This is a genomic window from Neisseria sp. HMSC065C04 (genome assembly GCF_001815375.1).
Lineage (GTDB): Bacteria > Pseudomonadota > Gammaproteobacteria > Burkholderiales > Neisseriaceae > Neisseria > Neisseria flavescens_D.
Genome location: NZ_KV820381.1, coordinates 70,527 through 185,869, shown reverse-complemented (window position 1 = coordinate 185,869; position 115,343 = coordinate 70,527). Strand labels below are relative to the sequence as shown.

Annotated in this window: 103 protein-coding genes, 3 tRNA genes and 3 pseudogenes (1 of these 109 only partly in view); 69 read left to right on the top strand and 40 right to left on the bottom strand. The window is 49.9% G+C overall.

Translation table 11 applies throughout. The annotated features are described in order from the left end of the window. From HMPREF3022_RS00935 to HMPREF3022_RS00905, 7 genes are all read left to right on the top strand, one after another. Window positions 1-823, top strand: partial view of an MATE family efflux transporter gene (locus HMPREF3022_RS00935; RefSeq protein WP_070764994.1) — the 3' portion only. It extends 557 nt beyond the left edge of the window; only the last 823 of its 1,380 coding nucleotides appear in the window; its start codon lies beyond the left edge, outside the window; its stop codon occupies window positions 821-823. A gap of 70 nt (window positions 824-893) precedes the next feature. After that, window positions 894-1,934 carry a UDP-N-acetylmuramate dehydrogenase gene (gene murB / locus HMPREF3022_RS00930; RefSeq protein ID WP_049332494.1) on the top strand — a complete coding sequence of 347 codons (1,041 nt, stop codon included), beginning with the start codon at window positions 894-896 and terminating at the stop codon, window positions 1,932-1,934. Between the two features lie 18 nt (window positions 1,935-1,952). Continuing rightward, window positions 1,953-2,594, top strand: a complete 642-nt coding sequence (locus HMPREF3022_RS00925) for a TetR/AcrR family transcriptional regulator (protein WP_049332493.1) — start codon at window positions 1,953-1,955, stop codon at window positions 2,592-2,594. Between the two features lie 91 nt (window positions 2,595-2,685). After that, a complete protein-coding gene (locus tag HMPREF3022_RS00920; RefSeq protein ID WP_049332491.1) occupies window positions 2,686-3,459 on the top strand; it encodes a Rossmann-fold NAD(P)-binding domain-containing protein in 774 nt (257 codons plus the stop codon). A 50-nt stretch (window positions 3,460-3,509) separates the two neighbouring features. Beyond that, the gene (locus HMPREF3022_RS00915; RefSeq protein WP_070764993.1) at window positions 3,510-4,082 is read left to right on the top strand and encodes a ubiquinone biosynthesis accessory factor UbiJ; all 573 of its coding nucleotides are present in this window, start codon (window positions 3,510-3,512) and stop codon (window positions 4,080-4,082) included. Window positions 4,083-4,109: 27 nt separating this feature from the next. Further along, window positions 4,110-5,000, top strand: coding sequence for an NAD(+) kinase (locus tag HMPREF3022_RS00910; RefSeq protein ID WP_036491160.1), 891 nt, complete (start codon window positions 4,110-4,112; stop codon window positions 4,998-5,000). Between the two features lie 26 nt (window positions 5,001-5,026). Beyond that, a complete protein-coding gene (locus HMPREF3022_RS00905; RefSeq protein ID WP_049332487.1) occupies window positions 5,027-5,332 on the top strand; it encodes a hypothetical protein in 306 nt (101 codons plus the stop codon). Window positions 5,333-5,433: 101 nt separating this feature from the next. Here the strand turns inward: HMPREF3022_RS00905 and HMPREF3022_RS11185 are convergent. Further along, a pseudogene (locus HMPREF3022_RS11185) lies at window positions 5,434-5,700 on the bottom strand (IS30 family transposase); the annotation flags it as partial. 649 nt (window positions 5,701-6,349) lie between these two features. Here HMPREF3022_RS11185 and HMPREF3022_RS00895 point away from each other — a divergent pair. Then, complete coding sequence (locus HMPREF3022_RS00895; protein ID WP_032804036.1) at window positions 6,350-6,769, top strand: DUF6911 family protein; 420 nt, start codon at window positions 6,350-6,352, stop codon at window positions 6,767-6,769. A gap of 389 nt (window positions 6,770-7,158) precedes the next feature. Here the strand turns inward: HMPREF3022_RS00895 and HMPREF3022_RS00890 are convergent, their stop codons facing one another. The 3 genes from HMPREF3022_RS00890 to HMPREF3022_RS00880 all read right to left on the bottom strand — a co-directional run bounded on the left by HMPREF3022_RS00890 (window position 7,159) and on the right by HMPREF3022_RS00880 (window position 10,276). Beyond that, on the bottom strand, window positions 7,159-7,506 hold the full coding sequence (locus HMPREF3022_RS00890) for an RNA ligase family protein (protein WP_239669552.1): 348 nt from the start codon (window positions 7,504-7,506) through the stop codon (window positions 7,159-7,161). A 59-nt stretch (window positions 7,507-7,565) separates the two neighbouring features. Continuing rightward, on the bottom strand, window positions 7,566-8,867 hold the full coding sequence (locus tag HMPREF3022_RS00885; protein ID WP_049332483.1) for a polyamine export protein PaeA: 1,302 nt from the start codon (window positions 8,865-8,867) through the stop codon (window positions 7,566-7,568). A gap of 101 nt (window positions 8,868-8,968) precedes the next feature. Further along, entirely contained in the window at window positions 8,969-10,276 is a 1,308-nt protein-coding gene (locus HMPREF3022_RS00880; protein ID WP_049332481.1) for a replication-associated recombination protein A, read from the bottom strand. A gap of 151 nt (window positions 10,277-10,427) precedes the next feature. Here HMPREF3022_RS00880 and HMPREF3022_RS00875 point away from each other — a divergent pair, with 151 nt between their 5' ends. The 10 genes and pseudogenes from HMPREF3022_RS00875 to HMPREF3022_RS00835 all read left to right on the top strand — a co-directional run bounded on the left by HMPREF3022_RS00875 (window position 10,428) and on the right by HMPREF3022_RS00835 (window position 23,820). After that, complete coding sequence (locus tag HMPREF3022_RS00875; RefSeq protein ID WP_003746335.1) at window positions 10,428-10,802, top strand: hypothetical protein; 375 nt, start codon at window positions 10,428-10,430, stop codon at window positions 10,800-10,802. A gap of 85 nt (window positions 10,803-10,887) precedes the next feature. Then, on the top strand, window positions 10,888-12,297 hold the full coding sequence (thrC, locus tag HMPREF3022_RS00870) for a threonine synthase (RefSeq protein WP_070764992.1): 1,410 nt from the start codon (window positions 10,888-10,890) through the stop codon (window positions 12,295-12,297). 227 nt (window positions 12,298-12,524) lie between these two features. After that, window positions 12,525-14,291 (top strand): lipid A export permease/ATP-binding protein MsbA, encoded by a 1,767-nt coding sequence (gene msbA / locus HMPREF3022_RS00865; RefSeq protein WP_049332477.1) that lies wholly within the window; start codon window positions 12,525-12,527, stop codon window positions 14,289-14,291. Window positions 14,292-14,376: 85 nt separating this feature from the next. After that, entirely contained in the window at window positions 14,377-15,153 is a 777-nt protein-coding gene (locus tag HMPREF3022_RS00860) for a ferredoxin--NADP reductase (RefSeq protein ID WP_003746329.1), read from the top strand. Window positions 15,154-15,228: 75 nt separating this feature from the next. Then, window positions 15,229-15,930 (top strand): annotated as a pseudogene (locus HMPREF3022_RS11820) (uroporphyrinogen-III synthase); the annotation flags it as partial. Window positions 15,931-16,080: 150 nt separating this feature from the next. Next, a complete protein-coding gene (locus tag HMPREF3022_RS11815; RefSeq protein WP_283119025.1) occupies window positions 16,081-17,352 on the top strand; it encodes a uroporphyrinogen-III C-methyltransferase in 1,272 nt (423 codons plus the stop codon). Then, on the top strand, window positions 17,349-18,572 hold the full coding sequence (locus HMPREF3022_RS00850; RefSeq protein WP_049332474.1) for a heme biosynthesis protein HemY: 1,224 nt from the start codon (window positions 17,349-17,351) through the stop codon (window positions 18,570-18,572). Before HMPREF3022_RS11815 ends, HMPREF3022_RS00850 begins: the two co-directional genes overlap by 4 nt. A 135-nt stretch (window positions 18,573-18,707) precedes the next feature. After that, entirely contained in the window at window positions 18,708-19,769 is a 1,062-nt protein-coding gene (hemE, locus tag HMPREF3022_RS00845; protein ID WP_049332472.1) for a uroporphyrinogen decarboxylase, read from the top strand. Window positions 19,770-19,912: 143 nt separating this feature from the next. Then, entirely contained in the window at window positions 19,913-21,406 is a 1,494-nt protein-coding gene (gene cls / locus HMPREF3022_RS00840; RefSeq protein WP_070764990.1) for a cardiolipin synthase, read from the top strand. A gap of 317 nt (window positions 21,407-21,723) precedes the next feature. Continuing rightward, the gene (locus tag HMPREF3022_RS00835; RefSeq protein WP_070764989.1) at window positions 21,724-23,820 is read left to right on the top strand and encodes a TonB-dependent receptor plug domain-containing protein; all 2,097 of its coding nucleotides are present in this window, start codon (window positions 21,724-21,726) and stop codon (window positions 23,818-23,820) included. Between the two features lie 80 nt (window positions 23,821-23,900). Here HMPREF3022_RS00835 and HMPREF3022_RS00830 read toward each other — a convergent pair whose 3' ends face one another. The 3 genes from HMPREF3022_RS00830 to HMPREF3022_RS00820 form a co-directional block, all read right to left on the bottom strand. Then, on the bottom strand, window positions 23,901-24,227 hold the full coding sequence (locus tag HMPREF3022_RS00830; protein WP_234394581.1) for a hypothetical protein: 327 nt from the start codon (window positions 24,225-24,227) through the stop codon (window positions 23,901-23,903). 226 nt (window positions 24,228-24,453) lie between these two features. After that, window positions 24,454-27,858: a transcription-repair coupling factor gene (gene mfd / locus HMPREF3022_RS00825; protein WP_070764987.1), complete on the bottom strand. Its 3,405-nt coding sequence runs from the start codon at window positions 27,856-27,858 to the stop codon at window positions 24,454-24,456. Window positions 27,859-27,988: 130 nt separating this feature from the next. Further along, window positions 27,989-28,681 carry a VIT1/CCC1 transporter family protein gene (locus HMPREF3022_RS00820; RefSeq protein WP_070764986.1) on the bottom strand — a complete coding sequence of 231 codons (693 nt, stop codon included), beginning with the start codon at window positions 28,679-28,681 and terminating at the stop codon, window positions 27,989-27,991. A gap of 296 nt (window positions 28,682-28,977) precedes the next feature. Between HMPREF3022_RS00820 and HMPREF3022_RS11675 the strand changes: the two genes are divergently transcribed. The 4 genes from HMPREF3022_RS11675 to HMPREF3022_RS00805 all read left to right on the top strand — a co-directional run bounded on the left by HMPREF3022_RS11675 (window position 28,978) and on the right by HMPREF3022_RS00805 (window position 31,902). Then, window positions 28,978-29,124 (top strand): hypothetical protein, encoded by a 147-nt coding sequence (locus tag HMPREF3022_RS11675; RefSeq protein ID WP_049322342.1) that lies wholly within the window; start codon window positions 28,978-28,980, stop codon window positions 29,122-29,124. Between the two features lie 191 nt (window positions 29,125-29,315). Continuing rightward, window positions 29,316-29,516 (top strand): hypothetical protein, encoded by a 201-nt coding sequence (locus HMPREF3022_RS00815; RefSeq protein WP_070764985.1) that lies wholly within the window; start codon window positions 29,316-29,318, stop codon window positions 29,514-29,516. An 89-nt stretch (window positions 29,517-29,605) separates the two neighbouring features. Continuing rightward, complete coding sequence (aspA, locus tag HMPREF3022_RS00810; protein WP_070764984.1) at window positions 29,606-31,003, top strand: aspartate ammonia-lyase; 1,398 nt, start codon at window positions 29,606-29,608, stop codon at window positions 31,001-31,003. Window positions 31,004-31,239: 236 nt separating this feature from the next. Continuing rightward, window positions 31,240-31,902, top strand: coding sequence for an NAD(P)H-dependent oxidoreductase (locus HMPREF3022_RS00805; protein WP_070764983.1), 663 nt, complete (start codon window positions 31,240-31,242; stop codon window positions 31,900-31,902). A 180-nt stretch (window positions 31,903-32,082) separates the two neighbouring features. Here the strand turns inward: HMPREF3022_RS00805 and HMPREF3022_RS00800 are convergent, their stop codons facing one another. After that, window positions 32,083-34,284, bottom strand: coding sequence for a FepA family TonB-dependent siderophore receptor (locus HMPREF3022_RS00800; RefSeq protein WP_070764982.1), 2,202 nt, complete (start codon window positions 34,282-34,284; stop codon window positions 32,083-32,085). Between the two features lie 231 nt (window positions 34,285-34,515). After that, complete coding sequence (locus tag HMPREF3022_RS00795; protein WP_036491484.1) at window positions 34,516-34,734, bottom strand: HP1242/YdcH family protein; 219 nt, start codon at window positions 34,732-34,734, stop codon at window positions 34,516-34,518. Window positions 34,735-34,955: 221 nt separating this feature from the next. Between HMPREF3022_RS00795 and HMPREF3022_RS00790 the strand changes: the two genes are divergently transcribed. Together HMPREF3022_RS00790 and glyA are read left to right on the top strand one after the other, a co-directional pair. Next, a complete protein-coding gene (locus HMPREF3022_RS00790) occupies window positions 34,956-35,327 on the top strand; it encodes a hypothetical protein (protein WP_070764981.1) in 372 nt (123 codons plus the stop codon). Between the two features lie 133 nt (window positions 35,328-35,460). Then, on the top strand, window positions 35,461-36,711 hold the full coding sequence (gene glyA / locus HMPREF3022_RS00785) for a serine hydroxymethyltransferase (RefSeq protein ID WP_070764980.1): 1,251 nt from the start codon (window positions 35,461-35,463) through the stop codon (window positions 36,709-36,711). 69 nt (window positions 36,712-36,780) lie between these two features. Here glyA and HMPREF3022_RS00780 read toward each other — a convergent pair whose 3' ends face one another. Beyond that, on the bottom strand, window positions 36,781-38,091 hold the full coding sequence (locus HMPREF3022_RS00780; RefSeq protein WP_070764979.1) for a sulfate adenylyltransferase subunit 1: 1,311 nt from the start codon (window positions 38,089-38,091) through the stop codon (window positions 36,781-36,783). Between the two features lie 129 nt (window positions 38,092-38,220). Then, entirely contained in the window at window positions 38,221-39,135 is a 915-nt protein-coding gene (gene yddG, locus HMPREF3022_RS00775; protein ID WP_049332442.1) for an aromatic amino acid DMT transporter YddG, read from the bottom strand. A 182-nt stretch (window positions 39,136-39,317) separates the two neighbouring features. Between yddG and HMPREF3022_RS00770 the strand changes: the two genes are divergently transcribed. The 6 genes from HMPREF3022_RS00770 to HMPREF3022_RS00745 all read left to right on the top strand — a co-directional run bounded on the left by HMPREF3022_RS00770 (window position 39,318) and on the right by HMPREF3022_RS00745 (window position 44,575). Continuing rightward, window positions 39,318-39,743, top strand: a complete 426-nt coding sequence (locus HMPREF3022_RS00770; RefSeq protein ID WP_070764978.1) for a MarR family winged helix-turn-helix transcriptional regulator — start codon at window positions 39,318-39,320, stop codon at window positions 39,741-39,743. Window positions 39,744-39,754: 11 nt separating this feature from the next. Next, on the top strand, window positions 39,755-40,624 hold the full coding sequence (locus tag HMPREF3022_RS00765) for an ABC transporter six-transmembrane domain-containing protein (RefSeq protein ID WP_049332439.1): 870 nt from the start codon (window positions 39,755-39,757) through the stop codon (window positions 40,622-40,624). Between the two features lie 27 nt (window positions 40,625-40,651). Continuing rightward, entirely contained in the window at window positions 40,652-40,975 is a 324-nt protein-coding gene (locus HMPREF3022_RS00760; RefSeq protein ID WP_003678624.1) for a DMT family transporter, read from the top strand. Between the two features lie 190 nt (window positions 40,976-41,165). Continuing rightward, a complete protein-coding gene (locus HMPREF3022_RS00755) occupies window positions 41,166-42,956 on the top strand; it encodes an assimilatory sulfite reductase (NADPH) flavoprotein subunit (protein ID WP_049332434.1) in 1,791 nt (596 codons plus the stop codon). A gap of 449 nt (window positions 42,957-43,405) precedes the next feature. Beyond that, window positions 43,406-43,912: a hypothetical protein gene (locus tag HMPREF3022_RS00750; RefSeq protein ID WP_003685697.1), complete on the top strand. Its 507-nt coding sequence runs from the start codon at window positions 43,406-43,408 to the stop codon at window positions 43,910-43,912. Between the two features lie 90 nt (window positions 43,913-44,002). Next, window positions 44,003-44,575, top strand: coding sequence for a membrane protein (locus HMPREF3022_RS00745; RefSeq protein ID WP_049332431.1), 573 nt, complete (start codon window positions 44,003-44,005; stop codon window positions 44,573-44,575). A 127-nt stretch (window positions 44,576-44,702) separates the two neighbouring features. On the opposite strand, the gene cysI is transcribed toward HMPREF3022_RS00745, so the two are convergent. Further along, window positions 44,703-46,460, bottom strand: a complete 1,758-nt coding sequence (gene cysI / locus HMPREF3022_RS00740; RefSeq protein ID WP_070764977.1) for an assimilatory sulfite reductase (NADPH) hemoprotein subunit — start codon at window positions 46,458-46,460, stop codon at window positions 44,703-44,705. A gap of 296 nt (window positions 46,461-46,756) precedes the next feature. Between cysI and HMPREF3022_RS00735 the strand changes: the two genes are divergently transcribed. Further along, a complete protein-coding gene (locus HMPREF3022_RS00735; protein ID WP_070625727.1) occupies window positions 46,757-47,383 on the top strand; it encodes a hypothetical protein in 627 nt (208 codons plus the stop codon). A 202-nt stretch (window positions 47,384-47,585) separates the two neighbouring features. Here HMPREF3022_RS00735 and HMPREF3022_RS00730 read toward each other — a convergent pair whose 3' ends face one another. From HMPREF3022_RS00730 to HMPREF3022_RS00720, 3 genes are all read right to left on the bottom strand, one after another. Further along, window positions 47,586-48,119 carry an inorganic diphosphatase gene (locus tag HMPREF3022_RS00730; RefSeq protein WP_070764976.1) on the bottom strand — a complete coding sequence of 178 codons (534 nt, stop codon included), beginning with the start codon at window positions 48,117-48,119 and terminating at the stop codon, window positions 47,586-47,588. Window positions 48,120-48,203: 84 nt separating this feature from the next. Beyond that, window positions 48,204-48,668 (bottom strand): dihydroneopterin triphosphate diphosphatase, encoded by a 465-nt coding sequence (gene nudB, locus HMPREF3022_RS00725; RefSeq protein WP_070764975.1) that lies wholly within the window; start codon window positions 48,666-48,668, stop codon window positions 48,204-48,206. Window positions 48,669-48,804: 136 nt separating this feature from the next. Further along, window positions 48,805-49,458 (bottom strand): phosphoesterase, encoded by a 654-nt coding sequence (locus HMPREF3022_RS00720; protein ID WP_070764974.1) that lies wholly within the window; start codon window positions 49,456-49,458, stop codon window positions 48,805-48,807. Between the two features lie 86 nt (window positions 49,459-49,544). On the opposite strand from HMPREF3022_RS00720, the gene HMPREF3022_RS00715 reads away from it, so the two are divergent. Then, complete coding sequence (locus tag HMPREF3022_RS00715; RefSeq protein WP_070764973.1) at window positions 49,545-49,988, top strand: RpiB/LacA/LacB family sugar-phosphate isomerase; 444 nt, start codon at window positions 49,545-49,547, stop codon at window positions 49,986-49,988. A 32-nt stretch (window positions 49,989-50,020) separates the two neighbouring features. On the opposite strand, the gene HMPREF3022_RS00710 is transcribed toward HMPREF3022_RS00715, so the two are convergent. Further along, window positions 50,021-51,499, bottom strand: a complete 1,479-nt coding sequence (locus HMPREF3022_RS00710) for an RNA ligase (RefSeq protein ID WP_070764972.1) — start codon at window positions 51,497-51,499, stop codon at window positions 50,021-50,023. 86 nt (window positions 51,500-51,585) lie between these two features. Further along, window positions 51,586-53,160, bottom strand: a complete 1,575-nt coding sequence (locus HMPREF3022_RS00705) for a TROVE domain-containing protein (protein WP_070764971.1) — start codon at window positions 53,158-53,160, stop codon at window positions 51,586-51,588. A gap of 1,017 nt (window positions 53,161-54,177) precedes the next feature. Here HMPREF3022_RS00705 and HMPREF3022_RS00700 point away from each other — a divergent pair. Both HMPREF3022_RS00700 and rtcR read left to right on the top strand, forming a co-directional pair. Then, window positions 54,178-54,933, top strand: coding sequence for a tRNA(His) guanylyltransferase Thg1 family protein (locus HMPREF3022_RS00700; protein ID WP_049332742.1), 756 nt, complete (start codon window positions 54,178-54,180; stop codon window positions 54,931-54,933). Between the two features lie 14 nt (window positions 54,934-54,947). Then, a complete protein-coding gene (gene rtcR / locus HMPREF3022_RS00695; protein WP_049332740.1) occupies window positions 54,948-56,576 on the top strand; it encodes an RNA repair transcriptional activator RtcR in 1,629 nt (542 codons plus the stop codon). Window positions 56,577-56,762: 186 nt separating this feature from the next. On the opposite strand, the gene fghA is transcribed toward rtcR, so the two are convergent. The 4 genes from fghA to pip form a co-directional block, all read right to left on the bottom strand. Further along, entirely contained in the window at window positions 56,763-57,590 is an 828-nt protein-coding gene (gene fghA / locus HMPREF3022_RS00690) for an S-formylglutathione hydrolase (RefSeq protein ID WP_049332738.1), read from the bottom strand. 8 nt (window positions 57,591-57,598) lie between these two features. Continuing rightward, window positions 57,599-58,708, bottom strand: coding sequence for an S-(hydroxymethyl)glutathione dehydrogenase/class III alcohol dehydrogenase (locus HMPREF3022_RS00685; RefSeq protein ID WP_204372404.1), 1,110 nt, complete (start codon window positions 58,706-58,708; stop codon window positions 57,599-57,601). Between the two features lie 60 nt (window positions 58,709-58,768). Next, window positions 58,769-59,089: a CRISPR-associated endonuclease Cas3'' gene (locus HMPREF3022_RS11170; protein ID WP_079454252.1), complete on the bottom strand. Its 321-nt coding sequence runs from the start codon at window positions 59,087-59,089 to the stop codon at window positions 58,769-58,771. A gap of 122 nt (window positions 59,090-59,211) precedes the next feature. Then, on the bottom strand, window positions 59,212-60,141 hold the full coding sequence (gene pip / locus HMPREF3022_RS00680; RefSeq protein ID WP_049332733.1) for a prolyl aminopeptidase: 930 nt from the start codon (window positions 60,139-60,141) through the stop codon (window positions 59,212-59,214). Between the two features lie 124 nt (window positions 60,142-60,265). Between pip and yciA the strand changes: the two genes are divergently transcribed. Beyond that, window positions 60,266-60,700, top strand: coding sequence for an acyl-CoA thioester hydrolase YciA (yciA, locus tag HMPREF3022_RS00675; protein ID WP_049332732.1), 435 nt, complete (start codon window positions 60,266-60,268; stop codon window positions 60,698-60,700). 244 nt (window positions 60,701-60,944) lie between these two features. After that, window positions 60,945-61,736, top strand: a complete 792-nt coding sequence (locus tag HMPREF3022_RS00670; protein WP_070764970.1) for a formate/nitrite transporter family protein — start codon at window positions 60,945-60,947, stop codon at window positions 61,734-61,736. A 152-nt stretch (window positions 61,737-61,888) separates the two neighbouring features. On the opposite strand, the gene HMPREF3022_RS00665 is transcribed toward HMPREF3022_RS00670, so the two are convergent. Both HMPREF3022_RS00665 and HMPREF3022_RS00660 read right to left on the bottom strand, forming a co-directional pair. Next, window positions 61,889-61,965: transfer RNA gene (locus HMPREF3022_RS00665), tRNA-Pro, on the bottom strand. 154 nt (window positions 61,966-62,119) lie between these two features. After that, window positions 62,120-63,643 (bottom strand): fumarate hydratase, encoded by a 1,524-nt coding sequence (locus tag HMPREF3022_RS00660; protein WP_003746217.1) that lies wholly within the window; start codon window positions 63,641-63,643, stop codon window positions 62,120-62,122. A gap of 855 nt (window positions 63,644-64,498) precedes the next feature. Here HMPREF3022_RS00660 and HMPREF3022_RS00655 point away from each other — a divergent pair. From HMPREF3022_RS00655 to trkA, 5 genes are all read left to right on the top strand, one after another. Beyond that, window positions 64,499-65,137, top strand: a complete 639-nt coding sequence (locus HMPREF3022_RS00655; protein WP_003746216.1) for a 2Fe-2S iron-sulfur cluster-binding protein — start codon at window positions 64,499-64,501, stop codon at window positions 65,135-65,137. After that, the gene (locus HMPREF3022_RS00650; protein WP_049332728.1) at window positions 65,137-66,765 is read left to right on the top strand and encodes an FAD-binding protein; all 1,629 of its coding nucleotides are present in this window, start codon (window positions 65,137-65,139) and stop codon (window positions 66,763-66,765) included. Before HMPREF3022_RS00655 ends, HMPREF3022_RS00650 begins: the two co-directional genes overlap by 1 nt. Then, the gene (locus tag HMPREF3022_RS00645) at window positions 66,762-68,015 is read left to right on the top strand and encodes a complex I 51 kDa subunit family protein (RefSeq protein WP_070764969.1); all 1,254 of its coding nucleotides are present in this window, start codon (window positions 66,762-66,764) and stop codon (window positions 68,013-68,015) included. Before HMPREF3022_RS00650 ends, HMPREF3022_RS00645 begins: the two co-directional genes overlap by 4 nt. A gap of 211 nt (window positions 68,016-68,226) precedes the next feature. Further along, window positions 68,227-69,678: a DASS family sodium-coupled anion symporter gene (locus HMPREF3022_RS00640; protein WP_070764968.1), complete on the top strand. Its 1,452-nt coding sequence runs from the start codon at window positions 68,227-68,229 to the stop codon at window positions 69,676-69,678. A 95-nt stretch (window positions 69,679-69,773) separates the two neighbouring features. Next, window positions 69,774-71,186 carry a Trk system potassium transporter TrkA gene (gene trkA / locus HMPREF3022_RS00635; protein ID WP_070764967.1) on the top strand — a complete coding sequence of 471 codons (1,413 nt, stop codon included), beginning with the start codon at window positions 69,774-69,776 and terminating at the stop codon, window positions 71,184-71,186. A gap of 73 nt (window positions 71,187-71,259) precedes the next feature. Here the strand turns inward: trkA and lgt are convergent, their stop codons facing one another. Further along, window positions 71,260-72,123: a prolipoprotein diacylglyceryl transferase gene (gene lgt / locus HMPREF3022_RS00630; protein WP_070764966.1), complete on the bottom strand. Its 864-nt coding sequence runs from the start codon at window positions 72,121-72,123 to the stop codon at window positions 71,260-71,262. Between the two features lie 74 nt (window positions 72,124-72,197). Further along, a complete protein-coding gene (locus tag HMPREF3022_RS00625; protein ID WP_070764965.1) occupies window positions 72,198-73,328 on the bottom strand; it encodes a M14 family metallopeptidase in 1,131 nt (376 codons plus the stop codon). 174 nt (window positions 73,329-73,502) lie between these two features. Between HMPREF3022_RS00625 and argB the strand changes: the two genes are divergently transcribed. The 5 genes from argB (at window position 73,503) to HMPREF3022_RS00600 (ending at window position 77,648) form a co-directional block, all read left to right on the top strand. After that, window positions 73,503-74,390 carry an acetylglutamate kinase gene (gene argB / locus HMPREF3022_RS00620; protein WP_004520770.1) on the top strand — a complete coding sequence of 296 codons (888 nt, stop codon included), beginning with the start codon at window positions 73,503-73,505 and terminating at the stop codon, window positions 74,388-74,390. Window positions 74,391-74,651: 261 nt separating this feature from the next. Beyond that, window positions 74,652-75,938 (top strand): phosphopyruvate hydratase, encoded by a 1,287-nt coding sequence (eno, locus tag HMPREF3022_RS00615; RefSeq protein WP_004520772.1) that lies wholly within the window; start codon window positions 74,652-74,654, stop codon window positions 75,936-75,938. A 23-nt stretch (window positions 75,939-75,961) separates the two neighbouring features. Next, the gene (ftsB, locus tag HMPREF3022_RS00610; protein WP_003679613.1) at window positions 75,962-76,237 is read left to right on the top strand and encodes a cell division protein FtsB; all 276 of its coding nucleotides are present in this window, start codon (window positions 75,962-75,964) and stop codon (window positions 76,235-76,237) included. A 101-nt stretch (window positions 76,238-76,338) separates the two neighbouring features. Continuing rightward, complete coding sequence (locus tag HMPREF3022_RS00605; protein ID WP_070764964.1) at window positions 76,339-76,830, top strand: DUF1841 family protein; 492 nt, start codon at window positions 76,339-76,341, stop codon at window positions 76,828-76,830. Between the two features lie 110 nt (window positions 76,831-76,940). Then, a complete protein-coding gene (locus HMPREF3022_RS00600) occupies window positions 76,941-77,648 on the top strand; it encodes an SIMPL domain-containing protein (RefSeq protein WP_070764963.1) in 708 nt (235 codons plus the stop codon). A gap of 703 nt (window positions 77,649-78,351) precedes the next feature. Here the strand turns inward: HMPREF3022_RS00600 and HMPREF3022_RS00595 are convergent. From HMPREF3022_RS00595 to HMPREF3022_RS00565, 7 genes and pseudogenes are all read right to left on the bottom strand, one after another. Further along, a pseudogene (locus HMPREF3022_RS00595) lies at window positions 78,352-79,289 on the bottom strand (tryptophan 7-halogenase). Window positions 79,290-79,480: 191 nt separating this feature from the next. After that, window positions 79,481-80,422, bottom strand: a complete 942-nt coding sequence (locus HMPREF3022_RS00590; protein WP_070764962.1) for an HlyD family secretion protein — start codon at window positions 80,420-80,422, stop codon at window positions 79,481-79,483. 86 nt (window positions 80,423-80,508) lie between these two features. Then, on the bottom strand, window positions 80,509-82,170 hold the full coding sequence (locus HMPREF3022_RS00585; protein ID WP_070764961.1) for an MFS transporter: 1,662 nt from the start codon (window positions 82,168-82,170) through the stop codon (window positions 80,509-80,511). A gap of 268 nt (window positions 82,171-82,438) precedes the next feature. Further along, on the bottom strand, window positions 82,439-83,869 hold the full coding sequence (locus HMPREF3022_RS00580; protein ID WP_070764960.1) for an efflux transporter outer membrane subunit: 1,431 nt from the start codon (window positions 83,867-83,869) through the stop codon (window positions 82,439-82,441). 32 nt (window positions 83,870-83,901) lie between these two features. Continuing rightward, the gene (locus HMPREF3022_RS00575) at window positions 83,902-84,429 is read right to left on the bottom strand and encodes a single-stranded DNA-binding protein (RefSeq protein WP_070764959.1); all 528 of its coding nucleotides are present in this window, start codon (window positions 84,427-84,429) and stop codon (window positions 83,902-83,904) included. A gap of 1 nt (window position 84,430) precedes the next feature. Next, window positions 84,431-85,813 carry an MFS transporter gene (locus HMPREF3022_RS00570; protein ID WP_070764958.1) on the bottom strand — a complete coding sequence of 461 codons (1,383 nt, stop codon included), beginning with the start codon at window positions 85,811-85,813 and terminating at the stop codon, window positions 84,431-84,433. A 201-nt stretch (window positions 85,814-86,014) separates the two neighbouring features. After that, window positions 86,015-86,638 carry a lytic transglycosylase domain-containing protein gene (locus tag HMPREF3022_RS00565; RefSeq protein WP_003746174.1) on the bottom strand — a complete coding sequence of 208 codons (624 nt, stop codon included), beginning with the start codon at window positions 86,636-86,638 and terminating at the stop codon, window positions 86,015-86,017. Window positions 86,639-86,810: 172 nt separating this feature from the next. Between HMPREF3022_RS00565 and ppx the strand changes: the two genes are divergently transcribed. The 5 genes from ppx to HMPREF3022_RS00540 all read left to right on the top strand — a co-directional run bounded on the left by ppx (window position 86,811) and on the right by HMPREF3022_RS00540 (window position 91,211). Continuing rightward, a complete protein-coding gene (gene ppx / locus HMPREF3022_RS00560) occupies window positions 86,811-88,319 on the top strand; it encodes an exopolyphosphatase (protein WP_070764957.1) in 1,509 nt (502 codons plus the stop codon). 87 nt (window positions 88,320-88,406) lie between these two features. Beyond that, window positions 88,407-88,778 (top strand): 30S ribosome-binding factor RbfA, encoded by a 372-nt coding sequence (gene rbfA / locus HMPREF3022_RS00555; protein ID WP_049332701.1) that lies wholly within the window; start codon window positions 88,407-88,409, stop codon window positions 88,776-88,778. Between the two features lie 67 nt (window positions 88,779-88,845). Then, window positions 88,846-89,760 carry a tRNA pseudouridine(55) synthase TruB gene (gene truB / locus HMPREF3022_RS00550; protein ID WP_049332699.1) on the top strand — a complete coding sequence of 305 codons (915 nt, stop codon included), beginning with the start codon at window positions 88,846-88,848 and terminating at the stop codon, window positions 89,758-89,760. Window positions 89,761-89,782: 22 nt separating this feature from the next. Continuing rightward, complete coding sequence (locus HMPREF3022_RS00545; RefSeq protein ID WP_049332698.1) at window positions 89,783-90,409, top strand: NAD(P)H-hydrate epimerase; 627 nt, start codon at window positions 89,783-89,785, stop codon at window positions 90,407-90,409. Between the two features lie 112 nt (window positions 90,410-90,521). Next, entirely contained in the window at window positions 90,522-91,211 is a 690-nt protein-coding gene (locus tag HMPREF3022_RS00540) for a suppressor of fused domain protein (RefSeq protein ID WP_049332696.1), read from the top strand. A 76-nt stretch (window positions 91,212-91,287) separates the two neighbouring features. Here HMPREF3022_RS00540 and HMPREF3022_RS00535 read toward each other — a convergent pair whose 3' ends face one another. Both HMPREF3022_RS00535 and HMPREF3022_RS00530 read right to left on the bottom strand, forming a co-directional pair. Continuing rightward, window positions 91,288-91,647, bottom strand: coding sequence for a CrcB family protein (locus HMPREF3022_RS00535; RefSeq protein ID WP_049332694.1), 360 nt, complete (start codon window positions 91,645-91,647; stop codon window positions 91,288-91,290). 81 nt (window positions 91,648-91,728) lie between these two features. Next, window positions 91,729-92,406: an energy-coupling factor ABC transporter permease gene (locus HMPREF3022_RS00530; protein ID WP_049332692.1), complete on the bottom strand. Its 678-nt coding sequence runs from the start codon at window positions 92,404-92,406 to the stop codon at window positions 91,729-91,731. Between the two features lie 164 nt (window positions 92,407-92,570). Here HMPREF3022_RS00530 and HMPREF3022_RS00525 point away from each other — a divergent pair, with 164 nt between their 5' ends. From HMPREF3022_RS00525 to HMPREF3022_RS00510, 4 genes are all read left to right on the top strand, one after another. Continuing rightward, the gene (locus HMPREF3022_RS00525; protein ID WP_070764956.1) at window positions 92,571-95,624 is read left to right on the top strand and encodes a DNA translocase FtsK; all 3,054 of its coding nucleotides are present in this window, start codon (window positions 92,571-92,573) and stop codon (window positions 95,622-95,624) included. 338 nt (window positions 95,625-95,962) lie between these two features. Further along, window positions 95,963-96,658: an aquaporin Z gene (gene aqpZ / locus HMPREF3022_RS00520; RefSeq protein WP_070764955.1), complete on the top strand. Its 696-nt coding sequence runs from the start codon at window positions 95,963-95,965 to the stop codon at window positions 96,656-96,658. 147 nt (window positions 96,659-96,805) lie between these two features. After that, a complete protein-coding gene (locus tag HMPREF3022_RS00515; RefSeq protein ID WP_070765030.1) occupies window positions 96,806-97,138 on the top strand; it encodes a general secretion pathway protein GspG in 333 nt (110 codons plus the stop codon). Beyond that, window positions 97,126-97,404, top strand: a complete 279-nt coding sequence (locus tag HMPREF3022_RS00510; protein WP_070764954.1) for an NF038104 family lipoprotein — start codon at window positions 97,126-97,128, stop codon at window positions 97,402-97,404. Before HMPREF3022_RS00515 ends, HMPREF3022_RS00510 begins: the two co-directional genes overlap by 13 nt. Window positions 97,405-97,463: 59 nt before the next feature. Here HMPREF3022_RS00510 and radC read toward each other — a convergent pair whose 3' ends face one another. Further along, window positions 97,464-98,138 (bottom strand): RadC family protein, encoded by a 675-nt coding sequence (gene radC / locus HMPREF3022_RS00505; protein WP_070764953.1) that lies wholly within the window; start codon window positions 98,136-98,138, stop codon window positions 97,464-97,466. 476 nt (window positions 98,139-98,614) lie between these two features. On the opposite strand from radC, the gene potA reads away from it, so the two are divergent. The 6 genes from potA to HMPREF3022_RS00475 all read left to right on the top strand — a co-directional run bounded on the left by potA (window position 98,615) and on the right by HMPREF3022_RS00475 (window position 104,765). Further along, on the top strand, window positions 98,615-99,739 hold the full coding sequence (gene potA, locus HMPREF3022_RS00500) for an ABC transporter ATP-binding protein (protein WP_049335895.1): 1,125 nt from the start codon (window positions 98,615-98,617) through the stop codon (window positions 99,737-99,739). Between the two features lie 15 nt (window positions 99,740-99,754). Continuing rightward, entirely contained in the window at window positions 99,755-100,720 is a 966-nt protein-coding gene (locus HMPREF3022_RS00495; protein WP_049335897.1) for an ABC transporter permease subunit, read from the top strand. Then, window positions 100,720-101,607 carry an ABC transporter permease subunit gene (locus HMPREF3022_RS00490; protein WP_003679574.1) on the top strand — a complete coding sequence of 296 codons (888 nt, stop codon included), beginning with the start codon at window positions 100,720-100,722 and terminating at the stop codon, window positions 101,605-101,607. The genes HMPREF3022_RS00495 and HMPREF3022_RS00490 overlap by 1 nt, the downstream gene beginning before the upstream one ends. A 148-nt stretch (window positions 101,608-101,755) precedes the next feature. Then, complete coding sequence (locus tag HMPREF3022_RS00485; protein ID WP_070764952.1) at window positions 101,756-103,051, top strand: NAD(P)/FAD-dependent oxidoreductase; 1,296 nt, start codon at window positions 101,756-101,758, stop codon at window positions 103,049-103,051. A 108-nt stretch (window positions 103,052-103,159) separates the two neighbouring features. Beyond that, on the top strand, window positions 103,160-104,110 hold the full coding sequence (trxB, locus tag HMPREF3022_RS00480; protein WP_070764951.1) for a thioredoxin-disulfide reductase: 951 nt from the start codon (window positions 103,160-103,162) through the stop codon (window positions 104,108-104,110). A 169-nt stretch (window positions 104,111-104,279) separates the two neighbouring features. Next, window positions 104,280-104,765 (top strand): DUF4189 domain-containing protein, encoded by a 486-nt coding sequence (locus HMPREF3022_RS00475; RefSeq protein WP_070764950.1) that lies wholly within the window; start codon window positions 104,280-104,282, stop codon window positions 104,763-104,765. A gap of 72 nt (window positions 104,766-104,837) precedes the next feature. On the opposite strand, the gene HMPREF3022_RS00470 is transcribed toward HMPREF3022_RS00475, so the two are convergent. From HMPREF3022_RS00470 to HMPREF3022_RS00455, 4 genes are all read right to left on the bottom strand, one after another. After that, the gene (locus HMPREF3022_RS00470) at window positions 104,838-105,278 is read right to left on the bottom strand and encodes a hypothetical protein (RefSeq protein WP_049332670.1); all 441 of its coding nucleotides are present in this window, start codon (window positions 105,276-105,278) and stop codon (window positions 104,838-104,840) included. Window positions 105,279-105,349: 71 nt separating this feature from the next. Next, window positions 105,350-105,796 (bottom strand): SsrA-binding protein SmpB, encoded by a 447-nt coding sequence (gene smpB, locus HMPREF3022_RS00465; protein WP_003679566.1) that lies wholly within the window; start codon window positions 105,794-105,796, stop codon window positions 105,350-105,352. Between the two features lie 84 nt (window positions 105,797-105,880). Beyond that, on the bottom strand, window positions 105,881-106,096 hold the full coding sequence (locus HMPREF3022_RS00460) for a hypothetical protein (protein ID WP_003679564.1): 216 nt from the start codon (window positions 106,094-106,096) through the stop codon (window positions 105,881-105,883). Window positions 106,097-106,171: 75 nt separating this feature from the next. After that, complete coding sequence (locus tag HMPREF3022_RS00455; protein ID WP_003682902.1) at window positions 106,172-106,375, bottom strand: cold-shock protein; 204 nt, start codon at window positions 106,373-106,375, stop codon at window positions 106,172-106,174. Between the two features lie 257 nt (window positions 106,376-106,632). On the opposite strand from HMPREF3022_RS00455, the gene clpS reads away from it, so the two are divergent. Both clpS and clpA read left to right on the top strand, forming a co-directional pair. Further along, on the top strand, window positions 106,633-106,944 hold the full coding sequence (clpS, locus tag HMPREF3022_RS00450; protein WP_004520799.1) for an ATP-dependent Clp protease adapter ClpS: 312 nt from the start codon (window positions 106,633-106,635) through the stop codon (window positions 106,942-106,944). 3 nt (window positions 106,945-106,947) lie between these two features. After that, window positions 106,948-109,227 carry an ATP-dependent Clp protease ATP-binding subunit ClpA gene (gene clpA, locus HMPREF3022_RS00445; protein ID WP_004520800.1) on the top strand — a complete coding sequence of 760 codons (2,280 nt, stop codon included), beginning with the start codon at window positions 106,948-106,950 and terminating at the stop codon, window positions 109,225-109,227. Between the two features lie 66 nt (window positions 109,228-109,293). On the opposite strand, the gene tkt is transcribed toward clpA, so the two are convergent. Continuing rightward, a complete protein-coding gene (gene tkt, locus HMPREF3022_RS00440) occupies window positions 109,294-111,273 on the bottom strand; it encodes a transketolase (RefSeq protein WP_049332017.1) in 1,980 nt (659 codons plus the stop codon). Window positions 111,274-111,717: 444 nt separating this feature from the next. On the opposite strand from tkt, the gene ccoG reads away from it, so the two are divergent. From ccoG to HMPREF3022_RS00410, 6 genes are all read left to right on the top strand, one after another. Further along, complete coding sequence (gene ccoG, locus HMPREF3022_RS00435; protein ID WP_049332015.1) at window positions 111,718-113,202, top strand: cytochrome c oxidase accessory protein CcoG; 1,485 nt, start codon at window positions 111,718-111,720, stop codon at window positions 113,200-113,202. A gap of 3 nt (window positions 113,203-113,205) precedes the next feature. Further along, a complete protein-coding gene (locus tag HMPREF3022_RS00430; RefSeq protein ID WP_053091033.1) occupies window positions 113,206-113,772 on the top strand; it encodes a FixH family protein in 567 nt (188 codons plus the stop codon). A gap of 117 nt (window positions 113,773-113,889) precedes the next feature. After that, window positions 113,890-114,390, top strand: coding sequence for a type IV secretion protein Rhs (locus tag HMPREF3022_RS00425; RefSeq protein WP_239669545.1), 501 nt, complete (start codon window positions 113,890-113,892; stop codon window positions 114,388-114,390). A 57-nt stretch (window positions 114,391-114,447) separates the two neighbouring features. Beyond that, window positions 114,448-115,008 carry a CDP-diacylglycerol--glycerol-3-phosphate 3-phosphatidyltransferase gene (gene pgsA / locus HMPREF3022_RS00420; RefSeq protein ID WP_003679552.1) on the top strand — a complete coding sequence of 187 codons (561 nt, stop codon included), beginning with the start codon at window positions 114,448-114,450 and terminating at the stop codon, window positions 115,006-115,008. 93 nt (window positions 115,009-115,101) lie between these two features. Beyond that, a tRNA-Gly gene (locus HMPREF3022_RS00415) sits at window positions 115,102-115,177 on the top strand. Between the two features lie 24 nt (window positions 115,178-115,201). Then, window positions 115,202-115,277 (top strand) — tRNA-Gly (locus tag HMPREF3022_RS00410). The last annotated feature ends 66 nt before the right edge of the window (window positions 115,278-115,343 follow it).

Below are 115,343 nucleotides of genomic sequence, written 5' to 3'. Positions count from 1 at the left end.
ATTTGTTTACGGCAAATTCGGTATGCCTGCTTTGGGCGGCGCAGGTTGCGGCGTGGCAACGGCGGCGGTATTTTGGTTCAGCGCATTGGCTTTGTGGCTTTATATTGCCAAAGAAAAATTCTTCCGTCCGTTTGGTTTGACGGCAAAAATCGGCAAACCTGATTTGGCGGCTTTCAAACAGATTTGGAAAATCGGCGCCCCCATCGGCTTGTCTTATTTTTTAGAAGCCAGCGCGTTTTCGTTTATCGTCTTTTTGGTGGCACCATTCGGCGAGGATTATGTTGCCGCCCAACAAGTCGTCATCAGCCTGTCGGGCATCTTGTATATGGTTCCGCAAAGCGTCGGCTCTGCAAGCACGGTACGCGTTGGCTTTTCACTCGGACGGCGCGATTTTTTGCGGGCGCGTTATATTTCAGGCGTGTCGCTGGTGTTGGGCTGGGTACTTGCCACCTGTACCGCACTGCTCTTGGTCATCTTTCGCTTTCAGTTGGCCGGTATGTACACCAACGATGCGGCCGTATTAGGCATTGCCGCGACCGTTTTATTTTTCGCTTCCCTATTCCAACTGGCAGACGCCACCCAATGTATCGCTTCATATGCGCTGCGTGGCTATAAAGTGACCAAAATGCCGATGTTCATCCATGCCGTGGCTTTCTGGGGCTGCGGCCTGTTGCCCGGCTACCTGCTTGCCTATCATGCCAATATGGGTATTTACGGCTTCTGGACCGCGCTGACCGTTTCGCTGACGATTGCCGCCATTGCATTGGTATGGTGCTTGGAGCTTTGCAGTAAAGAGATGGTCAAATCACATAAGGCCGTCTGAAAAATACAAGCAGTCTTTCTCCAATGATTGCGCCATTTAATCAACGAATTCCTATTTTAAAGTTAAACCCATGCAACCCATCCAATACCAAACCGACCTTACCCCTTACAACACTTTCGGCCTGAAAGCCCAAGCCCAAGCATTTGTTGCACTCAAACATGCCAACGAGTTGCGCGACATCGTCCGGCTGCCCGAGTTCGACCGAGATACTGTTTTATGGCTCGGCGGCGGCAGCAATATCCTTTTGATGGAGGACTACGCCGGTCTGGTTGTTCATATGGAAAACAAGGGAATTCGTGAAATTGAGCGTTCAGACGGCCTGGTTTATATCGAAGCTCAGGCTGGGGAAATTTGGCATGATTTTGTTTTGCATACGGTTGGGCTGGGTTTAAGCGGACTGGAAAACCTCAGCCTGATTCCTGGTACGGTCGGCGCGTCTCCGGTACAAAACATCGGTGCATATGGTGTTGAAGCGAAGGATGTTATCCATAGCGTACGCTGCTTTGATTTGGATACGGAAACCTTTGTCGAGCTTTCCAATGCCGACTGTGACTTTGCCTATCGTGAAAGCCTGTTCAAACAGGAAGGCAAAGGCCGTTATGTGATTGTTTCGGTTGTATTTGCATTGAAAGAGCATTTTGTGCCGAACTTGGGCTATGGCGATTTGGCCGCAGCGGTTGCCGAACTGAGCCAAGGCCGAGAGGCGACGGCCAAAGATGTTTCCGATGCAGTGTGTTCAATCCGCAACAGTAAACTGCCTAATCCTAACATACTTGGTAATGTCGGAAGTTTCTTTAAAAACCCAGTTGTCAGCGCCGAAAAAGCTGCCGATTTGTTGCAGCAATACCCTAATATGCCACGCTATCCGCAGCCTGACGGTTCGGTCAAACTCGCGGCCGGCTGGCTGATTGACCAATGCCGTCTGAAAGGCCATCAGATCGGCGGTGCGGCAGTGCATGACAGACAGGCTTTGGTTTTGGTGAATAAAAACAATGCTTCCGCGCAAGATGTCCACCAGCTGGCACAATATGTTTGTAATACAGTATTTACTCAATTTCAGGTAGAATTACACGCAGAACCCAACTGGCTGCCTACTTCATACAGCCTATAAAACAAAGGAGTGTATCCCATGCCACGCATTGCTAAAGTCAACACTTACACACGAATCATCAATGCCAGCCTCGCCTTATTCAACGAAGAAGGCGAGCGCAATATCAGCACCAACCACATTGCCGCCCACTTAGGCATCAGCCCGGGCAACCTCTACTACCACTTCCGCAACAAAGACGAAATTATTGTCCAATTGTTCAAGCGTTACAGCGAAGCCCTGCTTGTCTACCTTAACGAAGCCGTATTGCCGTCTAATGTTGAAGACTCCATCAACTACATGGCCGGTATTTATGATGTGATGTGGGAATACCGTTTCCTTTTCAGCGATGTGAACACCCTGCTTGCCCGCAGTGCCGAATTATTGGGCGAACACAATACCTTTACCCAAGCCAAAGTTTCCCCGCTGTTGGTCAACCTGCTGACCCAGCTCAACGGCTTGAACATCATCAGCGCAGACCAAACCGCGATGAACGACCTCGCCGTCAATATGTGGATGGTAACGAAATACTGGTTCGACTTTGACAGCTCCCTGCGCGGCCGCGCCAAGTTGACCGAAGATTCCAAAGTACGGGGCATCAGCCGCACACTCAGCCTGTTGCGCCCTTACCTCCTGCCGGAACACCGTGCCAAATTCGACCAAAAAATCGGCAGCAACCATTGATTTTTCCATACAAAGGCCGTCTGAAAACGTGGCTTTAACCAAGTTAAAGCCACGTTTTCAGACGGCCTGTTAATTTTCGGATGCTTTATTTATGCACCTTCCCGATATTTCCATTCTCGGCTTAGGCTATCTCGGCCTACCGCTAGCGCAAAAATGTTATGAACAAGGCAGTCAGGTAGCCGCCATCAAACGCAACCTGACCTCCGACGACATCAATCTGCCGATTGAACTCGACATCATCGATTTAAACCAAAACGATATTTTTCACAGTTCGACTTTATGGCAAAACCATATCAACAAGCCGGCATGGTTCTGCCTGCTTCCGCCTTCGTCATTAAACCATTACGCCGATACCCTGAAAAAATGGATTCAACTTGCCGAGCAATCTAAGGTACAACACATCATCTTTACCAGCAGCACCAGCGTGTATGGCGACCAAGCACGCATATGCGATGAAACCACGCCGCCCGATCCGCAAGCCGAATCCGCCCGTCAAATCCTCGCAATCGAGCAAGCCTTATTTGAAAGCGCCGTCCCCCATATCGACATACTGCGACTGGGCGGACTTTATTCTGCCGACCGTCATCCCGTTACCAAGCTGGTTCAAAAAACACGCATTCAAGGCGGCAATCAACCCGTCAATATTCTTCATAAAGACTTGGCCGTCCAAGTCCTTTTTCAGACGGCCTGCCAAGCTGACGGCAAGCGTATCCGCAATATTGTCGAACCCCGTCACCCAAGCCGGGCTGAATTTTATACTGCCGAAGCGGCCAAACTCGGGCTGCCGGCTCCTGATTTCATCGTTGATGACAAAAGCAACGGCAAAATTGTAAATACCGTTTGCGCAGACGGGCTAAGCCTGTAAAATTGCGACTCAACCCATTAATCCGTTTCAGACGGCATTTAGAGTAAACCATGTCCGCCCTATTTCCCCTTATCAACCACCTGATACAGCAAAATCCAGAGCAACAGCGCGAGCTGTCTGAATTTGCAGGCAGCATCATCTGCATCAGCCTAACCGGTTTCAGACTGACCGGACGCATCAGCGAACAAGGTCTTCTTGAAACCGCAAATGAAACCGCCGACACCAACATCACATTCCACAACAGCGCCATCCAAAAAATCCTCCAGGGCGCCCAGCCCGGCGTGGGCGACATCAGCCTCGAAGGCGACTTGGTATTAGGCATGTCCGTCCTTCCTATTTTGGGTGGACTGCGCTATTATCCGAGCGAAGATTTGGCGCGGATATTTGGTCATGTGGCCGCAGAAAGCATCAGCTCGCGCGCCGGCGACATCGGCCACACCATGAAAAAAATAGGCAAAAGCATTGCCGAGCAAATCAGCGACTTTTCACGCGAACCCGAATCCCCTGTTATCGACCAAGCCACGCTTGCCGCATGGTTGGAAGAAGTGGACAAACTGCGTGACGACGTTGCTCGCCTAAACGAACGCCTCGACCGGCTCGAGCGCGATATCTGGATAGATTAGACACTTAATTTCAGACGGCCTACTATCATGAAAAGCCCATTTAAAAACATCGGTATCGTTACACGTCCCAATACGCCCGAAATTCAAGATACCGTCCACACATTGGTTTCTTTTCTGCGCGAAAACGGCTTCACCATCTATCTGGATGAATTGAGCGTAGAAGAACACTGCGTCTATATCCAAGATTCCGCCTACTGCGAAACCGTAAACAAAGCCCAGCTGGGCAAATACTGCGACCTCGTCATTGTGCTCGGCGGCGACGGCACCTTCCTCTCCGCCGCCCGCGAAGTTGCCCCGCGCGCCGTCCCCATCATCGGCATCAATCAAGGCCACTTGGGCTTTCTTACCCAAATCTCACGCGACACCATGGTTGAAGGCATCCGCCCCGTACTGGAAGGCAAATATCTGCCCGAAGAACGCATCCTCATCGAAGCCAGCATCATTCGTGACGGCGAAACCATCGAACGCGCCCTCGCCCTCAACGACACCGTACTGTCTCGTGGCGGCGCAGGCCAAATGATTGAATTTGAAGTATTTATCAATCAAGAATTTGTCTATACCCAACGTTCGGACGGCCTGATTATTTCCACGCCGACAGGTTCGACCGCCTACGCGCTTGCCGCCGGCGGCCCCATCATGCAGGCCGGTCTGCACGCCTTCACGCTCGTGCCCATCTGCCCGCAATCCATGACCAACCGCCCGATTGCCATCTCCGACACCAGCGTGATCGAAATCCTCATTACCAAAAGCGGCGACGCACGCGCACATTTTGACGGACAATCCCATATCGACGTGCAAAACTTCGACCGCATCATCATCCGCCGCTATCACAACCCCTTGCGCGTCCTCCATCCCACCGATTACCAATACTTTAAAACCCTGCGCCAAAAGCTGCATTGGGGCGAACAATTGATTTAAATACCACTTCAATAAACAGGCTGATCATGAAAACCATTTCCCAAACCTTAATCATCGCGCTGTGCGCCCTTTCCTCCCTCTCCGTCTCCGCGCACGGCATGCACAAAAGCAAACCTTTATCCTTTGAAGAATTGCCGAAAATCTGCCAGCAATACTTTACCCGAGCGGATGCGTGTTACCAAAAAGCAGGCGATAAAGCATCGTTCCAACGCGACAACACAAAATACCTGCGCCAAATCCTGCCCGCCGCCGACGTAGGCCAACGTGAACGCATGTGCCAAATTGCCATGGATACATTCGCCGAAAAAACAAAAAACTTGAGCTGCGAATAAAGGTCTCAGTCTTAGCTCTAGCAATTTCTGATTCCATAAAAAGGCCGTCTGAAACATTAGATTGTTTCAGACGGCCTTGGATTCGGATTTCAAGTGCAACACTAGTGTATCAGTGGTTGGAACAGATTCAAGAATAAAACACTTGGCGTTTCGTAGCCAAGTGTTTTTCTTGGTCGGTGGTTCAACTCATCTTGAACCCTGCGTATCTCCCGATTACTGATGTTGCGGAAATCGGTTTGTTTGGGGAAGTATTGCCGGATGAGTCCGTTGGTGTTCTCATTCAGCCCTTTCTCCCAAGAATGGTAAGGGCGGCAAAAATAAGTCTCCGCTTTCAATGCTTTGGTTATTTTGGTGTGTTGGTAGAACTCGCAGCTAATGTAGGAAAAGGTGCTGCTGAAGCTGCGGGGTTAGGGGGACTAGCCTTAACTAAGTTGCCAAAAGGAGCCAATGCAAACGAAAAATTGCCGATTGTTGGGAAAACAAAAGGATATGAAAACCATAAGATTAAAATTTCTTCTGGTGCGGAGAATAATGCTAAATCTATCCCATTAAAAGAGCAGCTATCAAACGAAATGCTTAAAGCACAAGGCACAAATCTTGAGAAGATTGATGTCATTGCGAGAGTGGATGTTAATGGCAGGGTTTATGTTGATACCAATCAGATGGCTAGGGCGGATAAATTTTCAGATCCAAATAAACTGACACTAATTGCAGAAAATGTGGCAGCGAAACCGCCTTTAAAAAACGGCTCGCCTTATCCAAATAGTAATATGGAAAATGCTCATGCAGAAATAGGAGCTATTCAACAGGCTTATGACCGAGGTGTAACTAAAGGTAAAAGTATGGTCATTAATGTTCAAGGTAAGGATGTTTGTGATTATTGTAAAAATGATATAGCTACAGCTGCTGAAAAAGCTGGGTTAAAATCTGTTACTGTTCATGCAATAGATAATAGAACTAAGTTACCCAAAGTGTACGTTTGGTCTAAAGGTCAACGATCAATAAAGGAACCAAAAAATGACAAATAATTTATTTTTTACCTGTGGATTTCAAAGAGGAAAGGACTGGATTATAGCATCTAATAGGGAGAGAGTATCTTCTATTGATAAAGATAAAATGATATCTATACTTAATAATATTGAACTAAATGAGGGGGCTGCGGGGTTAGAGTTTATTCCAGAGCCAGAAGTTGGAATCTCAGGATTATCAGTTCAATGTGACGGTGAAAGATATTTATTTACTTTAATTGAGTATGGAAAAGATGGGGAGTTCCTAATTAGAACAAAATCTGACTTTAATGGTACTCCTGGATTGGTTTACTTTGAGGGAGAACCCTATCCAGCTTGTTCGGTGATAGAAGACTTTGATTTTATTAAAAGAGTATTTATTGAGTTACTAGAAACCGGAAATGTTTCTTATGAGTTAATGGATATATAATTTAAAACATCTATATTATGTATGGCATTCATTCGATTGCCTATTCGCAACTGGAAAGCTATTTTTACCTGTTTGCAGTCCGCCGTAGCGGACATTGGCTTTCAAAAGCTGGTTGAGGATTTTCGATTTATCCCTTCTGTCCAACCCTTCTGTCTATGAAGTACAGGCAGTATTTTGGCGGCTCGAACTCTCCTCAGTCGTCGGCGTAGATTATTTTACTGCCCGTTGAATATCGTGTCCCTCATGAGGCAATGTTCGGATATTGGTTCATAATTTGCCTATGGAAAGCGGGCTTGCCCAAACTGCCGTTGCCCACGCTACAGCCTGCATAGGCCTAAATCAAAGGTCGTCTGAAACCGCATTTTTGAGTTTCAGACGACCTTATATATTTACTTTTCCCCTTCCCTACCCATGCGACGCCATATTGTCGCGGTGGATGACTTCGTCTTCTCGCCAAAAAGTTCGAGGTCGCCTAAATCATCTTTGATTTGCTGCCATCGTTGCAGCAAAGGTTTATCCCACGGATGCTGGGTAGGCGCAGCATGACTACGGGCATAGAGACCGTGTGCGGCAAAGCAGTTGTTTTGCCCATCTAATTTTTCGGTTAAAACCAATTTCGGCAGTGAGGCAAAATATGAAAGAAAGCCGCGCGGCATAAAACGGTCGTCAGAGGTGGTACCAAGGCTGATGGGAGCGTGCAGGCTGCGGGCGTATTTTTGAGGTTCAGTTGTCGTCATAATATTTTTTCCTTTTTATTCATTTTTTAATTTTCTTTTCAAGTGTTCCCTGCAACCCGTTACATTTTCCCCACCATATTTCCTTGTTTGGAAACCAAAAGTTGGTCGATTTTCAAATTTTCAGTATCGATGATTTCAAATTTATAACCGGCATAAACCAGAAAATCTGTACGTTTCGGTATTTTGCGCAGGGAATACATCATAAAGCCGGCGATGGTTTCGTAGTTTTCCGAATTGGGAAACTCCTCAATATCCAGCGCGCGCATAACATCGGTAAGCGGCGTAGCACCGTCCACCAACCATGTGTCTTCGGTACGGCGGATGATTTGCGGCTCTTCTTCGGTATTGACCAGCTCGCCCATCACAATGCTCATCACATCTTTCAGCGTTACCACGCCAACCACCAGCGCGTATTCGTTCACCACCACGGCAAAGTCTTCTCCTGAAGTTTTGAAGGTCTCCAATACATCATAAAGCGACAGCGTGTCGGGAATGAACAAGGCTTTACGCAATACACGCTTGTCGGTCAGGCGGACGTCTTTTTCTTTTAAAAATAAAGTCAGCAGCGTATGCGATTCGATATAGCCGATAACGCGTTCCAAGTCGCCGTCGCACACGAGGAATTTATTGTGTGGTTTTTCCGACATTATTTCCAACACGGTATCGCTGTCGTCATGTTTGTCAAAATAGGCGATATATTCGCGCGTACTCATGGTGGAAGTGACCGTGCGCTCCTGCATATCGAAAATGTTTTCAATCAGATAGTGTTCTTGTTCTTTCAATACACCAGCCTGCGCGCCTGCATCAACGACGGCATAAATATCTTCCGAGGTCAGCTGCTCCTGACGGACGGTTGAAATTTTGAAGAGTTTGAATATTGCGTTTGCCAACCCATCAAAAACCCAGACAAGGGGTTTTAAGATAAAAATCAGAAACATCATCGGACGCACAATGCGTACCGCCACCGCTTCGGGATGGGTCATTGCCATACGCTTGGGCATCAGGTCGGCAATTAAAATAAAGCTGCCTGTAACCAACGAGAAAGTCAGCAAAGAGGCAACTGTGCTGCCCCAACTGCCTGTATTCTCCAAAAGTTTGCCAAAATACGGACGTATTGCTGCCTCGCCGACAATACCGGCAAGAATGGCGACGGCGTTCAAACCGATTTGGACAACGGTAATAAAACTGCCCGGCTGCTGCTGCATATTAATTACATCAAGCGCACGGGTATCGCCGCCGTCTTTCGCCATGACCTGCAATTTGATTTTGCGTGCCGAAGCAAGCGCGAGTTCGGAACAGGATACAAACGCGCTAATGACAATCAGCAGGCACAATAATAGTAAGGCTTCAAAAATATTCATGAAAAAGTTTGTGTATGGTATAGGTTAAAAATATTCAAACAGCAAAGGCCGTCTGAAAAATTCAATTTGATCTTAGATTTGTATGATGTACATTTATTGTTTTAATCATCCAGCGCATCTTCATCCAAGGATTTCAACCATTTTAGCTTTTCGCCAATTTTGATTTCCAATCCACGAGGGACAGGTTGATAGAAATCGGGTTCATCCAAGCCGTTGGGCATATAGCTTTCGCCGGCGGCGTAGGCATTTGGTTCGTCATGGGCGTAGCGATATTCGCGTCCATAACCCAATTCTTTCATCAGTTTGGTCGGGGCATTGCGCAGGTGGACAGGTACTTCGTCGCTGGCATTTTCTTTGACGAAACGGCGCATTTGGTTGTATGCCTTATAGCCTGCATTGGATTTGGCGGCGGCGGCAAGGTACAGCACGGCCTGAGCCAAAGCAAGCTCCCCTTCTGGCGAACCTAAGCGCTCATAAGTAGCGGCGGCATCATTGGCAATCGTTAAGGCACGCGGATCGGCCAAGCCGATGTCTTCCCATGCCATGCGGACAATGCGGCGAGCAAGATAGCGCGGGTCGGTGCCACCATCGAGCATACGGCAGAACCAATACAGCGCGGCGTTAGGATGCGAACCGCGTACGGATTTGTGCAGCGCAGAAATTTGGTTGTAGAAACTCTCGCCACCCTTATCAAAACGGCGGATTTGCGCCCCCAAACTATCGGCAAGAAATTCAGCAGTTAAGGTTTTCAGACGGCGTGTATTAGCAGCGCGTAAAAGCTGCTCGATCAAGTTCAACAATCTGCGTGCATCGCCATCGGCGGTATTCACGAGCAATTCTTGCGCATCCGCTTCAATCGTAAAATCTTGGTATTCGGGCAAAGCCAATACTTTGGCAATCAGCTTTTTCAGGTCGTCTGGAGATAAGGATTGCAAGACATAAACCTGCGCCCTACTGAGTAATGCCGGATTGACTTCAAATGACGGGTTTTCCGTGGTAGCTCCGATAAAGGTTAACAAGCCGCTTTCGACATAAGGCAAAAATGCGTCCTGCTGCGCTTTGTTGAAGCGGTGTACCTCGTCAACAAATAAAATCGTCGCACGCCCTTGTTGCAAGGCAATTTCAGCTTTCTCAATTGCCTCGCGTATATCTTTTACGCCGGAAAATACGGCGGAAACCGGCAGAAACTGGGCATTGAAACTTTGCGCCAAAATCCGTGCCAGCGTGGTTTTACCTACGCCCGGCGGCCCCCATAGCAACATAGAATGCGGCTTTCCTCCCTCCACCGCCACGCGCAAAGGTTTACCTTCGCCGATTAAGTGTTGCTGCCCGATGACATCGTCTAAAGAATGCGGGCGCAGGCGTTCGGCTAAAGGGGCTTCGGGTTGGCGTGCAAAAAGGTCGGACATAGCGGCTTTCGTGCTGATTGATTGAAAAGAAAACTCGCTAGCATTATACGGTAGTTTCGCAAACACACATATCGGGCCGCATTACGGTATAATACATGCTATTTTGAGAACTCTTCGGGCGTTTCAGACGGCCTTGCTTACAGGAAACATCATGACTTCAAAAGCTCTTTTGGCAGCTGTTACATCAGCTTTCTTATTGGGTGCATGCGCTACCGGCGGCGACTCTTTCGGCGGTTTGGGCAGCGGTACGGGTATCGGCAGCAGCGTAGTGAAAATGGCGGTAGATAGCCAATGCCGTACCGAATTAAATAAACGTAACGAATGGCGCGTCATTGCTTTGGCCATGAGCGCGGAAAAACAAGCCGAATGGGAAAATAAAATCTGCGGCTGCGCCAGCGAAGAAGCGCCAAACCAATTGACTGCAACCGAAATGATGCAGGTATTGAGTCCGGCAACCCGCGAGCAGGCCATTGCTTCCGTTACTGCAAAAACGGTTACCGCCTGCTTCAAACGACTCTACAAATAATCGTTCAGACGGCCTTTTTAATATCGAGGCCGTCTGAATTCGTTTTGACTTTCTATTTGAATTTTAAATATATAGAGAAGAAACCATGAAATACATCAGCACCCGCGGTGCAACCGCACGCAAGCAATTCAGCGAAGTTTTATTGATGGGTTTGGCTCCTGACGGCGGTTTGATGCTGCCTGAGCAATATCCTCAAATCGACCATGTTACCTTAGACCAATGGCGCACACTCAGCTATCCTGAGCTGGCGTTTGAAGTCATGAGCCTGTTTGCCACCGACATCCCTGCTGATGATTTACGCGATATCATCAACCGCACCTACACCGAAGAAGTATTCGGCACCAAAGCCATTACTCCGGTTCGTACACTTTCAGACGGCATCAAAATTCAAGCCCTCTCCAACGGCCCGACTTTGGCATTCAAAGACATGGCCATGCAATTCTTGGGCAATGCGTTTGAATATGTATTGAACAAAGAAGGCAAAGAACTCAATATCTTAGGCGCCACCAGCGGCGACACCGGCTCTGCTGCCGAATATGCCCTGCGCGGTAAAAAAGGCGTCAATGTCTTCATGCTGTCTCCGGAAGGCAAAATGAGCGCATTCCAACGCGCGCAAATGTTCAGCCTGCAAGATGCCAACATCCACAACATCGCCGTTGAAGGTATGTTTGACGACTGCCAAGACATCGTTAAAGCCGTACAAAACGATGCCGAATTCAAAGCCAAATACCATATCGGCACAGTCAACTCCATCAACTGGGGTCGCATCGTCGCCCAAGTCGTGTACTACTTTGCCGGTTATTTCAACGCCACTTCGAGCAATGACGAAAAAGTCAGCTTCTGCGTACCAAGCGGCAACTTCGGCAATGTCTGCGCCGGCCATATCGCCCGTCAAATGGGCCTGCCTATTCACCGCTTGATTGTCGCCACCAATGAAAACGACGTATTGGACGAGTTTTTCAAAACCGGTGCATACCGCCCGCGCAACAGCGAACACACCCACGTCACATCCAGCCCGTCTATGGATATTTCCAAAGCCTCCAACTTCGAGCGTTTTGTGTTTGACCTGATGGACCGCGATGCAGACGAAATCAAAACCTTATGGGCTGAAGTAGGTTCCGGCAAAGGTTTCAATTTGGAATTTACCTTAAACAAAGTACATCAACAATATGGCTTTGTTTCCGGCAAATCGACCCATGCCAACCGCCTTGCCACCATCAAACAGGTTTACGAACAAGACCGTGAATTGATTGATCCGCATACAGCCGATGGCATCAAAGTAGCGCGTGAAGTACGCGAAGCCGGCGAAACCATTGTCTGCCTCGAAACCGCATTGGCTGCCAAATTTGAAGCCACTATCCATGAGGCTGTTGGCGAAGTTTCCATCCCTCGTCCGGCCACATTGGAAGGCTTGGAAAACCTGCCGCAACGTGTCCGTGTTGTCCCTAATAATGCAACGGCAGTGAAAGATATCATTAAGGAAGCCCTGGCTTAATCGGCTGTCTTTGATGACTGAAGAGGCCGTCTGAAACTTTTTCAGACGGCCACAACTGGTGTTTGAGAAGTAGGCAGCGTTATTGCCAACCCCACCGCATTATAGTCGTTATCATATAAAATCAAGGCGTTAAAACAATACCAACTCCTTTTGACTTTCAATTGCAAACATTGTAATGACAGATATTTTCGTTTAGAATTGCATGTTTGCTCTAAATCTGGATTGATATGCAGACAACACAAGCCACATCCAACTGGGAGCTGTACAAGCGTTTGCTTGGATATTTAAAAAGCTATTGGAAGATGTTTATCGTCTCCGTAGTGGCCATGCTGATTGTCGCCGGTACGATGCCGGCTTTCGGTTACTTGCTCAAACCTTTGATTAATGAAGGTTTTGTCGATAAAAACATGAAAAGCATGTCATGGTTGCCGCTGGCAATTGTGGCGCTGTTTTTCGTTCGCGGCCTATTTAACTTCATCAACGAATATTGCACGACGTATCTGTCCAGCCACTTGGTGCAGCGCTTGCGCGGTGAAATGTTCAACAAAATGATGCACCTGCCGACTTCGTATTTCAGCAGCAATACCGGCGGCCGTTTGATGTCTCGTATCTTGAACGACGTCAATCAAATTACCGATGCAGGGTTTAACGTCATTACCGTGATTGCTAAAGACGGCGTGAGCGTAGTCGGCCTGTTGGGCTTGCTGACTTATCTGAACTGGCGTTTGACCCTGATTACTTTTATCATCTTGCCGGTTGTTGCTGTATGTATCCAAACAGTCAGCAAACGCCTGCGCAAACTGTCTGCCAACAACCAAATTTATCTTGGCCAGCTGATGCAGGTCTTGGGCGAAAGCATTAATGGTGAACGCGTTGTAAAAATCTACGGCGGTCAAGATTATGAAAACCGCCGCTTCGACCGTATTGCCAATGATGTTCGCCGCAACCTGCTCAAACAGGTTTCCGCCAGCTCTGCCGGTACCGGCATTACGCAATTAATGGCCTCGGTTGCTCTGGCTGCGATTATTTACGCAGCCGCCCGCCAAGCAGGGCTTTCAGGATTTAGCGCAGGCGATTTTATGTCGTTTTTGTCGAGCATGATCATGATGTTTGACCCTATCAAACGCATGACCGGCGTGATGCAATCCCTGCAGCGCGGTTTGGCGGCGGCAGAAAGCGTCTTTACCTTTTTGGACCAACCCGAAGAGAACAACGAAGGCAAACAAACCCTCAGCCCAAACCCTGGCAATATCGAATTTTGCGATGTTGTACACCGTTATCCCGAAGCCGAACGCAACAGTTTGAACCATATCAACCTGCTTGTCCTACAAGGCAAAGTGACTGCCTTGGTTGGCGCATCGGGTTGCGGCAAAACCACCTTGGCCAATATGTTGCCGCGCTTCCTTAATCCCAATGAGGGCGAGATCTTGATCAGCGGCGTCAACATCAATGAATATACACTCGAAAGCCTGCGCAGCCGCATGGCATTCGTCAGCCAAAACGTTGTCCTGTTTAATGGTACGATTGCTGAAAACATTGCCTATGCTCAAGCTGACAAATTCAGTGAAGAAGAAATTATCAATGCTGCAAAAGCAGCCAATGCTTGGGAATTTATCCAAAAAATGCCACAAGGCCTGCACACTGAAGTTGGCGAAAACGGTTTAAAACTGTCCGGCGGACAACGTCAACGCCTCGCCATTGCGCGTGCGCTTTTGAAAAATGCGCCGATTTTGATTTTGGACGAAGCCACCAGTGCATTGGATAATGAATCCGAACGTTTGGTACAAACCGCATTGGAAAACCTGATGCAAAACCGTACCACATTAGTGATTGCCCACCGACTTTCGACCATCGAAAAAGCCGACAACATCGTTGTGATGCATGAAGGCAATGTAGTCGAACAAGGCACTCATCATGAATTGATCAACGCAGGCGGACGCTATGCCGACCTGCACAGCCTCAGCGAAAAATCAGCCAAACCGGCAAGCAAGTAGCTGAACACCATATTCCATTCTTTTTATTAACCTTGGCCGCCCCGACCTACCCTTTTCAGACGGCCTTATCCAACAGGAAATATCAATGGCAGCATTCAACACCCAGAAAGTCTTATCCGTACACCACTGGACCGACGCTTACTTCACTTTCACCTGTACCCGTGACGAGTCTTTACGCTTTGAAAACGGCCAATTCGTCATGGTCGGCCTGATGGTTGACGGCAAACCGCTGATGCGCGCATACAGCGTGGCTTCTGCCAACTGGGAAGAGCATCTGGAATTTTTCAGTATTAAAGTACAAGACGGCCCATTGACCAGCCGCCTGCAACACCTTAAAGTCGGCGACGATGTCCTCATCAGTAAAAAACCGACCGGTACACTGGTTGCCGGCGACCTGAATCCGGGCAAACACCTCTACCTCTTGAGCACCGGTACCGGCATCGCCCCTTTCTTGAGCATTACCAAAGACCCTGAAATTTACGAGCAATTCGAAAAAATCATCTTGGTTCACGGCGTACGCTACAAAAAAGACTTGGCATACTACGACCGCTTTACCAAAGAATTACCCGAACACGAATACCTGGGCGACTTGGTTAAAGAAAAATTGATTTACTACCCGATTGTTTCACGAGAAGACTATGTACACCATGGCCGTCTGACCGATTTAATGCGCAGCGGCAAACTCTTCGAAGACATCGGCCTGCCTAAAATCAATCCGCAAGACGACCGCGCCATGTTGTGCGGCAGCCCTGCCATGTTGAAAGACACCTGCAACGTCTTGGACGAATTCGGCCTGACCGTTTCTCCGAAAACCGGTGTCCGCGGCGACTACCTGATTGAGCGCGCATTCGTCGATCAATAACGTATCCCCCGGCAACAGGCCGTCTGAAACCCTTCATTTCAGACGGCCTAAAACCTTAATAATTTATCCCACATTATGCCTACTCTACTCATCATCCGTCCGTCCAACCGTCCGCAACAAGATATCCAAACCTGCCATGCAGCCGGTTGGCAGGCTCAAGTATTGAGTCCGATTGAAATAGAGGCAGACCGTTCGGCACTAAACAAACTTCCAGAACAATTCAAGCAAGCCGATGTCGTGTTTTGGGTCAGCCCGACCGCTATTGAAACCGCAGCGCCGCACTTGAACTTTTCAGACGGCCCCAAAGCACACATTACCGTCGGCCAAACCAGCCAACATACTTTGGCACAATTCTCCCCCTATCCCGTATTCTCTCCCGAAGATGGCAACGACAGCGAAGCCGTCTTGAGAATGCCTATTTGGAAAAACCTGCCGCCCAACACCCGAGTTCTAATCATTCGAGGTCATGGTGGCCGTGATTTTCTGGCAGACAAACTGACCGAACTAGGTTTCCAAATCGACATCGCCGAAATCCATTTCAGACGGCCACACGCCATCGATTGGCAGAACTTTAAAACCGAAGACATCGCCGCCGCCTACGTCACATCCGGCGAACTCGCGCGCGAATTTTTCCATCAGATTCCGCCGCAATTTTCCCGATTCTTCGAATCCTTGCTATACTTTACCCATCATCCACGCATTGCCGATGCGCTTCGCATCGTCGGTGCCAAACATGTTAAAACCGTCACTTCTTTATCCGCTGCACTTTCATCCATACCACAAAGGAGCCAAGCAGTGAACCCAGTCGAAGACAATAAAGATACCCAACAAGTTGCCAGTACGGCAGCTTCAGCGCCTGAACGTTCTGAAAACACCAGGCCGTCTGAACAAATCAAACCTACCCAACCTCAGCGAGTGGAGGCGAGCATGCCCGAGTCCAACAATCTCCCACAAAACAACGCCCCTGTTATCATCAAACAATCTGGCGGCAAAGCCTTGGCCGCAGGTGCGATCGTCTTGGCACTGCTTGGCCTAGGCGCGAGCGGATTCCTGTTTGTACAGGGTCAAAATGTTTTAAAAAACCAAGAGCTCGAATTCAACCAAAAAATCGACAAAGCTGCATTGGGCGAGTCTGAAAACGCCAGCCTTCTAAAAGACAACCTCAACCGCCAAACCGCTATTCAAGCCGAGTTAGACCGCCTGAACAACGGTCAAAAAAACAATAGCGATCAAATCCTGCAAATGCAGAAAGCTTATCAAGAGCTGCTCAAAGGCCGTATCAACTGGCTGGTCGACGAAGCCGAATCCATGTTGAACACTGCTTCACAACAATTGATGCTGTCAGGCAATCTTCAAGGCGCGGTCAGCGTATTGGAACACATTGACAGCCGCTTAAGCCGTTTTGAACAGCCTGAGCTTATCCCCATCAAGCAAGCCATCAGCAATGATTTGGCCGCACTGAAAAACCGTCCTTATGTCGATATTTCCGCTACTGCCTTGCGTATCGACCGTTTGGAAACAGGTATTTCCGGACTGCCTTTAGTTTTGGACGGCGTATTGAAACCGGGTGCCGCGCCTGTCGAAGCCACTAATTCAGGAACTTGGTGGGAAAACACATGGGAGAAATCCCTCAATGCCCTCAAAGGCTTGGTTGAAGTCCGTCATCTGGACAGCAACGACGCCATGTTGATTTCGCCCGATCAAACCTACTTCATCCGTGAAAACCTGCGCCTGCGCCTTTTGGATGCGCGCATTGCCCTGTTGCAACACAATGGCGAAGTGTATCAAAGCGATTTGAACAACGTTGAAGCAACTGTAAAACAATACTACGACAGCAAATCCCCTGCTACGCAGTCATGGTTGAAAGAGTTGGCCGAACTCAAAGCCCTTGATGTCCGCATGATCTCAGACGACAGCCTGAAAGCCAGCTTGAGCGCCGTTCGCGCTTATCAAGAAGGTTCGCGTACACAAATGACGACCGAAGAAGCTGCACAAACCCAAGCTACCGAGAAAACCGCTTCCGCTCCGGCTGCAACCACCGAGCAAGCCACAACTGCCGCACCGGCTGCCGCTTCTGCCCCTCAATCTCTGGAAGCACCTGCTTTGCCGTCTGAAAACAAAAAAGAACCGGCCGCCGAAGCTGCCAAACCACAAAACCAAACCAAGCCTGCTGCCAAAATTAAAGGAGAGCAAGCATGAAAACCGTCGTTTGGATTGTCATTCTGTTTGCCGCCGCTGTCGGTTTAGCTTTAGCTTCCGGTATTTATACAGGCAACGTGTACGTCGTGGTTGAACAAACCATGCTACGTATCAATCTGCATGCCTTTGTTTTAGGCCTGCTGTTGAGCGTATTCGTCTTGTATTTCCTGATTAAATTCGTGTTCGGCCTCTTAAATATTCCAGTGCGTATGCAACGCTTCGGTATTGCCCGCAAAGGCCGTCAGGCTTCCGCCTCTTTGAACAGCGCAGGTCTGGCATATTTTGAAGGTCGTTTTGAAAAAGCCGAACAAGAAGCCGCCAAAGTCTTGCAAAACAAAGAAGCAGGCGACAACCGCACCCTGGCTTTGATGTTAGGTGCACACGCGGCCGACCAAATGGAAAACTTCGAATTGCGCGACCGCTATCTGCACGAAATCGAACACCTTCCACAAAAACAGCAGCTTTCCCGTCATCTTTTGCTGGCCGAATCTGCACTGAGCCGCCGCGATTATCCGACTGCCGCACAAAACCTTGAAGCAGCAGCAAAAATCAATAGCAACTTAAGCCGCTTGGTCCGTCTGCAATTACGTTATGCCTTTGATCATGGCGATGCTTCAGATGTCTTGGCAAAAGCAGAAAAACTGGTCAAAGCCGGCGCCATTAACGATTACGAAGCAGAACAGTATCAAAACTGGGCATATCGCCGCCTCTTAAGCGAAGTAACCGATGCAGGCCGTCTGAAAGCCTGTTTGAAACAAATTCCCGAAAGTGTGAAGTCTGGCGAATTGTGCGTCGCGATTGCCGAAAAATACGAGCGTTTGGGCTTGTATGCCGAAGCGGTCAAATGGGTCAAAACCCATTATCCGCAAACCCGCCAGCCCGAGCTTTTGGAAGCATTTGTCGAATCCGTGCGTTTCCTAAGCGAGCGCGAGCAACAAAAAGCCATCGACTTGGCAGACTCTTGGCTGCAGGAACAACCCGACAATGCACCACTGTTGATGTATCTTGGCCAACTGGCTTACGGACGCAAACTTTGGGGCAAAGCCCAAGGCTACCTCGAAGCCAGTATCGCCCTGCAACCCAGCGTATCCGCACATTTGGTTTTGGCTCGCGTGTTTGATGAAACCGATCAACCGCAAAAAGCGCAAGAACAACGCAATCTGGTTTTGGAAAGCGTGGCCGAAGAAGAACATCCGGCATCCCTTCCTCAACCAAATTGATGTGCTGATTTCGTATTAAGCGACAGTATGAAATCTACAACAGAACCAACCATTTAATCATTTCAGACGGCCTCAATACATATCTAAGGCCGTCTGAACTTTGTCCAACACACCAAATCAGAAAGCCTATTTATCATGACTGCTCTGAAAAACGACACTTTCCTCCGCGCCCTGCTCAAACAGCCTGTCGAATACACACCTATCTGGATGATGCGCCAAGCCGGACGCTATCTGCCTGAATACAAAGCCACGCGCGCACGTGCAGGCAGCTTTCTCGATTTGTGCAAAAATACCGAGCTGGCGACCGAAGTTACCATCCAGCCTTTAGAACGTTTTGATCTGGACGCGGCAATCCTGTTTTCCGATATTCTGACCGTTCCCGATGCCATGGGTTTGGGCCTGTATTTTGCCGAAGGTGAAGGCCCGAAATTTGAACGCGCTTTGCAACATGAAGCGGATATCGCCAAACTGCAAGTTCCCGACATGGAAAAACTGCAATACGTCTTTGATGCCGTAACTTCTATCCGTAAAGCACTGGACGGCCGAGTTCCGCTCATCGGCTTCTCAGGCAGCCCGTTCACGCTCGCCTGCTACATGGTTGAAGGCGGCAGCAGCAAAGAATTCCGCACCATCAAAACCATGATGTATTCGCGCCCTGATTTGCTGCATAAAATCCTCGACACCAATACCCAAGCCGTTACCGCTTATCTCAATGCCCAAATCGATGCCGGCGCACAGGCCGTACAAATTTTCGATACTTGGGGCGGCGTGTTAAGCGATGCCGCGTTTAAAGAATTCAGCCTGAAATACATCCGTCAAATCGTAGCCGGACTCAAACGCGAAAGCGAAGACCGCCGCGTGCCTGTTATCGTATTTGCCAAAGGCGGCGGCTTATGGCTGGAAAGCATGGCAGAAATCGGCGCAGACGCATTAGGCTTGGACTGGACCTGCAACATCGGCGAAGCCCGCCGTCGCGTCGGCGAACAAGTTGCCCTGCAAGGTAACTTCGACCCGTTTGCCCTCTTCGGCACACCGGAGTCTATCCGCACCGAAGTTGCACGCATTCTTGCTGACTACGGACACGGCAGCGGCCATGTATTCAATCTTGGCCACGGCATCAACCAACACGCCGACCCCGAACACGCCAAAATCTTGGTCGATACCGTACACGAATTGTCTCGTCAGTATCACCGTTAAAGAAAAAACGTAAAGGCCGTCTGAAAACAAAAAACACAATTATCGTGTAAATTTGTTTTCAGACGGTTTTTCTATATACTTAACATTTGAAGCTTGTCGGCCCCAACCTTTAAATTTAAAAATTCAACCAATCCCTACCGAATATGAATTTCTTAAAAGACATCACCTGGACCGAGATTTTTATCTTCGCCCACACCTGCGCCGCACTCGCCTGCATGCTGCGCGTGTTGTACAAACAAAAAAACATCGGCTCAACCTTTGCCTGGCTGATTATCCTCTTCCTTTTCCCCGTATTCGGAACCATCGCCTACATCCTCATCGGCGAGCCGCGTCTCGGTACGGCCCGCGCCAAACGTACCGGCGAAATGAACCGTTTCTACCGCAACTTTGCCGCTGCCCACCTTACCGATATATATCTCAATATTGCCGACCAAGTGAAATCACGTTACCACGGCATCAGTAAAGTTGCCGAAAAAGGAACAGGGCTGGGCGCAACCCGAGGCAACGCCATGAGCCTGCTCTCAACCACCGATACCATCATCGACAGCATGCTTGCCGACATACGTGGCGCAGCCCATTCCTGCCTGTTGGCCTTTTACATTATCGAACCCAAAGGCCGCATCGAAGAAATTCTAAATGAAATCCTTGCCGCCAAAACCAGAGGCGTAGACTGCTCCATATTGGCCGATGCCGTCGGCAGCAGGAGCTTTCTTGAAAGCGATTGGGTAGAGATACTGCGCAAAGCAGGTGTTGAAGTACATACCTCATTGCCTGTCGGCATCTGGCGTACATTATTCACGCGAACCGACCTGCGCAACCACCGCAAAATTCTTGTTATTGACAGCAAAATCGGTTACACCGGCAGCTTCAACCTCGTCGACCCGCGCTATTTCAAACAAAACTCCGGCGTCGGAGAATGGATCGATGTCATGATGCGCTGTACAGGGCCTATGGTTTTGGAACTGTCTGCCGTCTTCTTCGCCGACCTCGCCGTCGAAACCGATGAAAACCTCCAAAACGTACAAACATACCTCAATCAAGCCCAAAGCCTGCTGCCCCAAATCCTTCCTGAAAAAATGCAGCAAGGCGATATTGTTGCCCAAATCATTCCATCCGCCCCCGAGCAAAGCAGCTTCGTCATCTACGAAACCATCATCAGCACCATCTATGCCGCTACCAAACAAATCACAATTACCACCCCCTACTTCGTCCCCGACGAGCCGCTTCTCATGGCGTTAACCGTTGCCGCCAAACGCGGCGTCAAAGTGACCTTGATACTGCCTGCTAAAGTCGATTCACTGATGGTACGCTACGCCTCACGCGCCTACTACCCTATGCTGCTGGAAGCCGGCGTCAAAATCGCCATGTTTGAAGATGGACTTTTACATGCCAAAACCTTGACCATAGACGAAGACTACTCCCTCTTCGGTACGGTCAATATGGACATGCGCAGCTTCTTCCTCAACCTCGAAATCAGCCTCGCCATCTACGATCGCGATACCACCAAACAAATCTGCCACCTGCAACGCAGCTACCTTAAAAACAGCAGCTACATTGCCATCAAATCATGGCAACAACGCTCTAAACTCCGCGGCCTCGTGGAAAATGCCGTCCGCCTGATGAGCCCTTTACTGTAAAACATAAATATTTAGGCCGTCTGAAAAATACTTTTCAGACGGCCTTTTTAAATAAAACACTGATAGACAAAATTCTTTATTGACAGATATTCAAGCTATCTCATTTCTCCCTCTCAGAAAAAGTAAGACTTAACCCCTTTCTTAACCAAAGAATCTTTACTAAATTTAACTAAAATATAAACTAATTGATTTTTATAAAATCCTATTAATTTTAGACTGGAATAAAACAGAATATATTTATTAATATTCATTAAGAATTTGATAATCATTATTATAATAATTAGAATAAGCAGTCAATTTTTTACTTAGGAAAAATCATGAATAAGGTCTCCTCTCCTGTATTCCGCCTTAGTATCATTACACTCGCATTATCAACAAGCTTCGCTCATGCCGAAAATTTGCAACCCGCAGAAACTGCCGAGCTGAATGAAATTAAGGTTACCGGTACTGCCGTACCGACTCGTGTAACCCGCAACCAGCTCGACCGCGAAATTTCGACCGATTTAAAACAAGTCATGAAAGACCAAATCGGTATGGATGTCGGCGGCGGCAACGGCGTGGCGCAGTTTTACAGCATCCGCGGCGTTGGTGAAGATAAAATTAACCTAGAAGTCGACAACACCAGCCAATCCACTAAAATCTTCCACCACCAAAGCCGCTTCCAGCTTGACCCCGCTTTGGTAAAAAGCATCAACGTCGAAAAAGGCACAGGCGCGGCAAGCGCGGGTTTGGGTGCGGTCGGCGGTACCATCCGCGTAACAACGGTTGACGCAAAAGACCTGCTAACCGACGGCAAACCTTTCGGTTTCAAACTGGGCGCAGGCTTGAGCAGCAATAAAGGCTCAACCGGCAACGCAGCGGTTTACGGCTATCAAAACGGCTTCGATGCCCTGTTTGCAGGCAACTTCCTCAACAACCGCGACTACAAAGACGGCAACGGCAATGTCAACCTCGGCAGTCGTCTGAAACAACACAGCTACCTCGCCAAACTCGGCTACGATTTCAACGACGACCACGGCATCCGCCTGACCTACCGTCAGGAATACCAAAAAGGCAACCGCACCGACAAAGCCGAGTTCCAAAACGTTGACAGCTACATCGGCGTGGACGGCACTTATCAAAAAGAGCAGACCTACAATCTGGAATACCGTGGCCGTAACGTCGGCTTTATCGACAAAATCGACGCCAACGTCTTCCAAATCAATACCGATGACACCAAACCGCCTAAAGGCGCTCCTTCTCCAAAAGCCCAAGCTTCCGGCACGGCGCAAGGCGGCGTTCCTATCGGTCAGCTTGAGCTAAGCAAAATCAAAGCGACCGGCGCGAATCTGAACCTCGCCAGCTCCTTCGGCGACGGACACATGGTGAAATACGGCGTCAACTACCGCCACGAAACCTCCGAGCCTTCCGACAAAGGCGCATGGCTGAAGATTCTCGGCCTGTATGACCGCGACAAAGAGAAAAAAGCCGAATACGGCGTGTACGCGGAAGGTATTTGGAACCTGCACCCCGTTACCCTGAACACCGGCCTGCGTTACGACCATTTCAAATACAATGCCGCCAGCAAACAAAGCGCGTCGCACGGACAACTCAACCCCAGCATCAGCGCGATTTGGGACATCAACGACAACTTCTCCCTCTTGGCGAACCTCAATCAGGCAAACCGCGCGCCGCGTCTGAACGAAGCCTTGTTGGCTAACGAACGCGCAGGCGCCGCCGCCGATTTGGACAGCAACCTCAAAGCTGAAACTGCCCGCCGTGCCGAACTCGGCTTCAAATGGCGCAACGACAACTTCAACGTCAGCGGCAGCGTGTTCCACCAACGCATCAAAGACCTCATCGTCTATCGTTGGGCAAAAATCAACAACAACACCGCCTCCATCACCGAACGCGGCAAGATTTACAACGGCGGCACGCTCAAAACCTACGGCTACGAACTTGACGCATCCTACCGCTGGGGCGGCCTGACCGCGCGCGCCGGCGTATCCTACGTCAAACCCCGTCTGAACGGCGAAATGTACTACGGCGAAAGCCCGATTCAAGCGGAAGACCACGAAAGCTCGTTCACCTTCTGGAACACCGGCCGCCAATGGCTGACCGGCCTGTCTTATCAGTTTGAAAACCCCAAACTCGAAATCGGCTGGCGCGGCCGCTACGCCCAAAGCGTGAAATACACCGACGTCGCCCGCGGACAAGGCACGATACACGGCAAGAAATCAGGCTACGGCGTACACGACATCTACGCCAACTGGCAGCCGCTGAAAAAAGACAACCTGAACGTCAACTTCGCCGTCAACAACATCGGCAACAAGCAATACCGTTCACACAGCCAACGCTTCCCCGACGGCAACGGACGCGTGCCCTTCTACGAACGTGGCCGCGAGTTTGCCTTGGGCGTGAACTATCGTTTCTGATAATACGAACGACGTTATGACGTTATAAGAAAATAAAAGGCCGTCTGAAATCCAGTTTTCAGACGGCCTTTTCATTGATTTTAATCTTGCCATATAACCTTGTGTTCAGAACCATATGTAATCTTTTTAATACTGCTTTCAAGAGGAATTTCTTTATCTAATACTCCTGAATATTCCGAACCTGCTAATTTTTGAAATAAAGTAATATTCAGCTCATCGTTGCGGCTAGTTGTTTTAATATCTGAAATACCCATTGCACTATTGCCTAATAAGCCTGTCAAATGAACCTGCCTATTCCCCTTAGCTTCATTGACAGTAATTTTAAAATTCCAAATATCTTCCAACTTAATTTCTTCATTAGAGAAAAAGCAGCCGGATAATATCAAGCCTGCAATACCCAGCATCATTGCCCTTATTTTCATAATAATTCCCTGATCGATTTAACAACTTTAGGTTCGATTCCCGAAGCTGATAGTACTATAAATTCTTAAATGCGTAGATTGGATTGATAAACCTAACGATTTCAATAAATTTAATAGTTCTGTTGGTCCTCAATTCAACCTACACTTATTAAGTAGGAATAGTATAAAAAGGCCGTCTGAAAATTTTCAGACGGCCTTTTTTCCTCCTTCCTTACTTAACCATCACCCTTTCTTTCAAAGTCTTCAATACGTTCTTCACTGTATTAATCCGCACTTCGATATTTTCCATCTCTGCGGTAAATCGCAGCTTATCCGCGCCGGCAAGGCGGTATCTTTTGTCGTTTTGAATCAGCAGGATGATTTCGGTTGGATCGACATTGTTGTTTTTTCCAAAGGTTACCGTTACCGCTTCGCTGGTCGCATCAATGGCATCGATACCCAATTCTTTTGCCATAAGCCGTAAGTGGTGGCTTTCGATGAGGGTTTTGACGGGTTGTTCGGGCAGACCGAAGCGGTCGACCAGTTCTTCATGTATGGCGTTGATTTGCTGCACGGTTTCGCAGACGGCGAGGCGTTTGTAGAGGACGAGGCGCTCGTGAATGTCGGGGCAGTAGTCTTCAGGCAATAATGCCGGGCTGTGCAGTTTGATTTCGGTGGTGATGCCCAGCGGTGCGTCGAGGTCGGGCTGGCGGCCTTTTTTGAGGTCGCGCACGGCTTGTTTGAGCATTTCGGTGTAGAGCGTGAAGCCGACCTGTATCATTTCACCGGATTGTCCTTCGCCGAGGATTTCGCCTGCGCCGCGGATTTCCAAATCCTGCATAGCGAGGGTGAAACCTGCGCCGAGTTCGTCTGCCGCCGCGATGGCGTCGAGGCGTTTTTCTGCGTCTTTGGTGATGTATTCAGGCGTGAGCAGGTAGGCGTAGGCTTGGTGGTGGCTGCGGCCGACGCGCCCACGCAACTGATGAAGCTGAGCCAGCCCGAATTTGTCGGCACGGTTGATGATGATGGTGTTGGCGTTGGGGATGTCGATGCCGGTTTCGATGATGGTGGAACAGAGCAACACGTTGAATCGTTGCTGTAAAAAGTCGCGCATCACTTGTTCCAGCTCGCGCTCGCGCAGTTGTCCGTGTGCCACGCCGATGCGGGCTTCGGGCAGCAGGGTTTCCAACCGCTCACGCATATTCTCAATCGTATCCACTTCATTGTGCAGGAAAAACACTTGTCCGCCGCGTTTGAGTTCGCGCAACACGGCTTCGCGCACGCTGCCTTCGCTGAAGGGTTTGACAAAGGTTTTGACGGCGAGGCGGCGGCTGGGCGCGGTAGTAATCAGCGAGAAGTCGCGCAGACCTTCGAGCGCCATACTGAGGGTGCGTGGAATCGGTGTGGCGGTCATGGTAAGGATATCTACGTTGGCGCGCAGACGTTTGAGCTGCTCTTTTTGGCGCACGCCGAAGCGGTGTTCTTCGTCGATAATCACTAAACCTAAGTTTTTGAATTTTATGTCGTCCTGCACCAATTTGTGCGTGCCGATAACGATATCAACCGTACCGTCCGCCATGCCTTCCAGCGCGGCTTTGGTGGTTTTGCTGTTGTTGAAACGCGAAAGGCTGGCGACTTTCACGGGGAAATCAGCGAAGCGGTCGGCAAAGTTTTGCGCGTGCTGCTCGACCAGAAGCGTGGTCGGGGCAAGTACGGCAACCTGTTTGCCACCCATCACCGCCACAAACGCGGCGCGCAGGGCAACTTCGGTTTTGCCGAAACCGACATCGCCACACACGAGGCGGTCCATCGGCTTCGCCTGTGTCAAATCTTTAATCACAGCGGCGATGGCGGCGGCTTGGTCTTCGGTTTCTTCGTAGCCGAAACCGTCGGCAAACGCCTGATAGTCCATCTCGTTGATTTCAAACTTGTGTCCCGATTGGGCGGCACGTTGGGCATAGAGGTTAAGCAATTCCGCAGCAGTATCGCGCGCTTTTTCGGCGGCTTTGCGCTTCGCCTTGTTCCACGCACCGCTGCCGAGCTTGTGCAAGGTAACGTTTTCATGCGCCTGGCCAGAGTAGCGGCTGATTAAATGCAGTTGCGAAACAGGCACATAAAGCTGCGCTTCGCCCGCGTATTCGAGCAACATCATTTCGTTGGTTTCATCGCCCAAGTCCATTGTGACCAAGCCCATATATCGGCCGATGCCGTGTTCTTCGTGTACAACAGGATCGCCGATATTGATTTCAGCAAGGTCGCGCAACAGGCCGTCTGAAACAGCGGCGTGTTTCTTACGATGATGTTTGCGCGAGCGGGCAACATATTGATAAAGATCGGATTCGGTAATGACCGCGATGTTTTGATCTTCTAATTTAAACCCGTAAGCCAACGGCGCCACTGTAATCATCAGCGGCCCATGCGCCGATAAAAAGCCCTGCCAGTCGGACACGCTTTTGGCTTTCAAACCGTTTTGCTGCAAGAAACCGAGCATGGTTTCGCGCCGTCCCAAACTTTCTGCACACAGCAAAATCCGTCCGTCAAAGGCCGTCTGAAAATCCTTCAATGCCTGCAACGGTTCATCTGCTTGGCGGTTGACGGCCAAGTTTGGCAACGTATGTTCATCACCAAAAATATCCGGCAATACCTGACCATAATTTTTCAGACGGCCTGCAAAAACATCAGCAGAGAGATACAAATACTGTGGAAGCAAAGGCGGATAGGTTTCATCGCCCTGCGCCATGGTGTAACGCGATTTAACGTCGCTCCAAAAACGGTTTGCCTCGGCGTGAACGTCGCCCAAAGAGACAAACAGCGCATCTTCGCCGATATAGTCAAACAGCGTTTCCAGCTCGTTTTCAAAAAACAGCGGCAGGTAATATTCCACGCCTGCACCAAAATGGCCGTTGCTGACGGCTTTGTACACAGCCGCATCGTTCGGATTGCCATCGACTTCCTCGCGGAAACGGCTGCGGAAAATCTTTTGCGCCTCGCTGTCGGTGGGGAACTCGTGTGCAGGCAGCAGGCGGATTTCGGAAACCGGGGAAATGGTGCGTTGCGTTTCGGTATCGAAAGTTTTGATGCTGTCGATTTCATCGTCGAACAAATCGATGCGGTACGGCATTTCGCTGCCCATCGGGAACAAATCAACAATGCCGCCGCGCACGGCAAACTCTCCTGCCGCAACAACGTGAGAAACATGGTTATAACCTGCATCCACCAAATCGCTTTTCAGACGGCCTATATCCAAAGTCTGCCCTGTTTTCAGCCAAAACGTGCGCCCTGCCAAAAACGGCACGGGCGGCAGCTTCTGCATCGCCGTGGCAACTGGCACGAACAACACGTCCGCCGCGCCGCTCTTAATCTGCCACAACGCCGACAAGCGCTCCGACACCAAATCCTGATGCGGAGAAAAACGCTCGTAAGGCAGCGTTTCCCAGTCCGGCAGGAACACCGCCGTATCATGCGGACGGAAAAACAGCCAGGCCGTCTGAAGGCGCAGCGCCTGTTCCGCATCTTGGGTCAAGACAACCTTGAGCTGCTTATGCGGCAGATAACGCGCCAAAGCCAAGGGCAGCGAGCCTTGCGAAAGATTGAGCCAACGGGATTTTTCACGGGGTTTGGGAATCGGATAGGTCATGACAAAACAGTTTGTAATAAGTAAATACAAGCACCATAGGCCGTCTGAAAATTTTTCAGACGGCCTTTAGCGATCAAATAGATTTTCAATTTTACTGGATACAGGTTTAAAAGAATATAAGGCCCTACATTCAGACGGCCACGCCTGCTATTTTTCCAATAAATCCGGTTATCACCAATGCCGCAACGCCCCATATGCACACGCGCAAAACGGCAGGAACGACAGGCGCGCCGCCGAGTTTGGCGGAGGCATAGCCCAGTCCGGCCAGTCCGCACAAAGTGGAAACTGCCAAGGCCGGAACAATGGCGGTAGAAGCTGTCAACGCGACCAGTAAAGGCAAAATCGCGCCGGCACAAAATGAAGCGGCAGAAGCCAGCGCAGCCTGCATGGGTTGGGCGGCAGAGGTTTCGGTAATGCCGATTTCGTCGCGCGCGTGGGCGGCGAGTGCATCGTGTTCCATCAAGGCTTTAGCCACCTCTGCGGCGAGCGGGTCGGACAAACCGCGGCGGCGGTAAATTTCCGTCAGCTCTTCCAACTCCGCATCAGGATTATTTGCCAATTCGTAGCGTTCTTTGTGCAAATCGGCTTTTTCCGTATCCGATTGGCTGGACACAGAAACATACTCCCCCGCCGCCATTGACACCGCACCCCCGATAAGCGCCGAAACGCCCGTCAACAGCAGGGTTTGGAAATCTGGCGCGGCAGCGGCTACGCCCGTCAACAGCGAGGCAGTGGAAATCAGGCCGTCATTGGCACCCAATACGCTTGCCCGAAGCCAGTTGTTGCGGTCGCTGAAATGGCGTTCGCTGTGGTGTGAATACATATATGCTCCGATAAATTGGCGTTTTCCAGATGATGATAACATTGTATTGTTTTTTGAAATCCATGTCAGTTTATCCCTTCAAATCAAGCATTCTTAAATCTTTCTGCTGCTATTTCAAACCATAAAACCAATATTCCTCTTTGGATTTTTCAGACGGCCTGAACGCTTTTACAAGCAAATTTATTGTTCCAAGTCATGGCATTATTACAAGACAGTTTTGTACTGCTTGGTTTATCGGCTTAAAGATGCTATCTTTATGAATCTTTCCACTCCCTAATCCATTGAAAGGATATATCATGGCTGAAGAAAACAAAATCAAAGTAAACGATTTGCCTGAAGATAAAAAAGAGCAAACCGAAGAAACCGAACTGCCCGTTGTCAACAACGAAGAAAAACGCGGCGGCCATGGCGAAGGCGGTTGCTGCGGCGCATGCGGCGGCTAATCTTCCCGACAAAGCCCCCAAGGCCGTCTGAAAAGTCTTACTTTTCAGACGGCCTTTTCTTTTCTAAACAATAACAGGTAAATGAATGAAAGGACGAAGTAAGGGAATTTAAACCTTGCCGTGTTTGTGCTACATTCATATCTTTACAAACCACAACAATCTGCACACGCAGACACACAAGGAAGAAAAAAATGTTTTGGTATATCGTTGGTTTTTTCGCCTTCATTGTTTCCCTGCTTTCCCTTTGGGTCAATGCCAGCGCATTCGGCATGGAAGAGGATGGTACGCCGCAATCCGAATATGAAAAAATGTTGGGCCTGGGCGCGAAGCTGAAAGATAAAGATACGGTTGCTAAGGAACGCGAAGCGGCACGTTTTCACCCTGACGATTAAGCCTTACCGACTGGACAATCTTGCCGAACTGGGCTAATGTTCCAAACGCATAACGCACACCAACACAACTATACGAGAAGGTAAGAGAAATGACTGTACGAATCGAACATGATTTATTGGGCGACCGCGAAATTCCCGCTGATGTTTATTGGGGTATCCACACGCTGCGCGCCATTGAAAACTTTAAAATTTCCACGCAAAAAATTTCCGACGTACCGCAATTTGTCCGCAGCATGGTCATGGTTAAAAAAGCCACTGCGCAAGCCAATGGCGCATTGGGTGCCATCAAGCCGGAAATCGCGGCCGCCATCGAAAAAGCCTGCGACGAAGTATTGATCAAAGGCCGCTGCCTCGACCAATTCCCATCCGACGTTTATCAAGGCGGCGCGGGTACTTCGGTCAATATGAACACAAACGAAGTCATTGCCAACCTTGCACTGGAAGTGTTGGGATACGAAAAAGGCCGCTACGACATCGTCAATCCAATGGACCATGTCAACGCCAGCCAATCTACCAACGACGCCTATCCTACCGGCTTCCGCCTTGCCGTGTATTACAGCATCGGCGAATTGCTCGACAAACTGGCTATCCTGAAAAACGCCTTTGCCGCCAAAGCCGAAGAGTTTAAAGACGTTTTGAAAATGGGCCGCACCCAGCTTCAAGACGCCGTGCCGATGACGGCCGGACAAGAATTTCAATCGTTCCAAGTGTTGTTGGAAGAAGAAATCCTCAACCTCGACCGCACCCGCTCCCTGCTGCTTGAAGTCAACCTCGGCGCCACCGCCATCGGTACGGGCGTGAATACACCCAAAGGCTATGCGGCTTTAGTCGTTGAGAAACTCTCCGAAGTCAGCGGTCTGCCTTGCAAACTGACTGAAAACCTGATTGAAGCGACCTCCGACTGCGGCGCATATGTGATGGTACACGGCGCATTGAAACGCACAGCCGTCAAACTGTCCAAAATCTGTAACGACTTGCGCCTACTCTCTTCCGGCCCGCGCGCCGGTTTGAAAGAAATCAATCTGCCTGAATTGCAGGCCGGTTCTTCCATCATGCCGGCCAAAGTCAATCCCGTGATTCCCGAAGTCGTCAACCAAGTCTGCTTCAAAGTCATCGGCAACGACACCACCATCACTTTCGCAGCCGAAGCAGGTCAGTTGCAGCTGAACGTCATGGAACCGGTCATCGCCCAATGTATGTTTGAAACCATTTCCCTCTTGGGTAACGCCGCGGTCAACCTGTCCGAAAAATGCGTCAAAGGCATTACGGTCAACCGCGAAATCTGCGAACGCTACGTTTTCAACTCCATCGGTTTGGTCACTTATCTGAATCCGTACATCGGCCACCACAACGGCGATTTGGTCGGCAAAATCTGCGCCCAAACCGGCAAAGGCGTGCGCGAAGTCGTACTGGAGCGCGGCCTGTTGAGCGAAGAAGAACTCAACCGCATCCTCTCACCAGAAAACCTGATGAATCCGCACCTGTAATCAAGGTTTGAAATCAAAGGCCGTCTGAAACTTCACTTTTAAAATTTCAGACGGCCTTTTCACATTCATATTGATACTTAATCGATTTTTTCTGCGAAGTTCAAAATTAAAAGATAGCCTAACCGCAGGGTTTGATTTAACATGGTGCTGCCCTATCCTGTTTCCTCCACCAATTCACGCAAACCGGATATTGGCAAAACGGTCAAAGTAACATCTTCATTTATTAGGAAAAACCAATGAGTAAAATTACACGCGAACAAATGCTGCAAGTATTCGAAAATCGCTGCTCCACCCGTTATTACGATCCCGACAAAAAAATCAGCCAAGAAGATTTTGCAGCGATTTTAGAATTTGCCCGCCTCTCGCCCAGCTCTGTCGGCTCCGAGCCATGGAAATTTTTGGTTATCCAGAACAAAGCATTGAGAGAAAAGCTCAAACCTTTCAGCTGGGGTATGCAATCGCAACTGGACGACTGCAGCCATCTGGTGATTATCCTTGCCAAGAAAAATGCCCGTTACGATACCCCGTTCTTCCGCAGCGTTGCCGAACGCAGGGGCTTGCAAGGCGAGCAGCTGGAGAAAGCTTTGGCAAGATACAAAAGCTTCCAAGAAACCAACATTAAAATTGCCAACGACCAACGCGCACTCTTTGACTGGAGCAGCAAGCAAACCTATATTGCTTTGGCCAATATGCTCACAGGCGCAGCCGCCATCGGCATCGATTCCTGCCCAATCGAAGGCTTCAACTACGACAAAATGAACGAAGTATTGGCAGCAGAAGGCCTGTTTGATGCCAACGAATGGGGCGTATCCGTAGCGGCAACATTCGGCTATCGTGCCAAAGAAATTACCAAAAAAGCACGCAAACCAATTGAAGAAATGGTAACTTGGGTTGAATAAGCGGTTTGGATTTTCAGGGCGGCCCATGCCGCCCTTTTATTTTTTTCTAAAAGAGAAGCAAATTCCGTAACAACAAAGACTGCTAAAAATCCAAATAAAAAGGCCGTCTGAAACCCTATGTCAGAAATCCTAGATTTCATTTCACAACGTTTCAGACGGCCTTGTTTAATACGCTACTGCTTAAAACGATACTTTCAAACTGCCGTAGAAAGCACGGCCATGTTCGTTGTATGTTTGTGCGCCGGCAGTTGTGCGGTACAGTTTTTTATTGAACAGGTTGCTGACACCGCCACGGACGGCCACGCGTTTGTTCCAGTTGTAGCCGGCATTGATGCCCCAAATACCGTAAGAGCCGACTTGGGTTTGGTTATGTTCGGAAGTCAAAGGAGTAACCCCTGCACGCAGATTACCATCTCGTTCCAGTCTATTAATCGCCACGCCACGCGGTTTAGTACGGCCGTAGTGGGTAAAGGTCAAGTTGGCATCAAAACGTTCGTTTGGTGTCCAAGACAGCGTGCTGTTAATGGTGTGTTTCGGCACCAAAGACAATGGATTGCCTTGATAATCTTCGGATTTGTGCATATAAGTGAAATTGTTGCTCCACTTAAGTGTGTCATGCAACGGAATCACCAAGTTGCCTTCGATACCCGAAATAGTCGCTTTCGGCGTATTTTCCCATTGCAAAAGCCAGTTGCCGATATTGCTGGTGGCAATGATATTTTCACCAATCACGATTTTGTTGCGGTACGCGTTGTGGAAATAGGTTGCAGAAGCCTGCCAGCCGTTTTTATTGAACTCAAGACCAATCTCTTTATTAATACTGGTTTCGGGTTTCAAATTATTATTACCCATGTAGTAGCAACGGACACTGCCCGGCGCATCAATCGGACAGCCTTGACCGCGCGTGTACAGGATAAAGTCAGGATTGGTTTGATACAGATTTGGCGCTTTATACGCACGGGCAATACCGCCTTTGACCAACCAGTTTTCGCCGATTTGATGCGAGAAGTTCAACGCCGGACTCCAGTTGCTGCCGCTGTCACTGTTGTGGTCGAAACGGATGGCCGGAATCAGATGGGTTTTGTCGGTCAACGAAATATTGTCTTCAACGTAAGCTGCCCAGTTGCGTTGCGATGCCTTGCCGCCGCGTACTGCTGAAATACCGTCAAACACATCAGTTTTACCTTGGTCTTTAAATCCCTGACTATTGGAAGCAGGATCATCCAGCTTACTGTCAGTAAATTCTGCGCCGACCGTCAATACATTATCGACACCGAGTTTGAACGGAATATTCGCTTCGCTGCTGAAACGCAGGTTTTTCAAACGGCTTTGAACAAAATCCAAGCCTGTATAGCTGCCTTCAGGACCACCGGCCAAACCTTCAGGCAAGTGGCTGTTGACTGTACGCTCATAACTGATCACGTTTTTGGTATCACCCCATTCCCATGCGCCGTCATGCGTTAAAGAATAAGCGGAACGATATAAGCGGGCAGTTTCGGCTTTGCCGTCAGCTAAAGAATTAACTAAAGCAGAACGTGGATTGCTGTTTTGCGTATCGCCGTTGTAGATATTGCCCTGACGGCTGTAGCTGCTGTCTAAAATCAATGTTTGCGCAGGGCTGATTTTCCATTGCAGACGGCCTGCAATGTCTTTATTGCGTACGCCTTCGACACCAGCCGCGCTGTCGTTGCCGTGTCCGGCATTGATATCGGCCGCATCTGCATCCGTTTTATTGAGGTTGCCGTAAATGCGGAAGCCCAAAGTATCTTGGATAATCGGGCCGCTCAAATTGAAGCCGATACGGCGGGTTGCGCCTTCTTTGCTGTCTTGCGGCTGATTGGCGTAAAGATTGACCTGGCCTTTAAATTCCTTAGACACTTTTTTGGTAACGATATTGACCACGCCGCCCATTGCGCCGGAGCCGTAACGCGTTGCCGCCGGACCGCGCAAAACGGTGATGGATTCAATTTCTTCAACCGGCACCCAGTTGCTGTCGCCGCGCGTATTGCGTTCACCGCGCATACTGATACGCTCGGATTGGCGCGAGTTTACAGGCTTGCCGTCAATCAGAATCAATGTGTTTTCAGGGCCCATACCGCGCAGGTCGATTTGGCGTTTGTTGCCACGCTGACCCGTCGCTGTATTGCCGGTCAGGTTGACGCCCGGCATGGTGCGGACAAATTCGGAAATATCGTTGACTGCCGGACGCTTGTCGATGTCGTCTTTTGAAATACGCGACACGCCCAGCGACTGTTGCAGTTGCTTCTCGGCAGTAACGTAAACGGTATCGACTTCAGCCTGTTCGGCAGCTTTCTCTTCAGCAGCGTGAGAGAATGCGCTGATTAATGCCAAAGGCAAAATGGCGAGTGTGAATGTTTTCATTGCATCGTTTCTCTTTAACTTTGTTTGTTAAAATCAAAATAAAAATTATTCAGGATTCTAAATAAACTTAACAGAGTTTTCAATGCAATTAAGAGTGATTTACAATTATTCGTTAAATTAAGCCAATAAAAATAACCAAATGCCTAATAATTAAAAAGGCCGTCTGAACCGGTATGAAAAGGAATCTGAGATTTCCATCATACCGTTCAGACGGCCTTATTCAAATTTTAATTATTTGCCTGCTGCTTTTTGCAAAAGGGCATACAATTCGTCTTTGAGTTTGAGTTTGGCTTTTTTCAGCTCCTCGATTTCTTCGGAGCCGCTGGTTACCACATTGTTAACCAAACCGGTAATTTTATCGTCCAGCTCGTTGTGCTCCTCAAACAAACGGGCAAAGTGTGCATCCTCTTGTTTCAGTTTAGAAATCAGATCGCGATATTCTGGAAACATTTTGTTTTCCTCTCTTGTTAATTAAATAAAAAAGTACTGCTGCCAAAAACTAGGACGAATCAATCTTTAGCTTCATTATAACAAACACGGGCGTTTTATCCAGTCTTTTTTAAGCCGAAACTGTTTTATGTCAAAATTAACAATATCACCATCAGCCATCGTCCCAATGGAAAGAAACGGGTTTATAGACGGTTTGCCGACTTGGGCATACAATCGGGCTTATGCGTTTACACAATGGCCGAACCACCCTATTCCGTCATATCAACGGCATGGACGGACAATTTATCCTGCTTGAAAACCATCCATCATGGATGCCGGTCAATGATGCCGATTTCAACCATGCCGCGCCCCTGCCCGACGGTTTGGCCGTGCACGAAGAATCGTTTTATCCATTTGAAAAAATAGATGCCGAATCGGCAGACAATATCAAAATCTTCAGCGAAGAAGCCCTACGGCTGGAGAAAGAGCGTTTAAATGCAGCGGCCATGGCCGAGCTGGCAAAAAATCTTCAAGCCGCCCAAGCCGAAGCCGATTTGGCCGCGCTTTTAGAAAAAATGGATTTTCATTTAAAACAAGATGATATTTTCAAATAAACCCTTCAATCTCAGGCCGTCTGAAACCAAACGCCTGATGAAATTGTTGACAATGTGAGAAAAATAGTTCATCTTGAACCAATCCGCAGTACTCCATCCCTTATTTTCAGCCCAACACAAAGGAACCGAGAACATGTTTTCAAAAAGCGTTACCCTCGCACAATATGACCCCGATCTGGCAGCCGCCATCGCCCAAGAAGACCAACGCCAGCAAGACCATGTCGAGCTGATTGCTTCAGAAAACTACGTCAGCTGCGCCGTAATGGAAGCCCAAGGTTCGCAATTGACCAACAAATACGCCGAAGGCTATCCGGGCAAACGCTACTACGGCGGCTGCGAATACGTTGATATTGTCGAACAATTGGCGATTGACCGCGCTAAAGAGTTGTTTGGCGCAGAATATGTCAACGTCCAACCACACTCCGGCTCGCAAGCCAACCAAGCCGTATATGCTTCTGTTTTAAAACCGGGCGACACCATTTTGGGCATGTCTCTGGCACATGGCGGCCACCTGACCCACGGTGCCAGCGTCAATATTTCCGGCAAACTCTACAACGCCATTACTTATGGTTTGGATGAAAACGAAGTTCTCGATTATGCCGAAGTCGAACGCTTGGCGCTTGAACACAAACCTAAAATGATTGTGGCCGGCGCATCTGCCTACGCGTTGCAAATCGACTGGGCAAAATTCCGCGAAATCGCCGATAAAGTCGGTGCCTACCTCTTTGTCGATATGGCGCACTATGCCGGCCTGATTGCCGGCGGCGAATATCCCAACCCTGTACCATTCTGCGACTTTGTGACCACCACTACCCACAAAACCCTGCGCGGCCCTCGCGGCGGCGTGATTTTGTGCCGTGACAATACCCACGAAAAAGCGTTGAATTCCGCCATCTTCCCAAGCCTGCAAGGCGGCCCGTTGATGCACGTTATCGCTGCCAAAGCCGTAGCGTTTAAAGAAGCGTTGCAACCCGAGTTCAAACAATACGCAAAACAAGTGAAAATCAATGCCGCAGCAATGGCGGAAGAGTTGGTCAAACGCGGTTTGCGCATCGTTTCCGGCCGTACCGAAAGCCACGTTTTCCTCGTTGACCTGCAACCGATGAAAATCACCGGCAAAGCCGCCGAAGCCGCTTTGGGCAAAGCACACATCACCGTCAACAAAAACGCCATCCCGAACGATCCGGAAAAACCATTTGTCACCTCCGGCATCCGCATCGGCTCCGCCGCCATGACCACACGCGGCTTTAACGAAGCCGACGCGCGCGTATTGGCGAACTTGGTTGCCGACGTATTGGCCAACCCTGAAGACGAAGCCAACCTCGCCAAAGTCCGCGAACAAGTGACTGCTTTGTGCAATAAATATCCGGTTTACGGCGCATAAGCATTTCCGACTTGGATAAAATAACAGGCCGTCTGAACAACAGACGGCCTTTTTTATTGCAACTTTCTTTTAAATTTCAAAACTGTTTGTTTCGCTGACTTTGCGTATCATGCCTGCCGCGACAGTATGGTTGGTGGCTTCGTCAATCAAAATAAACGCGCCTTGTGCATGGTTGTCTTCGTATGCGGCAGCGGCGAGCGGCTGCTGGGTTTTGAAGCTGACGCTGCCGATGTCGTTGAGCTTGAGCGTTTCGGCGGATTCGACCCGGCTGAGGGTATTGACGTCCCAAACGTAGGCAATTTCGCTGATTTTTACGGGCGTGGTTTGGGTCGTGTGTTTCAGCAAATATTTGCGGCGCAGATTGAGCGGAATATCGTCAAACCAGCAAAGCGCGGCTTGGAATTGTTGCTCGGGAACAATGGCGCTGTCGGCTGCAACAATGCTGTTGCCGCGTGAAATATCGATGTCCGTATCCAAAACGACGGTCAATACTTCCCCTGCTTCGGCAGATTCGGTTTTACCGTTGGCATTATAGATTTCGGCAACCTTGGCAACATGGCCGCTGGGCAGGACTTTGACTTCATCGCCCACTTTCAGACGGCCCGCCTCCAATCTGCCTTGATAACCGCGGAAGTCGTCGCTGCTGCTGCCGTCTTGGCGCGCCACGCGTTGTACGGGAAAATGCGCGGCTTGATCGGCGGCGTTTTGACGGTTGACGGGCAGGCTTTCGAGCAAAGGCAGAAGCGGCAAACCTTGATACCACGGGGTTTGGCTGCTGGCATTGACGATATTGTCGCCTTTTAAGGCGCTGATGGGCAGGAAGTGGATTTGTGCTTGGAGGCCGATTTGCTCCGCCAGTTTGCGATAGGCCTCGGTAATGGCTTGATATTTGGCTTCGTCAAAATTTAGCAGGTCGAGTTTGTTAACGGCGACGATGATGTTGGGGCAGCCCAAAAGTTTCAGAATTGCGCTGTGGCGTTTGGTTTGCGGTAGGAGGACAGGCTCGCTGCCTGAAAAATCGACGCGTGTGGCATCAACCAAAATAATGGCGGCATCGGCAGTTGATGCGCCGGTGACCATATTACGCGTGTATTGCTCATGTCCCGGCGTATCGGCAATGATGAATTTGCGTTTGAGCGTGGCAAAATAACGGTAGGCCACGTCAATGGTAATGCCTTGTTCGCGCTCGGCGGCAAGGCCGTCTGTCAGGCTGGCAAAATCAGGCGTTTCGCCGTTTTCGGCAGCGCGGTTGAGCTTGTCGAGTTGGTCGGTCAGTAAGGTTTTGCTGTCGTAGAGCAGGCGGCCGATGAGGGTGGATTTGCCGTCATCGACACTGCCGGCGGTAATGAAGCGTAAAAGCGGAGCGGAAGCTGCGGTCATGATTCTTTCCCATTTCTCGTGATTTCTCAAACTGACTGCTACTTTAAACAGGCCGTCTGAAAATGGGAAAGAATGTTTGGTTGTTAAAAAAGCTGTTTTCGTTATATCGCGAAGCTATGGGATATTGCTTCACGCCATCTGTTTTTTCCGGGTCGCCAACCAACACACAATCGACCCTAAGCACACCATCCCCGCACCCTGCCAAAACGTCATGGACAAAGGCGCGCTGATCAAAAACGATGATACTACCGCAGACAATACCGGAATGAAATAAGATGCGCCTGCCAATACAGTCAGATTACCGCGCGAAATACCGATATTCCACACTGCATAGCCCAAGCCCATACAAGACGCGGCGGCAACGGCATAGCCGAGCGATACGGAATCAAAACTCAACGTATCCGCGCCGCTGAGAAAATACTCTATCCACAACAGTATCGACACCAGCATAAAGAAAAAGCCCACGCTGCTTCCTTCTGCCTTCACGCGCGCCGTCAGCGTGCAATATGCCGCCCAAAAAAGTGCATCGGCCAATGCCATCAGATAACCGGCAGGATTGGTGCGAACATTGTGATAAATCCCCGAAAGCGACAATCCGCCGTCGCCGCCCAATACCGTGGCAATCCCGAAAAACGACAATACAAAGCCTATGCCTATCCACCATTTTGCCGGCTGCCCGTTGAAACAGACTGCGCCTAAAATAGTAAACGTCGGCCACAAATAATTGACCATGCCGATCTCAACCGTCTGTCTCGCGTTTTGCGCAAAACCGACCGAGAGCGACAAACACAGTTCGCAACCGACAAAAAAAATGCTCGCCCAAAGCAAATAGCCGCGGTTGTAATTACGCAAATGCGGCCTGCCGAAAATCAACCAAATCAATACGGTGGACAGGGTGTACATCATTGCCGCGCCGCCCACTGCCCCCATATGCAGGCTCAAAGAGCGTATCAGAGAAATGACAAAGCTCCACAAAGCAACGGCAAGCAACCCGATGGCAGTGGCTTGTTTGGAGGAGATGTTTTGAGATAAGAAATGAATCATGGCGTATGTGCTGAAGATGGTTTTATTAGGTTTATCGTAGTTTGAATATATTGTTTCTACATTAATTATTTTAACGGTTTCAAGGCCGTCTGAAAATGATTGTTTCAGACGGCCCTCTATTTGTAATTAGTCCTAAACATGACTATAATCCGCATCCAATTAGTCAATATTGAGACCAATTTATGAATCAGCTCAACCAACTCGGCATGCGTATCAGCCATATAGACAGCGCATTTGACCAATGGATTAAACAGCAAAACACCAACTACAATACCTTCGCCGTTCTCTATACCTTAGCCACCGAAGGCAGCCGCACTCAAAAATATATAGGTGAAGAATGGAGCCTGCCCAAGCAAACCGTTTCCCGCACATGCAAAACGCTGGCGGAACAAGGCTTGCTGACATTTCACGAAAGCGAACAAGACAAACACGAACGCTTATTGTCGTTGACCGAGCAAGGAAAAAAATCCGCCGCACCATTGGTGCAAAACATGCAGGAATTCAGCAAACGAATTTTTACCGCCTTCGGTGAAAAACGTGCAGCCCGACTGTTTGCCGATTTGGACGCGTTGGCCGAATTAATGGCACAAACCCTCAATACTAAATAAGGAGGGCAACCATGTGGAAAATGCTGAAACACATCGGCAAAACACACCGCCGCACACTCATCACAACCTTCTCTCTCGTCGGCTTGGATAACCTGCTCTTGCTGGTATATCCCGTATTTGGCGGCTGGGCGATTAATGCCGTTATGGAAGGCAAAGTCTGGCAGGCAATGTTGTATGGTGTGGTGGTTTTATTGATGTGGATAATTGGAGCCGCCCGCAGGATAGCCGATACGCGCACATTTACCCAGATCTATACTGAGATAGCCGTCCCGGTCGTCTTGGAACAGCGCAAACGAGAAGTACCGCATTCCGCCATTACCGCACGCGTTGCCCTATCGCGCGAGTTTGTCAGTTTTTTTGAAGAACACCTGCCCATCGCTGCTACTTCGCTGGTCTCCATCTTCGGTGCATGTATGATGTTGCTGATATTGGAATTTTGGGTGGGCGTATTGGCTGTCGCGATACTTGCCCTGTTTTTATGGTTGCTGCCGCGTTTTGCCGCCATCAGCGAAAACCTATATTTCCATTTAAACAATCGGTTTGAACGCGACAACCACCTTATCCGCGACGGTAACGAGCATCAGCTCTACCGCCACTACGGCTGGGTTGCCAAACTACGCGTGCTGATTTCCAACCGCGAAGCCTTAAGCTATCTCAGTATCGGCATAGCGATGAGCGTATTGTTCGGCTTCGCCTTTATACACATGACACTTAAAGGCTATGGCAGCGCCGGCCATATCTATTCCGTCAGCACTTATTTATGGATGTTTGCAATGAGCTTGGACGACGTACCGCGCTTGGTCGAACAATACTCCAATCTAAAAGACATCGGACAACGCGTTGAACTCTCGGAAGAAAACAATCTTTCCAAGGCCGTCTGAAACCTTAACACACTATCAGGACATATTATGAGTTGGTTTTATTTAATCTTAGCCGGTATGCTGGAAATCGGCTGGCCATTGGGCTTAAAGCTGGCACAACAAGAAGGCTACCGCTGGCATGGCTTTGCCGCCGCACTTGCCTGCATCGTCGGCAGCGGATACTTCCTTTACCTTGCCCAAAAAAGTATTCCGATGGGTACAGCCTACGCCGTCTGGACAGGCATAGGCGCGGCAGGAGCGTTTTTGGTAGGCGTTGTATTTTTCAACGATGCCGCCAATATCGGCCGCTGGCTCGGCGCATTTCTCATCATTTCCGGCGTCGTAGTGATGAAACTCTCCAGCGGAAACTGAAAATCTCGTTTCTATTCAATCCAAGGCCGTCTGAACAGGTATGCTCAGACGGCCTAATACCTTCCCGAATATAACGAAATCATCTTAAATTAAAACCAAGCATTCTTTCCTTTTTTCAGACGGCCTGTTTAAAGTTGCGACTGTCCATTATTCAAACAATCGGTTATAGCCGTCCAACAAAGGAATCCAAATGAGCCAAGCCAATCCGCTTCCACCCGAACTCTCCGTCCAACTCTCAACCCTATCCCCCACCCAACTTGCCTGGCTCTCCGGCTATTGCTGGGCGCAAAGCCAAGGCGTATCCGGTGTAGCAGCCGAACCATCTGCCCTGCAAGCAGCCGCCTCGACAGCCAGCCGCCGCGTATTAGTCCTCTCCGCCTCACAAACCGGCAATGCCCGCAGCGTTGCCGAATCCTTACACGCCAAACTTCAAGCCGCCGGCGTAGAAGCCCGCCTCAGCAGCGCAGGCGATTTCAAAAGCAAAACCCTGCCCGACGAAGACATCGTGCTTTTAGTTACCTCCACCCAAGGCGAAGGCGAACCGCCCGAAGAAGCCCTGCCCCTGTACAAATTCATCTACGGCAAAAAGAAACCTGATCTCAGCAAACTCACCTTTGCCGTCTTGGGTCTTGGTGATTCCTCCTATCCCAACTTCTGCCAAGCAGGCAAAGACTTTGATGCCAAATTTGCTGAACTGGGCGCAGGCCGTCTGAACGACTTGGGCATTTGCGACTTAGAATTCCAAGCCGATGCCGACGCATGGATTGCCGCCGTCGTACCCAAAGTAGCCGAATTGTCTGCCCAAGCAGCAAGCCCAAGTACAACCGCTGCATCAAACGCCCCAGCCACACCAAGCAGCGGCACAGTCTACACCAAAGAAAAACCCTACACAGCCACCCTATCCGTGCGCCAAAAAATCACCTCGCGTGATGCAGAAAAAGACGTCGAACACATCGAAATCGACCTCAGCGGCTCAGGTTTGCATTATCAGGCAGGCGACGCGCTCGGCGTATGGCCGCTTAATGCCGCCGACCTCGTCCAAGAAATCCTCGACCTCAACCAACTGAGTGGCAACGAAACCATCCAACTTTCAGACGGCCGCGAAACCGATATCCGAACAGCCTTGACCGAATCCGCAGATATTACCCAAAACACACCCGCCTTCGTCCAACAATACGCCGAATTAACAAACAACGAAGAACTCAAAACCATAGCTGCAGATAAAGCCCAACTAGACGCCTACCTCGCCGCCACACCGCCCGTCGGCGTATTCGCAGCCTATCCGCACCCACTGGACGCACAAACCCTATACAGTCTTTTCCGCCCACAAACCCCGCGTCTCTACTCCATCGCCTCCGCACAAGACGAAGTCGGCGAAGAAGTCCACCTCACCATCGGCGTTGTCCGTTTCGACCACCACGACCACACCTACACCGGCGCAGCATCCGGCTACTTGGGCGAACGCCTCGAAGAAGGCAGCGAAGTCCGCGTCTTTGTCGAACCCAACCCCAACTTCCGCCTGCCGCAAAACGGCGATACACCCATCATCATGATCGGCGCAGGTACAGGCGTCGCCCCCTTCCGCTCCTTCATGCAACAACGCGCCGCCAATGGCGACAGCGGCAAAAACTGGCTCTTCTTCGGCAACCAACGCCTGGCCGACGACTTCCTCTACCAACTCGAATGGAACGAATGGCGCAAAGACGGCCTCCTCACCCGCGCCGACCTTGCATGGAGCCGGCAAGGCGAACACAAAGTCTATGTCCAACACAAAATCGCCGAACGCGCCGCCGAAGTTTGGAACTGGCTGCAACAAGGCGCACACATCTACGTCTGCGGCGACGCTACACGCATGGCACGCGATGTCGAAAACGCCCTGATCGAAGTCATCGAAACCCAGGGCAAACTCAGCCGTGACGAAGCCGAAGACTACCTCAACGACCTGCGCGAAGACAAACGCTACCAACGCGACGTTTATTGATTGGATAAACAAAAATAAAGGCCGTCTGAAAGCTAAATTTCAGACGGCCTTTTTAAAGAGCCTGCTCGGATTGTTATCAATTTACCCGGTTTTGCATTATAATTGTGCAAATTTGACTCACTCGAAAGAAAATAAATTGGAAGGATTACAACAACTTGTAGATTTATTGGTGGGTTTTATCGATTGGATATTGAAATTACTGGCATTCTTGTTTTAAACTACGTTCCATTCTTTTATACATTAAAGACGTATTTTCATCATGCAAACCGCGCAATACTCTGCTACTTTCTTCTATTGGTACCACACAAACGTGCGGTACTTTTTTGCGCTTGTCTGAAACAGACCAAATTGAAAATACGCAAATTAGAGCCGCCTCATTTGAGCGGCTTTTTTTATACCCACCATGGCCGCTTAAATCCACCCATTTTTAAGAAATAAGGAATACAGCCATGACTGCCTCAACTAAAATCCACAGCCAAACCCAAATGTTACACACCTGCCGCATGGTCGTTGACAGCAACAGCCACCACAGCATGCTCAACATGCACACTTTGCCCGATTCACCTGACAGCCTCATCAGCGAAGCCCTGATTCCGCAAGTGCGCACCATCGCGACTTTGATTGCCGCAGAGCGCCACGACTTCAATCAAAGCAGCCCCAACGTTTTTACTGATGAAGCGGATTTCTTCGCAGCTCGTATTTTGGTTTTGGGCGTACGCCGTTTCCATTTAGATATTACCCTGCTGCCTATGCTCAAAACCGCCAACAAACGCGCCGAAGCTTTCGCCAAACGCCATCACATGCCCTTCTCTCCCGCTGAAATGCAAATGTCCCTACACACCCGCCGCCCTGCCAACCTGCTGATTATCGAAACCGAACACGAAATGCCTGCACTGGGCAATCTGGCTGCCAACAGCCGTGCATTTGCAGCGCAACTTTCCAATATTATTTTGTAAAACCACTTGAAAAACAGGGAAATGGTTTAATATTAGGCAAACACACTCCGCCGAAATCTCGGCAAAGACAAACTTCTCTCAGGAAAAACAATGAAAAAACTGATTGCCTTAGCCGCCCTTTCCACTTTTGCCCTCGCTGCCTGCAAAGACAATACCCAAGCGCAGCTTGAGCAGCAGCAAAAACAAATCGAAGCATTGCAACAACAGTTGGCACAACAAAACGGCCAACAAGAAGACAATACGGTTTACCAGCTCACGCCTGAAGCCGTGAAAGACACCATTCCTGCCGAGGCACAAGCCAACGGCAATAACGGCCAACCGGTAACCGGTACAGACGGCCAACAATATATCTACGACCAATCCACCGGCAGCTGGCTGCTGCAAAGCTTGGTGGGCGCGGCAGCCGGTGCATTTATCGGCAACGCATTGGCGAACAAATTCACACAAGCGCGCAATCAAAACAGCCCGATTGCACGTCAAGCCCGTGCCAACTATTATCAAACCGCACGTCCAAACGGACGCACCAGCCAACAGCTGAATACGCGCACCCTGCGTGCCCAGCAACAAAACGCTCAACAGCAACAGCGTTACCGCGAAACCGCGCGTCAGCCTTCCAACTACCGCCGCCCAAGTATGGGTCGGGGCTTTGGCCGCCGTCGCTGATTCGGTTTATATTCCATCTTTGATATAAATACGCACAATATAAAAGGCCGTCTGAAAATATGATTTTCAGACGGCCTTTGGTTTTCTCTATTTTCTTATTGTAGACTTGCGGATCTGTCTGTATGCGTTATGCCCAGAAATCTCGAGGTGCGTCCAATACGGGTTTGACGATACCGGTGCGGACGGCAAAATCGCCGAAGCCTTCATCATCGAGTCGGTTTTTCGCCCAATCGGCCACCCAGCCTTCGACAATTTCAAGGATTTCAGGTTCGGTAATATTTTCTTTAAACAGGCGCGGGATGCGGGTGCCTTCGCGGTTGCCGCCTGCGTAAAGGTTGTAGCGGCCGACGGCTTTGCCGACCAAACCGATTTCCGCCAGCATGGCGCGGCCGCAACCATTCGGGCAACCGGTTACGCGCAAAACGATGTATTCGTCTTCCAAGCCGTATTTGGCGAACATTTCGTCGATTTTATCGGAGAATGTCGGCAGGAAGCGTTCGGCCTCCGCCATCGCCAGCGGGCAAGTCGGCAAGGCAACGCAGGCCATGGAGTTTTCACGCTGGATGGTAATCGATTTGCTGATAAGGCCATGATCTTTAGCGATTTTATCAATCGTGTCTTTCAATTCGGGCGGTACATTGGCAACTACCAGATTTTGATTGGCCGTCAGACGGAAGTCGCCGGGATGGATTTTGGCAATTTCACGCACGCCGGTTTTCAAAGGTCTGCCGGGATAATCGAGCAGGCGGCCGTTTTCAATAAACAAAGTCAAATGCCAGTTGCCTTCATGTCCTTGTACCCAGCCGATATGGTCGCCGCGGTGGGTGAATTCGTAAGGGCGGATGGATTCAAATTTAATGCCCATGCGCCTTTCGACTTCTTCTTTGAACACATCCACGCCGACGCGTTGCAGCGTATAGCGTGTACGAGCTGCTTTGCGGTCGCTGCGGTTACCCCAGTCGCGCTGGGTGCTGACGACGGCTTCGGCGGCATTGAGGGTGTATTCCAGCGGAACGAAACCGAATTCATAGGAAATATTGGGATAAGTTTTGGTATTGCCGTGTTCGCTGGATAAACCGCCGCCGACCAATACATTGAAACCCACCAACTTGCCGTTTTCTGCAATCGCCACAAAACCCAAGTCGTTGGAATGAATGTCCACATCGTTATCAGGCGGAATCACAACGGCGGTTTTGAATTTGCGCGGCAGATAGGTTTTACCCAAAATCGGCTCTACGTCGTCGGCAATTTCTTTATTGCGCGGCTCGGTCGGCTCGGTTGTAAACACTTTTTCACCGTCCAGCCATACATCGGCATATGCCATGGTGCGCGGCAGAAGGTGCATACTGATGCGCGCCGCCCATTCATAGGCTTCTTGATGCAACGTGCTTTGCACAGGATTGCTGGTACACAACACATTGCGGTTGACATCGCTGGCTGTGGCAATGGAATCCAAACCAAGTTTGTGCAATGCCTGATGTGCCTGTTTTAAATCGGTTTTCAGAATACCGTGGTATTGGAAGGTTTGACGGTTGGTCAGGCGGATAGAGCCGTAAATCGTATTTTCACCGGCAAATTTGTCGATACCCAGCCACTGCTTCGGCGTAATGATGCCGCCGGGCAAACGGCAACGCAACATCATGTTTTTTAAGGGTTCAAGTTTTTGTTCGGTACGCTCGGCACGGATATCACGGTTGTCCTGTTCGTACATGCCATGGAAACGGATAAGTTGAAAGTTGTCGGCAGTAAAGCCGCCGGTAAAATCGTCTTTCAACTCCTCCTTAATCGTACCGTGCAGATAATCGCTGCGCTCTTTCAAGGCTTCGTTGCCGGACAAAGGTGTCTCAGGCAGCTTGGCGCGTGGGTCAGTTGTGGTAGCAGTCATTGAAGCACTCCTTATTTTTGGTATAGGCGTTACTTTAATGAGGCCGTCTGAAAATGAGAAAGAATGGTTTGTTTGTTTTAAAGACGATTTTGTTATATTGGCAAAATATCGCACTAACTTATAGACAATTTGAATTTACTATATTTATGTTCTGACTGATGAACGTTGGCAGATCAGAAATAAACTAAATCGATGGCTTACATCATTAGCCTGCGTCAAGCCCGATTTTAATTAAATCCACTATAATCCATTATCTTCCACGGACTTAAACCGTAAAAATACAGCAAGCAAACTTTATGCCTCACTCCCTTATACGCACCTTCGCACAAACCTTTGGTTTTCCCTATACAGAAACGTTGCAGGAACTGCCCCCACTGGAAGGTAACCGTCATCTACATTTGGGTGCATTAGCCGACTTCTACCGCCATATGGACGGCATATGGCATTCCGACAATCTACTTGCCAATTATTGGCTGGAGATGGAAACTCTGTTTTTACAATGGGTGACTTATCCCAAATTGCCCAACAGTTGGCACGATTGGGCCTTCGGCTGGGATAGGAAGACCAAGCAATATCTGCCTACACAAGGCTGGCGTGAAGAATGGGCGATATTTGGCATAATGTTTGACGATTCAATTCTTTTTGCTGATACCACCGCTCCCGGCAGTCCTGTTTATTGGTTGATAATAGGTTACGGTACAATAGAAAAACGCCGCCTTATCGCCCCTTCCGTAGCAATACTAATGCAAACCTTATTGGCAATTTATGATTTTGAGCGCGAATGGCGGAAAGCAGGCGGGGAGTTCTACGATGAAGAAAGCTGCGACATACCTCCAGAATTATATTCTGCTCTGCATGATTTACTACAACGGGAACTGCCACCAGAATGCGCGGCAGGATTTGAAAAAGCGTTTTGGGGCTGATGCTGTAATTGCAATCTAGAAAACCTATTCTCTAGCCGTCTGAAATTTCGGCTTTAGGGAACAATTATTTAAAATAATATGATTGATTCGTTTGAAATATCAGTTTGAAAATGCTTGAAGGATTGATAGGCTGCTGAGATATAAAAAGGCCGTCTGAAAATCTGATTTTCAGACGGCCTTGATATTGGATGGGGCAAACCGATTAGGCTTGTTTGTTCCAACGTTCGATAGATTCTTTGATGACTTGTTTCGCTTCTTCTACATCGCCCCAAGATTCAACTTTAGTGGTACCTGCTTTTTTCAGGTCTTTGTAGTGGTTGAAGTGGAACTCGATTTGTTTGATCAGTTGTTGCGGCAAATCGGCCAAAGTTTCGTAGGCATTGCCGTTGTTGCGGTCATCGGCTGGAACACAAACGATTTTGTCATCCACTTCGCCGTCGTCAACGAATTTCATCACGCCGATAACGCGTGCTTCCAGGAAAATACCGGTTGCTAAAGGCTGCTCGGTAACCAACAATACGTCCAATTCGTCGCCGTCTTCGTCCAAAGTTTGCGGAATGAAGCCGTAGTTGGTCGGTTTGGCGAAAATTGCCGGTTCAACGCGGTCGAGTTGGAAAGCGGCCAGTTTACGGTTCCATTCGATTTTGTGGTTGCTGCCTGCAGGGATTTCGTTGACAACGTTGATGATGCCGCCGTCCACGTCGCCTGGGGTCAGGATTTTATTGAAGTCTGCCATGATGGTTTCCTTTGATTTTAAAGAGAGTCAAACGGAGAAAGTATAGCAAACCCAAGGCCGTCTGAAAATGTGAAACTGTCGTATTCAGACGGCCTTTTTGGCATTCAGCCTTTTGACCAGTTCTAAAATTGCGCGTTTATTGGAAGGCGAAAACACTTTTTCTGCCGCTTCTTCCGCACTAAACCAACCGTAGGCAACGTGTTCGTCCGGTTGCAGGACGATAGGCGTATCGCGCGGAATTTGGGCGGAGAAGATGTGTTCGCGGTTTTCAAAAACGCCTTTGGGATAGCGATGGCGCCAGTGATGATAGATTTCATAAACGGTGCTGTCGTGCCAGTTTTCCAGCTGGCCGTCTGCAAGGCGGATACCCGTTTCTTCCCACACTTCGCGCCATGCAGTTTCTTCGATACGCTCGCCCTCTTCCAAGCTGCCGGTAACCGACTGCCAAAAACCTTGCGGCGCCGTGCGTTCAATCAGCAGGATATTGCCGTCTTTATCATGTAAAACAACCAAAGCGGAAACGGGATACTTCAAAGGCTTACCGCTCATGACTTGTCCTTGCCGGATTGATTGGGGAGGCTGATTTTTGTAGTAAGTAAGCCAAAAGGTTTTCCATGTATCACTCAAAAATGGGAAATTGATATTCAGACGGCCTTTGCCGTGAATCCGCAAAGGCCGTCTGAAATTATACCTGATTTAACTGCGCCAGTTTCCGGGACACCAGCTCTGCCGCCTCTTCCGGCGAATTGGCTTTCAACCCTGCTTCGCCAAAATACGAAATTTTAGGCAAATCACACAAAAACTTATCGACGTCTTGCGCCGTCAAAAAGCGGCCGTGCAAATCGAATCCGACATTTAAAGCACGCCCTTTGATTTCCGCCATCCTGTCATGCAAATGCCCGTACAAGTGATACCAGCCTTGATAACAGCCGTCCCATTCCTGAATCGGATAGTGAAAGAGAACCAGCGTATTCTTAATTTCCGGCAATTTGAGTTTCATATACGGCCGTATGGACGACAGCAGCGGATGGCCGTCATGCTTGGTTTGGCTGCGGAAAAAATCGGCATACTGCCGAATCACATGATCATGATTGCCGTAAATCAAGTGATGTTGCCCGTTTAAACGCGACAAAACGCGCTCTATCTGCTTATGGTCGTGGGCAAAGGAAAAATCTCCCAAGTTGTACACCGTATCTTCAGGCGTAACGGTTTCATTCCATGTCTGAATTAAAAATTCATCCATTTCTTCCACATTGTCGAACGGTCGAAATTGCGGGCAGAATTTGGCGATGTTTTTATGTGAAAAATGTAGGTCTGATGTAAAGTAGGTTTTGCTCATGCCGTGCTCTCTGCGTTGCAAGCTTGAATCGTATCACGCGCGGGCGTATGCTGAGGAATGTTTATTGTATGCTTCAAGGAGTTCGTATGCGTTTGGTTATTGCCGCGCCGGCCAACGGCGCAATATTGAAGGACGCGCTCAAAGCGCATCTGCAAAACGACCCGCGCGTCAGCAGCTTGGTCGATTTATCCTCGCCCGAAGGAACCTATCCGCAACTCTCGTTTGCCGCGGCCGAAGAAGTCGCGGCAGGACGCACTGACCGTGCGCTGTTGATTTGCGGTACCGGCGTGGGCACGGCAATCGCCGCCAATAAGGTGCGCGGCATACGGGCGGCAACGGCGCATGATTTACTCACCCTCCGCGGATCGGTGGAAAACTATGATGCACAGGTTTTATGTATGGGGCAAAACGTCATTGCTGCTCCGGCCGCTTGGGCATTGGTCGATATCTGGTTGGATTTGCGCCACGACACAAGTAGCGGCTATGCGCCTAAGGTTGGCGAAATCGAAGCGTATGAGCGCGGAAAATAAATACGCATTGCCCCATATATTTTCAGACGGCCTTACAACTGCTTCAAAAACGCCTGAATAAACGCGATTTTATCCAATTCCGGCATAGCATTGAACGCTTCCTGATGCTCGTGGATGTAGTCGATTAAAGGATAAAATTCTTCATCAACATGGCGTTTATCGAGTTTACGTCCGATATTGCCCTCGTTACTTCGTCCTAAAAACTTGGAAATCAGGTAATACGGCGATTTGAGTTTGAACAGCATTTCGCCGTTTTGTGCATCAAATACCATAAAGCCTTCGTGTTCCACGTTTTTCAGACGGCCTTTCAGCTCCCCGAACGTGATGTTTTTCAGCGTTTCGGGGCGGCGGATGCCGTATTGTTTGCCGATTTCGTCCAATTCCGATTCAGAAAATTGACGGCCGGTCGCTACGTCAATGCAGCCGATTAAGGTTTCGCCCAATTCTTCGCGGATGATGTGTACGTCTTTCGCGTCTGTGATTTCAAACAAAAAAGTATGGTTCGGATAAGTGCGGAACAGGGTTTCGTATTGTGTGCAATGTGCGGCGGTCATGTCGGCAAACGCGCTATCAAGCGAACCGGTGGTCGAATACAGCACTTTTCTGTCAAACGCCGCGCCTTTGGACGGGTGGTCGTCTGAAAGCGAGATGAAAGTGCAGCAGCCGAGGAAGCCGTTTACTTTTACCACCGCATCCACCAATCGCTCGTCGCTGATTCTGATCGGATAGCGGCTGCCTTTGGCGATACGTTCCGAATAATTGAACACTTTTTTAAACGGGCGCACGATGATGCGGTTGTGCGCGTCGATAATCAAACCGCGCATTTCCAGCAGCGCATCGTCGAAGCGGTTGTCGTAGAACACGCTGCGGGCGTATTTCAACACGCGCAATTCGGGATAACGCTTGGATGCTTTGGCAGTAAAGTTACGGCTGCCGTGTTGCAGATAGTGATCGGTCACAAAGGTTTGCTGCGCCTCATCAAACACCAGCGGCTTATGCTCGACAGCCTGCATCTGTTCGATTTTTTCTAACTGCTCCGCATTTGCCGGCTGTACGGCCTCGATGTGGATTTCGTTTGCCACACGGTTTTGGTTCAACTTGATATACGCCGCCAACACGTCATGCTCTTTTACGCCGTGTAGGTTGGGATAGAAATTGTGTAGTCGATAAACTTCTGTTTCAAAACCGCTTTTCTCCGCCTGATCCAATAAATGACGGCAACGCGAAGCTTTTTGGTTGGTATTGGAATTAATGATCAGAATATTTCGATTCGGATTTTGACGTCCAAGTCTCAAGGTTTCAGTCATCAAGGTATTACCGCGTTTTTGCGCCTTATCCACCGCTTCGCCCGACCAACGATACTCACCGTATTCATCGGTAATAAACAAATCGTTTTCAATACGGACCACTTCCGCATCCAGATACTGCGCTTTAAATTCGGCGGCTTTTTGTTCGGCAAACGTCGATTTTCCCGAACCTTGATGACCGCGGATTAAGATAAATTTTTGCATTTTGTTTCCTTATTCTTTTTTACAGCGTGTCCTGAATAAATAGGCCGTCTGAAAAATATTTCTACCTTTTTCAGACGGCCTTAGCTTCAGTTCACAGCTGCCAACGGCGTTTTCTCAATCTCTTCTACCCAGAAATCTGTACCCATGCCTCGTTCGGCAAAGGAACCGATCAGGGAGAATACTTGGTCGGAGAAGCCGCCGATGTTCAAGATATCGTGACGGTTTCGTGCTTGAGCCTTGGTGTAGGGCTGGATATCCAGACAAACGAGTTTGGCTTCCGGACAACGTCTTTTCAAAATATCCCACTCTTTCATCAGGCTCGTTGTGGCACCCCATCCTTGGCTGTCATCTGCCCAACTTTCGTTGTCTGATACGATGACGACCAAATCCACATCGGCTTTTTCACGGTTCAGCATGGCGAGCGGTGCGCTGCATGCCGTTCCGCCGCCGCCGATATTGGCGAGTTTTTCGGCGTTGGTCATGATGCTGTCGCTCGGATTGAGCTGCACGTTTACCGTGATTTGTTCAAACGGTATCACGCGGGCTTGCGGATTGGTACGCAACATGGCGGCGGATACGAGCGCGGCAATGTCGATGCAGCGGGTTTTGCTGGTCGCGCTGCCGCGATAGCCGGTAACCGAGCTGTGCATAGAGCCAGAAACGTCCGGACAAACCACGACTTTGCCTTGGATGGCCGGTACGTTTTGTACGGCGGTTTCCATCGCATCTTGCAGCGCTTCGCGGATTTCAAACGGCATTTGATTAGATGTTGCCTGATACGCGGTCAGCAATTGGTAAGGCAGGACGCGGGCGCGGGCAATGGCAGTTTCGTCACGCAGTTTTTCTATCACCATTTTGATGTTTTTGCTTTTAGCAAACACTTCGTGGCGCAGGAAAGTATTCAGGTTTTGACGAACCTGCTGCCATGAACCGTTACAGGCAATTTGCGCCCAGTCGCCGCTGTTCAAGTCTAAAGCAGTGAGCATTTGGAAAGGAACGTTGGGCAATTCGCCTTCTCGGCTTTGTTTGTAGTCTTCAAAAGCGCGGGTAATGGGCGGCAATGCTTCGCGGTCGTAAGGTTTGCCGATCAGCCATGCAAACCATGCGGCACGCCATGCTTCACGCGGTTTTGGGTGTACCATTTTGACCACGTCTGCCAGCGACGGCGAATTCCCGACGGCGGCGTTCAACAGTTGTTTTTCGGTGGCGGTCAAAAGCCAAGTCTGCATCAGTTTTTTCGGACGGTTGCCGAAAGATTTTCTGCCGACTGCGCCGCTGCGGATAATTTGTGCGAAGTTACGCAACATTTTACCGTTGTCCACTACTTGGTCGAATACGCGGGCAAGCATGTTCACGTCTTTTTGCGCCAACACGGCAAGCAACAGCGCAGGCATATCTTTCATAAAACCTTTTTGACGGGCATATACGGCAGTTTTGGCGATAAACTCGGCATTCAGGCTTTCTGCCAACTTCAATACTTGGTCAAGCTGACTTTGGGCATCGGCATAGTAGGTATTGTTCAGACAACCGGTAGCGGCAAGCTGGGCAAGCTGTTGTTTAGGTGTCAACGTGTAGGCGATGCCGCCGGCTTCATTATGGGTATCGGTTTTAGTAAAACGGTTTTTAATAGATTGAAACAAGGTAGTATTAGCCATTTTCATTTTCTTTCATATTGTTGGTTTGAGGCCGTCTGAACTTGTTTTAGCGTTGTTTTTCAGACGGCCTTGAATGGGTGGCAGTGTGGCGGCTAAAGATGAAGAGAAGCGTTTTTAACTGAAAGCTAATGTATTCTCTTCCGGGCATCCGCCTACTGCCGTAGGGCGACCAGTTTAATTAGGATCATTCAGGTTTGTAGCAAGAAAGGAATGTAATCCTAATGGCATTCGCCCATAAGGGGTGGCACATTGGGCAACAAAGAGTGGAGAAATTTTTACGCGCTCTATCCACTGAGCTACTCTGCCATAGTTGGATTCGAACCCGCGACCTCGAGCTTTACAGGCTGTAATTCCTCCGGCATTTGCCGTTTGCACCAAAAACAGTTTTTATATCAGCCCGCCTGAATATTTCAGACGGCCTCGAATGAGTGGCAGCGTAGCGGATAAACATGAAAAGAAACGGTTTTAACGTGAAAGGTTAAGTACTCTCTTCAAGCATCCGCCTACTGCCGTAAAAGTAATATGGCACGCAACAAGTTTTTAAGGGAAACATGCCTTGGCTCTACCAACTGAGCTACTCTGCTATTTTGGATAACAGAGACAGGACTCGAACCTGCGACATAAGGATATCCATGTTGTAGTTTCCCTAGGCATTTGCCTGCCATATTGAAAAAGGGTGGGCAACTAAAAAAACAAGACGTTCAACGTCTATCAGACGCGACAGGATTCGAACCTGTTAATCCAAATGTAGTCTTGTTGGCATTCGCCCTGTAACCACACAGCAACTAAATTTACGGAAAATTTTTCTCCGGTAACTGTATTTCCCGAAGCATCTGCTGTATCGTTACATTCACAACATAGCCAACAGTGTGCCAAGAATAAAATTTTTATAAATATAATTTTTAATCGATTGAATATAAAGAAAATATATTTTAAAGTAGCTTTTATCGACAAGAAGCGTAGAATACTAAAAAATATATTTATAGATAGTTATATAGAAAATAAAATATACAAGGATATATGATGCGATTCGATGATTTGGACAAACGCCTGCGACAATACGAAACCGCTTATGATTTTTGCGTACCACAGGAAAATTTTATTATTGTTCGCTTAGACGGGCGCGGTTTTACACGACTAACCAAGGAAATTTGGCAGTTTGAAGCCCCGTTCGACATTCGTTTCCGCGACCTGATGGCACACACCGTCCACCATCTGATGCAGTGTGGTTTCAATGTAGCATACGGCTATTCCGAAAGCGATGAAATTTCGCTGCTGTTGCGCCGCGACGACGATACGTTCAAACGCAAAACGCGCAAAATCATTTCTGTATTGGCTGGTGAAGCCAGTGCCGCCTTTTCCATGGCGCACGGGCAACTTGCTGCTTTTGATGCACGGGTTTGCGTTTTGCTGAACGAAAAACTGGTGGTCGATTATTTCCGTTGGCGGCACGAAGACTCATACCGCAACGCGCTCAACGCCCACTGCTATTGGATGTTGCGCAAGAAAGGAGAAAGCGCGTCCCGCGCTACAGATGCCGTCAGCGACCTGACACGCGTGCAAAAGCACGATTTGTTATTTGAAAACAATATCAATTTTAACGAACTGCCTGCGTGGCAGAAACGTGGCCTCGGTGTGTATTTTCAGACGGCCTTAAAAGAAGGCTTTAATCCGAAAACTGACGAAACTGTACAAGTAAAACGCCAAATCCTGCATACGGATTTCGAGCTGCCGTTAGGCGATGATTACGGCGCGTTTGTCCTGGAAAAAATAATTTAAAGGCCGTCTGAAACATGAATACCAATCCCAAAAAACAAGTTGCCGTTAGTTTTCTCGGTACAGTGCTGGATAAAGGTTTCGGTCAAGGGCGTTGGCAGAAGTGGCGGCCGAATGTCGCCATGAATCAGCGTCAGGATTTTCATCTTGACCGCATGGAGCTGTTTTATGCGGAAAAATACCGCGAACTGGCTGATCATGTAAAAGCCGATATTCAGCAGGTATCGCCGCACACAGTCGTCAATCTCGTGCCTATGGAGCTGGCAAACCCGTGGGACTTCTCCGAGGTTTATACCAAGCTGCACGATTGGGCGGCGAGCTATCCATTTGATACAGAAGAAGAAACCTATCTCACCCACATCACGACAGGTACACACGTTGCCCAAATCTGCCTGTTTTTATTGGTGGAATCGCGTCAAATCCCCGGCGTACTGTTACAAACCGCTCCGCCCAAAAATCAAAGACGCAGTATGGAGGACGGCAATGTCGGCAGTTATGAAATCATTGATTTGGACTTGGCTCGTTACGACGTACTGGCAGAACGCCTTGCCGCGGTACGCGACGACGCAGTGCGCTACCTGAAAAGCGGCATTTCCACCCAAAACGCCGCCTTCAACCGCATGATTGCCGAAATCGAACAGGTCGCGCTCAACTCCCCTTCCCCCATTCTGCTTTCCGGCCCGACAGGCGCAGGCAAATCCATGCTGGCACGCAGGATTTTTGAATTGAAAAAAGCGCGCCATCTGATTAAAGGCACATTTGTCGATGTAAACTGCGCCACCCTTCGCGGCGACGGCGCAGCATCTGCCCTGTTCGGCCACAAAAAAGGCGCCTTTACCGGCGCCGCAGAAAAACGTGAAGGTTATCTGAAAACTGCCGACGGCGGCGTATTGTTTTTAGATGAAATCGGAGAATTGGGCTTAGACGAGCAAGCCATGTTACTCAAAGCCATTGAAGAGAAACACTTTTATCCCGTCGGCAGCGACAGCGAAGTCAAAAGCGACTTCCAACTCATCGCCGGCACCAATCGCGACCTACGCCACGAAATCCGCGCCGGACGCTTCCGCGAAGACCTGTTCGCCCGCATTAATATCTGGAATTACCCACTACCTGCACTCGCCAACCGTCGCGAAGACATCGAGCCCAACGTCGAACACCAGCTCGCCCTAGCCTCGCAAGAACTCGGCCGAACCACCCGCTTCAACAAAGAAGCCCTGGCCGCCTACCTCGACTTTGCCCACTCCAACCAAGCACCGTGGCGCGGCAACTTCCGCGACCTCGCCGCCAGCATCATGCGCCTGGCCACACTCGCGCCGCAAGGCAGGATACAGGTAGAACAAGTCCAAGCCGAAATCGAACGCCTCAAATGGCTATGGTCGGAAGAACCCTTTTCAGACGGCCTCCTACATAAAAGGCCGTCTGAAAAAGCACAAGACTATCCCAATAAAGTCGATTGGGAGACATTGGATTTATTCGACAAACTACAACTGCAACACGTTATCGACGAATGCCGCAAACATCCCAACATGGCCACCGCCGGCCGTGCATTGTTCAACGTCTCCCGAACAGAAAGAGCAAAAGTCAATGACAGCGACCGATTGAGGAAATATTTACAGCGATTCGGATTGGAATGGGGAGATATTTAAGCAGAGTGAGCAAGTAGGTTTTGCAAAGTCCTCCTTATGCTGATTCTAGAAAGAAGCTCATTTTAATAGTACTTTTATTATTATTTATAAAAATAAAAGGCATCAGATTGATGCCTTTTATTTTCGTTAACATAAAAATTAATGTTCATTCCAACATTTGATCGATTCACGAATCACTTCTTTGGTTTACTTCAAAAATGCCGTATGATAGGCAATATGCTCACCAATAAAACTGGCAATGAAGTAATAGCTATGATCATAGCCTTTGTGGAAGCGCACATCGGCCGGTTGATTTGCCTCACGACAGGTTTCGATAAAATCTTCAGTACGCAATTGTGTTGGCAAAAACTCATCTTCCAAGCCCTGATCAATGCGCATACCTTGCACTTTATAGCCTTGTTGGATGAGCGAGCTGGCATCATATTGCTGCCATTTTTCGCAATCTTTTCCTAAATAGGCAGAAAAGGCTTTTTCTCCCCAAGGCACAAGGCTTGGCGACAAAATGGGCGAAAAGGCAGAAACACTTTGATAACGTTCCCGGTTTCGCAATGCTAATACCAATGCGCCGTGCCCGCCCATTGAATGTCCCATAATGGAACGTTTGCCGTTGGTAGGAAATTTTTCCTCAATCAGACTAGGCAACTCATTCAAAATATAATCATACATTTGATAATTTGTCGCCCAAGGCTGTTCGGTCGCATTAAGATAAAAGCCTGCACCTTGCCCTAAATCATAAGCAGCATCGTTCGACACTTGCTCTCCGCGAGGGCTGGTATCAGGCGCAACCACAATCACTTGATGTTCTGCCGCATAACGCTGAAAGCCTGATTTGGTAATGAAATTTTGTTCAGTACACGTTAAGCCGGAAAGCCAATAAATCACACCAAGCGGTCGATTTTCCTGATTATCCGGCAAATAGACGGCAAATTTCATTTCGCATTGAAGTGTTTGGGCATAGTGTGCCCAAACTTGCTGCAAACCACCAAAAATTTGATGTTGTTCAATCAGTTTCATCGCGTACCTTAGTAATGAATAACAGCGCGGATCGATTTACCTTCGTGCATTAACTCAAAGGCTTCATTGATTTGATCAAGTGTCATTGTGTGAGTCACAAATGGTTCCAACTGGATGTCGCCTTTCATTGAATCCTCCACCATTTTCGGCAGTTCAGAGCGACCTTTCACGCCACCAAATGCCGTGCCTTTCCAAACACGGCCGGTTACCAACTGGAACGGACGAGTTGAAATCTCTTGTCCTGCACCCGCTACGCCGATAATAATGGATTGTCCCCAACCACGGTGTGCGCTTTCTAATGCCTGGCGCATTACGTTTACGTTGCCGATACATTCAAAGGTATGGTCAATGCCCCATTTATTGATGTCTAACAACACATCTTTGATCGGTTTATCGTAATCGTTCGGGTTCAAACAGTCAGTTGCACCAAAATGTTTTGCCAACTCGAATTTTGAAGGATTGGTATCAATGGCGATAATGCGACCGGCTTTGGCTTGACGCGCACCTTGTACCACCGCCAAACCAATCGCGCCCAAGCCAAACACTGCCACAGAGTCGCCTTCTTGCACTTTTGCTGTGTTATGTACCGCACCAATACCTGTGGTAACACCGCAGCCGAGCAGACATACTTGTTCGTGGTTTGCTTCAGGGTTGATTTTTGCCAGTGAAACTTCTGCAACAACAGAGTATTCGCTGAAGGTCGAACAGCCCATATAGTGATAGATTGGCTGACCTTGATAAGAAAAACGCGTCGTACCGTCCGGCATTAAACCTTTGCCTTGTGTATCACGCACTGAGACGCATAAGTTGGTTTTACCTGAACGACAAAACTCACATTCGCCACATTCAGCGGTATAAAGAGGAATGACGTGATCACCTGGTTTTACGCTTGACACACCTTCGCCAACAGCAACAACCACACCCGCACCTTCATGCCCAAGCACCACAGGGAATACGCCTTCAGGATCGCTTCCTGATAACGTAAACGCATCAGTATGGCACACGCCCGTGTGAGTGTTACGAATTAACACCTCGCCTTTACGCGGCATTTCTACGTCGATTTCCACAATTTGTAAGGGTTGATTTGGTGCGAATGCCACTGCCGCACGAGATTTGATGGTTGAATTGGTTTGTTTCGTTTCCATTATTTTTGCCTTTTAATTCATTAACAAAGTTATCTAGCCTAAGTGAGATAACAACAGGTTATACTTTGACCTCCACTCTAAAGCAAGCATTTTTGCAATTTTCGCTCCGGCGGTGGCATGATCACCTGAAGGATCGCCATGCAATCGATAATTAAAGGCTTCCGAATATTTCCCTAAGTCATGAAGCTGTCCCGTCTGGCAGGCCTGTTCCTGCGCCCCGAATACTCGCGCAAACTCCGCCGCCATTTCGCCCACATTTACCAAATGACTTTGCAAGGTTTGCCAATGTTCGTAAGACAAGAGATTGCCGAGTTTGTCTTGGGCAGAATGGGCGTAGTAAATTAGGGGTTTCATATTGAAATTCTAAAAAAATTCAAACTGATATCATGCAATGATAATATGATATTAAATTTAATATGTAAATAGAAAAAATGCCGTCTGAAACTTTTTCAGACGGCATTGTTATTTATTAACCTTTATAACTTGCTTCTAATATCCTCTACTGCTTTCACTAATGCTTCAGAAAGCGAGGGATCAAAAGAAGAGTGGCCTGCTTGGACAATTCTCAATTCTGCTTCAGGGAAGGCTTGCGAGAGTTCCCACGCGCTTTGCATTGGGGTGCATAGGTCGTAGCGGCCTTGGACGATGATGGTCGGAATATGGCGGATTTTATCGATGTTTGCCAAGATGGCTTTATTGCCCTGCAACCAGCCTTCGTTCACGAAATAATGGTTTTCCATTCTTGCGATGGCAAGGGAGGCTTGCGGGTCTTCATCCACGTCTTTGGGTTCAAACTGAATAAGGTAGCTTTCCCAATCTGCCCATGATTTGGCTGCTTTGAGGCGCGTGGCTTCATCGTCGCTGAACAGCATTTCATGGTAGGCTTGGATTAGGGCTTGGCGTTTGTTTTCGGCTACGGGGGCAATGAATTTTTGCCATTGAGCCGGATAAATTTGGCTGACGCCGCCTGCTTCATTCAGCCATGCCATTTCAGACGGCCTGCACAGGAAAATACCGCGCAAAACTAAGCCGCTGACGCGATCAGGATGGGTTTCGGCATAAGTCAGCGACAAGGTGCTGCCCCATGAGCCACCGAAAACCAGCCATTTTTGAATACCGAGCATTTCACGTACTTTTTCAATATCGGCAACCAAGTCCCAAGTGGTATTGTCTTCAATACAGGCATAGGGTTTGGAACGTCCGCAACCGCGTTGGTCAATGATGACGATGCGGAAATGATCTGGATTAAAAAAGCCGCGACAGGCCGGTGATGCGCCTGCTCCGGGGCCGCCATGCAGGAAAATCACGGGGTGTCCATCAGGATTGCCTGATTCTTCCCAGTAGATTTCGTGAATGTCGGATACGCGCAAAAGGCCGCTATTTCGTGGTTCTTGAATCGGATGCATGAGCTTTCTCCTTTGTCTGATGAATATGTTGATTGTAACACTTTGCCTTCTGATTTTTCAGACGGCCTACATAGGTTTATCGCTACAAATAGCGTAAAATAGCACTCTTTTGACAGGATTATTTATGGCTGACAACAAACAAACACATGCTGCACCCGAAGGGCAACTTTTATTGCGTACGGTCGCCATGCCGCGCGATACCAATCCTAATCAGGATATCTTCGGCGGCTGGATTATGTCGCAAATGGATCTGGGCGGCGGTATTTTGGCGGCAGAAATCGCACAGGGACGAATTGTAACCGTGGCTGTTCAAGAAATGAATTTCATCAGACCGGTAAAGGTCGGCAACGTCGTGTGCTGCTACGGTCATTGCGTCCGCGTAGGCAATACTTCTTTGCAACTGAAAATCGAAGTGTGGGTGAAGACTTTGATGAACGATATGGTAACGGAAGACCGCCAACTGGTCACCGAAGCCGTGTTCACTTACGTTGCCATCGATGCACAAGGCAATCCGCGCCCTATTCCTCGCGAAGGCAATGCAAAGCTGGCACATTTGTAAGTTTAAAAATCAAAACAAGGCCGTCTGAAACCTCAATGTTCAGACGGCTTTTTTAATACAGAAGCAAAATGTAATAATATTTCTTTTGAGCTAAAGCAAGGCGAAGTATCTGTTTTTTAGGTTTAATTCAGGCTGATTGATAAAACAAAGACCGTACACCGGCTTCCTATAACACTTCCCTACCGCGACAGTTTGCGCCACTTTTAAAACGGCGTTCCCTCCTCAACCTACTTTAAGGAACATCATGGCTTCGCGCGATTTATATCCACAGGAAATTTTACAGGTTGTTCTCGACAAAAGCTGCGCCAAAGCACAATCTAGCATTCCCACACTGGCAATCTTGAGCGTTTTGGTCGGCGGATACATTGGTTTCGGATATCTTGCCTATTTAAAAGTAGTCAGCGGCATTCCGCACGAATGGGGCGGTTTTGCCACTTTACTCGGCGCAGCCGTGTTCCCAATCGCCTTGATTTGTATCCTACTTGGCGGCGGCGAGCTGGTAACCAGCAACATGATGATCATGTCTTTAGGCAGATTGGCCGGACGGATTTCCTCCAAAATGCTGCTGCGCAACTGGGTTATCGTCTGCATGGGCAATTTGGTGGGCACGCTGGCGATGGCTTTTTTCCTCGGATACTATGTCGGTATGATTGAAGGCAGCGTGGCAGAAAAGACCATTGCCGTGGCAGAAGCAAAAGTCCATATGGATTTCGGCCGTGCTTTTGTATCAGCAGTAGCATGTAACTGGATGGTCTGCATGGGCGCGTGGTTGCACTTTGCCGCTAAAAACACAACCGGACGAATGCTGGCCATTTGGTTCCCCGTCATGATTTTCGTATTAAACGGCTTCCAACACCTTGTCGCTAATATGTTCGTTATCCCCGCAGGTATTCTGGCAGGCGCAAACATCACATGGGGCCAGTTTTTCTTTAATATGATTCCCGTATTCCTAGGCAATGTCGTCGGTGGCGCATCCTTTGTCGGCGCGTCTTATCTTTATACCTATAAAGACACGCTGAAAGATAGTGCCGAATAGTTCTGCTTTGAAAACAACAAAACCTGCTTTTTAAGCAGGTTTTGTTTCAGACGGCATTGGTATTAAGTTTTAAAATCTATTTGGACACATTATTCAGATAAATCATCCAAACGAAAAAAGAGCCGTTTTTAAAACGGCTCTTTCCAATTCTTTGGTCGGAGTGAAAGGATTCGAACCTTCGACCCCTTGCACCCCATGCAAGTGCGCTACCAGACTGCGCCACACTCCGACTCGATAAGCTGTGAATTCTAGTTTCAAACGCTGATTTTGACAAGTGCTTTTTAGAAAGGGAAATTTACTCGTTTGAAAACATTTGAATTATTTGTAAGTAAAAAAAGGCCGTCTGAAATCGTTCAGACGGCCTTTGATTATTCAGTCAAATATCAAGCTTCAACCGGAATAATACCGATTTTTGCCTGCCATTGTTTTGGTGCAATAGCGTGAACCGATTCGCCGTTGCTATCCACCGCAACGGTCACAGGCATGTCTTTGACTTCAAATTCGTAAATCGCTTCCATACCCAATTCTGGGAACGCCAAGACTTTAGATGCTTTAATGGCTTTGGCAACCAGATATGCCGCGCCGCCGACAGCCATCAGGTAAACGGCTTTGTTATCGGCAATGGCTTGGCAAGTTGCTGCGCCGCGTTCGGATTTACCGATCATACCCAAGAGGCCGGTTTGTTCCAGCATTTGACGGGTAAATTTATCCATACGGGTGGAAGTAGTCGGACCGGCCGGGCCAACAACTTCGTCACGGACTGGATCAACCGGGCCAACGTAGTAAATCAGTTTGTTGGTGAAATCTACCGGCAATTCTTCGCCTTTGTTGAGCATGTCAACCAAACGTTTGTGCGCGGCATCACGGCCGGTCAGAATTTTACCGTTCAGCAACAATACGTCGCCGGTTTTCCATGTGGCCACTTCTTCTTTGGTCAGATTGTTGACATCGACACGTTTGCCGTTGTCCGGGCTGTAAGTCAGATCCGGCCAGTCTTCCAAAGATGGGGCTTCCAGTTTGGCCGGGCCTGAGCCGTCCAATTCAAATTCGATGTGGCGGGTAGCTGCGCAGTTTGGAATCATGGCAATCGGTTTAGAAGCCGCGTGGGTTGGGTAGTCAAGGATTTTGACATCCAGCACGGTGCTCAAACCGCCCAAACCTTGTGCGCCGATGCCCAAGGCATTTACTTTTTTGTAGAGTTCCAAGCGCAGGGCTTCGGTTGTAGATAATTCTGCACCGGAATCAGCTTTTTCTTTAAGCTCCTGAATATCGATGTGGCTCATCAGGCTTTCTTTGGCCATCAACACTGCTTTTTCAGGCGTACCGCCGATGCCGATACCCAAAATGCCCGGAGGACACCAGCCGGCACCCATTTGAGGAACGGTTTTCAATACCCAATCAACGATATTGTCTGAAGGGTTGAGCATGGCAACTTTGGTTTTGTTTTCAGAACCGCCGCCTTTGGCTGCGCAAGTGACTTCGACTTTGTCGCCTTTTACGATTTCCATATGTACAACGGCAGGGGTGTTGTCTTTGGTATTTTGACGTTTACCAGCCGGATCGGCCAATACAGAGGCGCGCAGTTTGTTGTCAGGATAGGTGTATGCACGGCGTACGCCTTCGTTAACCATTTCCTGTACGCTCATCTCGGCATCCCACTGTACATCCATGCCCACTTTCAAGAATACGGTCGCAATACCGGTATCCTGACAAATCGGACGATGGCCTTCAGCACACATACGGCTATTGACCAAAATCTGCGCCATCGCATCTTTGGCGGCAGGGTTTTCTTCTTTTTGATAAGCCTTATACAAAGCCTGAATGTAGTCTTTAGGATGGTAGTAGCTGATGAATTGGAAAGCATCGAAAATACTTTGGATAAAGTCTTCTTGCTTGATGACGGTCATGATTGTGTTCCTTTTCGGGAGTCATGGTAGGAAGGGTTTGTTTATTTTTTAAGAGACCGATTTTTTCAGACGGCCTTCAATAGTGTAATAGTGCTTTCAAATGAATAATTCAGACAATATCATTTTCATACCTTATTGATTTAAATAGAATTTAATATCGCATTAAATCACTTGGTTATTGATAATATATATCCACTGACCATTCACTTACACAGAAATAAAATTACATTATTTTTAAATGATATTCTAATTACAAGTCCGTCTGAAAATGTTTGCTTTAAGTATCTGAGAAAGAAATTTAGTAGCTTGTATTTAAAAGGAAACTACCTAAATTTCAGACGGCCTTTCTTATTTTCCAATACGATACACAATTGTAAAATCTGTGTCATTTTCTCCCTCAATCTTCTTGACTGATATCAAACTCATTTAATTTTCTGAAATTTTATAACAATCTTTTCACTTACTTACCTATAAGAATATTATTCAATATATACAACAATCTATGTAAAATTGTCTAACATATAATAATGATTTTTACTAGTAAATATACGAATATTTTAAAATTTATAATAAAAAAGTAATTTTATTTTACTTTTAAAATCAAGTTGTTGTAATAAATTTGTCTAAATAATAGGCATATTTTGTTTGCAATCCTCCTTCTATAAAACCTTAGGTTACCCCTATCATCAAAACCACTAAATTCTGATACACTTCGACTCATAAAGATAAACATTGATTTTAAAAGAATTTCCGAGTAAATCACTTGGATATTTTCCTCATACGCAATAAATGTAATAAAAATACAATTAATCAAATTACCCACTATTCCAACTTCCAATTTCACAGGAACAAACCATGAGTGAAAATTTGTTAACCCTGACCATAGACGGCCATGAAGTCAAAGCTTCCGCCGACTCGTCAATCATCCAAGCCTATGCCCGTTCAGGCAATGCGATTACTGCCAATGTCGGCTGTATGGGTCAAGGCGTATGCGGTTCCTGCCGCTGCATGATTCGTAAAGAAGGCGAGCGCGAAGTAACCACTGCACTGGCATGCGAGACCAAAGTCGAAGAAGGCATGCAAGTCAGCTTTTTGGACTACTTTATTCCGGAGCACATCCAATATTACGACGTCAGCGAAATTGGTGATGGCTGGAACTGGCTGGACGATACCGCCAAAGCTTTCCCTGAAGCACAAAACTGCCGTCATTGCGGCGGCTGTAACCGAGCCTGTCCTAAAGGTTTGCAAGTGGAAAACGGTGTAGCTCAAGTAGTTTCCGGCGATTTCGGCGCGGCTGCGCTGACCTTCGACCAATGCGTGATGTGCAACCTCTGCACCCTCTCCTGCCCCGAACACATCCGTCCGAACCACTTAGGCCTGTTCGCTCGCCGTATGAAAGCGGCGCGTACGTTGCGCCCTGTGGATTTGATGCGCCGCCTGCGCGAAATCGACAGTGGCAAAATGAAAGTCGAATTTGAAGAGGAGGCACTGTGATGGCTAACAAAATCCAAGGCATAGACTACGAAACCGCCCTTGCCAATCTGCGTGCATCCTCATTGGAGCTTCGTGGCGATTTACCTGAAAAGAACGAATTACTGAGCCAATTTCACCCTGACTATCAGGCAAATGCGCGTGTGAAACTGCCTATCGGCCCAAACCAAGGCGATTACTGCCATCCTGATTTAGCCAAACTCTTAATCAGTCAGCCTCTGATTGATGACTATGATTTGTCAGGCGCTGAACACTTGAATACTGACGTATTGGTAATTGGCGGCGGCGGTGCGGGTGCGGCAGCAGCGTTGTCTGCAACCGAAGCAGGCGCGCGCGTCATCATGGCGAACAAACTGCGTATCGGCGACAGCAATACCGTAATGGCCGAAGGCGGCATTCAAGCTGCGGTCGGCGCGGAAGACAGCCTGCAACAACACTTTGACGATACCATCAAAGGCGGCCACAACGCAGGCAAAAAAGAATTGGTGGCGCAAATGGTTACCGACGCGCCGTCCGCCATCCGCTGGCTGATCGGTTTGGGCATGACTTTCGACCTTGCCAAAGGCGCGGACAGCAACGGCATGTTGAGCCGCAAACGCGCAGGCGGTACGACCGTGCCGCGCATTTTGAGCTACCGCGACTTTACCGGCCTCGAAATGATGCGCGTGCTGCGCGAAGCGGTCGAACTCGACGAAAACATTACCCAGCTCAACCGCCACCCCGCCATCGAATTATTATCAGACGAACACGGCCGCTGCGTCGGCGCGATTTTGTACGATTTGGAAAAACGCTCTTTGGTATTGGTTCACGCCAAAGCCGTGGTATTGGCAACCGGCGGCAGCGGACGCCTGCATTTGCAAGGTTTCGCCACTTCCAACCACTATGGCGCGACTGCAGACGGCCTGGTAATGGCTTACCGTATCGGCGCCAAACTGCGCGATGTCGATTCTTTCCAATACCACCCAACCGGCGTCGCCCACCCTCCACACTTGGCAGGCGCGCTGATTTCCGAAGCAGTGCGCTCTGCAGGCACCAAGCTGGTCAACGGTTTGGGCGAACGTTTCGTTGACGAATTGCAACCGCGCGACGTTGTTGCCGCTGCGATTCTGCGTGAATGCCGCGAAGGCCGCGGCGTGGTACGAGACGGTCAAGTCGGCGTGTTCCTCGACACCCCGCGCCTGATTGCTAACGACCCTGACGTATTAAACCGTTTGGTAACACTCGGCCACGTTGCCCATAAATGCGGCATCGACCCTGCCGTTGAGCCGGTCATGATTCATCCGACCCTGCACTATCAAAACGGCGGTATCGAAATCAACGGCGATGGCGCAACCTGCGTTGAAGGTCTCTATTGCGCCGGCGAAGTAACCGGCGGTATTCACGGCCGCAACCGCCTGATGGGCAATGCGCTTTTGGACATCATCAGCTTCGGCCGCCGCGCGGGTAAAGCCGCCGCCGGTTGCGGCCTGCCTCTGAAAAAAGTACGCGGCGGTGTCGGACACGTCCACGACCTGCAACGCGAAATGACCCGCGCCGGTCTGACCAGCGACATCAAAGCCCCCGTTTTATATCCCGACTACGGCAAATTCGATTTGCGTGAACACGCCGGTTTGCAGGAGCAACAATCATGAATCAAGCCAATCAAAACTTACTGCATCCTTCCCACCAAGTCGGCGCAGATTTAGCCGCTTGGCGCAAAGTCGGCGGCGGCGAAGGCCTGCTTGCGGCGCTTGCCGATCCTCAAAGCATTGTTTCCAAACTGCAAGATGCCAATCTTTGCGGCATGGGCGGTGCAGGTTTCCCGACTTGGCGCAAATGGGAGGCCGCCGTTGCCGCCCAAAGCAAAAATGGCGATAAATACGTTGTCTGCAATGCCAACGAAGACGAACCGGGTACATTTAAAGACCGCGTACTATTGGCAAATACGCCGCACCAAGTCATCGAAGGCGTCCTGATTGCCGCCGTTGCCTGCCGTGCAAACAAAGCGATTCTGTACGTCAACCCTCATCAAACCGAATCCATCGCTTCCATCACACCGGCCATCGAGCAATGGAAAAACAGCGATTTGTTCATCCGTATTGAAAACTACTTGGGTAAACCTTTGGACTTACAACTGGTTGAAACTTCAGGCCGTTATATCGGCGGCGAAGAAACTGCCGTGATTTCATGGCTGGAAGGCGGTTTCCCCTTCCCACGCCGCAAGCCGCCTTTCCCTGCCGAAAGCGGTGTCAACGGTGAGCCGACCCTTATCAACAATACCGAAACCTTCGCCAATATTCCGCAAATCCTTGCCAAAGGTGCGGAATGGTACAAATCTTTGGGTTTGGGCGATGCCGCAGGCACGAAACTCTACTCGCTCTCCGGCGACGTATTAAACCCGGGCCTGTACGAACTGCCGATGGGTACGACCCTGCAATCGCTGATTTACGATCACGGCGGCGGTATGCTCGAAGGCCGCACGTTTAAAGCCGTATTTACCGGCGGCCCGTCAAACACGCTTTTGACCGTAAAAGATTTGGATGTGCCTTTGGACTTCGTTTCCGTACGCGAACGCAAATCCAGCCTCGGTACCGGCGCGATGATTGTGATTTCCGAAGGCACCAGCGTGGTGCGTAAAGTGGCCGAATATGTAGAATTTTTCGCTTCCAACTCATGCGGTCAATGCCCGCCATGCAGAGGCGGCACATTCCAGCTTTCCCGCCTGCTCAACCGCGTGGACACCGGCATCGGCACTCCCGACGACCTGCGCGCCTTGCAAAGCCTGTGCCAACTGTTGCCACGAAGCGGCCGTTGCGGTTTGATTGACGGCGCGGTTACCGTGTTGCAAAGCTCGCTGCGCACCTTCCCCGAAGAGTACGGCCTGCCGCAAGAACAGGAGTAAAACGGCGTTGTTTTCAGACGGCCTGTTCTGTAAAGGCCGTCTGAAAAACGATACCCGAATCCCTTTCTCTTCTTTCCAAGATGGAAGAGAAGCCCAATAAGAAAAATACCTTCCGAACCTACCAAAATACGTTCAGACAGGCTTTAGCAACACTCAGGCCGTCTGAAAACAGATTTCCCAATACTTCAATCCTCAAATTAGGAGATTCAACATGGGCTTCAAGCCAATTCCTGCTGCGGTCGCACTTGTGCTGACGCTGCTTATCTGGTTCGTTATCCCCGTTCCTCAAGGCGTCTCGCCTGACGCATGGCATCTTTTGGCATTGTTTGTCGGCATCATTGCCGGCATCATCGGCAAAGCCATGCCTATCGGCGCAATGGCGATTTTGGGCATCACCTTGGTTGCACTGACCGGCGTGACCAACGAAAAAACCGCCGACGCAACCAAAGACGCCTTGAGCAGCCTCAACAACTCACTCATCTGGATGATCGGTATCGCCATCATCATCTCGCGCGGCCTGTTGAAAACCGGCTTGGGTATGCGTATCGGCTACCTGCTGATCTCCCTCTTCGGCAAACGCACGCTGGGCGTAGGTTACAGCTTGGCATTGGCCGACTTGGTCATCGGTCCGGTAACGCCAAGTAATACCGCGCGCGGCGGTGCCATCGTACATCCGATTATGAAATCCATTGCCTTAAGCTTCGACTCTGACCCTGAAAAAGGTACGGAAGGCAAAATCGGTAAATACCTTTCACTGGTCAACTTCCACTCCAACGTAATTACCTGTCTGATTTTTATCACTGCCACCGCACCCAATCCGCTGGTAGTCGAATTGGTTGCCAAAGCCACCAATTCACAAATTCAACTCTCTTGGGGTACTTGGTTCTTGGCAATGGTAGTACCCGGCCTGCTTGCCATGCTGCTGATGCCGCTGGTGTTGTATTTCCTGTATCCGCCTGAAATCAAACAAACCCCTAACGCCACTGCATTGGCAAAAGAGCATTTGGCTGCCATGGGGCCGATGAAGCGTGAAGAAAAAATCATGCTGGGTATTTTCCTGGTTCTGCTGCTGTTGTGGGCGGGTATTCCCGAGATGCTGTTCGGCGTGAAAGTTGACGCTACCGCCACCACCTTCCTCGGCTTGAGCTTGTGCCTGTTGACCGGCGTACTGACTTGGGAAGATGCGTTGAAAGAAAAAAGCGCGTGGGATACCATCGTCTGGTTTGCGGCCTTGGTGATGATGGCAAACTTCCTCAACAAACTGGGCCTCATCAGCTGGTTGTCCGACTCCATGCAAAGCGGTATCGCCCACATGGGTTTGGGTTGGGAAGCCGGTTGTGCCCTGTTGATGCTTGCCTATCTCTACGCCCACTATGTTTTCGCCAGCGGCACGGCACACGTTACCGCCATGTTCGGCGCATTCTACGGCGCTGGCTTGGCCTTAGGTGCACCACCGATGCTGTTTGCCCTGATTATGGCAGCCGCTACCGGCATCATGATGTCGCTGACCCACTACGCCACCGGTTCTGCACCTGTCATTTACGGCTCCAACTATGTAACCATGACCGAATGGTGGAAAGCCGGCTTCATCATGAGTGTGGTCGAAATTCTGATTTTCAGCACTGTCGGCATCTTGTGGTGGAAAGTTTTGGGCTACTGGTAACCTTCTGGCTTATTTAAAACTCAGGCCGTCTGAAAACTCCAATTTCAGACGGCCTTTTGTTACAATTCCATTTTTACCGAACACACTCAATTACCGTGAAAATACTCATCCTCGGCAGCGGCCAAGTCGGCTCGACCGTCGCCCAAAACCTTGCCTCCGTTCCCAGCAACGACGTTACCATCATCGACATCGACGAAAAAGCGCTCAACCGTATCAGCAGCCGCCTCGATGTCCAAACCATCGTCGGCAACGGCGCATCGCCCTTTACCCTCGAACAGGCAGGCGCGGCGGACTCCGACCTCCTGCTTGCCCTGACCCGCAGCGACGAAACCAACATTGTCGCCTCCAAAATCGCCGCCGACCTATTCAACATCCCCAGCCGCATTGCACGCGTCCGCTCAAGCGAATACCTCGAATATCCCGTTGCCGGCAGCGACAAACCCGAAGAAGGCAGCCTCAACATCTTCGGCATTACCGAAACCATCAGCCCCGAACAGCTAGTTACCGAACAACTCGTCGGCCTGCTCAGCTACACCAGCGCATTACAAGTACTCAGTTTTGCCAACGACCAAGTCCGCATGGTGATTGTTCAAGCACGCAAAGGCGGTTTGCTGATCGGCCGTGAAATTGCCGACATCAACCAACACCTGCTCGAAGGCGCGGACTGCCAAATCTGCGCCATCTACCGCAACAATCGCCTGATCGTCCCAACGCCGCAAACCGTCATCATCGAAGGCGATGAAGTCCTGTTTGCTGCCGACATCAACAGCGTTGAAGCCATCATGCGCGAACTGCGCCCCAAAGAAGCGCGTACCCGCCGCATCATGATTGCCGGCGGCGGCAACATCGGCTACCGCCTCGCCAAGCAGCTCGAATCCAAATACGACATCAAAATCATCGAATACAAACCCCACCGCGCCGAATGGCTGGCCGAAAATCTGGACAACACCCTCGTCCTGCAAGGTTCTGCCACCGACGAAACTCTGCTGGACGAAGAATACATCGACGAAATCGACGTCTTCTGCGCGCTGACCAACGACGATGAAAACAACATTATGTCCAGCCTGTTGGCGAAAAATCTTGGTGCCAAACGCGTGATCACCATCGTCAACCGCTCAAGCTACGTCGATTTGCTCGAAGGCAACAAAATCGATATTGTCGTTTCCCCCCACCTGATTACCATCGGCTCCATCCTCGCCCACATCCGCCGCGGCGACATCGTTGCCGTCCATCCTCTGCGCCGCGGTACGGCCGAAGCCATCGAAGTGGTGGTACACGGCGATAAAAACACTTCCGCCATCGTCGGCCGCCGCATCAGCGGCATCAAATGGCCAAGCGACTGCTACATCGCTGCCATCGTCCGCGGCGCAACCGGCGAAGTCATCATGGGACACCACACCGAAACCATCTTGCAAGACGGCGACCACATTATCTTCTTCGTCTCACGCCGCCGTGTTCTGCCGGAGTTGGAAAAACTCATTCAAGTCAAAATGGGCTTTTTCGGTTAAACCCAAAATCCGTTTGCTTGAAGCCATAAAAAGGCCGTCTGAAAACCTTTTCAGACGGCCTTTATTTCTTGTTTTATTTACGCTTTGGAACACTGTTTTTACGGCCAAACCAAACAAAACCAATCACACCCAATACAATCATCGGCACGCTCAACCATTGACCCATGGACAAACCCAAAGTCAACAGGCCGAGATAGTCGTCAGGCTGACGGGCAAATTCGGCAATAAAGCGGAACAAACCGTAACCGCCCAAGAACAATGCCGCCGTTTGACCGGCCGGACGCGGTTTTTTCGAGAAAATCCAAACGATGACAAACAGGCAAATGCCCTCAAGGGCAAACTGGTAAAGCTGAGACGGATGGCGCGGCAGCATACCGTATTGTTGCAGCCATTCGGCCCACAAAGGATTGTGCGCCGCAGCTTCCGCATCTTCGTAACGCGCTTGGGGGAAACCCATCGCCCAGAAAGCATTGAGTTCGGTCACGCGTCCCCAAAGTTCGCCGTTGATAAAGTTGCCGATACGGCCGGAAGCCAAGCCTAGCGGTACGAGCGGCGCAACGGTATCCATCAATTTCAAGATACTGATGTTGTGCTTGCGGCCAAACAACCACATGGCAACGACCACGCCCAAGAAGCCGCCGTGAAACGACATACCGCCTTCCCAAACTTTGAAAATATCCAACGGGTTGGCAAGATAGTCGGAAAATTTATAAAACAAAACGTAGCCGATACGGCCGCCCAAGATGACGCCCAAGATACCCCAAGTCAGGAAATCGTCGAGTGTTTCTTTGGTAAACACAGAATTGCCCTGCGCGATACGGCGACGGCCCAAAATCGTAAACAGGATAAAGCCGACGATATAGCTCAAGGCATACCAGCGGATGGCAAGCGGGCCGATGCTGATCAGCACCGGATCAAACTGGGGATGTATCATCATAATGTGTGTTCCTTATCTCAAAGGCCGTCTGAAAGCCTGAACTTTCAGACGGCCTGTATGCGGTGTCGGATGGTTTAACGCAAATCGTCAACCACATTTAAAATAGCAGACAACATAGCCTCGCCCAAGCGCAGCGAGCGTTGGCCGTTCCAGCCGAAATCGTCGTCCGGCAGATTGGCATTGTCTTTAAACGGCATTTCCAAAGTATAGGCAAGGCAGTTGAAATGATTGCCGACCCAGTTGGTCGCCAAAGTCATGTTTGCCTGACCCGGCGCATCTTTATCATAGCCGTAATCGTCTTGGAAATCTGGGCTGGCATTGAGCAGCGCGAGTTTGAATTGGTCTTCCAAGGCTTCGATGCGCTCGTTGTAGTTAGGCACGCCTTCGGTACCGGCCACAAAGACAAACGGCAGGCCTTCATCGCCGTGAATATCCAAGAACAAATCCACGCCGGTTTCCATCATTTTTTTGCGGACGGCAAAGACTTCGGGGCTTCGTTCCAAAGTCGGGGTTTCCCATTCGCGGTTGAGGTTGGCGCCGGCGGCATTGGTGCGCAGATTACCCAAAACCGAACCGTCCGGATTCATATTCGGCACAATGTAAAAAGTCGCGCGGTCGAGCAGCATACGCGCGGTCGGATCTTGCGGATCAAGCAGACGGCCCAGCAAACCTTCAACAAACCATTCCGCCATGGTTTCGCCTGGATGTTGACGGGCGATAATCCAGACTTTCATGTCGCTTTCGACTTGGTTGCCGATGGTCAGAAGATTGATATCGCGGCCTTGAACGGTGCTGCCCAAATCATCGATACGGCACAAGCCGCTGCCCTGAGCATCGCCCAAAAGGTTCAAATGCTGCTCGTTGGAATAAGGCTCGAAATAGGCGTAGTAAACGCTGTTGGACAAAGGCGTATGGTTGATGGTCAATACACTGTTTTCGTAGCTGGTCGGCACGCGGAACCAATTTTGGCGATCATAAGAAGCGCAAGCCTGGTAGTCCTCCCAGCCCAAAGGATACGCAGCGTCCGCCGCATTTTCAAAATGCATCACGCAGTTTTGATAGGCCGCACCCTGCAAACGGAAGTAAAACCATTGGGCAAACTCCGAAGCATTGTCGGGACGCAGGGCGAGGCGGATATCGGCAGGGTTGCTCAAGTCTTTGACAACGACCGAACCGGCATCGAATTGGGTGCTGATTTTCATCATGGGTATCCTTAGTAATCGGCGAAGAGGCCGAAGCAAACCGTCATTTTACCGTTTGCATGAGGCTGGTTTCAACCATTTAACTAATTTAACAGGATTTCAAGCGCTTGGAAATATTGTTTCAGACGGCCTTTGGGATTAAGATAAAGGCAGAAATCATGAAACAAGGTTGAAACCATGACCCAGCAACAATCTGTCTCCCCTTCCATCAAGGCGCGCGTCCTTGCTGAATCTTTACCTTATATCCGCCGTTTTTCCGGCTCCATCATCGTCATCAAATACGGCGGCAATGCCATGACCGAACCTGCCTTAAAAGAGGGTTTCGCACGCGATGTCGTCCTGCTCAAACTAATCGGCCTGCATCCCGTCATCGTTCACGGCGGCGGCCCGCAAATTAATGAAATGTTGGAAAAAGTCGGCAAAAAAGGAGAATTTGTTCAAGGCATGCGCGTGACCGACAGCGAAACCATGGACATTGTAGAAATGGTTTTGGGCGGACACGTCAATAAAGAAATCGTTTCCATGATTACTACCTTCGGCGGTCGCGCCGTCGGCATTACCGGCCGGGACAACCACTTCATCAAAGCGGAAAAACTCCTGATCGACACGCCTGAACAAAAAGGCGTGAACATCGGCCAAGTCGGCACAGTGGCCGACATCGATACCCGTTTGGTGGAAGGCTTGGTTGAGCGCGGCTGCATTCCTGTCATTGCACCCATCGGCGTAGGCCAAAACGGCGAAGCGTTCAACATCAATGCCGACTTGGTTGCCGGCAAACTGGCGGAAAAACTTCAAGCCGAAAAACTGCTGATGATGACCAATATCCCCGGCGTACTGGATAAAGAAGGCAAATTATTGACCACCCTCACGCCAAGCCGCATTGACGAACTGATTGAAGACGGTACGCTGTACGGCGGAATGCTGCCTAAAATTGCCTCCGCCGTCGAGGCCGCCAAAAGCGGGGTCAAAGCTACGCATATCATAGACGGCCGCGTTCCCAACGCCCTGCTCTTGGAAGTACTGACCGATGACGGCGTAGGCTCGATGATTTTGGGCGAAGGCTAATCCGTTTTTCAGACGGCCTTATGCCTTATTTAATCAGCTTTTCACCCTAAAAAGGGTAAAAAATGTTACACTATACGGCTTATGTTTGTTTGAGCGATATTGACGTGAAACAAACTTACAGTCGGTTTCATACCGACTCCGATGCCATACCTGGCAAAGACGGTATAATGTCTGCATTCATCAGACTTTGGCAATCATCCTTAAGGCCGTCTGAAACGTAACAAAGCTACTTTTCTTTTACCATCCTATTTGGAGATATTCATGAGCGCAATCGTTGATATTTTTGCACGCGAAATTTTGGACTCCCGCGGCAACCCTACTGTAGAGTGTGACGTATTGTTGGAATCCGGCGTCATGGGACGCGCAGCCGTACCAAGCGGCGCATCAACCGGCCAAAAAGAAGCTTTGGAACTGCGTGACGGCGACAAATCCCGTTACTTGGGCAAAGGCGTATTGAAAGCCGTTGACCACGTCAATAACCAAATCGCGCAAGCCCTCATCGGTATCGATGCCAACGAACAATCTTATATCGACCAAATCATGATCGAATTGGACGGTACTGAAAACAAAGGCAACTTAGGTGCCAACGCCACTTTGGCCGTTTCCATGGCCGTAGCACGCGCAGCCGCTGAAGATTCAGGCCTGCCGCTGTACCGTTACTTGGGCGGCGCAGGCCCAATGGCTCTGCCTGTTCCGATGATGAACGTAATCAACGGCGGCGAACATGCCAACAACAGCCTGAACATCCAAGAATTCATGATCATGCCTGTCGGCGCAAAATCTTTCCGCGAAGCTCTGCGTTGCGGCGCCGAAATTTTCCACGCACTGAAAAAACTGTGTGATGCCAAAGGCTTCCCAACTACCGTGGGCGACGAAGGCGGTTTCGCACCTAACCTGAACAGCCACAAAGAAGCCCTGCAACTGATCGTAGAAGCAACCGAAGCCGCAGGCTACAAAGCAGGCGAAGACGTATTGTTCGCCCTGGACTGCGCATCCAGCGAGTTCTACAAAGACGGCAAATACCACTTGGAAGCCGAAGGCCGCTCTTACACCAGCGCAGAATTTGCCGAATACTTGGAAGGCCTGGTTAACGAATTCCCAATTGTTTCCATCGAAGACGGTATGGACGAAAACGACTGGGAAGGCTGGAAACTGCTGACCGAAAAATTGGGCGGCAAAGTTCAATTGGTCGGCGACGACTTGTTCGTAACCAATCCAAAAATCTTGGCTGAAGGCATCGAAAAAGGCGTGGCAAACGCATTGCTGGTCAAAGTCAACCAAATCGGTACATTGAGCGAAACCCTGAAAGCCGTTGACTTGGCCAAACGCAACCGCTACACCAGCGTAATGAGCCACCGTTCCGGTGAAACCGAAGACAGCACCATTGCCGACTTGGCAGTTGCTACCAACTGTATGCAAATCAAAACCGGCTCCCTGTCCCGTTCTGACCGCATGGCGAAATATAACCAATTGTTGCGCATCGAAGAAGAATTGGCCGAAGCCGCTTACTACCCTGGCAAAGCCGCATTCTACCAATTGGGCAAATAAGCAGAATATAGGATATTGATTGTATGAAGTGGGTGACTTTTGTTTTAACCTTCGCACTTTTGTGCTGTCAGTACAGCCTTTGGTTTGGTAAAGGCAGCGTCGGGCATACGGAAGAATTGCAGGAGCAGCTCGTCCGTCAGGAGGAAAAAAACCAAACGCTCACTTTGCGCAACAATTTCCTCAATGCGGAAGTTGAAGACTTGGCACACGGACAAGAGGCCATCGCCGAAATTGCCCGCGTCGAATTGGGCTATGTCCAAGACGGCGAAGTGTATTACCGAATCATCGACCGCCGCTAAACCCTGCAAAACAAAGGCCGTCTGAAAACATATTTTTCAGACGGCCTTTTTCATCGCAATCGCTATATAATCACATATCCCAAAATCAAATCACACTCATCATGTATGACGTAAACACCCACGATGTCCGCCGATTCTTTGCCCACGTCTGGCAACACAGGCTCGCACCGCTCCAATTGGACGGCCTGCAACAAAAAGCTTTGCGCATTATCGAAGCCCATCCCGAATACGGACACTATCTTGAAGACATCGAACAATATTTAGATAAAGAATGGTTGCCCGAAAACGGCGAAAGCAACCCATTCCTGCACATGTCGCTACACCTTTCCCTACAAGAACAAAGCGCCATCGACCAGCCCCCGGGCATCCGTGCCATCCACCAACAACTTTGCGCCCGTTACAACGGCGACTGGGTCAAAGCCGAACACGATATGATGGAAGCCTTGGCAGAAACCATCTGGGAAGCACAACGCTACGGACGGGGTCTTGATGTCAACGCCTACATGACCCGCTTGCGGAAATTGGTCGGCCTAGGCCAAGAAGAAAAAGCCCGCCTCAATCCCCATGAAGTCGGCTTGATGGATACAAAGTAACTTCTTTTCAGACGGCCACAACCCATACAAATCCTTACGCTTGCCAAAGCCAACATTCCACATTTCATGCTAAATTACTTTTTTGAAATCCACATTACAAGGAAAACAAAATGCTCCGCCCAGCCCTTACCGCCCTACTGCTAGCCGCCTCCCTGCCCGTTGCAGCAGAAAGCCTCAACTACAACATTGTTGAATTTTCCGAATCCGCGAATATTGAAGTACCGCGGGACACCATGACCGCATATTTCAGCGTCAACGCAGAAGGCAAAGACCGTCAAGCCGTCAACCAAGCCTTCATGAAGAAATTCAACCAGTTCAACAAAATCTCCCAAAACAGCAAATTTAAAGCCGAGTTGATGGAACGCAACGCTTCCCCGCGCTATCAATACACCAACGGCAAACGCACTCAAACCGGCTGGGAAGAACACGCTTACTTCAAAGTAGAAAGTAAAGACTTTGAAGCACTCAACCGCCTGATTGCCGACAGCATCAATATCGCCGTTTTGGAAAACTCCTCATTTTCCGTATCCAAAGAAAAACGCGAAGAAACCGTCGACCAACTGAGCAAAGCCGTCATCCTGCGCTTTAAAGACCGCGCCCAAAATCTCGCCCAAACACTCGGCTTCTCCAGCTACAAAATCGTCAAACTCAACCTGGGCCACATCGGCAACCGCCAAGTCGGCGGCGACTTTGCACACGCCAAAATGCTGCGTGCAATCCCTGCTGCAGAAGTGGCTGCAGGAATAGAAGATGGCGTACCGGCCTCTCCCGGTTCAGAAGAAATCAGCCTGACCGTCAACGGCTCGGTACAAATGTAGGATTTTCTTTAGATAATGTTAAAGACCGTCTGAAGTCTATTTTTCAGACGGCCTTTTATTATTTAGTCATTAGAACGGTTGTTTCTATATAAGGAAAGAATGAAAAAATAAAACTCTAATTATTTCAACTTATTGCAATCAAATATTGATGACTTTCTTAAAAATACGTAGAATAACCCCGATAACAGAGTAATTATATCATTATATTTTACAATATTAACGTAAAATTTTTACACATTGCTTTCAAGAGCCAACCATTTATGTTCTCTGTTTTACTTTTTGAAAATAAAACAGAGGACTTCTATATTTTGGTGTAAATAATTCTCTTGAATAAATTTCTGTTCTATAGCTATGCTCTATTTTTGAGTTTCAAATGTAGTATGGAGCTATCAAAATTGACAATTCCATAAATAATATTCTTATTCTTTGTTTAATCTAACAAGAAAATGCTTAAATTGTTCTTCGTTGTTATCCAACTTTCCGAAAAATAACTCATCAATTTGCTCAATTAACGGAACAGCTGTTTGTAATGTTTCTTCTCCTTTTGAGACCTTTGCAAAATTCCCCAAAATCCCCTAAATGTCTTGGTGGGAATTTAGGGGATTTTGGGGAATTTTGCAAAGGTCTCATTTTAAGATAAACAGGTCGGTGTTTGTCGGGCATCAATGCCCGACCTGCAACTGTTTTCAGACGACATCAACACCTATTCAAACGCCAAATCCCCCACCAGTTCCGCCAGCGTGTTCAGCCGCTGTTCCGATTTTTCTACAAACGGGTTTGCCGTATCCCACGCATAGCCCGCGAGAATGGCGGAAATCATGCGGCTGATTTCGGGCGCGCGGTTGGGTGCGTACACCACGTTTTGGAAACGGTTGTCGTACCAGCCGTCCACATAGGTGCGAAAAGCGTTTACGCCCACCATCAGCGGCTCGGCAAACTCGCGCTGCCAGTCTACCGCTTCGCCTTTGAGCTGGCGGGCAAGCAGGTCAGCGGCGAGTTTGGCGGAATGCAGCGCGATGGTTACGCCCGATGAGAACACGGGGTCAATAAACTCGGCGGCGTTGCCTAACAGCGCGAAATGTTTGCCGTGCAGGGCTTTAACATTGGCGGAATAGCCTTGGATGCTGCGGTAGGGGAAGCCGTTTTCCCATTCGGAATGTTTAAAAAATTCAACCAGATTGGGGTATTCTGCCACTATTTGTTTCAACACGGCTTCGGAATCGCCCGCCAGTTTGTCGGGTGTGCCGACCACGCCGAGCGAGCAGGTGTTGTCGCCGAAAGGGATTGTCCAAAACCATACGTCGCGGTGCTGCGGGTGGGTGGTAATCAGGATTTTGTTGCGGTCAAAATCGGCTTCGGCGGCGATGTTGTCGGTGATGCGCGTGAAATGCGCCATGCGAACGCTGCGCCGTTTTTAAACTGAAAGCCTTTCTCGGCGCGCACGGCATCGGCAAAACCGGCTTCTTCCAGCATTTCCATGCAGTGCGGCAGCAGGCTCTCGCCAATCATAAAGCGCGGAAAATGCTGTTTTTCCAGCGCGCATACTTTGAAGCCCTGTTTGTTAAGCAGGGCGGAGGCAACCGAGCCTGACGGGCCTGCGCCGATGACGGCAACGTCAAATTGGGTGTGGGACTTTCGCAGATAAATGGTTTGGCATAAAGGCGTAATTATAGAATTTTACAAGGCAGCCTGAAAATGGGGGAATGGAGTTTGAGGCTGCTTTTTGTTGAGTGGGTTGGACAATTGATGCACGGATAATGCCCGATTTGCTTTACTTCAATAAAAAAGCAGTCTGAAAGGCCGTCTGAAAACTTTTCAGACGACCTTTTACCTTACTTCGTAGCAATGTTCACTTCCGCCGACATCCCCGGCGCGAGGCGTTCCAAATCCTGTTGCCCTGCGTCAAATACGATTTTTACGGCGATGCGTTGGGCGATTTTGACGAAGTTGCCCGTGCCGCTGTCGGCTTTAATCAGGCTGAATTCGGAAGCGGTGGCGGGCGCGTAAATCACAGTATGCCCCAAATCCTGTTTTGCCAAGTCCAGCAGGGCTTGCGCGTTGGCGATGCCCGCCTGTGCGCCCTCGCGCCCTACGCCCGTGTTGATGATGTTCTGCTGCGCCACGGCGTATTGCTCCTGCGCCTGTTTCAGGCCCGCTTCGGCTTGTTTAACGGCGGTTTGCGCGGCATCGCGGCTGCTTTGCGACACGGCATCGGCACTCACCGCCTGTATGCGCTGCCATTCGCGGCGGGCGCGGTCAAGCTGGGCGCGGGCGTTGTCAATCGCGGCTTGGTTGGCTTTGGAGACGGCGAGGGCGGAGGCTTTGTCCTGCGCGGTTTTGTTCAACGCCGCCTGCTGCCCCGCCAGCCCAGCTTCGGCTTGGGCGACTTTGGCGCGGTAGGGCGCGGGGTCGATTTCCACCAGCGGCTGCCCTGCTTTTACGTTGTCAAAATCGCGCACCAGCACTTTCTGCACATAGCCGCCCACGCGCGGGCTGACGGCGGTTACGCTGCCGCGCACATAGGCGTTGTTGGTGTAAACCTCGCCTATGCCGAAGGGCGGCAGGCGGAAGGCATACAGGGCAAGCACCACGCCGATTGCGCTGGCGGCGAGTATGCCGATGCTGCCGAAACGGTGTTTTTCAGGCTGCCATTGGGCGGGTTCTGACGGCTCGGGCGGGGTTTCAGACGACGTTTCAGGCTGCATCTCGGGCTGCGGCACGGCGGTTTTTTGGGATTCGGTGTCGGGTTGTTCGGGGGTGTCGGGTTGGGACATTTTTTGCTTTCCGTTGATTTGGGGGTTGATTCGGTTAATGGGTTGGTGCGGTGGTTTTCAGGCTGCCTTTAATGCCGTCTGAAACACTATTTCCCCAACGCCGCAAACACTTTCGCCTTCTCCGCCGCCAGAATATCAATCTTGTAATAACGGCGGTACAGCCACAGGGCGACGGCGACGAGGGTCGATACCGCCGCCATCGCCGCCAGCAGCGCGAACAGGTCGCTGTATGCCGCCACCGACGCTTCTTTGCCCGCCTGTGCGGTGATTTGCGAGACGGCGCGGCCTTGCAGCAGCACCGGGTCGGAGAGGGTGGCGGAGAGGGCGGCGGCGTTGCGCTGGATGTCGGCGGCGAGCGCGGGGTTGGAGAGGGTCAGGTTTTGCGCGATGGCGGCGAGGTGGTCGCGGGTGCGGTAAGTTAAAAACGCGCTGAATGCCGCCGCACCCGCCAGCCCGCCGAGGGTTTGCGACAGGCCGAACACGGCGGAGAAGCTCATCATGTGGTCGGGGCTTTTCGCCAGCGCGCGCAGTGCGCCTTCAAGCATCATCGGCCCCATAAACAGCAGCGAGGCAAAGGCAACGATAAACTGGCTGAAATAAAGTTGCGCGGGGCGGGTCTGCATGCCCACGCCGATTTCCAGCCACGCACCGAGGGCGAAACAGGCGAGCGCAACCATCACGGGGCGGCGGATGTCGTTGATATCCAGCAAAATCAGGCTGCCGACCACACCCGCCAGCATTCCGCCCGCAACAATCAGGTAAAACGTGCTCATCTGCGCGCTGCCCACGCCCACCGCGCCCATCAGCCCCGCCGCGCCGACGGTCTGCTGCGAGGTCAAGAGCCGCGCCATCGCGCCCATCACGGCGAAGATGAGGATTTGCGGCACGGTCATCCAGTGCCAGTCCAGCATCGGCTTGTGCCGCGTCGATTCGATGTACAACGCCAGCCCCGTCAGCCCCACTCCGCCCGCGAGCAGCCAGCCGAGCCACTGCGTCGTCCACCACACCGTGCGCCCCTGCACGAGAAAGGCGCACAACAGCGCGATGCCGGAGGCGAACAGGGTAAAGCTGAGCGCGTCGGTCAGCGTGAACGATTTGCGCACGGTGATGCCGGGCGGCAGCGGCAGGGAGAACAGGCAGGCGGTGCAGGCGAGCGCGAGGGTAGCCTGAAAGGCGAACACGCCGTTGAGGTCGCCGTCGCCATACAGCAGCGGCACGAGGCTCTGCGCCAGCGGCGTGCCGACCTGCATCAGACCCAGCCCGAACACCAGCCCGGCCAGCTTTTTCGTGCCGGTAAAGCCCTGCATCATGTAGTAAATCGACAGCACCAGCAGGCCGCTGGCGGCGATGGCGGCGGCAACACACGCGATGAGTTGCACTTCGTAATGGTGATAAACCAGTTGCAGTAGGCTGGCGGCAAGCTGGGCGAACAGGGTGATGCGGACGAAGCGTTGCAGGCCATACGCCTTGCGGACTTTGAAAAAGAGGACGCTCATGCAGGCGTAAGCCATGAAATACGCCGCCTGAATCCAGCCGCCCTGCTGCAAATCGAGCGACAAATCGCCGCGCAGCTGCGGCAGCGAGGCGGTGAGCAGCCCGTTTTGGAAGCCCGACGACAGCGCGAGTAATAAACCGATGGCAAGATACGCGAGCCGCCGCTTTTTCGGATGCTCGGGCGAGGCGGGCGAACCCGGCATAAAGGGCATTTCATGCGGCTTGAAGGTGTAGCCGCCGGATTGCAGGGGCATGGGGTTTCCTTATGGGTAGGTCGGGTAGGGATACCCGACTAGCTTGCTGGTTTTCAGGTAGCCTTTGCGTTTCAGACTGCCTCAAACTTTCGTCATTCCCGCGCAGGCGGGAATCTTGTTCGGGTTTCGGCGGCAGTGGTTTTTGCTGCCTTTTGATGCGGCTCAACCAAGATTCCCGCCTGCGCGGGAATGACAGCAAAATTTTGTTTCAGAAGACATTTAGGATTTTAGCTTCGCAGAAACTCGCGTTGCTCGTTTTCAGGCTGCCTTATTTGTCCGCCGCAAAACCTCCGCCAAAGGCGGTATTTAACGCCAGCCACGCGGTAAACAGCTTCGCCTGTGCCTGCGCCAGTTGCGCTTCGTTTTGCAGGGTTTCGTCTTGCGCCGCCAGAAAATCCAGTTTGTTGTCCAGCCCCGCGTGGAAGCGGCTTTGCGCGGCGGCGGCGTTTTTGCGGGCGAGCGCGGTCATCTCGGTCTGGTCGCGCACCGCCGCCAGGGCGGTTTCGTACTGCGTCAGCGCATCTGCCGCCTCGCGCAGGGCGGTGTAAACGTTTTTGTTGTAACGCGCCGCCTGCTCGTCAAACTCGGCTTCCTTGCGCGACAGGTTCGCCCGCAATGCGCCAGAGGTGAAAATCGGCAGGCTCACGCTGGGCAGCAGCCCCGCCATCCATGACGAGGAATGCGGCAGGTTGCCGATTTCCACGTTAGACAAGCCTGCCAACGCTTTAATCGTAATGTTCGGATAAAACTCGGTTTTCGCGCTGGCAACTAAATGGCGGCGGGCGGTCAGTGCCTCGCGCTGCGCCGCCAAATCGGAGCGTTTGCCGAGCAAGTCGGCGGTGAGCTGCGACACGGGCGGCGCGGGGGTGTTGGCGGCGGGGTTGGGCGCGAAGTTGTCCAACGCCTGCGCCGGTTGCCCGGTCAAGGCGGCAAGCGCGTGGCGGATTTGCGCAATGTTGCCTTCCAAATCCGACAAGGCAGCCTGAAAACGGCTATTGCCTTGCTGTACCGCATAGAGCCTGCTCGGCGCGACCTGTCCGGCACGGATGAGTTCGCGCACCACCTGCTCGCGCTCGCGGTTCAACTGCGCCCGCTGCGCCACGCGCTGCCGCGTTTCCAGCAGCAACTGCCATTGGCGGTAATACGTCGCCACGCCCTGCGCCAGCAGTAGCCGCGTCTGCGCGATTTCGTATTCCACGGCGCGTTGCTGCCCCAGCGCAGCTTCCAGCTGGTGCTTGTATTTGCCGAACACATCGGGCGACCATTGCCCTTGCAGTTGCAGCGATTCATAAGTGATATTGGTGCCGTGGTCGCCCAGCAGCCGCTTTTCCAAATCGCTGATGAGTTCGGGCTTCTCGCGCTCGTTTACGCCGTCGCGGTGCAGCAGTGCGCCGCTCAGCCCCAATCCAATCTTCACGCCGCGCTGCGAATCCGCCAAATCCGCCCCCGCCTGCGCCTGCCGCAAGCGCGCCTGTGCCGCCGCCAAATCGGGCGAACGCGCGAGGGCGGTGTCAATCAGGCCGTCGAGCTTGGCATCGTTGAGCGCACGCCACCATTGCGGCGCAATCGGCGGCTGCGAGCTGGCGGGCAGACCGAGCGTTTCGGCGGTTTCCACGGCGGCGGGGGTGTGCTTGGGATGAGTGGCGCAGCCCGAAAACAGCGCGGCACAGAGGAAAAATAAAGGGAAGCGTTTGAACATTTTGAAATATATATAAACAGGAATCGGGATGATTAGAACGGAATATCGTCGTCGATATCATCAACCGGAGCGGTCGGTTGAGCCGGAGCAGGACGACGGGCTGGGGCGGCTGGAGGTTCTTGAGCTGGGGCAGATTGGTATTGCTGTTGAGGCGCTTGTTGGTAACTGCTTTGGCTTGAATGACTGCCTTGGTTGTAGCCGTCATCGTATGGTGCGCCGCCGCTGTTGTCGTTGCGGCTGCCGAGCATTTTCATCTCATTGGCGATGATGTCGTAAGCGGTGCGTTCGATGCCGTCTTTGCCTTGGTATTTACGGCTTTGGATACGGCCTTCCAGGTACACTTGGCTGCCTTTACGAAGGTATTGGCCGGCGATTTCGGCGAGTTTGCGGTACATGGTGATGTTGTGCCATTCGGTACGTTCTACGCGTTGACCGTTGCGGTCGTTCCAAGTTTCGCTGGTGGCAACGCTGAAGTTACAGACGGCCTCACCGTTGGGCATATAGCGGACTTCCGGGTCGCGGCCGAGACGGCCGATGAGGATAACTTTATTCAATGACATTTTACACTCCTATGATGATTTTTTCGGCGGCCTCTTGGTCGAATCCTTTTTGCAAGGCCTTGATATAAATGGTTTGTTTGTCTGCGCTGAAGCTGATGCTTTCGACGCCTTCAATTTCGGTCAGTTTTTGGTAGAGCAAATCCGGATTTTGTTGCCATTCGGCGTTAAGCGGATAGCTGAGGTTTTTGACGGGTTTCGGTGCCGGTAAGATGAGTGCCAATACCAGCCACAGCAACATCAATACGCTACAAAAGGTAAAAACGCCTGAAAACCCATATTTTTGGAACAATAAGCCGCCGGTCGCGCCGCCGACAAACAAGCCGACTGACTGTAATGTGTTATACACGCCCATCGCCGTGCCTTTCAAATCGGACGGGGCGATTTTCGATACCATAGACGGCAGGCTGGCTTCCAATACATTGAAACCAATAAAATAAACAATCAAATAAGCGGTAATCAACCATATTGAGTGCATGCCAAACAGCAAGCCGATTTGTGCCGCGGCAATGCAGACGATACCGAGGATAAACACTTGCTTGAGCTTGTTGCGCGTTTCGCCGACGATAATCAGCGGCACCATAATAATCAGGCCGGTAATGGTTGACGGCAGATAGACTTGCCAGTGATGGATTTTTTCCAAACCCAACTGCGTCATGGCAAACGGCAATGCGGTAAATAATGCCATTTGCGCCGCATGCAAGGCAAAAATGCCGAAATCGAGATTGAGCAGCTGGCGGTTTTTCAATACTTCACCCATACGCGAAGGCTGCGCCTGCGTGTCTTCGTGCAATTTTGACTCTTCCGGCTCCGGCGTCATCCACGCAACCACGCCGATACTGATTACCGTCAGGATACCGGTCAGCGCAAACAGGCCGGATACGCCGATAAAGCTGGCAATCATCGGCGCGAGCACCAGGCTGACGGAGAAGGTCAAGCCTATGCTCAGGCCAATCATTGCCATCGCACGCGTCCGCACTTCGCTACGGGTCAAATCCGCCAGCAAAGCCGTTACCGCCGCACTGACGGCACCCGCGCCTTGAATGGCACGCGCAACAACCAACATTTGCAGGCTGTCGGCAACTGCGGCCAAGAAACTGCCCGCGGCAAACACAATCAAGCCGATATAAATCACTTTTTTACGGCCGAACTTGTCGGAAGCGATGCCCAATGGCAGCTGCAACAAGGCCTGTGTCAGCCCGTAAATGCCCATTGCCATACCGACCAATGCTTTATTATCTTCCGCACCGGGCAACGAAGCGGCATACATCGCCAAAACAGGCAGCACCAAAAACATCCCCAGCATACGCAGTGCGTAAACGCCGGAGAGTGTGGTACTGGCACGCCATTCGTGCGGAAACATTTGAATGCGGTTATCTCTTGCCATAAATAATGTTTCAGACGGCCTTAAGTTTGCGAAAGGCCGTCTGAAAGTGTGAATTAACAGATTTTCTGATTATACAGGATTCAAAGGAATTGCATGGGGTCAAATCGCAAGCCGTTTATCGCAAACCTGCTTTATCTGTATAAAACGGTTTCAACAAAAAACAACGTCACGCAAGATCTGTCCTATCCCATTTATCCCGAATCAACCCCACTGCCATCTATTTCGCCACGCGCCTAACACGGCATTTGGATATTTGTTACTGCCCAGGCTGCCGTTAAACCTTGCCAACGCGCGGACAATATTGCCTTTTTCGATATTGTTGTAATGGCGCAGAATAGTGCAGCCGTAGCGCAGATTGGTGCGGATGTCGAAAAGGTTGTGCGACGGATTGCCGATATAGTTTTTCCAAAACGGCATCACCTGCATCAAACCGCGCGCACCCACGCCACTGATGGCATATTGGCGAAACGCACTTTCCACTTCAATCAAGCCCAAAATCACTTGAGTATTGAGTCCGGCTCGGCTGCTTTCGTATTGGATATTGATCAGCAGGCGGCGGCGCTCGCCTTCATCGGGAATAAAGCGTGCCAATCGGGAAGACATCGCCGCCAACCAACGCTCCCCTTCCCTTGCATCGGTAAACACCAGCCGCGCAGGGCTGGCGCTATTAATCGAACTGCGCATCACGGACGCCACGTCATCGGCCAGCGTTTCTTCACGTTGCGCCCCCGCCCATGCGGCCGCAGGCGTCAAAAGCATGGCTCCGCCGACTTGCAACAGGCGGCGGCGCGATAAAAATAAGGAATCTTGGTTTTCCGATTTCATGTGTTTCTCTTTTTAGGCCGTCTGAAAAGTTCAGACGGCCTTTGATATATTTGCTTAAAATCGGCATTATAAAATACATCTATGAGCAGAATCAAAGAGCTGTATTCCTTTTATTGTCAAGTGATACCTCCTCAAGTAACATTTAGGTTTTTCTAATCAAGCGGTATTTTTTATGACCACCACTCCCGCCAACGTTTTAGCCTCAGTCGACTTGGGTTCCAACAGTTTCCGCCTGCAAATTTGTGAAAACAACAACGGCCAGCTGAAAGTCATCGACTCCTTCAAACAAATGGTTCGCTTTGCCGCCGGCTTGGACGAACAAAAAAACCTAAGCGAAGCCTCTCAAGAACAAGCCTTGGAATGTTTGGCAAAATTCGGCGAACGCCTGCGCGGATTTCAACCTGAAAACGTGCGCGTGGTGGCCACCAATACTTTCCGCGTCGCCAAAAACATCGCCCAATTCCTGCCCCGTGCCGAAGCGGCGCTGGGTTTTCCCATCGAAGTCATTGCCGGCCGCGAAGAAGCGCGTCTGATTTACACCGGCGTAGTGCATACCCTGCCGCCCAAAGGCGACAAAATGCTGGTTATCGATATTGGCGGCGGCTCGACCGAATTTGTCATCGGCTCGGATTTGCAACCGCTGACCACAGAAAGCCTGCCTTTAGGATGCGTAACCTACAGCATGCGCTTCTTCCAAAACAAAGTGACCGCCAAAGATTTCCAAGCCGCCGTTTCCGCCGCGCGTATCGAAATCCAACGCATCAGCAAACTGATGAAGCGTACCGGTTGGGATTTCGCCATCGGCACGTCCGGTTCGGCAAAATCCATACGCGACGTTTTGGCGGCCGAATTGCCGCAAGAAGCCGACATTACCGCCCAAGGCATGCGTTATCTTGCCGATAGGATTATCGAAGCCGGTTCGGTTAAAAAAGCCAAATTTGAAAACCTCAAACCCGAACGCGTCGAAGTTTTTGCGGGCGGATTGGCCGTGATGATGGCCACTTTTGAAGAACTCTCGCTGACCAAAATGACCGTTACCGAGGCTGCCCTCCGCGACGGCGTGTTCTACGACTTAATCGGCCGCAGCCTCAATGTCGATATGCGCGAACAGACAACGGCAGAGTTCCAAAAACGCTACCACGTCAGCCTCAACCAAGCCAAACGCGTTGCCGATACCGCACAAGCCTTCATGAACAGCCTGTGCCACGCCAAAAACGTAACCGTTCAAGAGCTTGCCCTGTGGAACCAATACCTCAGCCGCGCAGGCCGTCTGCATGAAATCGGTTTGGATATTGCCCATACCGGTTATCACAAACACTCAGCCTACATTCTCGAAAACGCCGATATGCCGGGCTTCTCACGCAAAGAGCAAACCATTTTGGCGCAACTGGTTATCGGCCATCGCGGCGACCTCAAGAAAATGGCGGACATTATCGGCAACAACGAAATCATGTGGTGTGCCGTGTTGTCCCTGCGCCTGGCAGCCCTCTTCTGCCGTTCGCGCCTGCCGCTGGATTTGCCGCCGCAAACCCAGCTTCGCATCGATGAAAACAACCACAGCTTTATCTTGCGCATCAACGCCCAATGGCTGGAGCAACACCCCCTCATCGCCGACGCGCTGGACTACGAAAGCGCGCAATGGCAAAAAATCGATATGCCTTTCTCGGTTCAAGCACAATAAACCGCGCTCCGTTATAATAGGCAGCTGTTCAAAATCCAAACCGCAGGCCGTCTGAAAACGACAGCCTGCCATACATCAAGGAAAACCATGAGAAAACCCCAACGCGGCTACGCCCGCCAAGACCGTGTCAAAGAACAAATCATGCGCGAGCTTGCCGAACTCGTCCGCACCGGCCTGAAAGATCCGCGCGCAGGCTTCATCACCATCAACGAAGTCGAAGTTACCCGCGATTACAGCCACGCAACCGTGTTCTACACCGTCCTCGACGACAGCACGCGCAACATTACCGAAGAAGCTTTGGAACACGCCAAAGGCCATTTGCGCAGCGAGTTGGCCAAACGCATCAAACTCTTCAAAACGCCTGAACTGCACTTCAAATACGACGAATCGCTCGAACGCGGCATGAGCATTTCCAGCCTGATCGACCAAGTAGCGGCGGAAAAACCGGTTGAAGACTGATTGACTAAAACACGCAGGCCGTCTGAACCCTTTCAGACGGCCTGAACATTAATATTCCCTAATTAATATGACCAATAAACCCACCAAACGCCCGGTCAACGGCGTTCTTCTCCTCGACAAACCCGAAGGACTTTCCAGCAACACCGCCCTGCAAAAAGCGCGGCGTTTGTTCCGTGCCGAAAAAGCCGGGCATACCGGCGTACTCGATCCTTTGGCCACAGGGCTTTTGCCTGTTTGTTTCGGCGAAGCGACCAAGTTCGCCCAATATCTGATTGATGCCGACAAAGCCTATACCGCCACGCTGAAACTGGGCGAAGCCAGCAGCACAGGCGATGCGGAAGGCGAAATCATCGCCACCGCACGCGCCGATATTTCATTGTCCGAATTTCAGACGGCCTGCCAAGCTTTAACGGGTGATATCCGCCAAGTGCCGCCGATGTTTTCCGCCCTCAAGCACGAAGGCAAACCGCTGTACGAATACGCACGCAAAGGCATCGTTATCGAACGCAAAGCGCGCGACATCACCATTTACTCCATTGATATTACTGAGTTTGATGCACCCAAAACCGTGATAGACGTACGTTGCAGCAAAGGCACTTACATCCGCACCCTCAGCGAAGACATCGCCAAACACATCGGCACATTCGCCCACCTGACCGCCCTGCGCCGTACCGAAACCGCCGGCTTTACCATTGCCCAAAGCCACACGCTCGAAGCCTTGGCAGAATTGGACGAAGCCGAACGCGATGCCCTGCTGCTGCCTTGCGATGTCTTGGTGCAACATTTCCCCAAACTGGAGTTAAACGACTACGCCGTTACCATGCTCAAACACGGCCAACGCCCCCAGTTTAGCGAAGACATTTCCGCCGAACAGCCCATCCGCGTATACAGCCGAGACGGCACATTTATCGGACTGGTGGAATATCAAAAAGAAATAGGCCGTCTGAAAGCCTTACGCCTGATGAATACCGCCGACAAATAACTTCCTACAAAGAGAGCCAATCATGAAAGTCTATACCGCCGCCCAAATGCGTGAACGCGAACAAGCAGCCGTCGATAAAGGCACAAGCTTCGACCAACTGATGGAAAACGCCGGTAGCTCTGCCGCCCAAGACCTCATGCAGCGTCACCCTCAAGCCGGACGCGCCCTGATCGTTTGCGGCAAAGGCAACAACGGCGGCGACGGCTTAGTCATGGCAAGATATATGCAGGCGCAAGGTTGGCACATCGATATTCTGTTTTCACTCGGAGAAAACCTCTCCCCTTTGGCTCAAACCAATCGGGAGCGCCTCAACGGTTTGCCCCATATTGAATTGATATCCGCACAAGAACTGGAAGGCCGTCTGAAAAACGGTTACGATATCATTATCGAAGGCATATTCGGCACAGGCTTCAGCGGCGCGCTTCCAACCGAAATCGCCGCCCTCTGCCGCCAACTCAATCATTCAGACGGCCTGAAAGTCGCCCTCGATATTCCCACCGGCCTCAACTGCGACACCGCCGAAGCCGATCCCAACACATTCCGCGCAAACCTGACCTACACCTTTGCCGCCTACAAACCGGCGCATTTAAGCGAGTCCGGAAAAATCTATTGTCAAGAAACCGTCTGTTTGCCTATTGGCATTGATTAAAAAAGCAAATAATATGTCATATTTAAATCGCTTTATTTTTAGAAACAACACATTCTAAAAGAAACACGCCAATTAATTTACAACCAAATTATCAACGACATGGAAACAGACAATGAACGAACAAGAATACCGCCAAACTTTTAAAGAAGATCAGGCTGTCGGCTGGGAAGCCATCGATGCTGCGCTTAAAGCACTTTATGGTGATGTCAAACCACGCTCCTATGGCCCTATAATCAAATATTGGTTGGGAGGCACCGATCCACTGGACAATAGCGACATTTTTGATTGCGAAGAGCAAACCTTCCATCGCCATATTGTTTCCTACGGCATGAGCGAACTTTACTTTAATCCAGAACTTGCCGGTGCAGATTACAGTAAATGGGGATTTGAATTTACCTTCCGCACTCCCCCTTACGATCAGGATCCAGATTCCGACTACAACACCAAACACGAGCCTTATTGGGCAGTCAATATGATGAATAACCTTGGCCGTTACGTTTTTGAAAGCGGCAACTGGTTTGAAGCCTACCACTTTACTTCAACTAACGGCCCTATACGAATGGATACAGAAACCGCCATCGTCGGCGTAGCCTTCGCACCAGACCCCAAGCTGCCCGCTATCAAAACACCAAACGGCGAAGTTCAATTTCTGCAGATAGTCGGCCTTACCCAGCCCGAGCTTGACTGGCTCTGGCAAGATCCAACAACCAAACGTTGCCAAGAGCTGATCGATATGATGCGCAAAGACAATCCGCTGTTGATTACCGATTTAGCGCGTACAAAAAGCTATGTACAACCCTAATTGATAAAGCCAAAGGCCGTCTGAAAACAAATTTTCAGACGGCCTTTAGTTTATATTTCAAATAAAAAATAGCAACTTACTTCCAAATCTGCACCAATTTAATCCCCAGCGCCGTCAAACCAAACGAACCGAAAACATGCAGACAGGTCGCCATCAAAGCCATGCCCCAACGTTGCGCCTGCATCAAACCCATCATTTCCACTGAAAAGCCTGAAAATGTAGTCAAGCTGCCGAGAAAGCCGGTAATCCAAAGCAAACGCCATTGCGGATCGGTCAAGAGTTCCGCCAATATGCCGATCAGCAACGCACCCAGCCAGTTTGCCGCCAATGTACCGATAGAAAAAGGCGCAGAAGACACCAGCACCAAGCCAAACAACCAACGCAATACAGCCCCAACAGCGGCACCGCAAACAATGGGAAAAATATACGCAAACATAACAAGTTAAAAATTCAATTCAAAAAACAGGCCATCCGGTCATTAAGCCATCTGAAAACCAAGCAAGGATGCCTTCATATCTTATTGCCAAATCTTAGGCGCGGATTTCAAATACCTGTCATCATCGAAAGTACAAATCCATTGCGGCTTAAGCGCGATAAAAATGGCTGTTGAAATACCGCTCAAAAATGCCTCCGCCCAAGCGATTAAGAAGAAAACAGGAAAGGCGGTTTTCCACAATACCGACGTATCAAATACATCCGCCCAGTCCAACAAACCGACCAAAATTACGCCGGTAAACACCATACCGACCGCCGCAGCCCAAAAACCATTCAGAAAAATAAAGATAAAGATATTGGCAGGCAAACGCGACACCCAATGGCGAAAACCCAAGTTCACCAACAAAGGCGGAAGCAATACGGACAAGGCATTGATGGGGAACATATGCCAATCGCCCCAAAGCCACAAATACGGAAAAAACAGTAAAACGCCAAGGCAGAACGCGGCAGAAGTGCCCAGCATTAAAGCCGTCAGGTTTAAAGCAAGCAGATGATAGCTCATTCCGGCCAGTTGTCCGCTTTCAGGAGAGGCATTCAAACTCCAAGCCAGCGGCAACATCACGGCGGCCACCAAGAATGCGGAACGATGCTGCGATACCGACACCCATGCCTGCTTTGCGCACAAAGCAAAAATCACCAGCAACACAGGCCATGCCGCCATCACGACACCAACGGGAAACCATCCGTTTTGAAAAATCATCATCTCATCCGCAAAATGTTTAGACGGCCTATTATACGCGTCTCAAGCCATAGCTTTGACAATCCTGTCTGTCTTTGCCGTTAAAGCTTGTTTCGGCTGGTTTTGTTTACCCGAAAAAAGCGTTAGAATAACGGACTTTGCCGTTTAATTAAGGGGATGGACGCATGCTTTGGACAATATTGGCTTTAATTCTGCTGGCTGTCATAGCCGGCTTGTTCTGGTGGCGCCAGAAACAAGAGCAAAAGTGGCGCCAAGAATTGGCCCGACTCAGTGGCGACGAACAAGAATTAAACGAAGAAGACAGCCCGGTCGGTTTTTCCGACCAACTGGAGAGCCTGAAACGTTTGTTCAGCATGAACAAGCGCACTGCCGACAACCATAAAATCGCCCGCATCCGCCTGCTTTCCGCACTCGAACACAATAAAATGCAACGTGCCGAAACAGACGAAGAGCACGCAGCAGAGCCGTTTGCCGAAGAGCCGAAACACATCGCAGCTACCGAAGAAGAAATCAAAATTGCGCCTAAAACCCGCAAATCTGCCAAACCGGAACGTATTCCTAAAATCACGCCGTTTGCACAAATGGAAACGCCCGAATACAGCCCGTCTTTGGTGCAAAACAGCAATTTTGAAGAAATCACATTAGAAGAAGCCACCCGTTCCCTGCATGAAGCTGCGGTTGAAGAATGGAACGAGCATTTGGCCGAGAAAAATGCGCCGATTTACAAAGACGAAGTCGAAACCCCATTGCTGCGCGCTTCATCCCTGCCGATGACCGGCATGGAAATCATCGACTATAACGACCCTATCTTGCGCCGCACACGCGAGCGTGCCTTGGCGCGTGCCAACAATGTCCGTGTGGCAGAAGCCAATGCGCCGCATATCGAAACCGTTCAGACGGCCTTAAGAACTGCCGAAAAAGAAGCCATCCTCCCCTATACTTCCATGCAGGCATTCCCTTCTGAAATCCAAGCGGAAGATATTCACAACAACCTTGCCCGCCGTACCGCCGCCCGCCACAAACTGGCTGCGGCCGTCGCCCCATTGCGCGACTACTCTCCGCGCACCATCGAAAATGACGAAATTCTGGCCAACTTAGGACAAATCAGCCGTCCTGCCAGCTTGCGCCGTCAAGTTCGCCATACCGAAGCGGCCGCCGAAAGATGGGCGCGTAAACAAGCTGCCACGGAGGCTGTTGCACCACAACCTGCCGCACCGGCAACGCCGTCCCGTCCGAAACCGGCTGCGCCTGTTAAAAAATCCCCTTATATATCCCGACCTGCCGCGCCAAACGCAACCGTAGCCGAGCCGCCTGCCGTACCGGTTGTCCCTATGGCTAAAACCGATATTCCCGAGCCGCCTGTTTTCCAAACCTCGATTGCGCCGATTGATATTCCCGAACCGCCTGCTTTTGAACATAAAATCCAAGTGCCGATTTTTGATGCACAAGTCAATGCGCATGTCAGCAATCAGCCTGAACGCAGTATCCGCGATTATTTAATCAGCGAATCTGCCGTCGAAGAGACAGAATTCGATGCTGAGCCGGAAGCGCCTGTACAAGCGGAAGCAGAAGCTATTCAAGCGGTTGAAACCATTGAGCCCGTTGAATCTGTTGAAACAATCGCAAGGCCGTCTGAATATACACAGACAGTCGTTGAAACACCTGTTCAAAGCGTAGAACCAAACGTTCAAGAGAGTACGCCAAACATAGCTATTCCAACTTCGGCAACACTGACCGATGCGCTTCTACCGACCACTGCCCTGCTCCTGCCGCCGCAGTTTGACCCAAGCGCCTCGCAAACTGAAGAACAGTTGCTGGAAAACAGCATTACCATCGAAGAAAAACTGGCCGAGTTCAAAGTTAAAGTCAAAGTGATGGACTCCTATTCCGGCCCGGTCATTACGCGCTACGAAATCGAGCCTGATGTCGGCGTACGCGGCAGTGCCGTTTTGAACCTTGAAAAAGACTTGGCGCGCTCGCTTGGCGTGGCTTCCATCCGCGTGGTGGAAACCATCCCCGGCAAAACCTGCATGGGCTTGGAATTGCCTAATCCGAAACGCCAAATGATCCGCCTGAGCGAAATCTTCAATTCGCCTGCGTTTACCGAATCCAAATCCAAACTGACCCTCGCGCTCGGCCAAGACATCACCGGCCAGCCTGTCGTCACCGACTTGGCCAAAGCGCCGCATCTGCTGGTTGCCGGTACGACCGGTTCGGGTAAATCCGTGGGTGTGAATGCCATGATTCTGTCCATGCTCTTCAAAGCAACGCCTGAAGACGTGCGCATGATTATGATTGACCCGAAAATGCTGGAATTAAGCATTTACGAAGGCATTCCTCACCTGCTCGCCCCTGTCGTAACCGATATGAAGCTGGCCGCAAACGCACTGAACTGGTGCGTCAACGAAATGGAAAAACGCTACCGCCTGATGAGCCTTATGGGCGTGCGCAACCTTGCCGGCTTCAACCAAAAAATTGCCGAAGCCGCCGCTCGTGGCGAAAAAATCGGCAGCCCGTTCAGCCTCACGCCTGAAGACCCTGAGCCATTGGAAAAACTGCCGTTTATCGTAGTCATCGTAGATGAATTTGCCGACCTGATGATGACCGCCGGTAAGAAAATTGAAGAACTGATTGCCCGCCTCGCCCAAAAAGCACGCGCAGCCGGCATCCATTTGATTCTTGCCACCCAACGCCCAAGCGTGGATGTCATTACCGGCCTGATTAAAGCTAATATTCCGACACGCATTGCCTTCCAAGTGTCCAGCAAAATCGACAGCCGCACGATTCTTGACCAAATGGGCGCGGAAAACCTGCTCGGCCAAGGCGATATGCTGTTCCAGCTACCCGGTACCAACTATCCGCAACGTGTACACGGCGCATTCGCCTCCGACAATGAAGTTCACCGCGTAGTGGAATACCTGAAACAATTTGGCGCACCCGACTATATCGACGATATTTTGAGCAACGGTTCCACCGAAGACTTTACCGGCACCAGCCGCAGCAACGACAGCGACCTCGACCCCATGTATGACGAAGCCGTTTCCGTTGTCTTGAAATCGCGTAAGGCCAGCATTTCCAATATCCAACGCCAACTGCGCATCGGCTACAACCGCGCCGCCCGCCTGATTGAACAAATGGAAGCCGATGGTATTGTTTCCCCGGCGGAAAACAACGGCAACCGCACCATCTTGGCGCAAAGCAGCGAGCATTTAGATTAACTTATCTCCATCAATAAAAGGCCGCCTGAAAACTTTTCAGACGGCCTTTTTAAATCAGATAATGGGTTCAGAGATTCCAATTAAATAAATAATCTGTAAATAATATTATCTACAAAACCAAAGGCTTTTCCATTAACGGCATTTGCCTCGCTATTAAATAAACCCAGCCTCAATAAACAAAACTCGACCTGCCAGATATATCCCTATTCATTTGTCGCCATTTTCAGACGGCCTTTTGTCAAGACCGGAAAAAACAGGTAAATCCGTTTTTCGATTAGAAGCAATCTTATTATGATTCATGCCTTCGGCAACACCCCACCCTTTACGAGGAAAAACAAATGAAAAAATATTTTGCAGAATTTTTCGGCACTTTCTGGCTGGTATTCGGTGGCTGCGGCAGCGCAGTTTTGGCAGCAGCCTACCCAGAACTTGGCATTGGCTTTGCCGGTGTCGCTTTAGCATTCGGTTTGACCGTACTGACCATGGCTTACGCTGTCGGCCACATTTCCGGCGGCCACTTCAACCCTGCCGTTTCCGTCGGCCTTTTCATCGGCGGCCGTTTCAACGGTAAAGACCTGTTACCTTACATTGTATCCCAAGTTATCGGTGCGATTGCCGCTGCTGGCATTCTGTATCTGATTGCTTCCGGTAAAACCGGTTTTGATGCTGTTACCTCCGGCTTTGCCAGCAACGGTTTCGGCGAGCACTCTCCTAACGGTTACGACATGATGGCTGCTTTGCTGATCGAATTCGTCCTGACCGCATTCTTCCTGATCATCATCATGGGTTCTACCGACAAACTGGCTCCAGCCGGCTTTGCTCCTATCGCCATCGGCCTGGGTCTGACCCTGATTCACTTGATCAGCATCCCTGTAACCAATACTTCCGTCAACCCTGCACGTTCTACCGGTGTTGCCTTGTTCCAAGGCGGCTGGGCTGTTGAACAACTGTGGTTGTTCTGGTTGGCTCCTATTGCCGGCGCAGCAGTTGGCGCGGCTATTTACCGCTTCGTTTTGGCTAACGACGACAAATAATCTTGACGGAATGACATTCCCGGTGTGGCTGATACTCTAAACCGACCGCACCCAAGTTGCCGAGATACAAACGCACCGCCTGACTTAGACGGTGCGTTTGTTTTTGCCATGTTACAATACTTTCTTTACTCACATTCTCAAACCATCATGCAAACCTTACCTTTTCAAACCGATATCGCCGCCAGAATGCTGGTCAATACCGAAAACGAAACCATCCATCCCGATGCCGTATTCGTACAAACGCAAAACGGCTACTGGATTGCTTGGCACGACCAACAGGCCGCACTGCTTGCCCCCGGCACGCCGCCCGATATTCCCTGCTTTTGGGTAGAAGGCGCAGAAAGCTTGGAAGAGCTAGTCAGCATGGTAGAAAACGGCGAATTTGACGAAGTTGAAGAATTTGACGGCGATGATGATGCTTGGCAAGAAGCACTCGGATGCGGCCATCATCACGAAGGACACTGCGGATGCAGTCATTGAGATGCACAAAACGCCTGCTTCCGGCACTTGCCCTTTGTCTGACGCTTAACGGCTGCATTGTAGGCGCGGCTGTTGATTTGGCTGCTACAACCGTCCTGACTGCCGGAAAATTAGTTGTCAAAGGAACGGGGGCAGTGATTAATGCCGCCATTCCCGACGGTAAAAAAGACAAGGATAAAGAAAAAGAGAAGGAAAAGAGCAAAGAAAAGCCAAAATCGGAAGAAATCGTCAACAAGGAAGAGTCCTCCGACGAAGTAGCGCAATAATCCTTCAGACGGCCTCATTAAGGTAACCAATCTTACTGAGGCCGTCTGAACATTCATCCTTACATATAGCCCTGTTCGCGCAAAGAGCAGGTTTCTTTTGCCGTTACAATAAAATGGTCCAATAGCGTAATATCGACCAAACTTAAAGCCTGTTTCAAACGCTCTGTAAACTGCACATCAGATTCAGACGGCCTTGCCGAACCGCCCGGATGATTGTGTGCCAAAATCAAACTGTCGGCGTATTCATCCAATACCAATTTGACGATTTCACGGATATAAACCGTGTTTTCCGCCACCGTACCGCGCGACAATTCCCGTACCGCAATCAATTGATTTTGACGATTGAGCAGCAACGCGACGCTGACCTCGATTTTTTCATGCCCAAGATGCAGGCGTAGATAATCCGCAACCGATTTCGGGTTTGACAAAACCATCTGCTCCTGCAAATCCTCACCCAAAATCCGCCGTCCGATTTCTTTGACCACGGCAAACTGAGTATAGCTCGCCAAGCCCATACCCTTATAAGCAGGAAGTGTTTTGGCATCCGCACTCATCAGCTTCCCCAAGCTGCCAAACTCACTCAACAAATAACGCGCTAAATCAACCGCGCTCATGCCGCGTGTTCCGACACGCAACAAAATCGCCAGCAACTCCGCATCACTCAACGCCGCCGCACCGTGCGCCAAGAGCTTCTCGCGCGGCCGTTCCCCTTCAGGCCATTCTTTGATACTCATGTTTTCCCTTTTTATTCATATAGCGGATTTAGTTTTTATTTAGAACAAAACCATCTTGCCCACATAAAACGCAATCCGCACGATTTTATTAAAATTAATGCAATTTGCGTATTTTATTCTATCTTGAATTATTTTTTAAGACATTTAAATATAAATTAAACCCTTTTGTGTAGAAAAACAACGTTACCCATTTTTGCTATCGTGTTTCCCTGTCTGCCTTTCCTTTCCTATTTGCTTAAAATCAGCCGCTACAAGCATTTTCATATTGCCCCTATGAGGCTTAGGCTAATATAATATTGAGTTTGCCGAGAGCAAAAGCTTAGGCTTAAACTGCTTTCTATCCACGCTGCCCGTGCGCTTTACAAGAGTTTCAGACGGCTTCCGTCCGACTCCCGCCAGCAATCAAACAGCTTTTTATCACCCATTCGAAAATCCGTTTTGCCGGTACTCGTCTTTCTTTTTGGAGTATTGCCATTATGACCGCAACCACTGCGTCTTCAGCCAAACCTTATCTGCAAATCCAAGGCTTGGTGAAAAAGTTTGGTGACAATTACGCTGTCGATAACATCGACTTGGACATTTACCAACATGAAATCTTTGCCCTTTTGGGCAGCTCAGGCAGTGGCAAATCTACGCTGCTGCGCATGTTGGCAGGCATGGAAAGCCCAAATCAGGGCAAAATCATTCTCGACGGCCAAGACATTACCAAGCTTGCTCCGTACGAGCGCCCAATCAACATGATGTTCCAAAGCTATGCCCTGTTCCCGCACATGAGCGTTGAGCAAAATATCGCTTTCGGTCTGAAACAAGACAAAATGCCTAAAGGCGAAATCGATGCCCGCGTGGAAGAAATGCTGCGCCTGGTGCAAATGACCAAATACGCCAAACGCAAGCCGCACCAACTTTCCGGCGGCCAACAACAACGTATCGCTTTGGCACGCAGCCTGGCGAAACGTCCTAAAATCCTGCTGCTTGACGAACCTTTGGGCGCACTCGATAAAAAACTGCGCCAACAAACCCAACTGGAATTGGTCAACACGCTGGAACAAGTCGGCGTAACCTGTATCATGGTTACCCACGACCAAGAAGAAGCGATGACGATGGCTACCCGTATCGCCATTATGTCCGACGGCCAACTGCGCCAAGTCGGTACGCCTAGCGACGTGTACGATTACCCTAACAGTCGCTTTACCGCTGAATTTATCGGCGAAACCAATATTTTTGACGGCGTCGTTATTGACGACCGCGCCGATTTCTCTATCGTCAAATGTGACGGCTTGGAAAACCACGTCCGCATCGACCACGGTCTGGGCGTTCCGAACGAGCATGAAATCTGGATCAGCATCCGCCCTGAAGACATTGATTTGCATAAAGAAAAACCGGAACACTTGGGCGCGCACAACTGGGCCCAAGGTACGGTTAAAGAAATTGCCTACTTGGGCAGCTTCGCAATTTACCACATCAAACTCGCCAACGGCCGTGTCGTCAAAAGCCAAGTTCCCGCACCTTATTGGTATGTGCGCAACATTACGCCGCCGACTTGGGACGAGACCGTCTATATCAGCTGGCCTGAAAACCAACCGACACCTCTGTACAGTTAATTTGAGGGAAATGCAATGGACCTTAAAAAACTGAAAAAGAAACTGTTTCGCCGCCCCGGCCAGCGTGCAGTTATTGCCGTACCGTATATTTGGCTCTTGGTGCTGTTTCTGATTCCGTTCGCCATCGTCTTGAAAATCAGCTTTGCCGAACAAGAAATCGCCATTCCGCCATTTACGCCTTTGACGACGATTGATGAAGACTTAGGCCGTCTGAACATTGCCATCAGCTATCAGAACTACGCCGACATCTTCCAAAACTTTTGGAATACGCTCAATCCGTTTGGCGACAGTGAAAACAGCAATATCTATCTGATGACCTACTGGTCTTCGATTAAGACCGCGCTGACGACGACCATCATCTGCCTGTTGATTGGTTATCCGACCGCTTATGCCATTTCACGCGCCAATCCGGCTGCGCGCAACGGCCTGCTGTTGGCAATCATGCTACCTTTCTGGACCTCTTTCCTGTTGCGTGTTTACGCATGGATGGGCTTATTGGGTCACAACGGCATCATCAATAATTTCTTAATCAAATATGGAATCATCAGCGAGCCTTTAGACTTGTTCTACAATGCGTTCTCGCTGAATTTGGTGATGGTTTACGCCTATCTGCCGTTTATGATTTTGCCGCTGTACACACAATTGGTAAAACTGGACAACCGCCTGCTCGAAGCCGCTTCCGACTTGGGCGCAGGTCCGATCAAATCGTTCTTTACCATTACCCTGCCTTTATCCAAAACAGGCATCATCGCAGGCTCTATGCTGGTCTTCGTTCCGGCCGTCGGTGAATTTGTGATTCCTGAATTGGTGGGCGGTTCTGAAAACCTGATGATTGGTAAAGTATTGTGGCAGGCATTCTTCGACCAAAACAACTGGCCGCTGGCTTCTGCTGTCGCCGTCGTCATGGTTGCCCTGCTGGTTGTACCGATTGCCCTGTTCCAGCACTATGAAAACCGCGAATTGGAAGAAGGAGGCAAATAATGCAGAAAACCAAATTATCCTGGTTCTTGAAACTGATGCTCCTGCTCTCGCTGGCATTCCTCTATATTCCGCTGGTAGTTTTAGTCATCTATTCTTTCAATGAATCCAAACTGGTTACCGTTTGGGGCGGTTTCTCAACCAAATGGTACGGCGCATTGATGGAAAACGACACCATCTTGGAAGCAGCTTGGCTGTCATTGCGTATCGCCATTGTTTCCTCACTTGCCGCCGTAGCACTCGGCACATTAGCTGGTTACGCTATGGCGCGTATCAAGCGCTTCCGCGGCAGCACCCTGTTTGCCGGTATGATTTCCGCGCCTATGGTGATGCCTGATGTGATTACCGGTTTGTCCATGCTGCTGTTGATTATTCAGGTGCAAATGTTCCTGCAAGGCAGCGAATTGCTGCAATCGCTATACTTCGATCGCGGTTTCTTCACCATCTTCCTCGGTCACACCACACTTTGCATGGCGTACATTACCGTCGTTATCCGCTCGCGCCTGGTGGAATTGGATCAATCCTTGGAAGAGGCTGCAATGGACTTGGGTGCCCGTCCGCTGAAGATTTTCTTCGTGATTACCCTGCCGCTGATTGCCCCTGCGATTGCTTCAGGCTTCCTCTTGGGCATTACCCTGTCTTTGGACGACTTGGTGATTACCTCCTTCCTATCAGGCCCGGGTTCATCGACATTGCCGCAAGTGATTTTCTCCAAAATCAAACTCGGCCTTGACCCTCAGATGAACGTTTTGGCAACCATCCTGATCGGTATCATCGGTACGCTGGTTATTGTTGTTAACTACTGGATGATGCGTCAGGCAACCAAACGGGAACGCGAGGCTGCCGAAGCCTACCGCCAAGAAAAATTGGCAGCCGAGAAAGCCGCCTAATATGCAGACAGGCTGTCCGATAAAGTGTCGGAACAGCCTGTTTTATTAACTGCATCTTATCCTTTCAGACGGCCTGAACCTAAACCCACATTTAAGGCCGTCTGAAAACCAATTTCAATGAAGTGAAAACCAACCTAAAGCTCAAATCATGATCAATCCCAGCTTCAAAGAATACCTTCCTTCCTACTATGTCAGCACGGCCAATCCCCATCCGTCTTATCCGATGCTTAAAGGCCGTCTGAAAACTGAAACCTGCGTTATCGGCGGCGGCCTGTCCGGTTTATGCACCGCCCTGCCGCTTGCCGAAAACGGCCATGACGTCATAGTGCTCGAAGCCGCTCGTATCGGTTTCGGCGCATCAGGTCGCAGCGGCGGACAAGTCATCAGTGACTTTGCCTGCGGCATGGAAGAAATCGAAAAACAAGTCGGCTTGGAACAGGCACAATGGTTCTGGCAGCAATCCCTGCAAGCCGTCGAACTGGTTGACTCGCGCATTCAAAAACACAATATCCAATGCGATTGGCAACGCGGCTACGCTACCGTCGCCGTCCGTCCTCAGCATTGGGAAGAATTGCAGCAATGGCACGAACACGCTCAAAAACATTATGGTGCAAGCCATTACCAGCTTTGGGATAAAGCCACGCTGAAGCAACAACTTGCCAGCGATATGTATCAAGGCGCGCAATTTGATCCTTTATCCGGTCACTTGCACCCGCTTAATTACACCCTAGGCATTGCCAAAGCGGCAGCCGATGCAGGCGCACAACTTTTTGAGCAATCCCCGATGACGCGTATCGAGCCATGCAATAACGGCTGGCTGGTTCATACACCTAATGGCAGCGTCGAGTGCAAAAACCTCGTTTATGCCGTCAATACTTATGCCGGTTTACACCCGAAATTCAAAGTATTGGAACAAAAAGCCATTGCAGTCAGCACCTTTATCATTGCCACCGAGCCTCTGGGTGAGCGTGCCAAAGACCTGATCCGTAACAATATGGCCATCTGCGACAACCGCCACGTCCTCGATTACTACCGCCTCAGCGCCGACGGCCGCCTGCTCTTCGGCGGCAAAGACAACGAGTTTATCGACGATCCAGACCGCATGACCGAACTCGTCCGCCAAGACATGTTGAAAGTTTTCCCGCAACTTGCCGATGTCAGAATCGAGCATTCTTGGGGAGGCGAATGCGACATTACGCGCAACCTCGTCCCACATTTCGGCCGCCTCGCCCCTACCGTTTTCTACGCCCAAGGCTATTCCGGACACGGCATGGCGATTACCGGCATTGCCGGCTTGGCAATTGCCGAGGCCATCATGGGAGATGAGGGCCGTCTGAAACCTTTTGAGCAACTGCGCCACAGCAACATCATTACCCAGCCTTTCCTGCGCAAACTCGGCTCTTTCCTCGGCTCAAAATACTATCAATGGAAAGACAGCCACTAAATCCAAGCAACAAACATATTTCAGACGGCGGCAGATTCAAGTAAAATTCAGGCCATCTGAAAGCTTAGATACGACAAAATTCAATCATTTATCAGCAAGGAAACCATCATGAGCAACCATCATAAACTCATCATCCTCGGCTCCGGCCCTGCCGGCTATACTGCCGCCGTGTATGCTGCCCGTGCCAACCTCAACCCTGTAATCATTACCGGCGTTGAGCAAGGCGGACAACTGATGACCACCACCGAAGTGGACAACTGGCCTGCCGACGCAGAAGGCGTACAAGGTCCGGAACTGATGGCCCGTTTCCAAGCTCATGCCGAACGCTTCGGCACTGAAATGATTTTTGACCAAATCCACACCGTTGATTTGCAAAACCGTCCGTTTACCCTCAAAGGCGATATGGGCGAATACACCTGCGATGCGCTCATCGTTGCCACCGGCGCATCCGCCAAATATTTAGGCTTGCCAAGCGAAGAAGCTTTTGCCGGCAAAGGCGTTTCCGCCTGCGCAACTTGCGATGGTTTCTTCTACAAAAAACAAGATGTTGCCGTAGTCGGCGGTGGCAATACCGCTGTAGAAGAAGCCCTCTACCTTGCCAATATCGCCAACACCGTTACCCTGATTCACCGCCGCGACAGCTTCCGCGCCGAAAAAATCATGGTGGACAAACTGATGCAACGGGTTGAGGAAGGTAAAATCATCCTCAAGCTCAACAGCTCGGTCGATGAAATCTTGGGCGATGAAAGCGGCGTTACCGGTGCACGCCTGAAACACAATGACGGCGGCACTGAAGAAATCGCTGTAAAAGGCGTCTTCATCGCCATTGGCCACAAACCCAACACCGACATCTTCAAAGGCCAACTTGATATGGACGAAACCGGCTATTTGAAAACCAAAGGCGGTACCGGCGACAATGTCGGCGCCACCAATATCGAAGGCGTATGGGCAGCAGGCGACGTCAAAGACCACACCTACCGTCAAGCCATCACCAGCGCGGCTTCAGGCTGTCAGGCCGCACTTGATGCCGAACGTTGGCTCGACCGCCACAGCGTATAAGCCTCTAAGCCACATTCTATTCTTTGAAACATCATCAACAGGCCGTCTGAAATTTCAGACGGCCTATTATCTGTTTGCCACACTGAATTTCATTTTAATGGCAAATTTATATCAAATAAGTACTTTTGCTTTATAATGACAACAAATACCCAACAAACAGGGAACAAACATGAAAAAAACACTAACGACACTTATCCTTTGCGCACTGGCTCCTGCCGCCCTGGCTGCCGACACTTACGGCTACTTGGCTATGTGGCAAAACCCAGCTGACAGCAATGAAGCGCTGCAAATCAAAACCACCAAAGAAAATGCCACCCAACTGGATGCGACGGCAGAACTCGAAACATTCTGTAAAGGCCAAGATGCCTTAGCCGGTATCGGCGCAGGCCAAGCAACAGGCTGCAAAACGGTTGTCCCACTGCACAACACTTGTATCGCTGTTGCCTATCCTAAAGCCATGGGCAAATTGACTGCTCAAAACGTAGTGGCTATTACCTCCCCACGTTTCAAAACCGTGCATCAAATTGCCTTGAACCAATGCATCAAAAAATACGGCTCTCAAGGACAATGTGCTTTAGAAACAGTCTATTGCACTTCCGATACTTACTATCAAGGTACGGTCAAAACCCTTTGGGAAAAAATCAAATCCATTTAAGGCCGTCTGAAAATAAAACCGGCTTGCCCGATATTCTCCATATCACGGCAAGCCGGTTTTTTATTCTGGCTTTTATTTGCTGTTTTTTTCCAACAATTTTGCCACAACGCCTTCGGCCTGTTTCACCAAATCAGGATTGGTTCGGAAGTGGTTTTCATCGTTCAAAGAGTAGCTGACCGTAGAAACCGCGTACTTGGTGCTTCGCAACACAAATACGCCTTTACGCAAGATTTCGTTATTGCCTTTGGTTTTGTAACGCAGATTATACGGGCAAGAAGAATCATACAGTTTGCCGCGGTTGTCTGCGGTTACAATCGTGCTGCCAATGCCGCGTTTTGCCAAAGCTTTGGACAAAGCCTTGTCCAAATCATGCGGACGCACTTTTGCATTCTGAATGATGCAGACATGTTTGATGCTGGTCAGCTCTTCAGGTTTCAATACTCTTTGTTCCGTAGTAGAACACGCGCCCAGCAACAATACGGCTGAAGCCGCTGCTAAAATCATGGTTTTCATCTGTTTTCCTTTTTAAAATTTTCAAACAATAAATATTCAGACGGCCTTTACAAAAAGGCCGTCTGAAAAAATCAACGTACGTTTTTCATCAAACGTTGTTTCTCACGCTTCCAATCCGCTTCTTTCAGGCTTTGGCGTTTGTCATGCTGTTTCTTACCCTTGGCCAAACCGATTTCCACTTTGATTCTACCACGTGTGTAATGCAGGTTTAAGGGCACAATCGTATAACCGGCACGTTCGGTTTTACCGATTAACTTGTTGATTTCCGATTGTTTCAACAACAACTTACGCGGACGGACAGGGTCGGGTTTGACGTGTGTCGAGGCAGTGGGCAATGCGGTAATGTGGCAGCCCACCAAATAGAATGCGTCTTTTTTCCAGTAGATATAGCTTTCTTTTAATTGCACGCGTGCAGCGCGGATGGCTTTGACTTCCCATCCCTCCAATACTATACCGGCTTCGATTTGGTCTTCGATAAAGAAATCGTGAAAGGCTTTTTTATTATTGGCAATACTCATTGTGCTGATTCTTTACAAACTTTTCAGACGGCCTATTTTATCAGGCATGCTTAAAAAATAAAACGGCAAACGGTTTTGAAACGTTTATTCGCTTAAAACATGGCGGCGGTAAAAACGGTCGATATCAGCAATCGCTTTTTCATCTTCAGGGCGCAAATCCAGTTTCAAATCGGCAAGGCGGATTAAGATTTGGTCTTCACGCTCGGCAACGGCGCAGCTGACCTCGCCTTCGCTACGAAAATGACGGATAAGCTCGTCTAACTGGTTTAAAGCATTTTGATAAGATGAATTTTGATTCATAATTTTTAACTCGAACGCCCATAAAAAATGGCGGGAAACCCCGCCATGATTTTACGGCTTACGCCGCGCATTTGATTAAGCAGCTTGAATGTTAGCAGCTTGTTTGCCTTTAGGGCCGGTGGTTACGTCGAAAGATACGCGTTGACCTTCTTTCAGGGTTTTGAAACCATCCATGTTGATCGCTGAGAAGTGAGCGAACAAATCTTCGCCACCTTCATCAGGAGTGATGAAACCAAAACCTTTAGCGTCGTTAAACCATTTTACGATACCGGTTGCCATTAGAAACTTCCTATACTTAAAAATTAACAAAATCAGCAAAACAAGGCATACAGCAAACTAAAACGTTCAGCGTTTCTCCCACGTATCACATACGCGGTCGAGTGCCAACTTCTGCTTAACCGTCTTTTTACATTTGTTAAGACAAAACGTCAAGCTATGTTTTCAAAAAAGTGGGAAAATAGAAAAAAATTGCCGAAATACAACAGAAAACTGTTTACACTCTAAAACAGGCCGTCTGAAAACTGAAACCTAAGCTTATGAACCATCCGAATACCGACCACCAATCCGATACCCTGCTCAGCGATATCAACACACAGCCGCCGAAACGTTACGGCGTATTTTTATTGAACGACGATTACACCACCATGGAATTTGTCGTCGAAATCCTGACCGAAGTCTTTATGCTTACACAGGAACAGGCAGTGGCCGTCATGTTGCTGGTGCACCACGAAGGCAAAGGCCTGTGCGGCACCTACACGCGCGATATTGCGCAGACCAAGCAACATCAGGTCATGGAACGTGCCAAAGCTGAAGGGCATCCGCTCAAATGTATAGTCGAAGAGGTTTAAATCATGCTTTCACCCGAATTGGAACACATCCTGCAACTGCTCTACCGTGAAGCACGCAACGCCCGTTATGAGTTTATCAGCTTGGAACACCTGCTTTTGGTGTTGATAGAAGAAGATGCGGCTGTGCCGAACGTCTTGAAACTGTGTGGTGCGGATTTGAAAGTCCTGTCCGAGCAGCTTGCGGCCAGCGTTGCAGAAAATACACCGCAAATTCCCGATCATCTTCTGGATACGGTCGAAACCCAGCCGACATTGGGCTTCCAACGCGTCATCCAACGGGCAATGGTGCATACCCAGTCTGCCGGCAAAGCCGCAGTAGAGCCTTTGGATATTTTGGTTGCCATGATGAGCGAATCTGAAAGCCATGCCGTTTATTTCCTCAAATTGCAATCCATTACACGCTTTGAAGTCTTGCGTTGCATTGCCCATGGCTCGCCTGATGACGAAGACTGCAATGATTCAGACGGCCTGGGACGCGAGGGCGAAGAAGCGGAACAGAAAACCGGCTCTCTTTCCGACTACACCGTCAACCTCAACGCCGAAGTCAAAGCCGGCCGTATCGACCCTTTGATTGGTCGCAAACACGAAATGGAAAGGCTGGTACAAATCCTGTGCCGCCGCCGCAAAAACAATCCGCTTTTGGTCGGCGAGGCTGGTGTGGGCAAAACCGCGCTGGCGGAAGGCTTAGCACACCAAATCGTCAACGGCGATATTCCCGACGTGCTGAAAGAAGCCGAAGTATACGCACTGGATATGGGTTCGCTTTTGGCGGGCACGAAATACCGCGGCGACTTTGAAGCACGGGTCAAATCCGTCTTGAAACAGCTCGAAAAAATCCCGCACGCCATTTTATTCATCGACGAAATCCACACCATCATCGGCGCGGGCAGCACCAGCGGTGGCACAATGGATGCGTCTAACCTGCTCAAACCTGCGCTGGCAAAAGGCTCGCTGCGCTGCATCGGTGCGACCACTTATGACGAATACCGTACCATTTTCGACAAAGACCACGCCTTAAGCCGCCGTTTCCAAAAAATTGACGTGGTCGAGCCTACCATTTCCGAAACCGTACAAATCCTGCGCGGCTTGAAACCGATGTTTGAAGATTTCCACCAAGTCCGCTATACGCAAGGCGCACTTGAAGCCGCAGCCGAACTTTCCGCCCGCTACATCAACGAACGTTTCCTGCCCGACAAAGCCATCGACGTAATGGATGAAGCAGGCGCGGCGCAACGGATTTTGCCCAAATCCAAACAGAAAAAAGTCATCGGCAAAGCGCAAATCGAAACCGTCATCGCCAAAGTTGCGCGGATTCCCGAAAAAACCGTGTCGCACGACGACAAACAAGTGTTGCAATTCCTCGGCCGTGATTTGAAAAACATGGTTTACGGTCAGGAAAACGCCATTGACGCGCTGGTTGCCGCCGTCAAAATGTCGCGCTCCGGCCTCGCCCTGCCCGACAAACCGATAGGCAGTTTCCTCTTCTCCGGCCCAACCGGCGTCGGCAAAACCGAAGTCGCCAAACAGCTTGCCTACTCGATGGGCGTACCGCTGCAACGCTTTGATATGTCCGAATACATGGAACGCCACGCCGTATCGCGCCTCATCGGCGCACCACCAGGCTACGTCGGCTTTGAACAAGGCGGCCTTTTGACCGAAGCCGTCAACAAGCAGCCGCATTGCGTGTTGCTCTTGGACGAAATCGAAAAAGCCCACCCCGACATTTTCAACGTCCTCCTGCAAGTCATGGACGCAGGCAAACTGACCGACAACAACGGCAAGAGTGCCGACTTCCGCAACGTCATCCTGATTATGACCACCAACGCAGGCGCGGAAAGCCTCAGCCGACCCAACCTCGGCTTTACCGCCAAACGCGAGCGCGGCGACGAAATGCAGGCAATCAACAAACTCTTCACGCCCGAGTTCCGCAACCGCTTGGACGCGATTATCCCATTTGCGCCCTTGTCCGAACCCATTATCGTCAAAGTCGTGGACAAATTCCTGCTCCAGCTCGAACACCAGCTCCTCGACAAAAAAGTCGAAGCCGAATTCACACCGGCATTGCGCAAATATCTGGCGGAAAAAGGTTTCGACCCGCAAATGGGCGCACGCCCGATGAACCGCCTGATCCAGGAAAAAATCCGCAAACCGCTCGCCGACGAACTTCTGTTCGGCAAACTCACCGAAGGTGGCTTTGTGCTGATAGACTGGGATGCAGCAAAAGAAAAAGCCGTGTTGAAGTTTAAGAAAAGCAAGGTCAAACCTGAAACAGAAACTGTTTAACCGACTGAAAAATAAAAGGCCGTCTGAAATTTCAGACGGCCTTTTTATCCCAATCAAAAATCTGATTTACAAAACAGATTTAACAGTGGCAACCACATTGTCTACGGTAAAGCCGAATTCTTTGAACAGCAAATCAGCAGGTGCAGACTCGCCGAAGCGGTTGATACCGACCACGGCGCCGTTCAAACCGACGTATTTATACCAACCGTCGGCATGTCCGGCTTCTATGGCTACGCGTGGCAAACCTTCCGGCAGAACAGCGGCTTTATAGGCGGCATCTTGACGGTCGAATACATTGGTAGAAGGCATGGAAACAACGCGTACGGCAATACCTTGTTCTGCCAATACTTTTTGCGCTTCCAGAGCCAATTCAACTTCAGAACCGGTAGCAATTACAACAGCTTGTGCATTGCCTTGAGCTTCACTGATGACGTAGCCACCGCGTTTGATGTCGTTCAGCTGTTGTTCATCACGCGCTTGGAATTTCAGGTTTTGACGGCTGAAAATCAAGCTGGACGGATGATCGGCAGCTTTAACGGCTTCAGCCCACGCCACCAAAGATTCAACGGTATCGCATGGACGCCATACATCCATATTTGGAATTAGGCGCAGAGTGGCAGTTTGCTCGATAGGTTGGTGGGTAGGACCATCTTCGCCCAAACCAATGGAATCGTGAGTGAACACAAATACAGGGTTGATTTTCATCAGCGACGCCATACGCAAAGCATTACGCTCGTATTCGCTGAACATCAGGAAAGTCGCGCCGAATGGTTTAACACCGCCATGCAGGGTAAGGCCGTTCATGATTGCGCCCATGCCGAACTCGCGAACGCCGTAGTGAATATAGTTGCCGCCGTGTTCGCGGGTAACGGAAACGCTGTTTGACCAGTCAGTCAGGTTGGACGGGGTCAAGTCTGCAGAACCGCCCACCAATTCAGGCAGCTCTTTTGCCAAGATTTCGATGCTGTTTTGGCTGGCTTTACGGGTGGCGATGGTTTCTGCTTTGGCGCACACTTCTTTCAATGCGGCTTGAACGTAAGCATCGAAGTTTTCAGGCAGTTTTTTATCCATGCGGCGCACAAATTCTGCGGCTTCGGTAGGATATTTGGCTTGATATTGAGCGAAGAGTTCGTTCCATTCGGCCTCAAGTTTCGCGCCTTTTTCTTTTGCATCCCATGCAGCATAGATCTCTTGAGGGATTTCAAACGCAGGATAAGCCCAACCCAAATGTTTGCGCGTGGCTTCGATCTCGTCCGCACCCAAAGGCGCACCGTGGGTTTTGTGGCTGCCTTCTTTGTTAGCACTGCCTTTACCGATTAAGGTTTTGCAGCAAATCAGGGAAGGTTTGCCGGTTTCGGCGCGGGCGGCTTCAATGGCCGTCTGAATGGCATCGGTATCATGACCGTTTACATTTGGAATCACCTGCCAGCCGTAGCTTTCAAAACGTTGCGGGATGTTTTCGGTAAACCAACCGTCCACTTTACCGTCAATGGAAATATTGTTGTCATCATATAAAACAATCAGTTTGCCCAAACCTAAAGTGCCGGCAAGCGAGCAGGCTTCGTGCGATACGCCTTCCATCATACAACCGTCGCCCATGAAGACGTAGGTGTGGTGGTCAACGATGTTCAAACCGTCTTTATTAAATTCGGCAGCCAAGATTTTTTCGGCTAAAGCCATGCCCACTGCGTTGGCAATACCTTGTCCCAATGGACCGGTCGTGGTTTCCACGCCGTCGGTGTAGCCATATTCAGGATGGCCGGGGGTTTTGCTGTGCAGTTGGCGGAAGTTTTTCAGATCATCAATGGAAACGTTGTAGCCGGTCAGGTGCAACAGGCTGTAAAGAATCATAGAAGCATGACCATTGGAGAGGACAAAACGGTCGCGGTTGTAGAATTTTGGGTTGGCCGGATTATGATTGAGGAACTTCGTCCACAATACTTCCGCCATTTCCGCCATACCCATAGGCGCACCCGGGTGGCCGGAGTTGGCTTTTTGTACGGCATCGACTGAGAGGAAACGGATTGCGTTTGCCAGTTGAGACATGGTTTGACCTTCCTTGGACAAGATTGGAAATATGAAAAAAGGTGTGCCGATTATCGCCTGAATCAGCCGTGCTTTCAAGGATAGCTTTTGATATTCGCTTTGTCAGACGGCCTGTTTCCACTCGGTTGCCCGAAACGGACAGGATAGATGATATTAACTGTTATTTCGTTTTGAAACAGTGCTTTATATATTTTTATCGTGTAAATAGCAAATCACTATAAGTTTGCATACAGGCTGATTCGTAAACCTTTGAATACTGCCCTTTTCAGACGGCCCTACATCAAACGGCCACAAGGAATCCATCGTTAAGACGAAGTCCCTCTTTTGCTTTGAATAGAGTCAAATGTTATGATTTGTATGCACGCGAAAGGCCGTCTGAAAATATTCACATCAAATTACTACCATGACAACAGGCTTGTGTGCACTTCATCAAGGAACACTGAAATGTCACCAGAAAACCAAGCTGAAAATACCACACCCTCAACAGAAAAAACAGCAAAAGCCACTCCACCCAAACCTTCCAAACCCAAATCCAGCGTGATTCAAATCCATCCTGAAGGCGAACGCATCCATCCCAAAAAGGCGGAAGGACGCTTTGCCAAACTGCGTATCGCCGCCGTATTGGCGACCCAGTTTGTATTTTACGTTATTCCATGGTTCAACTGGAGCGGCCGTCAGGCGGTTTTATTCAATATCCCTGACCGTCATTTCTTCATTTTCGGACTGTCGCTGGGTATGGGCGATTTGATTTACCTTGCCTTGCTGCTGATGATTTGCGCATTCGGATTGTTTTGGTGGACAACCATTGCCGGTCGTTTGTGGTGCGGCTATTCATGCCCGCAAACGGTTTACACTGAAATTATGCTGTGGATCGACAACTTGGTCGAAGGCGACCGCAACAAACGCCTGAAGCTGGAAAAATCGCCGTGGAATTTCACTAAAATCCGCATTAAAGCAACTAAAGCCCTGCTGATTTTCCTTGTCTGCGCATGGACAGGTATCACTTTTGCAGGCTGGTTTGTCCCGATCCGCCAATTTGTTCCCGATTTATTCACCGGAGTAGCAGGCGGCGGCGCAATGTTTGCCGCAGCATTTTACGGATTCATGACTTTCTTCTTCGCCCACATCATGCGCGAAAAAGTGTGTCTGCATATGTGTCCGTATGCACGTTTCCAAAGTGCAATGTTTGACAAAGACACGCTGATTATTTCTTACGATACCGAACGCGGCGAACCGCGCGGCGCACGCAAGAAAACCGCCAACAAAGAAGACAGCGGCTTGGGCGACTGCATCAACTGCACCATGTGCGTGCAAGTCTGCCCCGTCGGTATCGACATCCGAGACGGTTTGCAATACCAATGTATCGGCTGCGCGGCGTGTATCGATGCCTGCGATGAAATCATGGACAAAATGGGCTACGAGCGCGGCTTGATCCGTTATACAACCGAAGGCGCGTTGGAACACGAATACCCTGAAAGCGACATCAAAAAACGCTTGAAACGTCCGCGCGTAGCTGGTTATGGCGCAGTACTCCTGGTGGTCATCATCGCCTTCCTGGTCGGCATTTCCACCCGAAAAATGGTCGAAGTCGATATCCTTAAAGACCGTGGCGTCATGGTTCGCGAAAACAGCCAAGGCTGGTTGGAAAATGCCTATAACCTGCGCATTATCAACAATAGTGAAAACGAACAACTGATGACTGCAACCGTCAAAGGCTTTGACGAAATCGCACTGACCGGTCTGCCTGAAAACGGTATTAAAATTGCGCCGCGGGAAACCGTTACCATCCCGGTACAGGTATCTACCATTCCCGAATACGCCGACAAAGGCAGCCATCCGATTGAATTTACCTTTATCTATCACGAGACCGGCTCTGCCGACTCCAAACCGACTACTTTAGAAGAAAAAGCAACCTTTATCGGAGAATAAACGGTGTCCCCACAACCCAAAATCAAACCTTGGTACAAACATATTTGGCCCTGGGTGCTGATGGCCGGCCCCATCTTCGTCGTTATCGCCAGCGTTTCCATGTTCTTCGTCGCAAAAGAACATACGACAGACTTGGTGTCTGACGATTACTACAAAGACGGCAAACACATCGAAATCCAACTTCACCGCGATGAAGAAGCCGTTAAACGGCAAATTCAGGTGCAGGTCTTAATCAGTCCGGATATGAACGCCGCCAAAGTATTCGTCAGCGGACAATTCGATACCAAACAGCCATTAAACCTATTGTTGATGCACCCAACGCGCAAAGCCGATGACCAAACCGTCAAGCTGCGCGCCGTAACAGCCGAACCACAAAACGGCCGCATGGAATACGAAGCCGTCTTTAAACCTTTACGCCCAACCAATCATTGGTACCTGCGCGTTGAAGATGCCTCAGGCGTATGGCGTGTTGAAAACAAATGGATAGTCAGCCAAGGCAATGCAGTCAATCTGACGCCTATGGACAAATTGTTCGACAACGGCAAACAAGCCGCTTCAGAAGAACAATAAATCCCATATTCAGGCCGTCTGAAAGTTTCAGACGGCCTGAAAATCTTTTTACCCTCTATCATTCTTTAAAATATGATTTTTTCCGATTGGCGCAGACTGACCGAAAACGAAGTCCGTATGGCAAAACAGGTTTTTGCCGACAGCATAGACTTCAACCGCATTAAAATATATCGTGGCATTCCACTTATACCCAACGCCAATACCGCCATTGCGCCCAATGGAAACATATACTTTCCGCGTAAACACTGCCCCGAAGATTTCACTCAAGCCGGCATAGCCTACAAAATTTGGCTGATTCATGAGCTGACACATGTCTGGCAACACCAGCGCGGTCACAAAGTTTGGCTTTCCGGCCTATTCATCATGCTCAAAGGCGGATACAGAAAACGCAAAGCTTACGCCTACCCCATCCCCTTACCCCACATCAACCAATTAAATATCGAACAGCAGGCAGACCTTATTGCCCACTATTTCGCAGCTACTTTTCTACCCAAAAACATTTACACCCCGCAACAGCCTATTTTTCAGACGGCCTTAGCAGATTTTCTTCACAACCCACACGACAAAAATCTATGCCCGAAATACTTATCGGCAAAAAAACAACACTTCAAAAAGTAGAGTGAACAAATAAGCTATAATGGACAATCCGACACATCGTCCAAAAGGTCCCCAACCATGCCTTGGAACATACCTATTTTACTTACCTGGATGCGCGTCCTATTAATCCCCGTGTTCACCATCCTATTCTATTTACCGAACACATGGATTCAACCACAAACCGTCAACTGGACAGCCGCTATCATCTTCGCACTTGCCGCTATTACAGACTGGTTCGACGGCTTTTTGGCACGCCGCTGGAAACAAACTTCCGACTTTGGCGCATTCCTCGACCCCGTTGCCGACAAACTCATGGTCGCAGTTGCCCTGCTCCTGCTCGTCAGCCTTGGCAGAACATACGCCATCTTCGCCATGATTATTATCGGCCGGGAAATTACCATTTCCGCCTTGCGCGAATGGATGGCACAAATGGGCAAACGCGGCAGCGTTGCCGTGGCAACCATCGGTAAATTCAAAACCACTGCCCAAATGATCGCCATCTTCCTTTTGCTTATCGGTACGGACAAATATAATGACCCTTTCTATCTCATTGGTAACATATTGATGTTTATAGCATCTGTATTGACCATCTGGTCAATGTGCTACTACCTGAAAATGGCATGGAAAGAATTCAAATAAATTTTTTAAAAAATAAAAACAAAACACTTGACGCACGCGATTAAATCCATAATAATTGCGTCTTCTTCGATATACGAAGCAACAAATATCAGAGCGGGAATAGCTCAGTTGGTAGAGCGCAACCTTGCCAAGGTTGAGGTCGCGAGTTCGAGACTCGTTTCCCGCTCCAGTTTAATTTCAGATGCATTCAAATGCGGGAATAGCTCAGTTGGTAGAGCGCAACCTTGCCAAGGTTGAGGTCGCGAGTTCGAGACTCGTTTCCCGCTCCATACTGATTACTTGTTGATTGTTCTTTTTCAATATGCGGGAATAGCTCAGTTGGTAGAGCGCAACCT

Excerpts from the sequence above, each read along its gene's own strand:
- murB (WP_049332494.1), top strand. The coding sequence starts at position 894 with ATGCAACCCATCCAATACCAAACCGACCTTACCCCTTACAACACTTTC.
- HMPREF3022_RS00925 (WP_049332493.1), top strand. The coding sequence starts at position 1,953 with ATGCCACGCATTGCTAAAGTCAACACTTACACACGAATCATCAATGCC.
- HMPREF3022_RS00920 (WP_049332491.1), top strand. The coding sequence starts at position 2,686 with ATGCACCTTCCCGATATTTCCATTCTCGGCTTAGGCTATCTCGGCCTA.
- HMPREF3022_RS00915 (WP_070764993.1), top strand. The coding sequence starts at position 3,510 with ATGTCCGCCCTATTTCCCCTTATCAACCACCTGATACAGCAAAATCCA.
- HMPREF3022_RS00910 (WP_036491160.1), top strand. The coding sequence starts at position 4,110 with ATGAAAAGCCCATTTAAAAACATCGGTATCGTTACACGTCCCAATACG.
- HMPREF3022_RS00905 (WP_049332487.1), top strand. The coding sequence starts at position 5,027 with ATGAAAACCATTTCCCAAACCTTAATCATCGCGCTGTGCGCCCTTTCC.
- HMPREF3022_RS00895 (WP_032804036.1), top strand. The coding sequence starts at position 6,350 with ATGACAAATAATTTATTTTTTACCTGTGGATTTCAAAGAGGAAAGGAC.
- HMPREF3022_RS00890 (WP_239669552.1), bottom strand. The coding sequence starts at position 7,506 with ATGACGACAACTGAACCTCAAAAATACGCCCGCAGCCTGCACGCTCCC.
- HMPREF3022_RS00885 (WP_049332483.1), bottom strand. The coding sequence starts at position 8,867 with ATGAATATTTTTGAAGCCTTACTATTATTGTGCCTGCTGATTGTCATT.
- HMPREF3022_RS00880 (WP_049332481.1), bottom strand. The coding sequence starts at position 10,276 with ATGTCCGACCTTTTTGCACGCCAACCCGAAGCCCCTTTAGCCGAACGC.
- HMPREF3022_RS00875 (WP_003746335.1), top strand. The coding sequence starts at position 10,428 with ATGACTTCAAAAGCTCTTTTGGCAGCTGTTACATCAGCTTTCTTATTG.
- thrC (WP_070764992.1), top strand. The coding sequence starts at position 10,888 with ATGAAATACATCAGCACCCGCGGTGCAACCGCACGCAAGCAATTCAGC.
- msbA (WP_049332477.1), top strand. The coding sequence starts at position 12,525 with ATGCAGACAACACAAGCCACATCCAACTGGGAGCTGTACAAGCGTTTG.
- HMPREF3022_RS00860 (WP_003746329.1), top strand. The coding sequence starts at position 14,377 with ATGGCAGCATTCAACACCCAGAAAGTCTTATCCGTACACCACTGGACC.
- HMPREF3022_RS11815 (WP_283119025.1), top strand. The coding sequence starts at position 16,081 with ATGCCCGAGTCCAACAATCTCCCACAAAACAACGCCCCTGTTATCATC.
- HMPREF3022_RS00850 (WP_049332474.1), top strand. The coding sequence starts at position 17,349 with ATGAAAACCGTCGTTTGGATTGTCATTCTGTTTGCCGCCGCTGTCGGT.
- hemE (WP_049332472.1), top strand. The coding sequence starts at position 18,708 with ATGACTGCTCTGAAAAACGACACTTTCCTCCGCGCCCTGCTCAAACAG.
- cls (WP_070764990.1), top strand. The coding sequence starts at position 19,913 with ATGAATTTCTTAAAAGACATCACCTGGACCGAGATTTTTATCTTCGCC.
- HMPREF3022_RS00835 (WP_070764989.1), top strand. The coding sequence starts at position 21,724 with ATGAATAAGGTCTCCTCTCCTGTATTCCGCCTTAGTATCATTACACTC.
- HMPREF3022_RS00830 (WP_234394581.1), bottom strand. The coding sequence starts at position 24,227 with ATGATGCTGGGTATTGCAGGCTTGATATTATCCGGCTGCTTTTTCTCT.
- mfd (WP_070764987.1), bottom strand. The coding sequence starts at position 27,858 with ATGACCTATCCGATTCCCAAACCCCGTGAAAAATCCCGTTGGCTCAAT.
- HMPREF3022_RS00820 (WP_070764986.1), bottom strand. The coding sequence starts at position 28,681 with ATGTATTCACACCACAGCGAACGCCATTTCAGCGACCGCAACAACTGG.
- HMPREF3022_RS11675 (WP_049322342.1), top strand. The coding sequence starts at position 28,978 with ATGGCTGAAGAAAACAAAATCAAAGTAAACGATTTGCCTGAAGATAAA.
- HMPREF3022_RS00815 (WP_070764985.1), top strand. The coding sequence starts at position 29,316 with ATGTTTTGGTATATCGTTGGTTTTTTCGCCTTCATTGTTTCCCTGCTT.
- aspA (WP_070764984.1), top strand. The coding sequence starts at position 29,606 with ATGACTGTACGAATCGAACATGATTTATTGGGCGACCGCGAAATTCCC.
- HMPREF3022_RS00805 (WP_070764983.1), top strand. The coding sequence starts at position 31,240 with ATGAGTAAAATTACACGCGAACAAATGCTGCAAGTATTCGAAAATCGC.
- HMPREF3022_RS00800 (WP_070764982.1), bottom strand. The coding sequence starts at position 34,284 with ATGAAAACATTCACACTCGCCATTTTGCCTTTGGCATTAATCAGCGCA.
- HMPREF3022_RS00795 (WP_036491484.1), bottom strand. The coding sequence starts at position 34,734 with ATGTTTCCAGAATATCGCGATCTGATTTCTAAACTGAAACAAGAGGAT.
- HMPREF3022_RS00790 (WP_070764981.1), top strand. The coding sequence starts at position 34,956 with ATGCGTTTACACAATGGCCGAACCACCCTATTCCGTCATATCAACGGC.
- glyA (WP_070764980.1), top strand. The coding sequence starts at position 35,461 with ATGTTTTCAAAAAGCGTTACCCTCGCACAATATGACCCCGATCTGGCA.
- HMPREF3022_RS00780 (WP_070764979.1), bottom strand. The coding sequence starts at position 38,091 with ATGACCGCAGCTTCCGCTCCGCTTTTACGCTTCATTACCGCCGGCAGT.
- yddG (WP_049332442.1), bottom strand. The coding sequence starts at position 39,135 with ATGATTCATTTCTTATCTCAAAACATCTCCTCCAAACAAGCCACTGCC.
- HMPREF3022_RS00770 (WP_070764978.1), top strand. The coding sequence starts at position 39,318 with ATGAATCAGCTCAACCAACTCGGCATGCGTATCAGCCATATAGACAGC.
- HMPREF3022_RS00765 (WP_049332439.1), top strand. The coding sequence starts at position 39,755 with ATGTGGAAAATGCTGAAACACATCGGCAAAACACACCGCCGCACACTC.
- HMPREF3022_RS00760 (WP_003678624.1), top strand. The coding sequence starts at position 40,652 with ATGAGTTGGTTTTATTTAATCTTAGCCGGTATGCTGGAAATCGGCTGG.
- HMPREF3022_RS00755 (WP_049332434.1), top strand. The coding sequence starts at position 41,166 with ATGAGCCAAGCCAATCCGCTTCCACCCGAACTCTCCGTCCAACTCTCA.
- HMPREF3022_RS00750 (WP_003685697.1), top strand. The coding sequence starts at position 43,406 with ATGACTGCCTCAACTAAAATCCACAGCCAAACCCAAATGTTACACACC.
- HMPREF3022_RS00745 (WP_049332431.1), top strand. The coding sequence starts at position 44,003 with ATGAAAAAACTGATTGCCTTAGCCGCCCTTTCCACTTTTGCCCTCGCT.
- cysI (WP_070764977.1), bottom strand. The coding sequence starts at position 46,460 with ATGACTGCTACCACAACTGACCCACGCGCCAAGCTGCCTGAGACACCT.
- HMPREF3022_RS00735 (WP_070625727.1), top strand. The coding sequence starts at position 46,757 with ATGCCTCACTCCCTTATACGCACCTTCGCACAAACCTTTGGTTTTCCC.
- HMPREF3022_RS00730 (WP_070764976.1), bottom strand. The coding sequence starts at position 48,119 with ATGGCAGACTTCAATAAAATCCTGACCCCAGGCGACGTGGACGGCGGC.
- nudB (WP_070764975.1), bottom strand. The coding sequence starts at position 48,668 with ATGAGCGGTAAGCCTTTGAAGTATCCCGTTTCCGCTTTGGTTGTTTTA.
- HMPREF3022_RS00720 (WP_070764974.1), bottom strand. The coding sequence starts at position 49,458 with ATGAGCAAAACCTACTTTACATCAGACCTACATTTTTCACATAAAAAC.
- HMPREF3022_RS00715 (WP_070764973.1), top strand. The coding sequence starts at position 49,545 with ATGCGTTTGGTTATTGCCGCGCCGGCCAACGGCGCAATATTGAAGGAC.
- HMPREF3022_RS00710 (WP_070764972.1), bottom strand. The coding sequence starts at position 51,499 with ATGCAAAAATTTATCTTAATCCGCGGTCATCAAGGTTCGGGAAAATCG.
- HMPREF3022_RS00705 (WP_070764971.1), bottom strand. The coding sequence starts at position 53,160 with ATGAAAATGGCTAATACTACCTTGTTTCAATCTATTAAAAACCGTTTT.
- HMPREF3022_RS00700 (WP_049332742.1), top strand. The coding sequence starts at position 54,178 with ATGCGATTCGATGATTTGGACAAACGCCTGCGACAATACGAAACCGCT.
- rtcR (WP_049332740.1), top strand. The coding sequence starts at position 54,948 with ATGAATACCAATCCCAAAAAACAAGTTGCCGTTAGTTTTCTCGGTACA.
- fghA (WP_049332738.1), bottom strand. The coding sequence starts at position 57,590 with ATGAAACTGATTGAACAACATCAAATTTTTGGTGGTTTGCAGCAAGTT.
- HMPREF3022_RS11170 (WP_079454252.1), bottom strand. The coding sequence starts at position 59,089 with ATGAAACCCCTAATTTACTACGCCCATTCTGCCCAAGACAAACTCGGC.
- pip (WP_049332733.1), bottom strand. The coding sequence starts at position 60,141 with ATGCATCCGATTCAAGAACCACGAAATAGCGGCCTTTTGCGCGTATCC.
- yciA (WP_049332732.1), top strand. The coding sequence starts at position 60,266 with ATGGCTGACAACAAACAAACACATGCTGCACCCGAAGGGCAACTTTTA.
- HMPREF3022_RS00670 (WP_070764970.1), top strand. The coding sequence starts at position 60,945 with ATGGCTTCGCGCGATTTATATCCACAGGAAATTTTACAGGTTGTTCTC.
- HMPREF3022_RS00660 (WP_003746217.1), bottom strand. The coding sequence starts at position 63,643 with ATGACCGTCATCAAGCAAGAAGACTTTATCCAAAGTATTTTCGATGCT.
- HMPREF3022_RS00655 (WP_003746216.1), top strand. The coding sequence starts at position 64,499 with ATGAGTGAAAATTTGTTAACCCTGACCATAGACGGCCATGAAGTCAAA.
- HMPREF3022_RS00650 (WP_049332728.1), top strand. The coding sequence starts at position 65,137 with ATGGCTAACAAAATCCAAGGCATAGACTACGAAACCGCCCTTGCCAAT.
- HMPREF3022_RS00645 (WP_070764969.1), top strand. The coding sequence starts at position 66,762 with ATGAATCAAGCCAATCAAAACTTACTGCATCCTTCCCACCAAGTCGGC.
- HMPREF3022_RS00640 (WP_070764968.1), top strand. The coding sequence starts at position 68,227 with ATGGGCTTCAAGCCAATTCCTGCTGCGGTCGCACTTGTGCTGACGCTG.
- lgt (WP_070764966.1), bottom strand. The coding sequence starts at position 72,123 with ATGATGATACATCCCCAGTTTGATCCGGTGCTGATCAGCATCGGCCCG.
- HMPREF3022_RS00625 (WP_070764965.1), bottom strand. The coding sequence starts at position 73,328 with ATGATGAAAATCAGCACCCAATTCGATGCCGGTTCGGTCGTTGTCAAA.
- argB (WP_004520770.1), top strand. The coding sequence starts at position 73,503 with ATGACCCAGCAACAATCTGTCTCCCCTTCCATCAAGGCGCGCGTCCTT.
- eno (WP_004520772.1), top strand. The coding sequence starts at position 74,652 with ATGAGCGCAATCGTTGATATTTTTGCACGCGAAATTTTGGACTCCCGC.
- ftsB (WP_003679613.1), top strand. The coding sequence starts at position 75,962 with ATGAAGTGGGTGACTTTTGTTTTAACCTTCGCACTTTTGTGCTGTCAG.
- HMPREF3022_RS00605 (WP_070764964.1), top strand. The coding sequence starts at position 76,339 with ATGTATGACGTAAACACCCACGATGTCCGCCGATTCTTTGCCCACGTC.
- HMPREF3022_RS00600 (WP_070764963.1), top strand. The coding sequence starts at position 76,941 with ATGCTCCGCCCAGCCCTTACCGCCCTACTGCTAGCCGCCTCCCTGCCC.
- HMPREF3022_RS00590 (WP_070764962.1), bottom strand. The coding sequence starts at position 80,422 with ATGTCCCAACCCGACACCCCCGAACAACCCGACACCGAATCCCAAAAA.
- HMPREF3022_RS00585 (WP_070764961.1), bottom strand. The coding sequence starts at position 82,170 with ATGCCCCTGCAATCCGGCGGCTACACCTTCAAGCCGCATGAAATGCCC.
- HMPREF3022_RS00580 (WP_070764960.1), bottom strand. The coding sequence starts at position 83,869 with ATGTTCAAACGCTTCCCTTTATTTTTCCTCTGTGCCGCGCTGTTTTCG.
- HMPREF3022_RS00575 (WP_070764959.1), bottom strand. The coding sequence starts at position 84,429 with ATGTCATTGAATAAAGTTATCCTCATCGGCCGTCTCGGCCGCGACCCG.
- HMPREF3022_RS00570 (WP_070764958.1), bottom strand. The coding sequence starts at position 85,813 with ATGGCAAGAGATAACCGCATTCAAATGTTTCCGCACGAATGGCGTGCC.
- HMPREF3022_RS00565 (WP_003746174.1), bottom strand. The coding sequence starts at position 86,638 with ATGAAATCGGAAAACCAAGATTCCTTATTTTTATCGCGCCGCCGCCTG.
- ppx (WP_070764957.1), top strand. The coding sequence starts at position 86,811 with ATGACCACCACTCCCGCCAACGTTTTAGCCTCAGTCGACTTGGGTTCC.
- rbfA (WP_049332701.1), top strand. The coding sequence starts at position 88,407 with ATGAGAAAACCCCAACGCGGCTACGCCCGCCAAGACCGTGTCAAAGAA.
- truB (WP_049332699.1), top strand. The coding sequence starts at position 88,846 with ATGACCAATAAACCCACCAAACGCCCGGTCAACGGCGTTCTTCTCCTC.
- HMPREF3022_RS00545 (WP_049332698.1), top strand. The coding sequence starts at position 89,783 with ATGAAAGTCTATACCGCCGCCCAAATGCGTGAACGCGAACAAGCAGCC.
- HMPREF3022_RS00540 (WP_049332696.1), top strand. The coding sequence starts at position 90,522 with ATGAACGAACAAGAATACCGCCAAACTTTTAAAGAAGATCAGGCTGTC.
- HMPREF3022_RS00535 (WP_049332694.1), bottom strand. The coding sequence starts at position 91,647 with ATGTTTGCGTATATTTTTCCCATTGTTTGCGGTGCCGCTGTTGGGGCT.
- HMPREF3022_RS00530 (WP_049332692.1), bottom strand. The coding sequence starts at position 92,406 with ATGATTTTTCAAAACGGATGGTTTCCCGTTGGTGTCGTGATGGCGGCA.
- HMPREF3022_RS00525 (WP_070764956.1), top strand. The coding sequence starts at position 92,571 with ATGCTTTGGACAATATTGGCTTTAATTCTGCTGGCTGTCATAGCCGGC.
- aqpZ (WP_070764955.1), top strand. The coding sequence starts at position 95,963 with ATGAAAAAATATTTTGCAGAATTTTTCGGCACTTTCTGGCTGGTATTC.
- HMPREF3022_RS00515 (WP_070765030.1), top strand. The coding sequence starts at position 96,806 with ATGCAAACCTTACCTTTTCAAACCGATATCGCCGCCAGAATGCTGGTC.
- HMPREF3022_RS00510 (WP_070764954.1), top strand. The coding sequence starts at position 97,126 with ATGCAGTCATTGAGATGCACAAAACGCCTGCTTCCGGCACTTGCCCTT.
- radC (WP_070764953.1), bottom strand. The coding sequence starts at position 98,138 with ATGAGTATCAAAGAATGGCCTGAAGGGGAACGGCCGCGCGAGAAGCTC.
- potA (WP_049335895.1), top strand. The coding sequence starts at position 98,615 with ATGACCGCAACCACTGCGTCTTCAGCCAAACCTTATCTGCAAATCCAA.
- HMPREF3022_RS00495 (WP_049335897.1), top strand. The coding sequence starts at position 99,755 with ATGGACCTTAAAAAACTGAAAAAGAAACTGTTTCGCCGCCCCGGCCAG.
- HMPREF3022_RS00490 (WP_003679574.1), top strand. The coding sequence starts at position 100,720 with ATGCAGAAAACCAAATTATCCTGGTTCTTGAAACTGATGCTCCTGCTC.
- HMPREF3022_RS00485 (WP_070764952.1), top strand. The coding sequence starts at position 101,756 with ATGATCAATCCCAGCTTCAAAGAATACCTTCCTTCCTACTATGTCAGC.
- trxB (WP_070764951.1), top strand. The coding sequence starts at position 103,160 with ATGAGCAACCATCATAAACTCATCATCCTCGGCTCCGGCCCTGCCGGC.
- HMPREF3022_RS00475 (WP_070764950.1), top strand. The coding sequence starts at position 104,280 with ATGAAAAAAACACTAACGACACTTATCCTTTGCGCACTGGCTCCTGCC.
- HMPREF3022_RS00470 (WP_049332670.1), bottom strand. The coding sequence starts at position 105,278 with ATGAAAACCATGATTTTAGCAGCGGCTTCAGCCGTATTGTTGCTGGGC.
- smpB (WP_003679566.1), bottom strand. The coding sequence starts at position 105,796 with ATGAGTATTGCCAATAATAAAAAAGCCTTTCACGATTTCTTTATCGAA.
- HMPREF3022_RS00460 (WP_003679564.1), bottom strand. The coding sequence starts at position 106,096 with ATGAATCAAAATTCATCTTATCAAAATGCTTTAAACCAGTTAGACGAG.
- HMPREF3022_RS00455 (WP_003682902.1), bottom strand. The coding sequence starts at position 106,375 with ATGGCAACCGGTATCGTAAAATGGTTTAACGACGCTAAAGGTTTTGGT.
- clpS (WP_004520799.1), top strand. The coding sequence starts at position 106,633 with ATGAACCATCCGAATACCGACCACCAATCCGATACCCTGCTCAGCGAT.
- clpA (WP_004520800.1), top strand. The coding sequence starts at position 106,948 with ATGCTTTCACCCGAATTGGAACACATCCTGCAACTGCTCTACCGTGAA.
- tkt (WP_049332017.1), bottom strand. The coding sequence starts at position 111,273 with ATGTCTCAACTGGCAAACGCAATCCGTTTCCTCTCAGTCGATGCCGTA.
- ccoG (WP_049332015.1), top strand. The coding sequence starts at position 111,718 with ATGTCACCAGAAAACCAAGCTGAAAATACCACACCCTCAACAGAAAAA.
- HMPREF3022_RS00425 (WP_239669545.1), top strand. The coding sequence starts at position 113,890 with ATGGCAAAACAGGTTTTTGCCGACAGCATAGACTTCAACCGCATTAAA.
- pgsA (WP_003679552.1), top strand. The coding sequence starts at position 114,448 with ATGCCTTGGAACATACCTATTTTACTTACCTGGATGCGCGTCCTATTA.